Consider the following 113,095-nt stretch of genomic DNA (forward strand, 5'->3'; position numbering starts at 1 on the left):
ATCGGCCTCCTGCGGACGGCCTCGACGGGGGCGCGCCTCGAGATCCACGACAACGTGATCAAGGTCTTTGATGAGAACGGGAACATCCGCGTGAAGATCGGCAACCTGGCGTTGTGAGGACCCGCGATGGCATTTGGCGCTCAAGTTCTCGACGCCCTGGGTCGCACGCTGCTGGACACGACGATGCGGTCCGGGCGCTTCATCGGCAGCGTCGAGACCAGCGGGACCAACGGTTCGATCACCGTGCCCGCATTCGCACAAGGGGCCCCTTTCGCGGTGGTCCTGGATGCCAACCTCAGCATCACGGACATCTACACGTTCCGGCCGTGGCTGCCGCTGGTGAGCATCAGCGGCACAACGCTGTCGTGGGACTATAGCGCTGCCGGGAGCGCCTACAGGGCCAATGCAACCATCATCTATGGGGTCTACTGATGGCGTTCGGTCTGGAGGTCCGCAACGAGGCGGGGACGGTCCTTTTCGACACGAACCACTTCAACTACGCGCTCGACAGTGTCGTCCAGGCGACGGCGAGCGTGCCCACCCTCAACGGCGGGGACTGGGAGTCCTCCATCGCGGTCGGCAATTCGCCTCATCCGCCGTTGGTGGCGATGCAGAGCCTAACGGGCGCCACCCCCATCCGATGCAGGCCCCTGGGCGTCAACTCGTGGCTGATGGACGTGCGCACGAAGGGGGCGGGGCTCATCACCTACTACCCCTTCAAGCGCGGGACGCTGCGGACCAGCGGGTTCGGCGTCCAGACCTACGACGCAAACGGCGATGTCGTCTATTCCGATGCGGACCGGCCGCTGCGCCTGCTGGGTGTCATCACCGGATCCGATGGGGCATCGGCCTCGTTCACTGCGAAGACATGGACCTACCCGTCCAGCAAGCGGGTCGCTTTCATCTGCTGCCGCTGGGCGGGGTACCGGTATCTGCGGGACGCCGGCGGCGGGTTCATCGAGACCGCAAACGTCGTCTGCGGTCTCCGAAACGTGGACGATTATACCCTCCAGGGCGTGCACCTGAAGATGTGGGATTTTACGGCGGGCTCGCAGGGCACCCAGCGCTACGACCTGACCCAGCCGAACTACCAGTTCCTGGTGGTGGACGTCACTGACTACGACTGATCTGCGGAGACAATCATGGCGTGGTATCGCACTGGCACCGTTGGGGTCACCAACGGCTCGCCCGCTGTTACCCTGACCGGCGGCAATGCTCTGACGAATATCTTCCCCGGTGATACCTTCTGGGGCCCGGACGCCGCGCCGTATGAGATCGCGGCGATCTCCTCGGAGACCACCTTTACGCTGGCGACCGACTACCAGGGCCCGACGGCGACGGGGCAGCCCTATGCGATTCAGCCGACCGGGAGCACCGGCGCCCTGCGGCTGCTGTACGAGCAGGTATCGACGCTGGTCACGCACTACCAGACCGGCCGCGATGCCTGGGCGGCGGCGGCCGCCGGGACGATCAAGGGGCGCAAGAGCGGGTCGGGTGCTGCGGAGGACCTGTCGCCGGATGATGTTATGGCGCTCCTGGCGAGTGCGCCGCCCGGCACGCTGGCCGGGGACGAGAAGGTGGCCGCGCTGCAAGGGGGGGCGGCGGTCGGCCTGGCGGCGCGGGACGTTCTTTCGCTCCTGGCGAGCGCACCGCCGGGCCCACTGACCGGGGGCGAGAAACTGGCTGTGCTGCAGGGCGGAGATGCGGTCGGCGCCACCCTCAACCAGGTGCTCAGCCGTGCGGCGGGGCAGGTGCTTCCATTTGAAATCGGTGGTCAGCGCATTGTCACGGTGACTTCCAACGGTATGGGCATTGGGACGAGCACATTTGATGGTGCTGGCGACCGCCGCTTGCAGGTGGGAGGCACCAACACCGCCAGCCAATTGCTGGTTAAATCTAACACCTCACATCTCGCGCTATATGCGTCCGCTGGCTCGGACGCTTACATCTCAGTGCCGACTGGTGGTGCAATGCGCCTCGGCCACGGTCCAGCGGATGGGGCATCTTTTTCGAATGGGATAGTGCTTGATGCCAACGGCAACCTCCTGGTGGGGGTGCCGAGCGGGAGCACTCACTACATTGATAAGTCCGGCGCGGCAGTGGGCACGCGCTTCCTTGTCCTGGGGGGGCGAGTTGGTTTCGATAAGGTGGACGGGTCGAGCTGGTCTGCTTCCGCAACAGCAATGGTGATCGGAAATAACACGACCACGGGCCGGTCAATCAATGCTGCGGGCACCATTAACGCGTCCGGCGCGGACTATGCCGAGTACGTCCTCAAAGCGTGGTATTGCTCTGTCCTTAACCCCGGCGCGATCTGCGGAATTAACGCCGATGGTCTTCTGACTGATCGCTTCGACGATGCTCATACTTTCGTCATCAAATCCACCAATCCGGCGTACGTGGGCAATGATACGTGGTCGAGGACTGTTGGACCACGCCCCGATCAACCGGCGCTTGATCTGCCCGCATACACCGGCCCCGAGCGCCCGGCCGATAACGATCCCGATTATGAAGCCAAGATGGCGGCGTGGCAGGCGGCACAAGAGAGCCATGCCGCCGCCATTGAAGCCGCCCGCGCGGCTCACGCTACAGCCATGCAGCAGTATGAGGCCGATCTTGCCGACTTCGAGGCGCGCCTCGAGGCCGAGCGCGTCAAATGGGACCGAATCGCTTTCTCTGGCCAGGTGCCTTGCAATGTCCTCGGCGCAACGCCCGGCCAGTACATCGATGCCGCGCCGGGGCCGGACGGCGGCATCATCGGCGTGCCCGTTGACGCCCCCGGGCCCCGCACCGTCGGCAAGGTCTGGAAGATCTTGGAGGATGGCCGCGCCTGGGTGGCGGTGATGATCAGCTGACCCCAGCCACCCGTTCCCGACCCACGCGCCCCCGGGCGCTTTTTTATGCCTGAAAGGAGCGCCATGACGCGCGACGACCTCATTCTTTGGCTGTTCGCCCTCGGCAGCAGCCTGGCGGGCCTCGGCGCCCGGTGCGGCTACGTCCTGTTCCGCGTCTCGCCCGAGCCCCCGGACGATCCCGGCGCCCGGGAAGCGTGGGAGCGGCGGCGCCGGTGGCTGGCGATCTCCGAGATCATGGCGCTGCCCGCCTATGCCGTGCTGGCGGTCACGGTCGGGCGGCTGCGAGAATGGCCTGTCGAGGGCATCGTGCTGGCGAGCATGCTGCTCGGCGCGCTGGGTACAGCGTTTTTCCTCCACGGTATCGAGGTGCTGGCGCGCCGGCGGCTAGGGCTGGAGGAGACGCCGAATGGTTGAGCCGGTCATCATCATTCTGGGGTTGGGGTTCGGGTTGGTGTCAGCGGTGGCGCTGGTCAGGGCGTGGAGGCATGGCGTGGACTGCCACCGGTGCCTGAGAGGAGGGCGGCATGAGCGTTGACGCGATGATCGAGCGCCTGATCGGGCGCGAGGGAGGGTACGTTAACCACCCGGCTGACCGAGGCGGCGAGACGATCTGGGGTATCACGGCGGCGGTGGCGCGCGACGAGGGCTACACTGGCCCCATGCGGTCGATGCCGCGCTCCGAGGCCATCCGCATCTACTGTCAGCGGTACTGGGTCAAGCCCCGGTTCGACCGGGTGGCCGCGCTCTCCGAGCTGGTGGCCGAGGAGCTGTTCGATACCGGCGTGAACATGGGGACCGCCATTGCGGCGCAGATGCTCCAGCGGGCGCTGAACGCCCTCAATCGGCAGCAGACGGACTATGCTGACCTCAAGATGGACGGCCAGATCGGCCCTGCGACGCTCGGCGCCCTGCAGGCCTACCTGCGCATCCGGGGCCGAGAGGGCGAGGCGGTACTCCTGACCGCCCTGCGCTGTCTCAAGGGGGAGCGGTACATCGATCTGGCGGAGCGGCGGCCGGCCAACGAGGCGTTCGTCTACGGCTGGCTGCGCACGCGCGTCGGCCAGGTGGGGGCGCTGGCATGATGGCGCTGCCGTGGTGGGGCAAGGCTCTGGCGCTGGCCGGAGCCGTCGGGGCCGTCTGGCTCCTGTTCGCCCGTCTCGAATCGGCGGCCTACGAGCGCGGCGTGCTGGCCGAGCGGGCCGAGTGGCAGAAGGACCAGCAGGAGCGCCAGCTGGAGTTCCGGGAGCGCCACGATGCCGCGACCGAGGCGGCCGCCCAGCGTGACATCGAGCGCGAGCGTGTCTTTGTCCCCATCGAACGGGAGGTCATCCGATATGTCCAGACACCTGCCGCTGCTACTGAGTGCATTGACGATGCTGGCCGCGACCTCATGCGCCGGGCCATCGAGGCAGCCAATTCCAGCATTGCCGCCGGTGCCAGCCCGGGCGGCTCAGCCGTGCCCGCCTCTGCCGGAGGCCCCGGCGACGGCCGGTGAGGTGGTGGCGTGGGTGATCTCCGTGGCCGAGGCCTACGATGACTGCGACAGTCGCCGACGGCTGGCGGTGGAGGCGTGGCCGGGCAACGATTGATGGCCGGAGCCGGCGCGCGGCCCAGATCAGTCGCCATTAGACAGGCGGACGATTCGTTACCCCCATTCTTGCAACTCATTGAATCGTATTGGCATGAACGGACCAAGAACAAAGGGTAAATTGCCTTGAAATGCTTTGGTTTTCGCCTTTCACGGTAGGAACACGGGTTCGAATCCCGTAGGGGTCGCCACCACTGCAGAATTCTGCGAAAATCCCGGCAGCGATTTTCCCCGCTCTCCCAGACATCCGATTTGAGTGCCAGAATTCCGTTTTGAGGAATTGCCCCCTGCCGTTTCAGGCTGGCGGCGTTCGCGCGCCGTTAGTGGCGGGCGTCAGGCCGCGCCCCGGTCTGATGCCAGCACGACGTCCAGCACGCTGCTCTTGTGGACTTCGACCCGGTTGCGGCCGCCCGCCTTGGCGGCATAGAGGGCCTCGTCGGCGCGGGTCAGCAGGGTGCGCAACGTGGCGTGGGGGTCCCGGCTGCTCACCACGCCGATGCTGACCGTGGCGGGAATGAACCCCTCATTCAGGCGCAAGCCGCGCACCGCGAGCAGGGCGCGGATCGACTCCGCCACATCGACGGCATGATCCGTCGACGTGTCGGACAGGAATAAGGCGAACTCCTCGCCGCCCATGCGGCAGAACAGATCGTCCGGCTCCAGCAGGCTGCTCACCAGCGCGGTGAAGCCCGTCAGAACCTGATCGCCCCCGTCGTGGCCGTACTTGTCGTTGATGGCCTTGAAGTGGTCCAGATCCATCAACAGGATGCTGCTGGTGCGCCCTGCCTGCTGATTGGCGCGCAGGCGGCGCTCGGCCCCTTCCTTGAAGGCCCGGCGGTTGGCGATGCCGGTCAGGGGGTCCTGCAGGGCTGCCTGCCGATGGCGGGCCTCGATCTGCTCCTTCGCCATGGAGACGAGCAGGAAGCTGAAACTCGTGGCGTAGACCAGGGTCTCGACGGACAGCAGCAGGATCCAGGTGCTGTCCACATTCTCGACCGAGGGGATGGAGCGCAGCAGCGCCGGCCCGCCGATGAAGCGGAGCGCGAAATAGAGGCCATGCAACACGCACAGCAGCGCGGCGGCCCGCTGGGCGAGCAGGCGCATGGGTGCGCCGAACCAAAGCTCGTACGCCATGGCGAAGGTGTAGACGCCGCACAGCAGGGCGGCCATTTTCATCCGCGCCGGTGCATCCAGGTCGATCCCCCAGCAGCAGAACAGCCATATCAGGCTGCCGCCGAAGACCACCCAAAGGCGTGTCGGGCGCTGGTTGAACTGCCGGCACGCCATGAACGACAGGCCATAGCCGACGAGAATGACGGCGTTGGACACTTCCCGCACCGGGTTGCGCACGCTTTCCCCACCGATCAACATGCCCGCAAAGCCGGCCGCCGCCAGCAGGAAGGAGAGACTCCACCAGGCCAGCGCCTTGACCTCACGGTTCTGGAGCCATGCCAGCGCCAGCAGCCCGCTGATGAGGCCCAGCACAAGCAGGGCGGCCATGAAAAAGGTCGGGGGGTGGAGGGACATGGTCCAGGTTTCGATTCTTCCAGCAAGATTGCTTCTGGCAAGTTAAACCAGAGGAGTAAAGGGAATGCCAGGGGGGCAAGGCATTCCTGTGGCGATGTCTGGCGGCGCATTGACGCAGACCCGGGATCAGCGATCCGGCCGGTCTTTCCTGAGGGTGTAGGCGGCGATGTCCCGGGCGAGTTGGGTAAGGTCGGACAGGCTCAACTGCAAGGGCAATTCGCCGCCGCCTTCCATCGTGGCCAGCAGGAGGGGCGTTCCGTCGGCGGTCTCTCCCAGCTGGCAGGATTCCGCGATGATCGGCTGCACCGGCTCGGGCGCGCTGCCCGCGCGGCGGCGTTGCAGAAACCCCAGTTCCGCCGACAGGGCCGCGACGGTCAGCGGCACGCAGCCGGGGGTGAAATCCAGCCGGAACGTCTCTCCCCGTGTCGATTCCACCACCACATACAGCGCGCGCCGGGTGCCATCGATGCCGCTTTCCTTCACCAGCGCAAAAACCGGCGCATCTTCGTCGTCACCGGACGTCATGGGTCTGTCCTCTTCCGATGACGGCTCATCGGGCGCGCCATCGGCCGGAGAGGCACTGGCGGAACAGGGGTGGGGCCGGTGATCGGAGAGAGAAGGGGCGTGAGCGGGGGCTTGGCGTGCGCCGGTACGGACATCAGGCACGGCGATCCTTCTTTGGTTGTTCTTGTCTTTTCCGCAATCTGGCGCGCTGACGGGAAAAGTCCAGCATGGTGAGGTCTTAGGCGCGCCGCTGCCGGCAAGGAGCCTCTTGACGATCCGTGCGCCGGAGACTAGCCCTCGGGCCCGCAACAGGCTCCCCGAGAGGGGATTAAAAGGGAACGTGGTGCGAGGGCTTGCCCTCCAGTCCACGGCTGTCCCCGCAACTGTAACCGGCGAGCGCCGCCTTTGACGAAGCCACTGGGAAACTGGGAAGGCAGAAGGCGCACGCGACGACCCGGAAGCCAGGAGACCTGCCTGTTGTCGTCGCCTTGCATGCTGCCGGGATGAGCGGTGTGCGACGGGTTCTTCCGGAACGGCGACATCAACCGTCAGGGTTGCGGCGCCGGGTTTCCGGAATGCGGCCGGGACAATGGCCGCGCGCCTGTGCCGGTCCGGCAGCAGCCTCCCTGACAGACTGAAGATGACGGTTTGGGAGGTATGTCATGTCGCCCCGTCCTGTATTGTTTCTGTCCACCGCTGCCGCTGCCTGCATCGCCGCGTCGGCCGCATATGCCGAGGAACCGATCAATCCCCTCGGTCAGATCATCGTCTCTGCGACCCGCACCGAACAGCCGCTGGCGCTCACCGGCACGTCGGTCTCCGTCCTCACTGCCGAGGATATTCGGGCCACCCAGAAGGCCATGCTGACCGACGCACTGCGCGAGATCCCCGGTGTCACCGTGGTGCGCAGCGGCGGCCCGGGCGCGCAGACGAGCCTGTTCATCCGCGGCGTCGGCGGCGAGCAGACGGTGGTGCTGATCGACGGCGTGCGCATCAACGATCCCTCGACCCCGGCGGCCACGGCCTACATCAGCGACCTCGTGACCACCGGCATCGAGCGGGTGGAAGTGCTGCGCGGGCCGCAGTCGACCCTCTACGGCAGCCATGCCATCGGCGGCGTCGTCAACATCATCACCACGGCGGGCCAGCCCGGTCTCCATGCGGAGGCGCAGGTCGAGGGCGGCAGCTTTGACAGCTGGCGCGCGGCGGGCACCGTCTCCGGCGGCAGCGAGGCGTTGACCGGATCGCTCACCGCCAGCGTCTACGACACGGACGGTATCTCTGCCGCCGACAAGAAAGACGGCAACACCGAGAAGGACGGCTACCGCAACTGGGCCGTGCTGGGCAGCCTGGGGGCAAGGCTGGCGGAGAATGTGCGCCTCGACCTCAAGGGGCTCTACAATCGCGGGCGCGCCGAATACGATGGCTTCCCGCCGCCGCTCTATACCTTCGCCGACATGGACAACCGCAACCGAAGCGAACTGTTCTCGGGCTATGCGGGCCTGACCGTGGATGCCTTCGGCGGCGCCTTGTCCAACCGTTTCGCCGTGGGCTACAGCCGCAACGACCGCGCGGATTTCGAGACGGAGATCCAGACCAACGACACGCGCGGTCAGATCCGCCGCTTCGAATATCAGGGAACCTTGCGCGCCGGCGCATCAACGGAGCTGACGTTCGGGGCGGAGACGGAAAAGCAGAAAATCCGCAACATCGGCCAGTGGGATCTGGAGCCGCTCAAGGCGGATGTGGATACGCACAGCGTCTATGCCCAGGGCCAGACCACGCTGTTCGAACGCCTCACCCTGACGGCGGGCGTGCGCCGTGATGATCACGACACCTTCGGTGCGCACACCACCTTCCGCGTGGCCGGGGCCTACCAGATCGAGGAGAGCGATACGCTGCTGCGCGCCAACTGGGGCGAGGGCTTCAAGGCCCCGAGCCTCTATCAGGTCTACAGCGCCTATGGAAACGCGGACCTCGAGGCGGAGACCAGCGACGGCTGGGAAGCGGGGTTCGATCAGGGCTTCGTGGACGGGCGCATCCGGGTCAGTGCCACCTGGTTCGAGCAGAAGCTGAAGAACCAGATCGACTATGTGCCGTGCACCGGGGGCGACCTGATGTGCGGCCCCGGCCGCTACGGCTACTACGACAACGTGGGGCGCGCCTCGTTCAAGGGCGTGGAGCTGGGCCTTTTGTTGCAGCCCGTCGACGCGCTGGTCATCAAGGCCAACTATACCTGGCTCGAGCCGCTGAACAGGGTGACGGACACCGATCTCGCCCGCCGGGCGCGAGACATTTTCCAGACCTCGGTGAACTGGGCGGCGACCGCGCGGACGAATTTTTCCGCCAGCCTCGTGATGGTCGGCGACAGCTACGACTCCCCCGGCAACGCCAACCGGCTCGATGGCTACACGCTGGTCGATGTGCGGGCGAGCCATGCCCTGACGCCGGGGCTCGAGGTCTATGGCCGCATCGATAACCTGTTCGACGTGGATTACGAGGTGATCCGCGGCTACGGCACCTTGGGGCGCGGCGTGTATCTTGGTCTGCGCGCCCGCTACTGACGCGAAATCAGGGCCGGACCGCTGGGCGGTCCATCCCGGGCGGGGGGACAGTGTCCCTCCGCCCCGTTTTTTTCTGCGAGAGGCGTGCGCGGAACATGTTTCACCCGCTGCCGTTGACCGCTTGGGGGCGTGGCTGAAACATGGAGATGACCAATGGCAAACCAGCGCCAGGATGATCAACGCCAGCAAGATCAACGCCAGAAAGATCAGAGCAATCAGCAGCAGCGCGGCGGACGGCAGCAGCAACAGCAGCAGCGCCAGCAACCGCAACGTCAGCAGCAACAGCGCCAGAAGCAGGACCGGAACCAGCAGGAGTAGACCGGGCCGCGCCGCACAGGCGGCACGGTCTGTTGTCGTGACAGGATACGGGGTGGCCGCGCCGCCCCGTATCCCTGTTCCGGCCCCCGACAGGACCGGCAAGTGTCCTGTGGAGCAATCGCGTCTCTTTTTCGTTTTATTGACGAAAGGAAAGGGGGACCGTCATGCATGCCAACCGCTTCGCGACCGTTGCAATCCTGTTGACGGGCCTCGGTCTCGGCGGGGTTGCCCTCGGGGATGCACTGACGTCGCCCGACAATCAGGTAATTGATCCCTCCTTCGATATCCGCTCGGTGGAAGTGCGGGCCGGCACGGACGTGGTGCGTTTCCGCATGACCCTGCGCGGTGAGGCGGGCGTGCGCAGGCCCGGTCCCACGGGTCAGCTGGGCGGGAGCCAGATGTTCGCCTACCTGTGGCCGACAAGCGCCGATTCCGCCGTGGGCGGTTTTCCGCATGGGCGGGGGCTTCTCGTCCTCGGCCTCGTCAGCCACCCGGATCTGGTGGAGACAGTGGGCAACCAGCAGCTCTCGGGCGGCTGGCACCCGCACTGGTTTGTTGCCGCGCCGGGCAAGGGCTGCGGCCCGTTCGGCCTCAGGATCGAGGAGGGGCCGCCCGCCAGCCCGGGGGCGCTGCCTGTGCTCACCACTGTGCCCAACTTCCCGGCTACCCTCAGCGGCACGACGGTCGAGGTGCAGGTGCCGCGCCGCCTGTTCGCAGACCCCGCCTTGCTTCGCTACGACGGCATTACCGCCACCATGCTCGTCAGCAGCGATCTGACGCCGCCCGTTCTGTGCGTGCGGGTGATGGATGTGGCCTCCGGGCGCCTCAGCCTGACCGGGACGGTGACGGTCGAGGGGCGCTGAGACGCCGCTGCCGCCGGAACAGCGGAACAGAAGGCGCCGGTGGCGGGTTTCCTCAATAGGAGCGGAGCGCGCGGGGCAGGGCCCCGGAGCCGTTCCGGTTTTGAGGATGGAGTAACACAATGCAGAACATGACCCCTTCGTCCGCCGACCCGAACAAGAAACAATCCGAGCAGGAGACGCAGGACAAGGCATGCGGCGCGGCGCAGGAGCAGCGGACCGACGAGGCGCTGGACGAGGCGATCGAGGAGTCCTTCCCGGCCAGCGATCCGGTGTCGATGGTGGTGGACGGCCCCCGGGTACAGCCGACCGAATGCGAATTCCGGCCCTCGGACCAACATGCGGAGACGGATCACGTCGCCCACCCCGACCGGGACAAGGCCGCCGCCGGACAGGCAGGCGAAAAGCCGTCAGCGGAGACGCGCGGCTCGCAAGACAAGGGCAAGGAGCGGCGCCCGTAACGGCCGCGCCCATCGGCAACGACGTAATCGGGCCGTGGCTGCGGTGGATGCCGCACGCTTGCGGCCTTTTTCGTGCCGCCGTTCGGTTTTGATCGGCAAATCGGTTGCTTGACGGTTTTTTGCGCCGGGAGTACCCCAATCGTTGCGACAGGTTCCCCAGCCATGGGGTGAAAAGGGAACCCGGTGACGCGCCGGTTCTTGCAGCCGGCTAATCCGGGGCTGCCCCCGCAACTGTGAGCGGCGAGTTCGCGCGCCTGAACGCCACTGGGACCCCCGGGAAGGCGGCGCGCAGCAGACGATGACCCGCAAGCCAGGAGACCTGCCTGCCGCAGTCGTCTGTTGTCCGGCCGGGGTGCGCCGGGCACGCGGTTCTTTCCCGTGAGACGACAGCCGAGATGGCCGGGCGAGGGTGCGGTTGCATCCCTTGCCGCAGGCTGTGAGGGTGAACCGTGCCGGGCGGCGTGCAAGCGCTCCCCGGCCGCGCGGGTTATGGAACGTGCCTGAGAACGTGGGGTGGCGCGAACAGGCGCCGCGAACCGGTGGTCGAAAAAAGCTGGCGGCGCTTGCGGCGGCGCTGGCGCTTGCCGTGGGCGTGCCCCTCGGCATCATGGGGCTGGGGACGGCGCAGGGGCGCTTGCCAGATCAACGCCGGGCGTCCAACGCCGGGCCTGCCGCGTCCTCCGCTGCCTCCTCCGCCGCGCCCCGGCGCATCGTCTCGACGGACCCTTGCCTCGACGCCATTCTGGTGCACGTGGCGGACCCCGGCCAGATCGCGGCGCTGAGCCATTATTCGCACAACCCGCGCACCTCGACGGTCGCGGAGCTGGCGCGACGCTTCCCCTACACCTACGCGACGGCGGAGGAGGTGCTGGCGCTGAAGCCGGATCTGGTGCTCGCCAGCATGCACACGGCGCCCGCCACCCGCAACGCGCTGGAGCGCATGGGCATTCCGCTCGCCACCTTTCCTGTGCCCTCGACCGTGGCGGAGAGTCTGGCGCAGGTGCGGGAGGTCGCCCGGATCATTGGCCACCCCGAGCAGGGGGAGGCGCTCGCCCGCCGCATCGAGGCGGCGCTCGACGCCATTCCCGCGAGCGGCCCGCCCATCCCGACGCTGATCTTCCAGCACGACGGCTTCTCGCCGGGCGCGGGCACGTTGCAGAACGATCTCCTGCGCCGCGCCGGGCTCGTCAATGAAGCCGCGCGCTATGGCGTCGGCTTCTGGGGCGTGGTGCCGCTTGAACGGCTCGTTGCCGATCCGCCGCGCCTGCTGCTGACCTCCCGCCTCGAGACCGGAAATCCGGCCGTGCAGGACCGCGTGCTGGAGCACCCGGTGCTGCGGCGGCTGAAGGGGCGCATGGTGCGCGCCTATTATCCGCCGCAACTGCTCTATTGCGGCGGCCCCTCCCTGATCGACGCCGCCCGCTATCTGACGGCGGCGCGCCTTGCCGTGGAAAAAGCGTCATGAACCGCGCGTCCTCCCTGTTCATCCTGTCGGTCCTTGGCGGCCTCATTCTCGTGCTGTCCCTGGTCTCGCTCGCGGCGGGCAAGGTGTGGGTGCCCCCGTTCGGCCTCCTCGCGGGGGACGACAGCGTGCCCTGGTTCATCGTCGCGGAGCTGCGCCTGCCGCGCACGCTGCTGGCCATTCTGGTGGGCGGGGTGCTCGGCCTCTCGGGCGCGGTGCTGCAAGGGTATCTGCGCAACCCGCTGGCGGACCCGGGCGTGCTGGGCGTCTCGGCCTGCGCCGCCTTCGGGGCGGTGCTGTCCATCTGGCTCGGCATTTCCGGCACGGCAGCATGGGTGCTGCCCGCCTGCGCCATGGCCGCCGCCATTGCGGGGACGGCGCTGCTCTACACGCTGGCGGTGGAGACCAACCGCGTCGCCACCTTCATTCTGGCGGGCATCATCCTCAACAGCCTGGCCAGCGCGCTCACCTCCTTCGCCATCAGCATCGCGCCCAACCCCTTTGCCACCGCCGAAATCATCAACTGGATGATGGGGGCGCTGACCGACCGCAGCATGAACGATGTGCTTCTCATCCTGCCCTTCGCGCTGCTGGGGGGCGGTTTGCTGCTGACAACGGGCCGGGCGCTCGACGGTCTCAGCCTTGGCGAGATGACCGCCCGCACCATGGGCATCGACCTGTCCGCGACGCACCGGCGCGTGCTGCTGGGCGTTGGTATTTCGGTCGGGGCGACGGTGGCCGTCACCGGCATCGTCGGTTTCGTCGGGCTGGTGGTGCCGCACCTGCTGCGCCCGTTTGTCGGCGCGCGCCCCGGCGCGCTGCTGGTGCCGAGCATCTTCGGCGGCAGCGCGCTGGTGCTGGCGGCGGACACGCTGGTGCGCGTGCTCCCCGGCGGCACGGAAGTGAAGCTGGGCATTGTCATGGCGCTGCTCGGCGCGCCCTTCTTCCTGTTCCTCCTCTTCAAGATGCGGAGCCAGCTGGCATGAGTACGCTCGCCTGCGAGAACCTTGTCGTCGAAGCCGCGAGCCGCCGCCTGCTCGGGCCGGTGAGCCTCGGCTTCCGGGCGGGCGAGGTGACGGCCGTGCTCGGCCCCAACGGGGCGGGCAAGTCCACCTGGCTGGGCGCACTCAGCGGCGGGCGGCGGCCCTCGGCGGGTACGGTCCGCCTCGACGGCGCGGACCTTGCAGCGCTCGATCCGCGCCAGCGCGCCCGGAGCATCGGCTTTCTCGCGCAAGGGCGGGAGGTGGCGTGGGGGCTGACGGTGGAAGCGGTTGTGGCGCTGGGCCGCTTGCCGTACAGCCGCTTCGCCGCGCCGCCCGGCCCGGCCGATCGCGCGGCCATCGAGGCCGCCATTGCCCGCTGCGAGCTGGAGGCGCTGCGCCAGCGCGATGTGCTCACGCTCTCGGGCGGGGAGCGGGCACGGGTGCTGCTTGCCCGGGTGCTGGCGGGCGAGCCGCTCTGGATTCTGGCGGACGAGCCGCTGGCCGGGCTGGACCCCGCCTATCAGCTGGACATCGTGCACCTGCTGCGGGACCTGGCGGCGGAGGGGAAGGGGGTCGTCGTCACGCTCCATGATCTGGCGCTGGTGGGGCGGCTGGCGGACCGGGTGATCGTGATCCGCGCGGGCGACGTGGTGGCTGACGGGCCGGCGGCTGCCGTGCTGACGCCCGAAGTGATGGCCGCCGCCTATGGCGTGGCGGTGGACGTGTTGCGGGCTGCCGACGGCGAGCGGGTGGTTCTGCCCACCCGGCGCATGCAGGGCGAGGTACAGGCCTGACGCCGGGTTCGTCATTTTGATCGGCAAATCGCGCCGCCCCCCGTCGCTTTGGCTGTGGCTGCTGGCACGGTTTGGTGGAATGTTCTACCTCCTGAGCCAGAGGGGCGGTGGCCCGTGGCCGCGTATCGGAGGAGACTGGAACCATGAGCGAAGCGAGCATCCAGCAGGGGGCTGAGAACCCGCAGGGCGTGAAGAAGATCGTCTGGCCGAAGTTCCGCTGGGAGGATCCGCTGCTGCTGGAGGAAAGCCTCACCGAGGAAGAGCGCATGATCCGCGATGCGGCGCGCGCCTACTGTCAGGAAAAGCTCATGCCGCGCGTGCTGGAAGGCAACCGGCACGAGAGGTTCTTCCCCGAGATGATGACGGAAGCAGGCGAGCTGGGCCTCCTCGGCGCCACCATCAAGGGTTACGGCTGCCCGGGCGTGTCCTACGTCGCCTACGGTCTCATCGCCCGCGAGGTGGAGCGGGTGGACTCGGCCTACCGCTCGACGATTTCCGTCCAGTCCTCCCTCGTCATGTGGCCGATCTACGCTTACGGCACCGAGGCGCACCGTCAGAAATACCTGCCGAAGCTCGCCAGCGGCGAATGGGTGGGCTCCTTCGGCCTCACCGAGCCCGATGCGGGCTCCGACCCGGCCAGCATGAAAACCCGCGCCCGCCGCGTCGATGGCGGCTTCGTGCTGAACGGCTCCAAGATGTGGATCACCAATTCGCCGATCGCGCAGGTGTTTGTCATCTGGGCCAAGCTCGCCAACGAGGAGGGTAAGGACGAAATCCGCGGCTTCATCCTGGAGCGCGGCGACAAGGGCCTCTCCACGCCCAAGATCGAGGGCAAGTTCTCGCTGCGCGCCGGCCTCACCGGCGAGGTGGTGATGGATGACGTGTTCATCCCCGAGGACCGCATGTTCCCCGAGATCAAGGGTCTCGGCGGCCCGTTCGGCTGCCTCAACAACGCCCGCTACGGCATCGCCTGGGGCGCGATGGGCGCGGCGGAATTCTGCTGGCATGCGGCGCGGCAGTACGGCCTCGACCGCAAGCAGTTCGGCCGCCCGCTGGCCGCAACGCAGCTCTACCAGAAGAAGCTGGCGGACATGCAGACCGAGATCACCCTCGGCCTGACGGCGTGCCTCCAGGCCGGGCGGCTGATGGACCAGGGCAAGCTCGCGCCCGAGGCCATTTCCCTGCTCAAGCGCAACAACTGCGGCAAGGCGCTGGAGATTGCCCGCATCGCCCGCGACATGCACGGCGGCAACGGCATTTCCGACGAATTCCATGTCATCCGCCACGCCATGAATCTGGAGGCGGTCAACACCTACGAGGGCACGCACGACGTGCACGCGCTCATTCTCGGGCGGGCGCAGACGGGCCTTCAGGCCTTCGCCTGAGCGTCAGTTTCCTGCGGCAAATCATGACGGCGGGGGTAACCCCGCCGTTTTTTTATCCGCGCGCCTGGCCCCTCGCGGTCAGGTTTCCTTGCGCTTGAGGGTGAGCTTGATGCTGGCCTCCGCGCCGGCCTCGGCGATGAACAGGAGTTCCCCCTTGGCACTGAGCGTCAGGCCCACCTCGATCTGCTCAAGGGTCCAGCGGTCAGAGTCCGGGGAGACGGTGGTGAGCGTCATCAGCGTCTCCAGCGTCTGCCGCCACTGGGTCTCGACGGATTTGGCGGGCACCTTTTTCACCTGCGCGAACAGGGGAAAGTGATCCTTGAGCGCGTGGGTGCGCACCGCCTCGTCAGGCAGCGGGGCATCGCCGGATTCTGTGCCGCCGGGCACGAAAATCGACAGTTGCCACGCAGTCTCGGGGGCTTTCGTCATGGTGCCTGTCCTCACAGATAGGGGGTGATGTCGAGGGCGTGGATTGCCTGCTCGAAATTCTGGGCGAGCCCCACGGTCGACCTGGTTTCCGGCGAGGCCATCGCCCCCTTGTAAAGGCCCACCGCCTCGCCCGTTGGCGTCATCACCAGCGCGCCGGAATCGCCCGGGTTTGCGGGCTGATCCAGAAACTGGAGAACGGCAAACTCGCGGGTGTTCAGCACGCCCATCGAATCCATGACCCGCACGATGGTGCGGGACTGCGGGCCGCCTTGCAGCGCAAGCCGCACCGGCTGGCCAGCGGCGGGGAAGCTGAGGACGGGGAGAGCAGCGGGCGGGGTCCGGGGGCTGCGGGTCGCGACAAACGCGGCATCGATCGGCTGGTACCAGGAGCGGATCAGGGTTCCGGTGCTGCCGTCCGTCATCCGTACCGTCCGCCCCGGCCTGTTGCCGGAGATGGCGTGGCCTGCGGTCAGCACGCCCCACACCGCCGACCGGTTGCAACGGCCCCAGCAGGCGCTGGTGGCACCCGCCGGATGGGGCATGGAATGCAGCACCGGCTCGCCCTGACGCAGGACGAGCGGGAAGTCGCGGCCAAGGCGGGGAAACTCGATGTTGTCAAGCCGCCGGAAGGGCGCTTCGCCCGACGGGGGCAGGTCGATCACCAGCCCGAAGCCGGGCCACTCCAGCGGATCGAACAGCCCGATCGAGAGAATGCGCGCTGGCGGCAAACCGGCAAGGGGCGCAAAGAGGCCGTTGGTGTGCCGGTATTGGCCCGCACCGAGCGCAGCGAACAGGGCGTAGGTCCAGCGCGTGCTGCGGGCGACCAGGTCCGGGTCCGCCAGCTCGCCCCGGCGGCGCCAGGCGCGGATCTCCTCCTCCACCTCATCGGGTACGGCACCCTCTGGCGGATCTTCCCGGGGCAGAGAATCGCGCAGGTATTCGTCGGTATAGTCCATCGAGCCCGGCTCCTTCCCGACTGCCGCCCTGAACGACCCAAAGGCGTGTCGGGGCGGCCGTGATTGCGCGGACTCAACAGGTACGGTGCGGAAGGTACGGCGCGGCCGGGGCGATCAACCGAATGATCGACAAGCGAGTGATCGCCCCCAAGGCCGTGCCGGAAGGATAACGCTCCGGTGTCAGGAAAGGAACAGGTCGGCGCAGGCGTCGATGATCGCCTCCGCATCCAGCCGGTAGTAGTGGTAGAGGTCGGGGATATCACCGACCTGGCCGAAGTCTTCAATGCCGAGCGCGCTCACCCGCTGGCCGCGCACGGACCCCAGCCACGACAGCGTGCCGGGGGCGCCGTCCAGCACCGTGACCAGCCCCGCATCGGGGGCGAGGTCGGCGAGCAGGGTCTCGATATGGCTGGTGCGGCTCACGCCTTCCTTCCAGCGGGCGCGGCGCGCGGCCATCCAGTCCCGGTGGACAAGGTCGGGCGAGGGAACACTGAGCAGGCCAAGGCCCGGGATGTCCTCCGCCAGCTGCTCCCACGCTTCCAGCGCTTCCGGCGCCACCACGCCGGTGAAGGCAATGGCCGCCTGCGCATTCGGGCCCGGCTTTTTCAACCAGTAGGCGCCCTTGAGCGCGTCGCCCACCCAGTCGCCGTTGTCGCGCGGGATCTGCTTGAGCGGCCGGGTGCTGAGGCGCAGATAGACCGAGCCGCCGTCCTCCTGTTGCATGTGCGCGAAGGCCCAGTGCATCACATGTGCCAGCTCGTCCACGTAGGACGGCTCGAAATAGGTGAGCTTGGGCTGGGCCATGCCGATGACCGGCGTGTGGATGGACTGGTGTGCGCCGCCTTCCGGCCCCAGCGTAATGCCGGACGGGGTGGCGACCAGCAGGAAGCGGGCGTCCTGATAGCAGGCGTAGTTGAGCGCATCGAGTCCGCGCGCAATGAACGGATCATAGAGCGTGCCGATGGGCAGCAGCCGGGCGCCGAACAGCGTGTGGGAGAGGCCGAGCGCGCCCAGCATCAGGAACAGGTTGTTCTCCGCGATGCCGAGTTCGATGTGCTGGCCGCGGGCATGGGCCACCCATTTCTGGGGGCTCGGAATTTTCGCCTGGCTGAACACATCCTCCCGTTCGCTGCGGCTGTAGATGCCGCGCTGGTTCACGAACGCGCCGAGGTTGGTGGAGACGGTCACGTCCGGCGAGGTGGTGACCAAGCGCTTGGCCAGCGCGCTGTCCTGCCGGGAGAGGTCGAGCAGGATGCGCCCGAACGCCGCCTGCGTCGATTGCTCCTCGCCCTGCGGGATAGGAAATTCGCCTGCGTCCGGCACCGGGACGGCCGGCGCGGTGAACCGCCGGTTCACGGGGCTGGCAAAGGGCGCGGATTTCACGAACTGCTCCAGCCGCGCGCGGGTCTCATTGTCCAGCCCGCCGTAGGGGTCCCACTCCGCGCCCTGCGGAATGCCCAGTTTCTGGCGCAGGCCGTCGATCTGCGTCGGGGTCATCAAGCCGGCGTGATTGTCCTTGTGACCGGCGAGCGGCAGGCCATAGCCCTTGATGGTGTAGGCGATGAACAGACGGGGCTTGTCGCACCCTTCCGCTTCGGCGAAGGCCTCCAGAATGGTCTCGATGCAGTGGCCGCCAAGGCCCGTCATCAGGCTCGCCAACTCCTCGTCGCTGTAGGAGAGGAGCAGCGCCTTGACGCCCGGCTGATGGCCGATGTCGGCAATGAGGCGCGCCCGCCATGCCGCGCCGCCCTGATAGGTAAGGGCGGAGTAGTCCGCGTTCGGGCAGTTGTCGATCCACTCGCGCAGATGCTCGCCGCCGGGACGGGCGAACGCCTCGCGCTGGCGGCGGCCGTATTTCAGCGTCACCACCTCCCAGCCCATCGAGGCGAAAATGCCGTCGAACTGGCGGAACATGCGGTCCTTGGTGGTGGCGTCCAGGCTCTGCCGGTTGTAGTCCACGATCCACCAGGTGTTGCGGATGTCGTGCTTGTAGGCCTCGATCAACGCCTCGTAGATGTTGCCTTCATCCAGCTCCGCGTCGCCAAGGAGCGCGATCATGCGCCCGCGCCGGTCCGCGTCGAACCAGCCGTGGTCGGTGAGATAGTCCTGCACCAGCGCGGAGAAGGCGGTGATGGCAACGCCCAGACCGACGGAGCCGGTGGAAAAGTCCACGTCGTCCTTGTCCTTGGTGCGGGACGGGTAGCTCTGCGCACCGCCGAAGGCGCGGAACTGCTCCAGCTGTTCCCGGCTCTGGCGGCCGAACAGGTACTGGATGGCGTGGAACACCGGGCTGGCATGGGGCTTCACCGCCACCCGGTCCTCGGGACGCAGCGCCGCGAAGTAGAGCGCCGTCATCAGAGTGGTGATGGAGGCGGACGACGCCTGATGCCCGCCGATCTTGATGCCGCCCCGGCTCTCGCGGATGTGGTTGGCGTGGTGAATCGTCCACGAAGCCAGCCACAGCACGCGCTGCTCCAGCTGGCTGAGGAGGTGGATCGTCTCCTTGTCCGGCCGCTGCTGGCCGTTGCTGCTGTCGATCGTCTTGCTTGCCAGCATATGGCCCATTCCCATCCGTAGGCGTTGCAGATGCTGGCGGCAATTATACGCCTTGGCGGGCGCCGTTTCCAACCAAACCATGGCGCGAAACACGGTCTAAAGAGCAGAAAATGCTATGATATAGAGAGTTCAAGCGATAAAAGCGCGTCATGCTTGACCGTATCGATCTTGCCATCCTCCGCGTCCTGCAAAGCAACGGGCGCATCTCCAACGTGGAACTTGCGGAAAAGGTTGGGCTATCGCCCACGCCCTGCCTGCGCCGGCTGCGGCGCCTGGAGGAGCAGGGAATCATCCGCCAGTACACCTGCCTGCTGGATCAGGAGGCCATCGGCTATCCGGTCAACTGTTTCGTCTCCGTCTCGCTCCACTCCAAGGCCGACAAGCAGATCGAAGTGTTCCAGCGCGCCATCCTGCGGGCCCCGCAGGTGATGGAGTGCTACCTGATGACCGGTACAAACGATTTCCTGCTGCGTGTCGTTGCAAAGGACCTGCGCGATTATGAGCGCTTCCTCTCCGAGACGCTGACCCGCATCGAGGGCATCAAGGAGATCAACACCAGCTTCGCGCTGAGCCAGCTCGTGCGCCGGTCCGAGCTGCCGATCTAGCCGCACCTGCAAACCTCACCTTTGCGCCACTTGGCCCCGGCTCGGCCGGTCTGCTAATCGCCCCGGAACGTTGTGTAACTTTCAGGGTTTTCAGGGGAGCGTGGCGATGGGGGCGAGGAGAGCCGCAGGCGGGTGGACGGCAAGGGCACTGGCGTTGGGCGTTGCGCCGTTTGTCCTCGTGTCCGGGGCAGCGCTGGCGGAAGACGCCGGGCCGGACATCACCGTTCTCGCCGAGCCGCTGCCGGCGTCGCCGGGCAGCCGGAGCTACAGCGTGGAGCTGCTCTCCCGCGAGGATCTGCTGCGAGAAGGGGCGGGCCGGCTTGACGATGTGCTCCGCCAGTCCGCCGGGTTCCAGCTGTTCCGCCGCTCGGACAGCCGCACGACCCATCCCACCTCGCAGGGGCCGACGCTGCGCGCGCTCGGCGGCAACGCGGCGGGCCGGGCGCTGGTGCTGCTGGACGGCGTGCCGCAGGAAGACCCCTTCGGCGGCTGGGTGCCGTGGGCGGCGCTGTCGGCGGAGCGTCTCGGCCATGTCCGCATCACCCGGGGCGGCGGCGCGGGCGCGTTCGGCGCCGGCGCGCTGGCCGGCACGATCGAACTGTTCAGCCAGCCGCTGGAGCCGCGCGTTCTGGGCAGCGCCCGCGCGGAATACGGCTCGCGCGACAGCTGGCTTGTGGCCAGTTCCGTGCAGGCGCCGCTTGGTGCGGGCGTCTTCAGCCTCGCGGGCCAGGTGGAGGAGAGCGACGGTTTCTACCTCGTGCCGAAGGCGCAGCGCGGCCCCGTCGACAGGCGGGCGAGCACCCAAGCCTGGCATGTGGAGGCGCGCGGCGCGGTGCCCCTGGGCGAGAGTGTCGAGCTGAACATGCGCGTGCTCGGGTTTCAGGACAAACACCTGAACGGCCTCGACCCTGCCCCCAACAACACCGATGGCGTGGATGCCAGTGTCCGCCTCGTCTCGCGCGGCAACTGGGCGTGGGACGTGGTGGCCTATGCCAAGGTGCGCCAGTTCGACAGCGGCTTTGCCTCGGTGCAGCAGGGGCGCACGGTGGTGGCGCCGTCCCTCGATCAGTACGACGTGCCGGCGACCGGCCTTGGCGGCAAGGCGGAGGTACGCCCGCCCATGCCGGACGGGCACATGCTCCAGCTGGGGGTGGATCTGCGCCGGAACACCGGCAAGACCAAGGAATACTTCCGCTACATGGAGGGCGCGTTCACCCGCCATCGCGAGGCCGGGGGCGACGCGCTGGTCGCGGGTGCCTATCTCGAGCACAGCTGGGAGGCGAGCGAGTCCGTCACCCTGACTGGCGGCGCGCGTCTCGACTACTGGCGCCAGTCCGATGGCCGCCGGGAGGAGCGGGATCTGGCCGATCAGGCGGTCCTGCTGCGGCAGGACTTCGCCGCGCGCAGCGACTGGCAGGCGAGCGGCCGGGTGGGCGCAAGCTGGAAGCCGTGGCAGGCCGTCGAGCTGCGCGCTGCCGCCTACACCGGTTTTCGGATGCCAACCCTCAACGAGCTCTACCGGCCTTTCCGCGTGGGCAATGACATCACGGAGGCCAACCCCGCGCTTGATCCCGAGCGGCTGAGGGGCGTGGAGGTCGGTCTGCGCTATCAGCCCATCGAGGCGGCAGGCTTCGACATCACCCTGTTCCGCAACACGGTGCGCGATGCGGTGGGCAACGTGACCGTGGGGTTCGGCCCCGGCACCTTCCCGACCGCCGGGTTCGTGCCCGCGGGCGGCGTGCTGCGCCTGCGGCAGAACATCGACAAGGCGCGCAGCCAGGGCATCGAGGCGCGCGGTCACCTGACGTTCGGCAACTGGCGGGCCGAGGCGAGCTACGCCTTCACCGACGCCAAGGTGCGCCGGTTCGAGGACGCGCCCGAACTCGAAGGGACGCGTCTTGCCCAGTCGCCGCGCCACATGGCGTCCGCCGGGCTCTCCTACACGGAGCAGGACCGCTGGGGGATCGCCGCGTCGGGCCAGTACATGGGCAAGGTGTTCGAGGATGACCTCAATTCCCGCAGCCTCTCCGACAGCTTCACGGTGGACGGCGCGGCTTGGGTGATGCTGAATCCGGCGCTGAGGCTGGAGCTGCGCGGGCAGAACCTGTTCGATGCGACGGTGGAAGCGGGCAAGTCCGCCGATGGCATCCTCACGCTTGCAGCGCCGCGGACGGTCTGGGTTGGACTTTCCTGGATGTTCGGGCAGCGCAAGGGAGACGGGCGGGCTTCAATTCAACGCGGCTAGCGGCCCGCCTGGGGGTCGCCGGATCGCTCCGTCAGCTCGATTTCCATCGACAGCGCCATCAATTCGAAGATGCGCACCAGCCGTTCCTTCTCCACGCGGGGAAGGTTGCTGAGGGCGTTCCAGATCCGCAAGACGTAGTCCGCTTCTTCCTTGCCGGTATGCTTTGGGACGGGAAGTGGGATGACATTGTCCATGAAGGGCCTCAGTGCAAAGTTCTGACGACCGAACAAAACTCAACACCGTTGCGATACCATGCGAATCAACCAAAGAGTTGTATTCAGCAACAAAACTTTAGGTTTGGTTGCGCCCTTCGTCCACCATCAAAAGTATTACGCCCCCCCATGCGGCCGTCGGGATTCCGTAGGGTAAGGCGAACGGACCATCCTGTTTCCAGCACGGTATGGCTTTTGTGCCACAGTGTCCGCAAAGAAACTTCCTAAAAATGGTATACGACCGGAAGTTGCATGGCGGGTTGCCAATTTTGCGCGAAGCGCCGCTGTTTCGCTCAAATGTGGTTGCGCTGCCAGCGTATTTCACGTTTTGCGGGTAAAGCAACAATATTGGGGCCCATGCCCGAGTGCAGTCATCCAGAAGCGCAATGCAACCAATAGTAGATAAATCGCTTATATTTCAGCAACTTGCCGCTCTGAATTTATCTTTGAAGTTGCAAAAGTCTCCCCACATAGTGCCCGGCAGGCAGGAGAGAGCACAACGCGGTTGGCAGTGCCTTCAGAACAAGAAGAAAGGATAAAACATGAAGACCAAACGGGCACGGGAGACTGAGTTGAAGCTGGATCGCGAGGTCGCGGCGCGGGTCCGGGCGCAGCGGCTCGCCAGCGGTCTGACCCAGACCGAGCTGGGCAAGCGGATTGGCGTCACCTTCCAGCAGATCCAGAAATACGAGAACGGCTCGAACCGCCTGACCGCGGGCAAGCTCATCATCCTCGCGGAAATCCTCGGTGTGTCGGTGGAGCAGTTCCTGGTGGAAGGCACCGCCAACCCGCGCACCCAGCCCGTGCCGGCAATGCAGGCGCTGACGCCGGAGCCGCAGGGCAGCACGCGCTCCCTGCACCGGGAAGTGCTCGATCTGGTGCGCGCCTTTGCCCGCATTGAAGATCCGCGCACCCGCAAGCACATCCTCACGCTTATCAAGCATCTGGGCGCGACGGTGGCCGAGCGCTCCGAGGACGGCGAGACGGAAGCCGCCTGAAACAGGACTGCCGATTGTTTTCTCGCCTCGTGCAGGGGGAGCCGTTCTTCCCCCGCATGAGGCGGAAGAAATTGCGCCGCCCTAGTCCAGCGGCAACCCCTCGTAGGCCTTGATGTGCTCCAGCACGATGTTGGAGCGCATGGTTTGCAGCCCCGGCAGGGTCATCAGCTTCTGGTTGATGAAGGCTGAGAAGGCCTCCAGATCCGGCACCACCACCTTGAGCTGATAGTCGTAGTCGCCTGTCACCATCAGGCATTCCACCACCTCCGGCATGGCGAGAATGGCGCGCCGGGTGGGTTCCACCGTTGCCTCCGCCTGCCGTTCGAGCGTGAGGTGGACCAGCGCCGTCAGGCCCAGCCCGATCTTCTTCTGGTCGAGGATGGTGGTGTAGCCGCGCACCACGCCCAGCGCTTCCAGCCGTTGCAGCCGCCGCGCGCACTGGGACGGCGAAAGATTCACCGTCTCCGACAATTCCACGTGGCTGAGGCGCGACTCCCGCTGCAGGGCGCGCAGCAGCTTCCAGTCGTATGAGTCCAGGTTCTCCGCCATAAACAGGCATCTGGCCTTTGATTGATGCGTAAATCTTGCATGGACGGGCGTTCGGGTAAAGCGGAATGCGAGGACACCGCGCGCCCCTTCGCGCCATACTTGCCCCCATAATCCGTCAAGGAGGGGAGGAAGACACCATGGCGCAGGCGCAAAAGGCTCTGGCTCGGGAAGTCCATAATCCGGCCGTCTCGGTGGATTGGGAACGGGTGGCCTACCTCCTGCATGTCTCGCGCCAGATGGACGAGGTGGAGGAGACCCGGCTGGTCCCGGAGAAGCAGGTGCTTTACCAATTCTCCGCCCGCGGCCATGACCTGGCCCAGATCCTGCTCGGCAGCCAGCTGACCCACCGTCACGACGCGGTGTGCGGCTATTACCGGTCCCGCCCGGCTCTGCTCGCCATCGGCGTGCCGCTGGAGGAGGCGCTGGCCGGTCCGCTGGCCCGCGACGGCGGCTACAGCAGCGGGCGGGATATCGGGGTCGTCTTCAACTATCCCAACCCCAACGGCCCCAGCGCGCTGCCGATGTGCGGCGGCGTCGGTACCCAATACACCCCGTCGACCGGCTGGGCGCAGGCCATCGAGTACCGCCGCACGGTGCTGGGCGAGACGGACTATGAGGGAGCCATCGCCGTGGCGCTGGGCGGCGACGGCTCGGTTGCGTCCAACGGCTTCTGGTCCGCGCTCACCATCGCCACCACGCAGAAGCTGCCGGTGCTGTTCTACATCGAGGACAACGGCTTCGGCATTTCCGTCCGCTCCCATGTGCAGACGCCGGGCGGCAACATCGCCGCGAACCTCGCCTCCTTCGGTGGCCTGAAAATTCTGGAGGGCGACGGCACGGACCCGGAGGAGGCCGCCCGCCTCACCGAGGAAGCGGTGCGCTTCGTGCGCGAGGAACGCGCGCCCCTGCTGCTCCGCCTGCGCGTGCCGCGCCTGTGCGGCCACTCGGCGCAGGACACGCAAGGCTATAAGTCGGAGGCGGAAATCGCCGCGGAAAAGGCCCGCGATCCGCTGCCCCGGCTCCAGAATTTTCTTGTGCCGGCCGTGTTCACGGCGGACGCGTGGGACGCCATCCGGCAGCGTGCCGCCGACGATGTGGCGGCGGCGCTCGAGCGCGCCCTTGCCCGTCCGCAGCCGGACCCGTCCACGCTCACCCGCCACGTGTTCAGCGAAGCCGCCAGCCATGGCGTCCAGGCCGTGCAGACCAAGGGCGGGCTGGCGGCCGAAGGCCATGTGCTCCCCAAAGGCAGCGCCACGCCCCGGCCGTCCGGGCCGCGCATCAACATGGCCGCCGCCATCCGCCGCACGCTGGAGCATGAGCTTGCCGTCAATCCCCGGATGGTGCTGTTCGGCGAGGACGTGGGCCCCAAGGGCGGCGTCCACTCGGTCAGCCAGGGGCTGCAGGCCCGGTTTGGCGAAGCGCGGGTGTTCGACACCAGCCTGTCGGAGGAAGGCATCATCGGCCGGGCCGTCGGCATGGCGCTGGCGGGGCTGATGCCGGTGCCGGAAATCCAGTTCCGCAAATATGCCGACCCCGCTGTCGAACAGCTCAACGATTGCGGCACCATTCGCTGGCGCACCCGCAACCGCTTCGCCGCGCCCATGGTCGTGCGGATGCCCGGCGGTTTCTTCAAGTGCGGCGACCCGTGGCACAGCCAGACCAACGAGGTGCAGTTCGTCCATGCCATCGGCTGGCACGTGGCGGTGCCCTCAAACGCGGAGGATGCGGTCGGCCTTCTGCGCGCCGCCCTGCGCGGCAACGATCCGGTCATCTTCTTCGAGCACCGCGCCATGCTGGACCACGGCTGGGCGCGCCGCCCCTATCCGGGCGACGACTATGTTCTGCCTTTCGGCAAGGCAAGGACCGTGCGCGAGGGGCGGGACATCACGGTGGTCACCTGGGGCGCGATGGTCGAGCGCTGCGAGCAGGCGGCGGACCTGGCGGCGAAGGAGTCGGGCCGCAGCGTGGAGGTGATCGACCTTCGCACCCTCAGCCCCTGGGACAGCGAGGCGGTGCTGGAGTCCGTCCGCCGCACCCACCGCTGCCTCGTGGTGCACGAGGACAACGGCACCGCCGGGTTCGGTGCGGAGATCCTCGCCGTGGTGGGGCGGGAGTGCTTCCTCGATCTGGACGCGCCGCTGGAGCGGTTGACGATGCCGGACATTCCGAGCCCGCACAATCCGATCCTCCTCGAAGCCGCCGTGCCGAGCCCGGAGCGCATCGCGGCCAGGATCGACGAGATGGTGCGTTTCTGAGGGACTGGGTGGGGGAGAACGACATCATGTCTGGAACCAGCACGGAAATCCTTGCGCCCTCCGACCAGCCGGACGGCACGCGCATGACGCTGATCCGCTGGCTGAAAGGCGCCGGCGACGCAGTTGCGCAAGACGAGCCCATTGCGGAGCTTGAGACCGACAAGGTGACGCTGGAGGTGGTGGCACCTACCGCCGGTGTGCTCTCGGAGATCTCGGTGCAGGCGGGCGCGGCGGTGGGCTCCGGCCAGCGCCTCGGCCTCATCCGCATCGTCGGCATCGACACCCGCGTCGAAACCCATGCGGGCGAGGATGCGGGCGCGGCGGACATGGACGTGCCCGCTGCCGATGATCCCGCCCGCCTGGAGGAGTCCGGCACGGCCTACGGCGAGGCGGGCGAGACCCGCCTCAGCCCTTCGGTGCGCCGTCTGGTGCGGCAGCACCAGCTCAATCCGGCGCTGATCCCCGGCACCGGCCGGGGCGGCCGCATCACGCGGGAGGATGTGCTCGCCTTCCTCGACCGCCAGCCGAAAGCCGCGCCGGAGGATACCGCGTTCCGGCAGGCGGCCTCCGCGCAGAGCGCGTTCACGGCAGCCCCCAGTGGTGCGGCCCCCAGTGGTGCGCCGGTTTCCGCCACGCCGGGAGGAAGCACCATCATTCCCCACGATTCCATGCGCCGCGCCATTGCCGAGCACATGGTCCGCTCCGTCGCCACCGCGCCGCATGTGACGGCCCTGTTCGAGGTGGACCTGACCCGGGTGCTGGCGGACCGGGCACGGCGGCGCGCGGAATTCCAGCAGCAGGGGGTGGACCTGACGTTCACCGCCTATTTCATCGCGGCCTCCGTCGCTGCCATGCGCGCGGTCCCTCAGGTGAACAGTCGCTTCCACGACCACGGGCTGGAGATTTTCTCCGACATCAACATCGGCATCGGCACGGCGCTGGAGGACAAGGGGTTGATCGTGCCCGTCGTTCACAAGGCGCAGGATCTGAGCCTGCTCGGCATTGCCCGGCGGCTCGAGGACATCAAGCAGCGCGCCCGCGCGAACGGCCTCAAGCCCGCCGATGTGCAGGGCGGCACCTTCACCATTTCGAACCACGGCACCAGCGGCAGCCTGATCGCCGCGCCCATCATCATCAACCAGCCCCAGTCCGCCATTCTGGGCATCGGCAAGCTGGAAAAGCGGGTTGTGGTCCGCGAGATCGACGGCTCGGACGCCATGGTCATCCGGCCCATGGCCTATGTCTCGCTCACCATCGACCACCGCGTGATCGACGGTTTCCAGACCAACAAGTGGCTCTCGACGTTCGTGCACACGCTTGAGAACTGGACTGAATGATCTTGCCAGGTTCGGGGGCTGACTCTCCGCCGCGTGCGAAAGGTCGGGCGTTGTGCCCGCGAGGTAACGGGGCGTCAGCTCTCATTGAGGATCGGCAGGCTGTAGGACTGTTTGACTTCCGTCAGCACCATGGACGAGCGGATTTCGGAAATGCCCGGCAGCTTGGAGAGGTGGTTGTAGAAGAACCGCTCGTAGGCCTTGATGTCGCGGGTGACGATGCGGAGGATGAAGTCCACCTCGCCCAGCAGGACGTGGCAGTCCTGAACTTCGGGAAAGCGCTGCACGGCTTCGGTGAATTCGGCAATCTGGGCGCGGCCCTGCGCGGTCAGCTTCACCTGCACGAACACCATGGCGTCGAACCCCATCACCTCACGGTCAAGGATGGCGACGCGCCGCTTGATGGCCCCTGCCTTTTCAAGGCGTTGGATGCGCCGCCAGCACGGGGCGTGGGACAGGCCCACATGGTCTGCGATCTGCGCAACCGACAGGCTGCCGTCCTCCTGCATGATGTGCAGAATGCGCCTGTCGATGGGGTCCAGCTTGTCGAGCATATAATCTTCTTTTTCTTGCTTCGAAGTGAAGAAAATATGCTTTTTATGTCTGTTCGACAACAGACATCGCAATGGAATTCAGCGCTGCCCGGCCTTATTATAGCGCCACTGGAAGGCCGGGCGGCACCTTGAAAAGCGTCGGGGAGGGCGCTGTGCCGCCCGGACCCCAGTCTCAAAAAAGCTTCATGGAGTGTGTCAATGACGGTCTTCTCCGCCGCGGATTTCAGCGATCACGAACAGGTGGTGTTTGTTCGGGACGCTGAGACGGGTCTCAAGGCGATTATCGCTCTTCACTCGACCGCACTTGGTCCGGCTGCCGGTGGCTGCCGGATGTGGCGCTATGCCAGCGAGGAGGAGGCCCTTCGCGACGCGCTTCGTCTGTCCCGGGGCATGTCCCTGAAGAACGCCATGGCCGATCTGGCGCTGGGCGGCGGCAAGTCGGTGATCATGGCGCCGGAGGGTAGCTATGATCGCCCGGCGCTGCTGCGCGCCTTTGGCCGCGCGGTGAACAGCCTGGGCGGCCGCTACATCACCGCCGAGGACGTGGGCACGAGCGTTGCCGACATGCTGGTCATTCGCCAGGAGACCGCCCATGTGAGCGGCCTCAACTCCGAGCCCGGCAAGGGCGGCGACCCCAGCCCCTACACGGCGCTCGGCGTCTATTCCGGCATCAAGGCCTCCGTGCGCCACAAGCTGGGCAAGGACTCGCTTGCGGGCCTGACCATTGCCGTGCAGGGCCTCGGCAATGTGGGCCGTCACCTGTGCACCATGCTGCACCGGGACGGGGCCAAACTGATCGTGACCGACATCGCGCAGGACCGGGTCAAGTCGGCGGTTGACGCCTGGGGCGCGAAGGCGGTGGGTCTGGATGAAATTCTCTCGGTGGAAGCGGACGTGCTGGCGCCCTGCGCGCTGGGCGCGGTGCTGAACGCCCAGACCATCGACACGCTGAACGTGCCGGTGGTGGCGGGCGCTGCCAACAATCAGCTGGCCACCGCCGAGGACGGCGAGCGTCTGCGCCAGCGCGGCATCCTCTATGCGCCGGACTACGTGATCAACGCGGGCGGCATCATTGCGGTGTCGCACGAAATTCTGAACCAGTTCGACGAGCCGACGGTCATCGCCAAGGTCGAGGCAATCGGTGCGCGGCTGGCCGGCATCTTCTCTCAGGCCGACAAGGAAGGGCAGTCCACCGCTGCGGTGGCCGACCGCCTTGCCGAGGAGAAGATCGCGGCGGCTCGCAAGAGCAGCACGGTGGCCTCCCGCGCCGCCTGATCGACTGACCCGTCCCGCGATCGGCGGCGGCTCCCAGCTGTCCAGGGGAAGCCGCAGAGCCGGGGATGACGAAGCGCCCATGCATCCTCTCCCGCCTTGCATGGGCGCGACGATCCAACCGAAGGGGAGCGCGGCCGCCGCGCTCCCCTTCGTGCATTCTGGCGCGGCGCCTGACCCCCTTCTTTTTTGCCGCCCGCGCGCTGGCCGGGTGCATCGGTCAAGCTGGTCGTGCGTTGATCGGGGAAAGGGCGGCCCGCGCCTCATGCAGCGGACCGGGCACGGGAGTACAGGACGGAGTAACAGGACGGAGTAGAGGACATGGCCCAGCGTCCCGAAACGATGATCTCGTCCGACATGGTCTGTTTTGTCATCCTCAAGGCGCGGGAGTATTTCGGCAAGGACGTGGTCACCATCCCCGATCCGGCCTCCAACGCCAGCGACGACGCCATGGCTTCGGTACTGGAGGATCATTCCGACGATCCCACCCAGATGCAGCTGGCCGAGTTCATTGACTCGCTCAACGACGACGAGAAGCTCGATCTGGTGGCGCTCGCCTGGCTGGGGCGCGGCGATGACACGGCCGACAACTGGGAGCGGCTGCGAACCGAGGCGCTGACCGCCCGCCACACCGCGACCACGGCCGAGTATCTTCTGGGTATGCCCATGCTTCCCGACTACCTGGAAGAGGGGCTGTCCCAGTTCGGCTTGTCGTGCACCGACTACGAGGCCGGGCGGCTTTAAGCCTGGTGCCAGTTCAGCGGACGCTCCGGCAGGGTCTTGTCGCCGCGCCCCAGGGAACCACTGCCGGCCCTGAACGTTCCGCAGTGGAACCGACTGCCGTGCCCAGGCGTGGCACCGCTGGACATGGCAAACCGGGGGGAGGACCATGACAGTGGATGGCCACAGTTCCTTGCAGCCTTCGCAGCGTGCGCCCGCCGAAGAGAGCGAATTGCTCGATCTGGCGCATGCGCTTCTAGTGGTGGCGAGGGAGAAGCCTGACAGCGCGCTGCCGGAAGGCTTGAAGCTGGCGCTGGAGCGGGTCTGCCGTATGCGTCAGCCCAACCTGTCGGCAGAGCTGCTGGATCGCATCCGGCCGATCCTGCGCCAGATGAGCTGATCGGGGCCAGATGAGCTGATCGGGGGATGAGCTGATCGGGCGCCGATCCGGGGGATTATTCGTTCAGCGCAGAGCAGGCGGGGCGGCTCCTGAGAGCGCGTCCACGGCGGTTGCGCTGCGTTCCGGTTCATCCGCGCCACAAGGTTCACCGATACGGTACGCGCCGGGGAACGCCAGCTAAGTCAAAGCGTTTCGTTGATTATACGGTCCCGATCGGAACGCCGGCACGGTGCCGGCCAGGCAAGGGGAGACCTGGATATGACGTGGCTGCTCATCATAATCATTGGCGGTATTCTCGGCTGGCTGGCCAGTAAGGTCATGGGCACGGACGCCCAGCAAGGCGTGATCCTCAACGTGGTCGTTGGCATCGTGGGTGCGCTTCTTGCAGGTCTGCTGCTCTCGCCATTGCTCGGGATTCCCCCGATCACATCCGGTAATTTTTCCATCGGCGCCCTGCTGATCTCGTTTGTGGGCGCGATCATCCTGCTGGCAATCGTCAATTTCTTCCGCCGCGGCCGGGTACGCTAGGTCTCCGGCCGCCCGGAGGCGAGCTTCCGGGCGTGGCCTGAAACGTTGCAACTGCCGCTGTCTGCCCCTGCCGGCCCACCGGCGCGGCGCAGGCGGCGGCTTCGTTTGTTTGTCTCCCGTGCCTTTTCCCCTGTGCCTTATCCATGGTTTGACAGGGGTCCGCCTGACCTCCCTTGGCCCCTCCCGCACACCTGCTGGCGGCCTGCGTTCCGCCGCGCCACGCCGGCGGTCCGGCGAGAAAACGAGGCGTTGCCGCAACTGCGGGCTGGCGAGGCGAGGCGGAACGCGGCTAGTCTTGCCCGGTCGAGGGAAGGTGGGCCTCACGGCACGTGCGGTCGGCCTTGCGCCCTGAGTTCGGGAGCAAGCCATGGAAACCATTACTATTTCTCTTGTGCTGCTGCTGGCGGTCGTGATCAGTGGCATTCTGGCCCGCCTGTCTCCGATCCCGGTGCCCCTGCCGCTGGTGCAGATCGGCTTCGGTGCGCTCATCGCCGCAACGACCGGGGAGGCGGTCAGCCTCAACCCCGAGATCTTCTTCCTGCTGCTGTTGCCGCCGCTGCTGTTTCTCGATGGCTGGCGCATCCCCAAGGAGGAGTTGTTTCACGACAAGGGCACCATTCTGGAGCTGGCCTTCGGCCTTGTGATCTTCACCGTCGTCGGCATGGGGTTCTTCATCCACTGGATGATCCCGACGATGCCGCTCCCGGTGGCCTTCGCGCTGGCCGCCATCCTGTCGCCGACCGACCCGATCGCGGTGTCGTCCATCGCCGCGCGCGTGCCGATCCCGAAGCGGATGATGCACATTCTGGAAGGCGAGTCCCTGCTGAACGACGCGTCCGGCCTTGTGTGCATGCGCTTCGCCGTGGCGGCGGCGCTGACAGGCGGGTTCTCGCTGATGACGGCTGCGGGCACGTTCCTGTGGCTGGCGCTGGGCGGTATCGCCATCGGCGTGGGTGTGACCTGGAGCATCACCTACGCCAAGGGGTGGATCACCCGCCGCATCGGCGAGGACACCGGCGCGCAGATCCTCATCAGCCTGCTCATTCCCTTCGGCGCCTACCTGGCGGCGGAGCATCTGCACGCCTCGGGCATTCTGGCGGCTGTGGCGGCGGGCATCACCATGAGCTACGCCGAGAGCGGCGGTCAGGCGCTGGCGACCACCCGGGTGCGCCGCACCGCCGTGTGGGATACGGTGCAGTTCACGGTCAACGGCATCATCTTCGTGCTGCTGGGCGAGCAGCTGCCCAAGATCGCCAGCAGCGCCGCCGAGGTGGTGCGCGCGACGGGCCGGGACGAAGTGGCGTGGCTGGCGGTCTATGTGGTGGCCACCAACTTCGCGCTGGCCGTGCTGCGGTTTGGCTGGGTGTGGGCCTCGCTGCGGTTCACCATCTACCGGCGTCGCCTCAACGGCGGGCCGGGCGCGGTGGTCTTCTCCGCCCCCAGCTGGCGGCTGGTGGCCGCCATGTCGCTGGCGGGCGTGCGCGGCGCGATCACCCTGGCAGGCGTGATGACCCTGCCGCTGGTGATGCTCGACGGCTCACCGTTCCCGGCGCGGGACGTGGCGGTCTTTATCGCCGCTGGCGTGATTATCGTCTCGCTGGCCGCGTCCAGCATCGGCCTGCCTTTCCTGCTCAAGGGCCTCAAGCTGCCGCCGGAGCCCTCTCACCACAAGGAGGAGGAGCGGGCGCGGGCATTGGCGGCGGAGGCGGCGATCAAGGCGATCGAGCTGCGCCAGCACGCCATGAGCGCCGGGCTCAGCGACGTGGACCGGTATGTGGACGTCGCCGCTCAGGTCATGGACATTTACCGCAAGCGCATCGACCGCATGCAGCGGACGGCCGAGACGGCCGAGCTGGCCGAGGAGGTGCGCAAGGCCGAACAGGTGGAGCGCGAGCTGCGCCTCGCGGGCCTGCGCGCGGAACGGGAGGAACTGTACCGCCTCGCGCGAAACCGGCTGGTCTCCGAGGAAATCATCCGCAAGCTGGTGCGCGACATCGATCTGGCGGAGACGCGCCTGCTCGCCGGCTAGGGGCGGGAAGGCAGGACTAACGGATGGTCTGAGTGAGGGCGTCCGCCAGTTCCGCGGCCGAATAGGGCTTGAGGAGCGTGATGTACCGGCCAAGCCCCGCGCTGGCCGGTACCCCTTCGCCGCCGCTGGTGAAGATCAGGGGCAGTTCGGGACAGCGCTGCCGGGCCGTTCGCGCCAGATCGATCCCGGACGCGCCCGGCAGCTTGATATCGGTGAACAGCAGGTCAACGGGGGCCGTGTCCAGCGCCTTGATCGCGGAGGCGGCGCTGTCCGCCTCCACCACGGCATAGCCGAGTTCGGACAGCATCTCGGCGGTCCAGGCGCGGATCGTTGCTTCATCCTCCACCAGCAGGACCGTGCGCTCGGGGCGGCTCCGGGGCCTGGCGGGCGGGCGAGGCAGCGCCCGCTCCGTCTCCGGCCGGGGCGGCTGGGAGAGCATGGCGCGGATCTTCCGGGCCAGGGCTTCGCGGCTGTACGGCTTGGTCAGCAGGTCGACGCCCGGATCGAGCCGGCCATCGGGGACGATGACGTTCTCCGTGTAGCCGGACGTGAACAGAACCTTGATGCGGGGAAGCCGCTCCCGCGCGAGGCGGACAAGCTCCGGGCAGTGAAGCGGGCCGGGCAGGACCACATCCGTGAACAGAAGGTCGACCGGCGTGCCGTTGGCGAGGATGTTCAGGGCGCTGCGGGCATCGCTGGCCTGCAACACCCGGTAGCCAAGCTCCCGCAACAGCGCCACGGTGGTCTCGCGCACCTCGTCGTCGTCCTCGACCACGAGAATGGTCTCGGTGCCGCCCGGCACGGGGGCGGCGGCATTGTCCACCAGCACGTCCTCGCCCTGAAGCACGTACGGCAGGTACAGCCGCACCGTGGTGCCCTTGCCCACCGTGCTGTCGATCTTCACATGGCCGCCGGACTGCTTGACGAAGCCATGCACCATCGACAGGCCGAGCCCGGTGCCCTTGCCCGCAGACTTGGTGCTGAAGAACGGCTCGAACACCTGGTCGAGCAGTTCGGGCGCGATGCCGCTGCCGGTGTCGGTGACGCCAACCATCACATACCGGCCCGGCTTCACCTCGCCGTGGCGGCAGGTGTCGTCCTCGTCGAGAACGGCGTTGCGCGCCTCGATGAGGAGGCGGCCTTCGCCCTCCATGGCATCACGGGCATTGATGGCCAGGTTGAGCAGGGCGTTCTCGAACTGTCCGGGGTCGATCAGGGCGTTGCCCAGATCCTCCGCGATATCCAGCCTGATCTCGATCGCCTGACCCAGGGTACGGCGCAACATGTCATCCATGTTGAGAATGAGCCGGCCGACGTTGACCGCCTTGGCTTCCAGCGGCTGGCGGCGGCCGAAGGCCAACAGTTGCGCGGCCAGCCGGGAGCCGCGCGTCACGCCTTCGAGGGCGTTGGCGATGCGCCGCTCGGCCCGGGGGTTGCCGGAGACGGTGCTGGCCAGCAGCTGGAGGTTGCCGGAGATCACCTGAAGCAGGTTGTTGAAGTCATGGGCAATGCCGCCGGTCAGCCGGCCCAGCGCTTCGAGCTTTTGCGCATGGCGCAGGGCGGCTTCCGCCGCGGTCCGCTCCTCGGACTCCCGCTTCAGCCGCTCCAGGGCCTCGGCCAGTTCCGCCGTGCGCTGGGCAACGCGATGCTCCAGCGTCTCGTTCAGTTGCTGGAGTTCCCGTTCCGCACGCTTCTGCTCGGTGACGTCGTGGCCCTCGATGAACACGTGGGTGAGGGTGCCTTCGGCATCGCGGATGGGCTGGAAGATCACGTTGACGAACCGCGTCTCCGGCTGTTGACCCGGCGCGCGGGAGACCTCGACCGCCACGTCGCGGCCGATGTAGGCCTCGCCCCTACGCATCACGTCCATCATCGTCTCCAGCCGCACGCCAAAGACGACATGCGGCAGGGCCTCGGGTACGGAGCGACCGATGAGATCATGGCAGGCGACAAGATCTTCGTAGGCGCGGTTGGCCAGTTCGTAGACGAGGTCATCGGCCCGCAGCAGGCACATGAAGCTGGGCGCCTGCTCGAACAGCAGCCGCAGCTGGTCGCGCTCCTGCGTCCGCAGCGCCATCTCGGAGGTCAGGCGCACATTGGCCTGATGGAGGGACTGGGCCGCCTGCTGACGTCGCCGCGCCGCCTCGCTCAACGTGGCCGCGCGGCGGCGCTCGGCCGCATGGGTTGCCGCGCTGGCAAGGGCGGCGGTGATCTTGCCCGCCAGCAGCCGGAGGAAGTGGAGATAGGCCTTGTCGGCGGCGCGATAGGGGTTGAGGCCGACGACGAGCGTGCCGACCGGGCGGTCCGCATCCCGGCTGGCAAGCGGCACCAGCGCGGCACGGGTGGGCAGTGCGCCGCAGGCGGCCGTGGGCCGGTTCGGCAGATCGCTGATGTCGATCACCTCCACGCCGCCGATGCGCCGCAGCCGCTCCAGGGTCCAGGGGACAGCGCAGGCTTTTGTCAACCGCTCCGGCGCCAGCGGATGGCCCGGGGTGAGGCCTGTGCAGCCCGCCAGCCGGGCCGGGCCGTCGCCGTCCAGCAGGTAAAGCAGGCTGAACGGAAGATCACGCGGGTGGTGGCGGAGCGTGGTCTCCACCGCCGCCACGACCGAGCGCTGATCATCCGCCAGGGCGAGGGCGGAACTCTGCTCCCACAGCAGCTTCATGCGCCGCTCGGAGATGATGCGATCGCTCTCGTCCTTGATGATGGTGAGGATGCCCTCGATCCGGCCGGACTCGCCGATGACGGGGGTGTAGGAAAGGGTGTGGTAGGTTTCCTCAAGCTGGCCCCCGCGATCGAGAAGCAGGGGACGATCCTCGTCCCAGGTGCCGACAAGCCCCTCCTCGATCTTGCGGATGCGGGCCTCGATCATCGGCCAGGCTTCGGGCCACACCTCCCGCGTGGGGCGACCCAGCGCCCACGGATGCCGGTGGCCGAGCAGCTGCCGGTAGGCATCGTTGTAGAGGAGGGTCCTTTCCGGCCCGTACATGAGGGACATGCAGAACCCGGATGTGAGCATCAGCCGGATGGTGACCTTGATGGCGTCGGGCCAGGTCTCGGGCGCGCCGATGGGGGAGGTGCTCCAGTCACAGGCGCGCATCTGCTGCGCCATTTCGCTTGTGCCGATAAAAATCGCGCTCGTGGGATATGACGCTCTGGAGACGGTCAAGTCAGCGCTCCGTCCGGCCGTGTATGGAGGGGTCCACGCTCAACACTCGAGAGACGGGCATACGACGGCAAGTGGACAGGTAATTTTTACCGGATAGGGAACACAGGCAAGACCGACGAAAACACTAGTAAATATGTATTGATCGGGCCCGGTGCCTGTCCCGCGAGGAAAGGCAGGGCTGGCCAATCGCGCCCGGGATGAGGAAAAAGAACTCATTCCGTCGGAAGGAAAGAGTTCAGTTCCGAGAGAAGAATTTCCGGCACTTCCTCTTGTGGACTGTGCCCGCACGGAAGCGCGCGCCCCCTCACGTGGCGGGCCTTGGGTCGCCAGCTCCCCTCGACATCAAACAGCCTTCCGACGGTGCCGTAGGCGCCCCAAAGGACCAGCAGCGGCGATTCAATGAGGCGTCCCGCGTCCGCCGCATCATCCTCCAGGTCAATGCTCGCGGCGGCACGATAGTCCTCACAAATCGCGTGCCGGGTAGCCGGATCCCGATAGCAACGTCTGTACTCAGCCACCACACGCGGATCGAGCGCGCCTTCAACCTTTATCTGGCCGGCCAGATGGCGATCGAGGAAGTAGTCGGGATCAGCCGCGATGAGCCGCTCAGGTAAATCGTAAGGCTGGATCAGGAAGAACCACCAGAAATAGCGCGTCGCGAATTCGCGATTGGTCAGGGCGTACATCGTGGCAGTGGGGGCGATGTCGATCAGGACCATCCGATTGACACGTTCAGGGTGATCCAGCGCCATCCGATGCGCAACGCGGGCGCCGCGATCATGGGCGACGACATCAAAACAATGGAAGCCAAGCTGCGTCATCACAGTGACCTGGTCTGCCGCCATGACGCGCTTGGAATAGGCCCGGTGTTCCGGGTCCCCAAACGGCTTGTCGCTGTCACCGTATCCCCGAAGGTCAGTGGCGACGACGGTAAACCGTTTTGCGAGTTCGGGTGCGACCTTGTGCCAGGTGAGGTGGGTTTGCGGGTGGCCATGCAGGAGCAGCAGGGGCGGCCCGGAGCCGCCGACGGCCGCTCTGATCCGTATTTCACCGGCGCTGATGTCCTGCACCTGAAAGCCGGGCATCAAGTCATTGTGCTCAGGATGGGCAGTCATGGCGTCGTTCAACTTTGAACCAGGGATTGCTGTTGAAATGCGCTTGTTCGAACCGGCGGATGCGATGGGCAAAGGTCAGCGTCTCGCCGATGCGATCAAGTCCCAGCATGAGGGCGCGCCGCAACGATTGATCGATTTCAAAACGTACGGAATGTCTGCCGGATTGAATGCGTTGCGCGTCGAGATCGACCGTCATGTGACCCGCGCCGTCATCAAGACTTTCCATCAGCTCAGTCACTTGCGCTTGCGGCAGGGATACGAGGAGCAGTCCATTATTCGCTGCATTGTCAGCGAAGATCGCGCCAAACGATGATCCTATGATGCCGCGGATGCCGTACTGCAACATGCCCCAGACTGCATGTTCGCGGGATGACCCGCAACCAAAATTGGCACCGACAAGCAGGAAGCGGGTGTTCTCCATGCCGGGTCGGTTCAGGATGAACGAGGGGCGCGGGGCGCCGCTTTCGTCGAACCGCAGGTCGTGAAAAAGCCCGACGGCAAGCCCCGAACGGTCGATGCCCTTCAGAAATGATTTGGGCATGATGACATCGGTATCGAGATTGGCGGCGGGCAGGGCGGCAACCGGACCCGATACGCGAATGAACTTCTCCATTAGTCATCTACTCCTGTGGAAAACAGGCGCACATCGGTGAGCTTGCCGGTCACGGCTGCCGCGGCAACCATCGCAGGGCTCATCAGGTGCGTTCTGCCGCCGACACCCTGACGCCCTTCGAAGTTGCGATTTGTGCTGGAGGCACATCGCTCCCCCGGTGCGAGGCTGTCGTCATTCATGGCGAGACAAAGCGAACAGCCCGATCGCCGCCATTCAAAACCGGCTTCGACAAACACGCGATCGAGCCCCTCGTCCTCGGCGGCCTTTCGTACCAGACTGCTTCCCGGTGCAATCATCGCCCGCACACCCGGCGCGACCTTGCGTCCTTTCAGGATTCTGGCCGCGTCGCGGAGGTCGGAAAGGCGGGCATTTGTGCAGGAGCCGATAAAGGCGCGATCAATCGTGATGTCCTGGAGCCTCGTGTTCGGCTTGAGTCCCATATAGTCGAGGGCGCGTGCGGCATCGGCGCGGCGATCGGCGGGCAGGGTTTCGGGATCGGGAACCCGATCGGTTATCGCAAGCGCCTGGTCCGGACTCGTTCCCCAGGTGACCATTGGCGGGATATCGCTCGCGTTAAATGTCCGTTCCTTGTCGAATGAGGCGTCAGGATCGCTCCGCAAGGTTCGCCATTGGGGGATGGCAAGGTTCAGCAGGTCGGCGGACGGTGCGCGTGGGCGCTGCGCGACATAGGCGATAACCTTTTCGTCAGGGGCCATCAGCGCGACACGCGCGCCGCATTCAACCGCCATGTTGCAGATCGTCATGCGCGCTTCGAGGTCCAGGGCGCTGATCGCTTCCCCCGCGAACTCGACCGCATGGCCGGAAGCTCCCGCAGCGCCGATCTGACGTATCACCTCCATGATCAGGTCTTTCGCGGTGATCCCCACGGCAAGGCGCCCATGGACCGTAATCCGCATGTTCTTCAAGCGGTGGTAGATGAGCGTCTGCGTCGCCAGCATGTGCTCGATGTCGGATGTGCCAATTCCGAAGCCCACGGCTCCGAAGGCGCCGTAGGTCGTGGAGTGGCTGTCACCCGCGGCGATGACCATGCCAGGAAGCACAAGGCCAAGCTCGGGCATGACCACATGCTCAATTCCCTGGCGGGGGTCGTACACATCCAGGATTTCGACCCCGAAATCACGGCCGTTCTCCAGGAAATATGCGATCTGCCGACGGGCGCCGTCATCGAGCCGGCCCGCTCCGGGGTCCGGGTGGGTCGAGTTCACATGGTCAACGACGCCAAGGGCGGCCTCCGGGCACCAGGGTTTCCGTGCCGCATGGCGAAGTCCCGTGAATGCCTGGGGGCTGGTGTATTCGTTGAGGACTGTCCTGTCGATATAGAGCAACAATCTTTCGCCGGGGCTGTTGGCTCCTTCGAAAGTCATGATGCGATGTGCGTCAATTATCTTGTCGTAGAGAGTTCTGGGCGCCGACATCGAGGACCTTTTCCTGCAGATTTGTCGGGCCGGATTTTCGGTAAAAGGTTGATATTAATCCAATGCTAGGACAGTATCAATTGATGCGACGGGGTATGCGACGGGCAGGTCTCATATGGACACCGTGTGGCTCGAAGATTTCATCAAGCTTGCGGAGGAAGGCAATTTCTCCCGGGCCGCCGAAGCCCGCAACCTGACCCAGCCAGCCTTCAGCCGCCGCATTCGTGCGCTCGAAGAGTGGGTGGGGGCGACTCTCGTGGACCGCGATACCCATCGCATTGAGCTGACCGAGGCGGGCCAGGCGTTCCGGGTGCTTGCGGAAGAAATCGTGCGTCGCCTGACACTGGGGCGGGACTACGTCCGCGAGATCGGCGGGACGATCAGTAATGAAATCCGTTTCGCATCGACGCATGTCCTGTCGTTGAACTTCTTTCCGTCCTGGCTCAGCGGCATCAGCGATGGGCGCGAAACCGGCACGATAACGCTGATTGCCGATAATATGGTGGCGTGTGAGCGCTTTATGCTCGAAGGCAAGGCTGACTTCCTTTTGTGCCATCATCACGCGGCAGCGGCGCATCGGCTTGATCCGGCTGGTTTTACATCCCTGAAGTTGGGAGAGGACATCCTGATGCCGGTGGCTGCTCCTTCCGAGGATGGCATGCCGCGCTACAGACTGCCGGGGCGTGCGGACCAGCCGCTTCCCTATCTGGAGTTTGAAGAAAAATCCGGCATGGGCCGCATTCTTCAGGCGGCTCAGGTGATCCCTGCGGGCTGCGCTTCGCTTCGGACCGTCTTTCGCTCCCACATGGCCGCCGTGCTGATGTCCATGGCCCGTGACGGGCGTGGCATTTGCTGGGCACCGCTCAGTGTGGTGCGTGCCGATCTGGAAAGTGGCCGCCTCGTTGCAGCGGGCGAGGACCACTGGAATGTCCCGCTCGAGATCAGGCTTTACAAGCCGATCGCGCGGAGAAGCCCGAGCGTGGAAGGCTTCTGGAGTATGGTCAAGAACTGCGTGCAGAAACAGGCGGAGAACTCTGCCATAACGTTGTCGTAACGGCGTAATAATATTACGCACACTCAGCCTACATGGCGAGAATAGTTTTATGTCTAACCGGCATTGGAACCGGTAATTACCTCACCGTAGATTTTCCCTGCCCTTGCACCAGCCGGATGGGAGGCTTGGCAGTGCCAAGGGGGGGGAGGAAACCGTGGAACAGGGTAAGACAAACGCGAGCGCCAACTTACTGGGAGGCGCATCTCTTGTAGCTGTGGCGCTCTGTGTGACGTTTGCAGGCCCTGCGCGTGCGCAGGATGTGGCCGAAGTCAACGACAGTTCACAGGTCCATGATGACAACATGGTTGTGGTGACGGGGTCGCGCATTGGCCGGTCTGCTCTTGATTTGCCGACTCCAGTTGGCGTCGTTACCGCGGACGCTCTCGCAAACAATAATGCGCAGTTCGATATCGGCCGCGCCCTCGCGCAACAACCTGCGATCGGCTTTTCAGGCAGCATGCAGCAAAGCCAGCAGGGAGGGGCCTCGGGCTCGCGCGGCGAAACCAGTGGCGGTTTGGCTGCGGTGGACTTGCGAAGCCTGGGCGCCAACCGCACGCTCGTGCTGGTGAATGGCAAGCGCCGCGTGGCCGGTACGACGGACAGTACAGCGATCGACCTGAACTCGATCAACCCCAACCTCATTGACCGGATCGAGGTCATCACCGGCGGCGCTTCGGCGATCTATGGCTCGGACGCTGTATCCGGTGTGGTCAACATCATTCTCAAAGAAGATTATGACGGGGTCCGTTTCTCCTTCAACGGCTCCCAGCCCACGCGCGGATCTGAAGGTTTTACCTATGGCGGCAGCCTGCTGGCCGGGACGAAGTTCGCCGGAGGGCGCGGGCATGTCTTGATTGCTGCGGACTACACCGACGTCCGGGAGATTACACCGCGACAGGCCGACATGAAGAATTACGTCGCGATGTTGAATCCGGCGGACACCGGGCCGAACGACGGTATTCCTGACATGATTGTGGTGCCAGGGGGCGAATCTCTTCGCTTTTCGGGTTATGGCGTTGTCGGGTTCAACAATGACACGGGCGGTCTTGGACGGTACGTGTTTAATGACGACGGCTCGGTTCGTCCTTACCCGACCGCGAGCCTGACCGACGGTGCTCTGTTTGGCATCTACGAGAATTGTGGCCAGGCGTGCTTCCGTTACGATGATTCGATATCGATTGTTCCCGATATCGAGCGCTATAACCTGAATCTGAGCACGTACTACGATTTTAGCGACAATATTCGCGGCTATTTCTCGGTCGACTACAACGATACATCCAGCCTGGGTCGTGGCCAGCCTGTGATCCAGGCGGCGAGGCCGATCAGTGTGGCCGAAAATGCCTTTCTCAACGAGGATTTCCGTGCGGCCCTTCTCGACGCCGGGGTCACGACGGTGCGGCTCGATCGCCTCTATACGGACCTTGGACTGCGCTACAGCCGGGTGGATCGCGACAGCCTTTCCTTTGCCGGCGGGTTCAAGGGGACGATCGAAACAGGATTTTCGGACCTCAACTTCGATATCTACGGAACGTACGGCCGCACGAAGGCAAAGTTCACCGGCTACAATCGCTTGCTTGTCGGGAATTTGAGCGCTGCCCTCGATGCCGTTATCGATCCCGCCACCGGGGCGCCTGCGTGCCGTATGGATGTCCCGGCCTTGCAGCCGCCGGGCTACGATCCGCCGAAAATCGTGGGCGGTGTGCCGTGCGCTCCGTTCAATCCCTTTGGTTCGACCGCAAGTTCCCAGGCGGCGCGCGACTTCGTGACGGCAACGACCGTCTCCAGAGCTTTCATACGCCAGGCGACGGCAGGTTTTTCGCTCGCAGGCGACACCGGGAAGGTTCTCACCATGCCAGGGGGAGGTGCCGTCGGTTTCGCGCTTGGCGCCGAATACCGCAAGGAACGTAACGGCCGCACAACTGACCCCCTTGTCAAGGAGGGCCTCACCAATCAAGCCCCGACCCAGGACTACAAAGGCGGCTATCATGTTACGGAATTCTTCGGAGAGCTGAGTGTCCCCTTATTGACGGATATGCCCTTCGCAAAACTGTTGTCCGTCGAGGGCGCTGTCCGTCATGCGGACTACAGCCACGCCGGCACGGCAACATCCTGGAAGGCGGGTGGGGTCTGGGAGCCTGCGGACGGGTTCCGGCTTCGAGCGACACTGGGTCGGGCGATCCGCGCACCGAACATCTTCGAGGCATTCCGGCCAGCCGAAGGGCAAACGACAAATGTCGACGATCCCTGCTCGGAAACCAACATCAAGGAAAACCCGCACCGCGCTGCCAACTGTGCCGCACTTGGACGGCCCGACGGCTTCGTGCCCCTGAATGGAGGGATCGGCGTACCGTTTGTCGTGTCCGGCAACGAAAATCTGAAGCCCGAGGTTTCGGATAGCTGGACGGCGGGCTTTGTGTTCTCGCCGGACTTTCTGCCCGGTCTTCAGCTCTCGATTGACTGGTTCGACATCAAGATCAAGGATGCGATCAGTTTCCTGAGCCCTCAGCAGATTGCGGAAAACTGCGTTGACCGCGCGGATGGCCCGGATACAGATCTTTGCAATCTGATTACGCGTGAGACAAATCCGGCCAGTCCGAACTATTTCGGAATTAAAACCGGAAACAGCACCTACGTGAATACGTCCAAGTTGAAGACGTCCGGATTGGATGTTCAGCTTTTCTATGCTCTGCCAGTCGCGGGTGGCCGCCTGTCTGCAAACGTCGCGTTCACCTATCTGCACCGCCTTCGGACATATACATTCCAGGCGCGGCCGGACCTGTATACCGTTCTGGAGGGGTTCTACGGTTATCCCAGATACAAGGGGGTCATGGGGCTCTCCTTCAGCAAAGGCCCCCTGACGATCGGGTGGCAGGGCCGTTATCAGTCAAGTCAATCGCTGACGGATATTTCGCCCGGGATCAGCCGCGAACTTATCTCGCATCGTAAAACGGGTTCTCGGTTCTACAACGATATCTCGGCATCGTATGTCCTGGCGATGACTGGCCAACGGGAAGCCAAATTCTCCTTTGGTGTCCAGAACCTCTTCAACGAAAAGCTGCCCACCATGGAGTCGGTCCAGGTGATCGATGCTTCGGGTGGAGGTTTTGACCAGTTTGGTCCCATTATCAGGCTCGGGGTGGAAGTTAGCTTCTGATTTCCCTTGGGGTTTTTTGTGGCTCGGGCGCAGGCGTGAGCCTCAAAAGGTGCGTACAAACCACACGAAGGATCCGGGCAGGAGACGCACATTGACTGCCGAAACACATCGCCTTGCCCGCCAGAGGGGGCTTCTGGGGGTCGTCGAACGCGTAGGTAATTACCTGCCTGATCCGACGATGATTTTCATCTATTTGATTGCGGCGCTGATGTTGTTGTCAACGCTCGCAGCGGCTTTGGAGTGGAGTGCCTCCATTCCGTTCAGGGGAGGCAGCGTTCCCCCGAACGCTGACCTCGCGAATGGAGTGCTGACCTACCGGGCACAGAACCTCTTTTCAGAGCAGAACATTGCCCGGCTGTTCAGCGAAATGCCCCGAACGTACACGAGCTTTGTCCCGCTCGGTGTCGTCCTGACCATCATGCTGGGCGCGTCTGTTGCCGAGCGGTCCGGCCTGTTCTTCGCCCTGATCCGGGGCTCTCTTCGGAACGCCTCACGTCGCTACATGACGCCGATCATCGCGTTTGTGGGCATGGTTTCACATCATGCTGCGGATGCCGCTTACGTCGTTCTGATCCCCTTGGCTGCGGTGCTCTTTGCATCTGTCGGACGCCATCCTCTGGCAGGCATCGCCGCCGCGCTCGCCGCCGTCTCGGGTGGCTATGCCGGCAATATCTTTCCTGGTCAGCTTGATGTGGTGCTGTTCGGCTTCACGCAGGAAGCCGCCCGAATTGTCGAGCCCTCCTGGAAAATGAACCCTCTCGGCAACTGGTTTTTGATCCTCGGGATCGTCATCCTGTTCACGCCGATCATATGGTTCATCACCGACAGGGTTGTCGAACCACGTCTCGGTGTGTGGGAGGCGGAAGTCGACGATACGCTGCGTGAAGATCTCGAAAAAGGTGCTTTGACGGATGCGGAGCGCCGGGGGCTGCGGCAGGCTGGCCTCGTGGGCCTTGTGGTGATTGCCGCATTTGCTGCGCTGTGCCTTTGGCCTGGTTATACGCCATTTATTGATGAAGCTGCTCCAGGGCCGCAGCGCCTGCAACCGCTATACGGATCAATCATCGCGGCATTGTTCATCCTGTTTTTAGCGTCTGGCGCGATGTTCGGGCACGCGGTGGGAACGGTAAAGACGTCTGCCGATATCATCGACATGATGCGGGAGGGCGTTCGGACGCTCGCCCCCTATCTGGTATTCGTGTTTTTTGCTGCCCATTTTGTCGCGATGTTCAACTGGTCCGGTATCGGGCCCATCATCGCCATCAACGGGGCGGTCTCGCTTGAGGGCCTGGGTATTCCCGCTTCTCTGCTGCTTGTCTGTGTGCTGCTTCTGTCCTCGTTTCTCGATCTGTTTATCGGATCGTCAACGGCAAAATGGAGCGTTCTGTCGTCGGTGGTCGTGCCGATGTTCATGATGCTGGGCATCAGCCCGGAGATGACCACCGCCGCGTATCGCATGGGCGACAGCTACACGAACATTATGACCCCGCTGATGAGCTATTTCCCGCTGGTTCTCGTGTTCTGCCAGCGTTGGGACAAGTCGGTTGGTGTTGGCTCATTGCTGGCGCTGATGTTGCCCTATGCGCTGAGTTTTATGGTCGTGGGGATCGGAATGACGGTTGGATGGGTCATCTTCGACCTCCCCCTGGGGCCCGGTGCAAAGGTGTTTTATGAATTGGCTGCGCATGTGTGCCGGTGACAGTCGGCCTGCCATGACGGTCGCCGAGACGTGGTGGTGACCACATTGGTGCCATGCTTTGACAGGAGTGACCGAGACATGTCCATCGATCTGCGATCCCTTGAAGCCGAGATGGCTGCGTGGCGCCGGCATATCCATCAGCATCCGGAGCTCGGCTATCACGAGCACAGTACGATGCGTTTCATCCATGACTTGCTGGTGGACTTTGGCGTTGATGAAATCCACACGGGGATCGCCGGCACGGGCATTGTCGCCACCATTCGGGCCGGCCAGTCACGCCGGGCAATCGGCATCCGTGCGGATATCGATGCGCTGCCCATCCCGGAAATGACGGAGTCTGATCACCGCTCCTGCATCCCCGGGGTCATGCATGCCTGTGGGCACGATGGCCACACGGCGATGTTGCTCGGCGCGGCCAAATACCTTGCGGCCACCCGGAATTTCAATGGCGCTGTTCATTTGATCTTTCAGCCTGCCGAGGAGGCGCTTGGCTGCCCTGGGCCCGACGGCGAACTGGAAGGTGGAGCGAGCGCCATGATACGAGCGGGGCTGTTCGAGCGCTTTCCGATGGAGGCCATCTTTGGAATCCATAACCGGCCGGGAATTGCGGCTGGCAAGCTCGCAGGCCGCCCGGGCCCGCTTTACGCCGCGGCTGACCGTTTCGAGATCGTGGTAATGGGGAAGGGCGGACACGCGGCGCGCCCCCATCTTGCTGTCGATCCTGTTCTCGTCGCAGCGCACATCATAACGGCCATTCAAAGTATTGCTGCGCGCAACGCGGACCCCATGGATTCTGTTGTCGTCTCGGTGTGTACGGTTGAGGCGGGGACGGCGGTCAATATCATCCCGGATGAAGTCTGGATGGGTGGCACGGTTCGGACGCTTTCGCGGCAGAGCCAGGATGCCGTCGAGAAACGGCTGCGCGAGATTGTAACCGGGGTCGCGGCTTCATTTGGCGCGACGGCCAAACTCTATTACGAACGCGGGTACCCGGCCCTTCATAACCCGGCCGATCTGTATGCAAGGGTTCGGGAGATCGCAATTGGCGTCGTTGGTGCCGATCGTTTTGTGGATCTCGATGCGCCAAGCATGGGCGGCGAGGATTTTGCGCGGTACCTCGACGTTGTGCCTGGGTGCTTTCTGCTCCTCGGTAATGGGGATGAGGGCCCCGGGGCCGTGATGCTGCACAATTCCCACTATTCCTATAACGACAGCATTTCGCCTACCGGCGCAGCATTTTTCGTGGCGTTGGCGGAGGCGTTTCTCCCCCGGTAGCCGCATCGCGCGGCGCGTGTGGACGGTGGTGCCGCCGTTTCAGCGCGCCGAGCGGCGCATTCAATCGAGCCTTCATCGAGTGCGCATCGATTGATCCGAAAACCGTATTGGCGCCAATTGAAAGCTTTCTGCAATCTGTTCCAGTTGAGAGCCTGTCCGCCTTCCCTCGATTTCCCTGACGGGAAGCGCGATCGAGTTCGGGAGCCTGAGTGTGAAGCCTCACGTTTGGCGGTCATCCCTTCTTTGCCGTATGGGGCGTGGCGCCCTGATTGCCGCTGTGGCTTGCCTGGGGATGGGCAGTTTGCCACCGGTCACGTGGGCACAGGCGGAAACCAGGGAGCAATATTCCCTCATTCCACGTAAGGCGCTTTTTACGGCTCCCACATACTCCGATTTTCAGATCAGTCCGGATGGGAAGAAACTTGCCTTCCTCCATCCCCTGAATGGGGTGCTCAATGTCTGGGTCGCACCAATTGACGACCTCAACGCCGCCGCCCCCTTGACGCGCTTTGACAATCGTCCCCCGGCTTCTTTCCAGTGGAGCGCGGACGGCCGCTACATACTCATCTTGAAGGATGTTGGCGGTGAAGAGCATAGCCAGCTCTGGATCGCGAATTTGAGTACACGGAGCGTTGTCAACGCCACGAACGATCCGGACGTGCAGACGAAAATCATCAAGCTGTCGTCCAGATTTCCGGACGAAATACTCGTCGGCATGAACATCAGAGACCCGCGGTACAAAGACGTCTACCGGATCAACCTGAAAAGCGGAAAGCGCAGGGAGGTTTTCCGCAATGACGGGCAGTATATTGATTTCATTGCAGACCCTGATCTTAACATCCGTGTCGGCATACGGACCGGCAGGGATGGATCGTGGTCCTATTTCCGTTTTGACCCCGCCGGGCCGACGGAATTCCTGACGGTGCCCCTGTTTTCTCTGCGAAACTCCAAGCCGCTTGGATTGAATGCAGAGGGCCGTCTCATGATGCTCGACAGCCGGGGGGCGGACAAGGCGAACCTGGTTTCGATCGATATTTCCACCGGCAAGAAAACCGTGATGGCCGAAGCCCGCCATGCAGACATCATCGAGCCATTGATTGACCCGCAGAGGGGTACACTGCTCGCGACCCGCGAAGATCCGCTTGTGAGTGAATGGACAGTGCGTTCGGATGATGTGCGCGCCGAATTCGCGGCCCTTGAAGCTGCAGCTTCAGGTCCATTCCGGATCGTTGGGCAGACACCGGATAACGCCCGATGGCTCCTCCTTGAAACCGTTCCAAACCATGCCGACCGTTACAGTTGGTGGGATCGGAAAAGGCGTGTTGTAACGCCGCTGGTTTCGACCCGCCCGGAGCTCGACAAGCACAGGATTGCGCGGCGCCTGCCCGTCATTATCAGATCGCGGGACGGGTTTGATCTGCCAAGCTATCTTACCCTCCCGACATTTACCAAGTTCGGTGAAGATGGGTTGCTGGAAAAGCCGGTGCCCCTTGTCCTTCTCGTCCACGGCGGGCCCTGGCTGCGTGACGACCAGTCGTTCGATCCGCAACATGCCTGGCTTGCGGACCGGGGATATGCGGTTCTGTCGGTCAATTTCCGCGGATCCAGTGGTTTCGGAAGTGCTTTCATGGCCAAGGCGGACCGGAAATGGTCCGAGACGATGCATGATGATCTGATCGATGCGGTCGAGTGGGCGATTGCCAAAGGGGTGACGACCAGAGACCGCGTTGCCGTCATGGGGCTGTCTTACGGTGGCTACGCGACACTTGTTTCGCTCAGCTTTACGCCTGAGACGTTTCAGTGCGGTATCGATATGGCGGGGCCAAGCAATCTGGTTCGACTCACCGAGTCGATTCCGGAATGGTGGAGCTGGCAGAAGCCGCAGTTTCTCAACCGGATAGGCGATCCGTCCACGCCGGAAGGCGCTGAAGACCTGTTCCGGCGCTCCCCGGTCTCCCGTGTGGACGCGATCACAAAGCCGCTCCTGGTCACGAACGGGGCGAACGATCCGCGCGTCTTCCCCGATCAGTCACAGGAAATCGTGGATGCACTGACAGCACGGGGCAAGCCGGTTACCTACGTCTTTTATCCGGACGAAGGGCACGTTTATGCCAAGGATGAAAGCAACATTTCCTTCGCTGCAATCGCGGAACATTTTCTTTCACAGTGTCTTGGGGGACCCGTGGAACCCTTCGGCGACGATCTCGTCAATTCGCACGTCGACGTGAAAGCGGGAGCCGAATATGTGCCGGGCCTTCGGCAGGCACTTGAAGGAAAACGCGAGGGAAAAGAAGGGAATTCCTAGCTTTTCCGGCCCGGATTGGCCGGATCGCGTTGATTTCTGTGGCCGTTAAGGCGGATCAGGAGGAGAGGGCGGGATATCCCGCGCTGTTGACGCTGCCGGGGCTTGCAGCGTCGTGTGCTCCCCGTTTCTCAAGCCAGTGCCCCCGAATGTCCCTTGCAGAGCAGGCTTTGGGGCGCTCACCAGGGTCCAATGAGAGCAAAGACGAGCCGGAAACGGCCAAACGCGAGGAAATCCGGGGAGGGCTGGAGGGCTTTGGGGATGGTCAGTGGCGGAGAGGGCGGGATTCGAACCCGCGATACGGTTTTGCCGTATACTCACTTTCCAGGCGAGCGCCTTCGACCACTCGGCCACCTCTCCGCATGCTGTTGTCAGCAAGTGCCTGGAAGCGGCGCGCACTATACTCATCTGAACGCGTCAGGCAAGGGAAACCGAAGCCCGTCTTTCACATCAGGCGAAATTTTTGCAATCCGCCCCGGTGGCCGGCCGGCCGGGCCGGTCTGGCGGGGAACGCTGTCCGCTTGCCGATCCGTCCCGGCTCTGTTAGGCAGCGCGCGAGTTTCCGCTACTGCCGAAGAGAGTTGCCATGATCCCTCGCTATGCGCGTCCTGCCATGACCGCGTTGTGGGAGCCTGAGGCCAGGTTCCGCATTTGGTTCGAGATCGAAGCCCACGCCTGTGACGCCCTGGCGGAGCTGGGCGTCATCCCGAAGGAGGCCGCCAAGGCCGTGTGGGAGCGTGGCAACTTCGACATCCAGCGCATCGACGAGATCGAGCGCGAGGTGAAGCACGACGTGATCGCCTTCCTCACCTCGCTGGCGGAGTTCGTCGGCCCCGAGGCTCGCTTCGTCCACCAGGGCATGACCTCCTCCGACGTGCTGGACACCTGCCTCAATGTCCAGCTGGTGCGCGCCGCGGACATCCTGCTCGCCGACATCGACGAGCTGCTGGCCGCCCTCAAGCGCCGCGCCTTCGAGCACAAGATGACGCCGTGCATCGGCCGCTCGCACGGCATCCATGCCGAGCCGGTCACCTTCGGTCTCAAGATGGCCGAGGCCTACGCCGAGTTCTCCCGCTGCCGGGAACGCCTGGTTGCCGCCCGCAAGGAAGTGGCCACCTGCGCCATCTCCGGTGCCGTCGGCACCTTCGCCAACATCGACCCGCGCGTCGAGGAGCATGTGGCGAAGAAGCTGGGCCTGGAGCCGGAGCCCGTCTCCACCCAGGTGATCCCGCGTGACCGCCACGCCATGTTCTTCGCGACGCTGGCCGTCATCGCCTCGTCCATCGAGCGCGTCGCCGTCGAGATCCGCCATCTCCAGCGCACCGAGGTGCTGGAGGCGGAGGAATACTTCTCGCCGGGCCAGAAGGGCTCGTCGGCCATGCCGCACAAGCGCAACCCGGTGCTGACCGAGAACCTGACGGGCCTCGCCCGCATGGTGCGCTCCTACGCCTTCCCGGCGATGGAGAACGTCGCCCTGTGGCACGAGCGCGACATCTCCCACTCCTCGGTCGAGCGCTTCATCGGCCCGGATGCCACCATCACCCTCGACTTCGCGCTCGCCCGCCTCACCGGCGTCATCGACAAGCTGGTGGTCTACCCGGAGCGGATGCTGAAGAATCTCAACAAGATGGGCGGCCTCGTCCACTCCCAGCGCGTGCTGCTGGCGCTCACCCAGGCGGGCGTCTCCCGCGAGGATGCCTACCGCCTCGTGCAGCGCAACGCCATGAAGGTGTGGGAATCCGACGGCCAGCTCCAGCTGCTCGACCTGCTGAAGCAGGACGAAACCGTGACCAGCAAGCTCTCGACCGAGCAGCTGGAGGAGCTGTTCGACCTCGGCTACCATCTGAAGCACGTGGACACCATCTTCCGCCGCGTGTTCGGGGAAGCGTAAGGGTTGACGTTGAAAGGGGTTTTGCGGGGGGATCTGTCATCCCCCTGCACCCCCTTGTCGTTTCAAGGGCCGCGTCCTTCATAAGGGGCGCGGCCCTTTCCTGTTGGGGGCCAGGAGGGGCCGGGTCCCTCCTGCACAACATGCGGACACGTTCCCCTGCGGGTGGTGGGCTTGACGGTTGCGCGCAGGGCATGAATAGAGAGCCGGTCTATTTTACCGGCAAGGGAAGGCAGAACAGGCGTGTCAGACCCCATCGTTTTGGTGCCGCAGGAGATCGTGGATTTCGCCGTGTCGCTGGCGGATGCCGCCCGGCCGGTGCTGCGCCGCTATTACCGGGCGCCGATCGATATCGACATCAAGTCTGACGCCTCGCCGGTCACCATTGCCGACCGGGAGGCGGAGGCCGCCATGCGCGCCCTCATCAACCGTTACCGCCCGGACGACGGGATCGTCGGCGAGGAGTACGGCAATGAGCGCGAGGATGCGGACTGGGTGTGGGTGCTGGACCCCATCGACGGCACCAAGTCGTTCATGACCGGCCGGCCCATCTTCGGCACCTTGATCGCGCTCCTGTATCAGGGCGTGCCGGTGGTGGGCATCATCGACCAGCCGATCACCGGCGACCGCTGGATTGGCGTCAAGGGCCAGATCACCTGGTTCAACAACGCGCCCACCACCACGCGGCCGTGCGAAACCCTGGCCTCCGCCGTGCTTGCCACCACCGCGCCCGAGCTGCTGAACCCGGACGAGCTGGCGGTGTTCGAGACCTTCCGGCGGCAGGCGCGCGCCACCGTGTGGGGCGGGGACTGCTACAACTACGGGCTGCTGGCCTCGGGATTCATCGACATCGTGATCGAGTCCAACCTGAAGCTCTATGACTTCGCGGCGCTGGTGCCGGTGGTGGAGGGCGCGGGCGGCCTGATGCGCGACTGGCACGGCGCGCCGCTGACCGCGAAGAGTGATGGCAAGGTCATCGCCTGCGGCGACCCCCGGCTGCTCGAGGCCCTCCTCGGCGACGTGTCCGGGTAGGGGCGGGCGGCCCGGCGCGCCCGCCGGCGGTTGGTGCGCCGTCGCGGATGCACTACATTGGCATCATGCCCCGGAAGCTGACCCATGTGGCATTGCACGTCCGCGACCTTGAGGCGAGCCTTGCCTTCTATCGCGACTATTGCGGCCTGCATGTCGCCCATGAGCGGGCCACCGGCAAAGACGGGGCGCGGGTGGTGTGGATGGCGGCCCCGGGTCAGGACCGGCGTTTCGTCATCGTGCTGCTGCCGGGCGGACACGGGCGCGAGCAGCCGCCGCAGGATTTCAGCCATATCGGCATCGCCGTCGACTCGCTGGCGGAGGTGGAGGCCATCGCCGCCCGGGCCGAGCGGGAGGGGCGGCTGGCCTGGCCGGTGAAATCCGAGCCCTGGCCGGTGGGGACCTATTGCGGTGTCTACGACCCAGACGGCGCGGTGGTGGAGTTCAGTTTCGGCCAGCCGCTGGGCGAGACAGCCGGTTAATACAGGGAGATGCCGCCGCATCCCCGGAACGCGCAGGGGGACGGGCGGGCGGTATCCCCTCGGGCGGTATTGTCTTGCTAAAGCCGCATTTGGCAGGCATAGCCAAGGGGCCGGTCGCCAGGGCCGGATTGTTGATGTCTTTGTCCGCGCCCGGAACCGTTGGGCGCAGGCGCGATTACATTCTTCCTTCCTTCTGGCCGATCTTTTTGTGTCGCGTTGCAGCGCATTTGGGCCTTTGCCTCGTATTCGAGCTTCTCTTGAAAGGACGACTTATGATTGTTGGCACCGTTAAGTGGTATAATGGAACCAAAGGATACGGCTTCATTCAGCCGGAAGAGGGCGGAAACGACGTGTTCGTGCACGCCACCGCGGTAGAGCGGGCCGGTATGCGGAGCCTGGTGGAAGGGCAGCGGCTGTCCTTCGAGGTGCAGACGGACCCGCGCTCGCGCAAGTCGTCCGCTGTCAACCTTCAGGCGGCTGATTAAGCAAGACCGCTGACATTTGCTCCCCGGCCGGCGCGCCCGGCAGGGGAGAGGCTCAGGGACCGGGAGGCTCCCGGCCGTTGATGTGCCCGGCCAGACCATTCGGGGGCCGGGGAGCATCCGGCCTTGCGCCCAAGCGGACGGGTTCGGGCGCAAGACCCGGCCTCGCGCACCCGAACCAGCCCCCCGAGCCTGCCGTAGCGCTTTCGGGCGGCCCTTGCAGCGGCCGCACCCTGGAGATCGCGGCACCCCATCGTTCGGAGACGTGGCCCCGCCCTCGGGGCAGGCCGCGTCTCCGGGCGCCGCCGTGCGTTTCTCGGCGGCGAATTTTCGGCCGTGAGGCGTTTGTAGTGAAAGGAGAGTCCGGCCATGGCCAAGGAAGAAATGATCCCCTTCGAGGGTGTCGTGCTGGAGGTTCTGCCCGACGCGCGGTTTCGCGTGCAGCTTGAATCCGGCCACATCATCATCGCCTATACCGCGGGCAAGATGAAGAAGAACCGGATCAAGACCCTCGCCGGCGACCGGGTGACCGTGGAAATGTCGCCCTACGACCTGGAGAAGGGACGTCTGATCTACCGGCACAAGGATGCCGGGGGTGCGCCCATGGGGCCGCGTCCGCCGGCGCGCGGCGGCCAGCGCCGCCGCTGACGAAGGCGTGCGGCCGTCGCCGGCCCATGCCGGCGGTGCCTGCGGCGCGCCAGGAAAGCAGCAGGGCGGGGATGGTTGCGTGCCAGCCGCTTCTCTGCTTTCCTTGCGTTCCGGGGGCCTTGCGCTCCAGGGTGGCGTGGAGAGAGGACATGGCGGACGCCGACAACCGGCCTGGCCGGTGGCATGTGGGGCTGGCGGAGCTGCGGGAGCAGCTCAGGGGCGCGCCTCAGCCGTTCGTGACCGCCCTTGCCCACGGCACCATGAGCGTGGAGCTGTTCGCCCCGCGCGGCGCCGATACCCAGCAGCCCCACGCGCAGGACGAGCTGTACATCATCCGGGAGGGATCCGGCTGGTTTCTCCACGAGGGCGAGCGCGTTCCCGTCAAGGCGGGGGACGTGCTGTTCGTGCGGGCCGGGACGGAGCACCGTTTCGTTGACTTCACGCCCGATTTCGAGACCTGGGTGATCTTCTGGGGCCCGGAGGGCGGTGAAGCCTGAGGCTGGCCCGGAGCGGGCCCGCCAGGGCGCGAAAGTCGTTGCCTTTCGGCGGCGCGCCTTGTATACGCGCAACCTTCGAGTGGGATCGCCCGGCTCATATGGGCTGCCGTGGCGATCCGTAATGCGAACCGGAGCGGTCCTCGTGGCCGCATAAGGAGGTAGGCAAAATGCCCAAGCTGAAGACTAAGAGCGGCGTCAAGAAGCGCTTCAAGATGACCGCTTCCGGCAAGATCAAGCACGGCCAGGTCGGCAAGCGCCACGGCATGATCAAGCGCACGCCCAAGCAGATCCGTCAGAATCGCGGCACCGCGATCATTTCGGACGCGAACGCGCGCACGATCAAGAAGTGGGCGCCCTACGGGCTCGCATAAGGCCAGCGAAGGAGATCTGACATGGCACGTGTTAAGAGGGGCGTTACCGCCCGCGCTCGCCACAAGCGGGTTCTGGAACAGGCGAAGGGCTACTACGGCCGTCGCAAGAATACCATCAAGGTCGCTCGTCAGGCCGTCGAAAAGGCCGGCCAGTACGCCTACCGCGACCGCAAGGCCAAGAAGCGCAACTTCCGCGCCCTGTGGATCCAGCGCATCAACGCTGGCTGCCGCGAGCTCGGCTTCACCTATGGTCAGTTCATCAACGGTCTGAACAAGGCCGGGATCGAGCTGGACCGCAAGGTTCTGGCCGACATCGCCGTCCGCGAGCCGGAGAGCTTCAAGGCTCTGGTCCAGAAGGCCCAGGCCGCTCTGGCCTAAGTCTTCCGGGTTTGCCGGATTTGCCGAAGGGGTCCCGCAAGGGGCCCCTTTTGCATTTGGGGACGCTTCTGCCCCTCGGGCCGCCTGCGGCGGGCGTTTCCCCTGCCATCAGAAACATTCCATCCATTCCCGCGAATTCTGCGCCAGTATGTTTGCGCTCCGGCAGGGTTTTGCCTTATGGAGGGCGCGCGTCTCCGGACGGGTCTCCCGACGGGGTTGGATTTCATTCGGCAGGACTTCAATGACCGATATTGCAGCATTGGAAGCGGAGCTGACGGCCGCCATTGGCGCGGCCTCCACGCTTCAGGAGATCGAGGACGTGCGGGTGAGGGCGCTCGGCAAGTCGGGCAGCGTCACCGCGCTTCTGAAAACGCTGGGCAAGCTCTCCCCCGAGGAGCGGCAGGAGAAGGGCCCGCTGTTCAACGGCCTGCGTGAGCGGGTGACGAACCTGTTGGCCGAGCGCAAGGCGGCGCTGGAGGAAGCGGCGCTGAACGCCCGCCTCGCCAGCGAGCGCAGCGACGTGACCCTGATGCCGCCGGCAAGCCCGAAGGGGTCGATCCACCCCATCTCGCAGGTGATGGACGAGCTGACCGAGATCTTCGCCGACCTCGGCTTCTCCGTGGCGGAAGGCCCGGAGATCGAGACCGACTGGCACAACTTCACCGCGCTGAACATTCCGCCGGAGCATCCGGCCCGCGCCATGCACGACACCTTCTACTTCCCCGAGGACGCGAAGGGCGAGCGGCTGGTGCTGCGCACCCACACCTCGCCGGTGCAGGTGCGGACCATGGTGGACGTGGCGGAGGCGCTGAAGTCCGGCAAGCTGAAGGCCGATGGCGAGGGTGACATCATCCGCATCATCGCGCCGGGCCGGGTGTACCGCTCCGATTCCGATGCCACCCACACCCCCATGTTCCATCAGGTGGAGGGGCTGGTCATCGGCAAGGGCATCCACATGGGCCACCTGAAGTGGACGCTAGAGACCTTCGTGAAGGCCTTCTTCGAGGTGGATGCCATCACCATGCGGCTGCGTCCCAGCTACTTCCCGTTCACCGAGCCTTCGGCCGAGGTGGACGTGCAGTGCCAGTGGGGCAATGGCGAGCTGAAGGTGGGCGAGGGCAGCGACTGGCTGGAAATCCTCGGCTGCGGTATGGTCAACAACCGGGTGCTGGAATACTGCGGGCTCGACCCCAACGAGTGGCAGGGCTTCGCCTTCGGCTGCGGCATCGACCGCCTCGCCATGCTCAAGTACGGCATGACCGACCTGCGCGCCTTCTTCGACGCGGATCTTCGCTGGCTCAGGCACTACGGTTTCAGTTTCCTTGATGTCCCGACGCTCTCGGGAGGAGTGGGCGCATGAAATTCACCCTTTCGTGGCTGAAAGATCACCTCGACACGACCGCTTCGCTCGAGGAGATCACCACCGCCCTCGTGCGGCTGGGGCTTGAGGTGGAAGGCGTCGAGAACCCGGCGGACAAGCTGGCTCCGTTCCTCATCGCCCACATTCTGGAAGCAGAGAAGCACCCGAACGCGGACAAGCTGCGCGTGTGCAAGGTGGACATCGGCCAGGGCGAGCCGGTGCAGGTGGTCTGCGGCGCGCCCAACGCGCGCGCGGGCATGAAGGCCGTGTTCGGCCCGCCGGGCGCCTACGTGCCGGGGCTGGACGTGACGCTCAAGATCTCCGCCATTCGCGGCGTGGAGAGCCGGGGCATGATGTGCTCGGGCCGCGAGCTGGAGCTGTCGGAGGACAGCGACGGCATCCTCGACCTACCCGCCGATGCGCCGGTCGGCACGTCCTACGTCGAGTGGCTGGGCCTCAACGACCCGGTGATCGAGATCGCCATCACCCCGAACCGGCAGGACTGCCTGGGCGTCGCCGGCATCGCCCGGGATCTGGCCGCCGCGGGCCTCGGCACGCTCAAGACCCCGGCGGTCACGCCGGTGGCGGGCGCGTTCGAGAACCCGGTGCCCATCCGCATCGAGGACAGCGACGGCTGCCCCGTGTTCCTCGGCCGCCTCGTGCGCGGCGTGAAGAACGGGCCGTCGCCGGAATGGCTGGCCCGCCGCCTCAAGGCCATCGGCCTGCGCCCCATCTCGGCGCTCGTCGACATCACCCAGTATGTCATGATCGACCGGGGCCGGCCGCTCCATGTCTATGACCTCGCCAAACTGACCGGGGGGCTGACCGCCCGCCGGGGCAAGCCGGGCGAGGAGTTGCTGGCGCTCAACGGCAAGACCTACGCGCTCGACGAGACCATGGTCGTCATCGCCGACGACGCCCGCGCGCTGGGCCTTGGCGGCATCATGGGCGGCGAGGAGTCCGGCTGCACCGAGACGACCACCGACGTGGTCATCGAGTGCGCGGCGTTCGATCCGGTGCGCATCGGCGTGACGGGCCGCAAGCTGGGCCTCACCTCCGATGCCCGCGCCCGCTTCGAGCGCGGCATCGACCCGGCCTTCATCGAGCCCGGCATGGAGCTGGCCACCCGCATGGTGCTGGACCTGTGCGGCGGCGAGGCCTCCACCGTGACGAAGGCGGGCGCCGTGCCCGCGTTCGACAGGTCGGTGGTATACAACCCGGCCCGCGCCGGGACGCTGGGTGGCGTTGCGGTGCCCGAGGCCGAGCAGGAAGCGGCGCTTACCCGCCTCGGCTTCACCATCGAGAGCAAGGCGGCCGGCGCCTGGATCATCCGCGTGCCCTCGTGGCGCAAGGATGTGGATGGCGCGGCCGACATCGTGGAGGAAGTGCTGCGGCTGGTGGGATACGACCGGATCCCCTCGACGCCGCTGCCGCGCGCCGAAGGCGTCGCCCGCCCGACCGCCACTTTCGCCCAGCTGCGGCAGCGCCGCGCCCGCCGCGCCGCTGCTGCCCGCGGCTTCCACGAGGCGGTGACGTGGAGCTTCATTGCGCCCGCCGAGGCCGAACCCTTCGGCGGCGGCGCGTTCACGCTGGACAACCCCATCTCGGCGGACATGGCCGTGATGCGCCCGAGCCTGCTGCCGGGCCTCATCCGCGCCGCTGCCCGCAACCGGGACCGGGGCGCGGCCTCCGTCCGCCTGTTCGAGGTGGGCAAGCGCTACCTGACGGAAGGCGAAAAGCCGACCCTCGCGCTGGTGGCGGCGGGCGAGAAGCAGTCCCGCCACTGGCAGGCGAAGGCCGCCGCATTCGACGTGTTCGACGCCAAGGCCGAGGCGCTGGCCGTGCTGGAAGCCGCGGGCGCGCCCGTCGAGCGGCTTCAGGTGACGGTGGATGCCCCGGCCTGGTTCCACCCGGGCCGCTCCGGCACGCTGCGGCTCGACCCGCGCAACCCGATCGCCCACTTCGGCGAGCTGCACCCGAAGGTCGCCAAGGCGCTCGACATCAAGGGCGCGGTGATCGCCGTCGAGATCTACCTCGACGCCATCCCGCAGCCGAAGCAGGTGAAGCGCGCCCGGCCGAAGTACGCCCCGTCCGACCTCATGCCTGTCTCGCGCGACTTCGCCTTCGTGGTGAAGGCGGACGTGGAAGCGGGCAAGCTGGTGCAGGCGGTCAAGGGCGCGGACAAGCAGGCCATCACCGCCGTCGAGGTGTTCGACGTGTTCCAGGGCCCGGGTGTCGAGGAGGACCACAAGTCCATCGCGCTCGCCGTGACCCTGCAGCCGGGCGCTGCCTCGTTCACCGATGCCGATCTGGAGGCGATCTCCGGCAAGATCATCGCCGCCGCCGGCAAGGTGGGCGCAACGCTGCGGGCGTGATCTCCCCTTCGGGTTTGAGTTAAGGGGGGCTGTGCCCCCCTTGACAATCCCCCTGACGTCTCAAAGAGCCGTGTCCTTGCATAAAGGGCGCGGCTCTTTGGCGTTGAGTGGAGAGGGCCGGGCCTGTTCTGCCTGCTGGTGCCGTCTGGTCAGGCGCGAACGCCACAAGCAAAAGCGGGCGTGAGGCACTCCGGCCCCCACAGGAAAACCCAGCCGCTGCAGGCGGTTACCAATATTCGACCACAAGGCGTGCTTTGGGGACTTTCCTACGGCCGATCATATCGCCTATGTTCGAGCTATGTTCTATGAATCGATCCTTGCGGCGCTCTTCGGAGGCGCCCTCGTACTGGCAGCCGGTTGGCTGCTGTGGGTCCGTGGTCAGTCAGCCGCGAAGGCGGAGCTGGCGGCACTTCGCGGCGAGCTTGACGCCGCCCGCGCCGAGAAGGAGCGGCTGATCGGCGAGGCGGCGGAGGCCCGCACCCGCATGGCGGAGGCGCAGGCGCTTGAGCGGGCGGCGCGGGAGCGGGCGGACGAGATCGCCTCCCGGATGGATGACGCCCGGGACGCGCTGGAGCACGAGCGGCAGGAGCGCATGGCGCTGCAAACCCGTCTGGCGGCCCTCGAAGCGCAGGCGCAGGAGCGCGAGCAGGCCATCGCCGCCCAGATCGCCCAACTGACGGAGGTGCGCGGGCAGCTCCAGAAGGATTTCGAGGCGCTGGCCTCGACGGCGCTGCGCCAGAACGAGGCGCAGTTCCTCCGCATGGCGGAGGAGACCATGAAGCGCTACCGCGAGGGCTCGTCGGCGGACCTCGCCAAGACCCGCGCCGAGCTGGAAGCGCTGCTCACCCCGGTCAAGGACACGCTCGCCCGCTACGAAAAGGGCATGACCGAGGTGGAGAAGGCCCGCGTCGAGGCCTACGGCAGCCTCAAGCAGCAGATCGAGTCCATGCTGAACGACCAGAGCCAGTTGCGGGCGGAGACGCAGAAGCTGGTGCACGCGCTCAAGTCCGGCCCCAAGGCACGGGGACGCTGGGGCGAGCAGCAGCTGCGCAACGTGCTGGAGATGGCGGGCCTGTCCGCCTACGTGGACTTCCAGACCGAAGTGCATGTGGATGCGGGCGAGGACGGCGCGCTGCGCCCGGACGCCATCATCAACCTGCCGGGCGGCCGCCAGCTGATCGTGGACGCCAAGACCTCGCTGGTGGCGTTCCTCGACGCCGCCGAGGCCACCGACGAGACCGCGCGCCACGCCCACCTGCTGGCCCACGCCAAGGCGCTGAAAACCCATGCGGAGCAGCTGGGCCGCAAGGAATACTGGCGGCAATTCGGCAAGGCGGCGGATTTCGTGGTCATGTTCGTCCCCGGCGAGCATTTTGTCACCGCCGCGCTGGAGGTGGACCCGGAACTCTGGGACTTCGCCTTCGAGCGCCGCGTGCTGCTGGCCACCCCCACCAACCTCATCGCCATCGCCCGCACCGTCTGCCACGTGTGGCAACAGGAAAAGCTGGCCGAACAGGCCGAGCAGATCGGCCACATGGGCAAGGAACTGTACAACCGCCTGCGCACCATGGGCAGCCACGTGGCCGACCTCGGCAAGGCGGTGGATCAGGTGGTGAAGAAGTACAACGGCTTCGTCGGCAGCCTCGAGCGCAACGTGCTGCCCCAGGCCCGCAAGTTCGGCGAACTCCAGTTCGAAACCCAGGCCGAACCGCTGGCCGTGCTGGAGCCGTCCGAACAGGCCGTCCGCCACCCGGACCGGCGCGGCCGCGACCTCACCTTCGACGGCGGCGAGGCAATCACCGTCTCCCTGCCACCCGCCGAAGTGACAACGGACGCCGAGGAGTAATTCGGGGAGCTTTTCCGGGGTTTGTTGCGGGGTTTTATGCAGGAGGGTCTCGGACCCTCCTGCACCTCCCATTCGATTCAATAGAGACGCGCGTCTGGTAACCGGTGCGGCCCTTGTTTCTCAGGTTCATTCATTGGGCCATGGGCTTCATGAAGGGCGCGTCCCGATGCAATCTGTCTATCGGGCCGTGTGTCCGAGCGAGCCGCTGAAACGGGCTGTACACTTGGTTTTCTGGATGCGCGGTGGTTTCCGTTGGCGCGTCCGATTTGAGGGTCGGGCCGCACGCTTCATGAAGGGCGCGTCCGGATGAAACCTGTTTATCGGGCCGTGTGTCCGAGCGAGCCCCCGAAACGGGGCTGTACTCTTGGTTTTCTGGATGCGCGGTGGTTTCCGTTGGCGCGTCCGATTTGTTGACCGGGTCGCACCCTTCATGAAGGGCGCGGCCCAATGGATTCTGTTATTTGGCTGAGCGTTTCATCACGCGCACGGCCCGATAAATGAATGGGAGGTGCAGGAGGGTCCGAGACCCTCCTGCAATCAATAAACAAACCTGAAATAAACAAACCCGAAGGAACCACCCCGCCTGCTCGCCCCTTACAGCCGGTCCATGCGCAGCCAGCGGGGGTTTCCGGCCCAGGTGCGGGTGAAGGCGGTTTCGGTGGCTTTGGCGCCGGGGGTGTCGCCGAGGGCGTGTTGGGTAGTCATGAGGCCGTAGAGGGCCCAGCCGTTGTTGGGGGCCTGGGCGAGGGCTTCGAGGAAGGCCTGCCGTGCGCCCTCGTGGTCGCCAGCGGCGTAGAGGGCGGCGCCGAGGGACTGGCGCACGGGGTAGTACCAGAACGGCGGCTCCATGTAGGGGATGGTGTCCTCGATGGCGACGGCCTGCCGGTAGAGGCGGATGGCCTCCTGCTTCTGGCCGAGGGCGGCGGCGAGGCGGGCTTCGGCGACACGTTCGGCGATGTGGAGCAGATCGGGGGCGGGTACGCCCTGGTCGATCATGGTCTTGAAGTCGGTGGTCTCGCGGATCTTGCGGATGGCGGCCACTTCCTTCTCAACGCCGGAGCGGTTGCGATTTTGGGCATGGGCGACGGCGCGGGCGAAGTGCCACATGCCTGTCACGTAGGGCAGGCGCGGGTCCGGGGCGGGCAGGGCGAGGGTTTCCGCCGGGCTGGCGTATTGGGCATAGGCGAGGTAGGGCGCGGCGTTGACGGGCTGCACCCAGGGAATGGCCGCGGCCACCTCCACGCTGACGATGGTGGAGAGCTTGCGGGACTGGGTGAGGACCGTCTCCATGTCTCCCGCCATCTGGGCTGAGTTGACGAGGAAGTGCACGTTGTGCGGGTAGTAGCCGTAGCGGTAGAGGCCCGTTTCATGGGGTGCGTTTTTGAGAAACGCCTCGTCGGCCGCGGCGGCGTCCACGTTGGCGCGAATGGAGTCGCGGAAGCGCCCCACGCGGTAATAGAGGTGCCCCGGCATGTGGATCAGGTGTCCGGCCGCGGGCAGGGGCCTTGCCGCGAGACTGTCGGCGTAGCGCTCCGCCTTCGGCGCGTGGTTCGAGGCTTCCATCAGGTGGATGTAGAGATGATTCGCCTGCGGGTGGCCGGGGCTGCGGCCCTGCACCGCCTCCACAATCGCGATGGCCTCGCCGATGCGGCCCTTGGGGGTGCTCTTGTCCGCCTCCCAGTAGTCCCACGGCTGGGTGTCCATCACCGCCTCGGCGGCGAGCACGGCGATGGTGTCGTCCTGCGGGAACTGGCGGGCGGCCTCCAGCATCTGCTCGGCGAAGGCCAGATCGAGGGCCTTGCGCGCCTCGGGTGCGGTGACGGAGGAGGTCTCCGGCGCGTAGCGGATGGCGATGGCGCGGATCAGCGCCTGTTCTGCCGGCGTGGCGCGGCTGGCGATGGCGTTTGCGTACCGGGCGACAGCGACGGCGCGGGCGTTCACCGCCGGGTCCATCGGCGCGTTGATGTTGGGGCCGTGGGCGAAGGCTTCGCCCCACCAGCACATGGCGCACTGCGGGTCGAGCCGCTGCGCCTCGCGGAAGTAGCGGATCGCCTCGGCGTGGTTGAAGCCGTAGGTGAGGGCCAGTCCCTGATCGAAATAGCGCTGCGCCAGGGGGTTGGAGGTGGTGACGGGGACATGGACGGACTCCAGCCCTTCCAGCAGGGGCGGAGGCTGCGGGGCATCGGCGTTCGGCTCGCGCGCCTGCGCTGCCCGGCTGAAGGCGAGGGCGGCCTGCAACCGCTGGCGCAGGGTGGTGCCGGGTGCTCCTGTGCCGCCGCAGAGCTGGCGCAGCTGGGCGGTGGGGTCAAGCGCGTCCAGCGCGGCCTGTGAGGGCTGGAGGAGGGAATTCGGCGCGGTGCTGGCGGTGAGGCCCGCGACGGCGCACACGGGAAGGACCGTGACAAGCCACTTCAGGGGGCGGCGTGCTCCTTGCATGACGACCCATGCCTTTCAGAGGGCGACCTGGAGACACAGGAAAAGTAGACACAGGCAGACGAGCCCTCTGGGCGCCGGAAACGCGCGGGCCTACTTGTGGTTGCACGCCGTAGGGGAAAGGACACCGCAGTTCGCCGCAACGCCGGGAAGCGGCGTCCTGGTGCCCTTCCCCCCCCAGAGAACACACACGCCGAAGGAACGCACAAGGAAGAACGCTGACGAAGACCACGATCCAGCGCGGTCAGCGCTTCCGCCGCTGCCGGGTTCCGGCGAGGCCGAGCAGGCCCGTGCCGAGGAGGCCAAGGGTCAGAGGCTCGGGGACGGCTTCGACGGGGGCCGTGCGATCGAAGGAAATGCGCAGGTCATCCAGCACGGCGATGTCGTCGTTCAGGGCGCCGAAGGTGAGCATTTTCAGACCGCTCCAGCTCACGTCCAGAAACACCGGCGCGGAGGACGTGATGGCGAAGTCCACCGAAATGTCCGGCAACTCATCGCCATCATCCAGGTAACCGGTCACATAGGCGGTGCCGGTTTCAAACCGGCCGGAGGTGAACCATCCGCCCTCGAAGGTGAAGGTGCCGGATGGGGCCTTGATGAGCACAGGGCCAACGTATGTGGAGATGGCGGCTTTTTCTCCGGAGACGACGCCATTTTCGTAACCCGTGCCAGGCAAGGCCGGCCCCAGAATCGCGTACACATTCTCCCAGTTCAGTCCGGCATATCCGTTGGGGATGGGGGCCTCGGCCAGAGACAGGTTATCGATCACCACGCCCTCGAAATCGATGATGTCCGCATGGGCAGGGGCGAACGCCAGGGCCGTGGTCACAAAAAATGTGGCAGCCAGTAACGATTTCATTTTGCTCTCCGATGCAAGTGTGGGTTGCATCGTGCTGGAAGCAAAACAAATGCCAGTTGAAATATTTCAAATATATCAGTTGAAAATGGTTAATTTGATCGTCGCCCTGTCAATCTCTCCGACACTCGCGAAACAAAATCGCGGTTAATCCGGACAGACTTTCCCTGCATTTTCTGTTGAACCACGCCGGCTCTTCCGCGCAGGCGCGGGGGAGGGCGGCCCCCTCCGGACTCCCGGCGCGGCGGGCGGGCTCAGAACTGTTCGGGCAGGTGGTCTTCTTCCGCCAGGTCGGCGAACTTGGTGGTTTCCTTGTGGAAGTGCACGTTGACGATGCCGGTGGCGCCGTGACGCTGCTTGGCGACGATGATCTCGGCGCGGCCGCGGATGCGCTCGCCCTTTTCCATCCACTGGATGAACTTGTCCGTGCCTTCCTCCGGCTTCTTCTGCGCGTGGTAGTATTCGTCGCGATAGACGAACAGCACGATATCCGCGTCCTGCTCGATGGAGCCGGATTCGCGCAGGTCGGCGAGCTGGGGCCGCTTGTCCTCGCGGTTTTCCACCTGACGGGAGAGCTGGGAGAGGGCGATCACCGGAACGTTCAGCTCCTTGGCGAGGGTCTTGAGCCCTCGGGTGATCTCCGACAGCTCCTGCACGCGGTTGCCGTCGCCGCCGGCCCGGCCGGAGCCCTGAAGCAGCTGGAGGTAGTCGACCACGATCAGGCCGATGCCCTTCTGGCGCTTCATGCGGCGGGCGCGGGTGCGCAGCGCCGCGATGGTGAGGCCCGGGGTATCGTCGATGTAGAGCGGCAGGTCTTCCAGCTCCTGCGCGGCGCGGGCGAGCTTGAGGAACTGCTGCTCGTTGATCTTGCCCATGCGGAGCAGCTCGCCCGAGATGCCGCTCTCCTCGGCGAGGATACGGGTGGCCAGCTGGTCGGCGGACATTTCGAGGCTGAAGAACGCCACCGCCGCGCCGGAGGACTTCTCCAGCGGCACACCCTGGGACACGTCCAGCCGCGCCCGCTGGGCCGCCGCGAAGGCGATGTTGGTGGCGAGCGCGGTCTTGCCCATGCCGGGGCGTCCGGCAAGGATGATGAGGTCCGAGTTGTGCAGGCCGCCCATCTTCTCGTTGAGCGAGGTGAGGCCCGTGGTGATGCCCGACAGGTGGCCGCCCGACTTGTAGGCCTTCTCGGCGATCTCCACCGCGATGCGGGTGGCGTCGCGGAACTCCTTCATGCCGCCGGAGATCTCGCCCTGCTCCGCCACCTTGTAGAGGGCGACTTCGGCCTCCTGGATCTGGGCCTGCGGGTCGAGGTCGCGGCTGGTATCGAGCGCCTGCTCCACCATGCTGCGGCCGACGCGAATCAGTTCGCGCAACAAGGCGAAGTCGTAGATCTGCTGGGCGAAGTCCCGCGCGCCGAACAGCGCCGCCGTGTTGGCCGCCAGAGTCGCGAGGTAGGCCGGGCCGCCCAGCTCGGCCATGGCCTCGTCCTTCTCGAACAGAGGCTTCAGCGTGACCGGATTCGCCACCAGGTTGCGGTCCACCGTCCGCAGAATGGCGGAATAGATCCGCCCGTGCAGCTCCTCGTAGAAATGCTCGGGACGCAGCTTGATCTGCACGTCCTCAACCAGGCGGTTGTCGATGAGCAGCGCGCCCAGCAGAGCCTGCTCAGCCTCCAGGTTGTGGGGGAGGCTGACGCTCGCCAGAGCGTCGGCATGCGACGGAGAAGGGACAGGTGCGAGTGCCATAGGGACTCAGGAACCTACACGCTTGCGACGCCAAACCCAAGGGCCTCGCCTCGCGCCTTGAGACGAAAGCCGGAAAATGAACGGCGAGCGTTCGTGGTTTGTTCCTTTCCTGCGGCGGCAAACCCGCGGAACCAGCCGGGGAGGGGGCAAAGAAAAACGCCGCCCGGAGGACCGGACGGCGCTTTTCCAAACCTTGCAAGGCCGAAGAGGCTTACGCCTCGGCAGCCTCGTCGCCCTCGGCAGCTTCCGGAGCGGCTTCGGCCTCGGCGGTCTCTTCCACCGGCGCTTCTTCCACTTCTTCCGCTTCCTTGGTCACGTCCACGCCCTTGGCCTGGAGCTCGGCTTCATCGTGCGAGCGGGCCACGTTGACCGTGATGGTCTCGACCACCTCGGGGTGCAGGGCAATGCGGACGGTGTACAGGCCAAGCGACTTGATCGGACGATCGAGCACGACCTGGCTCTTGGCGATGGCGACGCCCGAGGCCTCGGAGAGGGTCTCGGCGATGTCGCGGCTCGACACCGAACCGTAGAGCAGGCCGGTGTTGCCGGCCTGACGGATGAGGACGATCGCCTTGCCGGCAACCTTGGTGGCCTGCTCGGCGGCAGCCTCGCGGCGCTTCTGGTTCTCGGCCTCGATGTGGGCGCGCTGGGCCTCGAAGAACCGCTTGTTCTCCTCGGTGGCGCGGAGCGCCTTGCGCTTCGGCAGCAGGTAGTTGCGGGCGTAACCCGGCTTCACCGACACGATGTCGCCGATGGTGCCGAGCTTCTCAACCCGTTCCAGAAGGATCAGTTCCATGGGGGCGCCTCCTTACTGGACCAGGAACGGCAGCAGGCCGATGTGACGGGCGCGCTTGATGGCCCGGGCCAGCTCACGCTGCTTCTTGGTCGAAACCGCCGTGATGCGCGAGGGGACGATCTTGCCGCGCTCCGACACGAAGCCGCTCAGCAGACGGACGTCCTTGTAATCGATCTTGGGCGCGTTCTTGCCCGAGAACGGGCAGCTCTTGCGCCGACGGAAAAACGGTTTTGCCATAGCTCAAGGCCTCCTTAGTGCCGCGGACCACGGCGTTCGCCGCGCTCGCCGCGTTCGCCGCGCTCGCCGCGTTCGCCACGTTCACCACGCTCGCCGCGCTCGCGGTCGTGCTTGCGCATCATGGCCGACGGGCCGGCTTCCAGCTCGTCAACGCGGATGGTCATGTACCGCAGCACGTCTTCGTTCAGCGCCACGTTGCGCTCCAGCTCGGCCACGGCGGCGGCGGGCGCTTCGATGTTGAACAGGACGTAGTGGGCCTTGCGGTTCTTGCGAATGCGGTAGGCGATGGTCTTCAGGCCCCAGTACTCGGTCTTGGTGACCTTGCCACCGCCGGCCTCGACGATCTTCGTGAACTGGTCGGCCAGACCATCGACCTGGGCGGTCGCAAGGTCCTGGCGGGCCAGGAAGACATGCTCGTAAAACGGCATGTGCTGCTCTCCTCTGTTGCCGATCGCTGGTGCCGGGCAATCCGGTCACCCCTCCGGCTGGCTGCGGGAAAAACACATGGCGGGGAACCGGCAAAGGCTCCCCGCCATGAGGGTTGTCTCATGCCGCAACTGCGGCAGGAACGCAAGGATAAATCAGGCGGCCTTCTTGGTGCTGGAGTACAGCGACCACAGCGAGGCCACTTCCTCGAAGCCCTTGCCCTTCACCTGGGCCAGAGTCGCCTTGGCGGCGGCGGCCTGACCGGCGCGCACCTGGGCGATGCCCTTCAGCAGCAGCGCCTCCGGCGTGGAGCCGGCCTTGGCGAAGGTGGCGGCGGCCACGTCATACTGGCCGAGGCCGTAGTAGGTCTTGCCCGCCGTCAGCAGGTCCGCCGGGTTCTTGGACGCGGCCATCTTGGCCACCTGGGCCTGGGCCTGGCTGGCGCGGGTCTCGACGCCCTTCAGGGTGTTCTGGGTGCGCGCATCGTTCGGCAGCTTGCCCTTCTCGATGCCCGCCTTCATGGCCTGGTAGCCAAGGCCCGGCGCGCCATTGGTGGCGGCCAGCTGGACGTACTCGTTGTACTCGGTGACCGAGTCGAGATTGCCGGTGGCGTCGATCAGCAGGTACAGGCCGAGCTTGGCGGCCGGCGGCATCTGCTCGCCGCGCAGGTTGTACAGCAGCGCCTTCCAGTTGGCGGGCGACGGGTCGACGCGGATCAGCTGCTCGACGGTCTTGAGGTAGCCTTCCTTGTCACCCGCGCGGTACTGGGCGCCGGCAAGGCCTTCCAGATACTGCTTCTTCGGGCCGCCGGAGGCGATCAGCTTCTTGTAGGCCGAAGCGGCCTGGGCGTGCTGATTCAGCTTCACGTAGGACTGCGCCACGATCAGCTGCATGTCGGCGCTGGTCGACTTGGACGCAACCTGCACGGCCTTCTGGTACTGGCCGGCCTGATAGTAGAGCGGAGCGATCTGGTTCGGCGTGGCGCCGACAGCCTCAAGCTCCTTCGCGGCCGCCGCAAACTGACCGGTGGACGTGTAGACGTAGGCCGCAGCCTCGCCCACCTTCTTCTTCTCGAAGTCCGTCTTGGCGGCCTTGCGGGCTTCCTCGATCTTGGCGGTCGCAACCGCAGTCTGGCGCTTCTTGGCAGCGGCCATGGCGTCCTGGAGCGGTTTGCCCACCGCCTGGCTGAGCTGCTGCGCCACCGCCGGGGTGGAAACAGCAACCAGGGCGATCGGAGACGCGGTGGCCAGCGCCAGGGCCAATCCTAGGGTCGGAACTCGGAACATTGCAGCCTCACGTAATTTTATTACCGATTGGTTGGCCCGGATGGCTTATTTTTCCACCTACCTTGGCCGAGCCGAAGCGCGAACATACCATTCGGGCCGCTCAGGCAAAGAAAAAAGTTCGATTGACCGTTCCTGCAACGGGGTCAACGGGTGGTTGTTCGCAAATGGAGAACGCCATACGGCCCGCCCCGGTTTCCATGCATCCAGCCTTGCCCGGCCGTTGCGCCTTCGTATATGCCCGCATATCAAACCGAACACACACACGGACACCATTGCAGGGAGTGCAGGACTTGGTGCGGGCATTCGTATTTCCGGGACAGGGCAGTCAGGCCGTCGGCATGGGCAAGGCGCTGCGCGACGCCAGCCAGACCGCTCGCGATGTATTCGGAGAGGTGGACGAGGCGCTGAAGCAGAATCTCAGCCGCCTGATGCTGGAGGGGCCCAGCGACGAGCTCACCCTGACCGAGAACGCCCAGCCGGCGATCATGGCCGTCTCGCTGGCCGTGGTGCGGGTGCTGGAGAAGGACGCCGGGGTTCGCCTGGCCGACAAGGCCGCCTACGTGGCCGGCCACAGCCTGGGCGAGTATTCGGCGCTGGCGGCGGCCGGTGCGTTCGAAATCGCCGACACCGCGCGGCTGCTGAAGCTGCGCGGCCAGGCCATGCAGGCCGCCGTGCCGGTGGGCGAGGGCGCCATGGCGGCCCTGCTCGGGCTAGACCTGCCCGAGGCGCAGGCGGTGGCCGCCGAGGCGGCGCAGGGTGAAGTCTGCACCGCCGCCAACGACAACGCGCCGGGCCAGGTGGTGGTCTCCGGCCACAAGGCGGCCGTCGAGCGGGCCATCGAGATCGCCAAGACCAAGGGTGCCAAGCGCGCGCTGCTGCTGCCGGTGTCCGCCCCCTTCCACTGCCCGCTGATGCAGCCCGCCGCCGACCGCATGGCCGAGGCGCTGGCGGAGGCTTCCATCCGCGCCCCGTTCGTGCCGGTGGTCGCCAACGTGACCGCCGCCCCGGTCTCCGACCCGGAAGACATCCGCCGCCAGCTGGTCGAGCAGGTGACCGGCGCGGTGCGCTGGCGCGAAAGCGTGGAGGAGATGGTCCGCCTTGGCGTCGACACCTTCGTGGAGTGCGGCGCGGGCAAGGTGCTCTCCGGCCTCGTCAAGCGCATCAACCGCGACGTGACCGCCCTGTCCATCGAGACGCCGGACGACGTCGAGGCCTTCCTCAAGACCCTCTGACCGCAGCCGTCATTCAAGGAGAATCGTGATGTCTTTGTTCAAGCTTGACGGGCTGCGCGCCCTCGTGACGGGCGCCTCCGGCGGCCTCGGCAGCGCCATGGCCGAAAGCCTGGCCGCCCACGGCGCGCGCGTCGCCCTCTCGGGCACCCGCCGCGAGGCGCTGGAAGCAGTGGCGGCGAAGCTGCCGAACGACCCGGTCATCCTGCCGTGCAACCTCTCCGACCCCGCAGCGGTGGAGGGGCTGGTGCCCGCCGCCATCGAGGCGCTCGGCGGCCTCGACATCGTGGTCAACAACGCGGGCATCACCCGCGACACCCTCATCCTGCGCATGAAGGACGAGGACTGGGCCCAGGTGCTCCAGGTGAACCTGGAAGCGGCCTTCCGCATCAGCCGCGCGGCGGTGAAGCCGATGATGAAGGCCCGCTTCGGCCGCATCATCAACATCACCTCCATCGTCGGTGTGACCGGCAACCCGGGCCAGGTGAACTACGCCGCCTCCAAGGCCGGCCTCATCGGCATGTCCAAGGCGCTGGCGCAGGAAGTGGCCAGCCGCGGCATCACCGTGAACTGCGTGGCGCCGGGCTTCATCGCCTCGCCGATGACCGACGCGCTGAGCGACGACCAGAAGGCCGCCCTCATGGGCAAGATCCCGGCCGGCCGCCTCGGCGAGGGCGCCGACGTGGCCGCCGCAGTGGTCTACCTCGCCTCCCGCGAGGCGGGCTACGTCACCGGTCAGACCTTGCATGTCAACGGTGGCATGGCCATGATCTAAGGCCTTTTGGCGGGTAAGAGCGTTATACTGTCAATTCGATCAGAGGATTGACGCTTTTTGGGCTTGTCACGAGCCGTTCGTCGGATTAGTGCCAGCCCGAATGGTGGATGCGAAATTGGCAACCGCCGCCGGAACAACCTCGTTAAGAATAAGGGACGAGAGATGAGCGATATCGCCGAACGCGTGAAGAAGATCGTTGTCGAGCACCTGGGCGTGGACGCCTCCAAGGTGACCGAGACCGCCAGCTTCATCGACGATCTGGGCGCGGACAGCCTCGATACGGTCGAGCTGGTCATGGCGTTTGAAGAGGAATTCGGGGTTGAAATTCCGGACGACGCCGCCGAGAAGATCCTGACCGTGAAGGACGCGATCGACTACATCCAGGCGAACGCGCAGTAAGAGTCCGCATGGGTGTTGTTTTGCCCGTGACGGAGTGAGATTCACGGCCCTCCAGGCATGGGGGGCCGTTCTCGTTTTAATCAAGGTCCGGCCGCGCACCGTGTTCGGATGGACTTGTAAGTTGAAGGAGGCGGAGACATGCGTCGTGTCGTCGTGACCGGATTGGGCATGGTGACCCCGCTGGGTGGCAGCGTCGAGACCACCTGGTCTAATCTGCTGGCGTCCAAGTCGGGTGCCGGTCCGATCACTATCTTCGATCCCGAAGGCTACGCCTGCCGCATCGCCTGCGAAGTAAAGCGCGGTGACGGCACCGGAATGACCTTCGACGCCAACAAGCGCGTGGATCACAAGATCCAGCGTCAGGTCGATCCCTTCATCGTCTACGGCATCGATGCCGCCGGACAGGCGCTGGAAGATGCCGGCCTGACCGACCTGGACGAGGCCACCAGCCTGCGCGCCGGCACGCTCATCGGCTCGGGCATCGGCGGCCTGCCGGGCATCGAGAAGGAATCGGTCAACCTGTTCAAGAACGGCCCGCGCCGCGTGTCGCCGCACTTCGTCCACGGCCGGCTCATCAACCTGGTCTCCGGCCAGGTCTCCATCAAGTACGGCCTGCGCGGCCCGAACCACGCCGTGGTGACCGCCTGCTCCACCGGTGCCCACGCCATCGGTGACGCGGCCCGCCTCATCATGCTCGATGACGCGGACATCATGGTGGCGGGCGGTGCGGAATCGGCCATCTGCCCGCTGGGCATCGCCGGCTTCGCCCAGGCGCGCGCCCTCTCCACCGCCTTCAACGACGAACCCGAGCGGGCCTCCCGTCCCTACGACAAGGACCGCGACGGCTTCGTGATGGGCGAAGGCGCGGGCTGCGTCGTGCTGGAGGAATACGAGCACGCCAAGAAGCGCGGCGCCAAGATCTATGCCGAAATCGTCGGCTACGGCCTGACCGGCGACGCCTACCACGTCACGGCCCCGGCCGAGGACGGCTCGGGCGGCTACCGCTCCATGGAAATGGCCCTGCGCCGCGCCGGCATGAACCCGGAAGACATCGATTACATCAACGCCCACGGCACCTCGACGCCGCTGGGCGACGAGATCGAGCTGGGCGCCGTGCGCCGCCTGTTCGGCAACGCCATCGGCAACGTGTCCATGTCGTCCACCAAGTCGGCCATCGGCCACCTGCTGGGCGCCGCAGGCGCGGTGGAGGCGATCTTCTCCATCCTCGCCATGCGCGACCAGATCGTGCCGCCCACCCTCAACCTCGACAACCCGTCGGAAGGGTGCCTGGGCGTCGATCTGGTGCCGCACAAGGCCAAGGAGCGGAAGGTGAAGGCCGTCCTCTCCAACAGCTTCGGCTTCGGCGGCACCAACGCCACGGTCATCTTCAAGGCGGTCTGATCCCGCCAGATCACCGGAAACACGGGGAACGGGGCCAGTACCGGGTACTGGCCCCGTTTCGTTTGTGGTAAAGGGTCTCCCATGGAATTCACCGCCAGGCAGAAGTGGGCCATCACCATCACAGCGTTGCTGCTCTGCGCCGCGCTCATGGCCGTGCTGTGGTTCGGCAACCTGTCCTACCAGTGGAAGGCCCCCGGACCCTCGACCCAGGACACCGTGGTGCTGATCGAGGAAGGCGCCTCGCTCACCCGCGCCGCCCGCAGCCTGGAGGAAACCGGCGTCATCGCCGACGCCAAGGCCTTCCTGCACATGGCCCGCCTGTTCGGCGGCCACAAACCGATCAAGGCGGGCGAATACACCATGCCCGCCGGCGTCAGCCCGGCCGAGGCCCTGCGCCTGCTCCAGGAAGGGGCGGTGCTGCTGCGGCGCGTCACCATCGTCGAGGGCATGAGCGCCATCCAGGTCCACGAGCGGCTGATGGGCGAGGACCTGCTCACCGGCCCCGTTGACGTGCCGGAAGAAGGCACCGTGCTGCCGGATACCTACAGCTTCGTGCGCGGCGAAACCCGCCAGGCAGTGCTCGAGCGCATGCAGGCGGCCATGAAGCAGACCCTCGACGAACTGTGGGCCGCGCGCGACCCCGACCTGCCGTTCGCAAGCCCGCAGGAAGCCGTGATCCTCGCCTCCATCGTGGAGAAGGAAACCTCCCTCAAGCGGGAGATGCCCGAAGTCGCCGGCGTCTACATCAACCGCCTGAAACTCGGCATGAAGCTCCAGGCCGACCCCACCGTCATCTACCCCATCACCCAGGGCAAGCCGCTGGGGCGGCGCATCCGCCTCTCCGAACTGAAGGCGGAAAACGCCTACAACACCTACGTCATCTCCGGCCTGCCCGCCGGACCCATCGCCAACCCGAGCCGCCTCGCGCTGGAGGCGGTGCTCAAACCCGCCAAAACCCGGAACCTCTACTTCGTCGCCGACGGCTCCGGCGGCCACCGCTTCGCCGAAACCCACGACCAGCACGTGCGCAACGTGCAGAACTGGCGACGCTTCCGGGCCCGGAACGGCATCTAGTCACACCCCGGGCCAAAGCGTGAAACGCTCCGTCACCATCGCCGGACACCGCACCAGCCTCAGCCTGGAGCCGGAGTTCTGGACCCTGCTCCAGGCCGCCGCCGAGGAAGACGGCACCCCCCTCAGCCAGCTCGTCGCCCGCATCGACGAAGCCCGAACCACCAACCTCTCCAGCGCCATCCGCGTCTGGCTGCTGAACCGCCTGCTGGCAAAACTGGACGCCGCCTCGGGAGCGGGGGGGATTGCTGAGGGGCTTTCAGGGAAGCTCTCGGGAGAGTTTTCAGGAGAGTTGTCAGGAGATTAGGGGAAAGGGGGTCTTGGACCCCCTTTCGATCCCCCTTGACGTTTTCAGGGCCGCACCCGGTCTTGCCGGTGTGCATCCACGGCCACGTGAGGGCATGACAGGCTTGAACGGGTCGTACCCGGTCATGCGGGCGTGCGAAACTGCCGGGAGCCGCAAGGGCTCCTTGGACGCCTTCAAATGGCCGGGAGAGGCCTCCACGAGGCATCAGGACGGCATGACAGCGATGAATGGGCCGTGCCCGGCCATGCGGTCGTGTGCTCCTGTGGAACGCCGCTGGCGCTCCTTAAAAAATCATTCAAGGCGAGGTGTGGCAGGGAAAGAGGGGCGCGACGGGAGAGCTTGGTGCGGCCAGTTCAAAGCGGTCTCCTCATGGATGCGCCCCCCTGGATGCGCCCCCCTGTGGATGCGCTTCCAGGAGACCGGGTGCGGTCCGAAAAACGAATGGGAGGTTGCCAAGAGGGGCAAGCCCCTCCTGCAAACAAAACAATCCCCCCAAAAAAACCTTCGGATAAGACCCCTAGTCCCGCACCACCCGGGTGGTGTGGCCCATCTTGCGGCCCGGGCGGGCTTCCCGTTTGCCGTAGAGGTGGACATGGAGGGTCGGGTCGGCGAGCAGGGTTTGCCAGTGGTTGGCGTCTTCGCCGATGAGGTTGCGCATTTCGACCCGGCCGAGCGGGTCGGTGGCGCCGAGCGGCAGGCCGCAGATGGCGCGCACGTGGTTTTCGAACTGGGAGGTGACGGCGCCTTCGATGGTCCAGTGGCCCGAGTTGTGGACGCGCGGGGCCATTTCGTTGAACAGCACCGTGTCGCCCACCACGAACAGTTCGATGGCGAGGACGCCCACGTAGTCGAGGGCGGTGGCGATCTTCTCCGCGGTGGCAACGGCGCTGGCGGCGAGTTGTTCGCTGAAGGGCGCGGGCACGCGGGAGATGTCGAGGATGCCGTTCTTGTGGACGTTGTGCACCGGCCCGTAGTGGACCATGCGTCCGTCCTGGCCGCGGGCGACCAGCACGGAGACCTCACCGTCGAACGCGACCATGGCTTCGAGGATGGCGGGTTTGCGGCCGATGGTGTCCCATGCGGCGGCGGCGTCGGCGGGGGTGGCCAGGCGGGCCTGGCCCTTGCCGTCGTAGCCGAAGCGGCGGGTCTTGAGGATGGCGGGCGTGCCGATTTCGGCGATGGCGGCTTCCAGCTCCTCCAGCGTCGAGACGGCGCGGAAGGCGGGCACGCCGAGGCCGAGGTCCCGGACGAAGCTTTTCTCGGTGATGCGGTCCTGCGCCACTTCCAGCGCCCGGGCATTGGGCGCGAGCGGGGCGTGCTCGGAGAGCAGCCGGGCCGTGGCGGCGGGGACGTTTTCGAACTCGTAGGTGACGATGTCCACGTCCTTGACGAAGGCGCGCAGGGCGTCCTCGTCCTCGAACGCGCCGTTGACGGTCTTGGCCGCCACGTGGGAGGCGGGGCCGTCGATTTCGGGGCAGAAGATGTGGCAGCGGTAGCCGAGCCGGGCGGCGGCCTGCGCGATCATGCGCCCAAGCTGCCCTCCGCCCAGAATGCCGATGGTGGAGCCGGGAGGAAGAACGGTCATTGCGGTTGCTCGGCCACTCCGTTGGTCTGGGCCTCGCGCCAGGCAGTCAGGCGAGCATCCAGTTCAGGGTCGTTGAGCGCCAGGATGGAGGCGGCGAGCAGCGCGGCGTTGATGGCGCCGGCCTTGCCGATGGCGAGGGTGCCGACGGGCACGCCGCCCGGCATCTGGACGATGGACAGGAGGCTGTCCATGCCCTTCAGCGCCTGCGACTCCACAGGCACGCCGAGCACGGGCAGGGTGGTCATGCTGGCGGTCATGCCCGGCAGGTGTGCCGCGCCGCCCGCGCCCGCAATGATGACCTTCAGGCCCCGCGCCTTGGCGCCCTTGGCGTATTCGTAGAGGCGGTCCGGCGTGCGATGCGCCGAGACGATGCGCTGCTCGAAGGGAACCCCCAGCTCCTGGAGCACGCGAGCGCCATGCTCCATCGTCGACCAGTCCGACTGGCTGCCCATGATGATACCGACAAGCGGTGAAGACGCGTTCATTGAAACTTCCGAACCCAGCGCTTGGAAAGCGCGCACTATAACGATGGTCTCGCCTGAGGCAATCGTCAGCGCGGCTTTTTGATCCCGGCCGCGCGATTCCGGGGGCGAAGAACCGTTGCGGACAGCCAACGTCTTGGCAAGGCCACAATTTTGGGCTTTTCTATAGCAAGAGTCGACGTGGGCGAAAGACCACCAACATGAAGATCCTGAGTACAGGTCGTGCGGGACCGGGCGGGGTAAGCTCTGCGATGCAGACATCCGGCACAAGCATGGCCCGCGCGGCGTCGGTGGAGACGGCCGCGCCGGTGGATCGCGTCGCCCAGATCGTGATGGCGATTCCTCCGCAGGAGATGACCGAGAAGGTCCGCGAGACCATCTCGGCCCTGATTCAGGAGGTGGACCACCTGCGGCGGCAGATCGAGCTGAAGGACGCCCGCATTCAGGAGCTAGAGAAGCTGGCCGATACGGACCCGCTGCTGCCGGTGGCGAATCGGCGCGCCTTCGTGCGCGAGCTGGACCGGGCGATCAGCTACACCGAGCGCTACAACGTGCCCGCCTCGCTGCTGTTCTTCGATATGGACCGGCTGAAGGAGATCAACGACACCTTCGGCCATTCCGCCGGGGACAAGGCGTTGCTGCATCTGGCGGACCTGCTGAAGCGCAACGTGCGCGCCTCCGACGTGGTGGGGCGGCTGGGCGGCGACGAGCTGGCGGTGATCCTGACCCATGCGGACGAAGCCCAGGCCCGCATGAAGGCGGAGAGCCTGGCCCGCATCATCGGAGACACCCCGCTGATGCTGGACGGCCAGCCGATCTGCGTGCGCGCGTCGGTGGGCGTGTGCACCTTCCGGCCGGGCCAGACGCCGGAGGAGATGCTCCAGCAGGCGGACGAGGCCATGTATCGCCAGAAGACGGTGGCCCGCACCGGCTGAGGCGGGCAGGGACGGGGTTGTTTCAGCAACACCGGATACGCAAAGGCCGGATACGCAAAGGCTGGATACGAAAAAGGCCGCTCCCGAAGGAGCGGCCTTTTTCGCGTTCCGTGGGTCCGCGCCCTTAGTGCAGGCGGCGGTCCAGGTCGCCGATCGATTCGTCGACGATCTGCTTGCGCTTCTCGTCGGAGAGCTTCTCGGCGATGAGCCGCTTGGCCGCAGCCGAACCGGCGCGAATCGCGGCATCGCGGATCTCTTCGATGGCCGTGCGCTCGGCGACGGCGATCTTGTTCTCCGCAGCCGCGCGGCGACGGTCGGTCAGGGCCTCGAGGTCCTGACGGGCCGCAGCGATCATGGCATCCGCCTCGGTCTTGGCCGCCGCCACGATCTCGGCAGCGGTGCGCTCGGCTTCAGCCAGCTTGGCCTGGTATTCGTTCTTCAGCGCCTCGGCTTCGGCGCGCAGGCTTGCGGCCTGGTCGAGCTGAGCCTTGATGCTGTCGATACGGGCGTCGAGCGCCTTGGCGATCGCCGCCGGCACCTTCAGGTACAGAAGGATGCCAACGAAGATCAGGGTGCTGACGGCGACCCAGCCCTTGGAGTCCAGCCCCAGGAAGGCGGGGTGGGCTTCGGAGTGGGCGTCGTGAACGGCATCGGCAACCGGCGCGGCAGCGTCGGCTACAGCAGCGGCGCCGTCAACGACGGCAGCGCTGAGGAGGGTGAGCGTGGTCGACATGCGTTCCTCCTTATGCCTTCACCGAAGCGACGGCCTGAACCGCCTCTTCCGCGCCGACAGTGACGCCGGTCAGCTTCTCGACGATCGTTGCAGCCGCCTCGGCGGCGACGGCATCGATCTGGGCCAGGCTCTGGGCCCGGGCATCCTGAATCCGCTTCTCGGCGGCCGCAAGGCGGGTGGTCAGCTCCGCGTCAAGGGCGGCCAGCTTCGCCGAGGTTTCGGCGGTGATGGCGTCCTTGGCGGCCGAGAGAACCTTGTGCGCCTCGGCCCGGGCCTTGGCCAGGGCTTCGTCGCGGGTCGACCCGGCAGCGGCGGCGGCTTCACGGGCTGCTTCCGCTGCGGCGAGCTCAGCCGTGATGTGCGCCTCGCGGCTTTCGATGACCTGTGCCACCTTCGGCAAGGAGGACCGTGCCACCACGAAGTACAGCACGGCAAAGACCAGCGCGAGCCAGACAATTTGCGATGCGAAGGTGGAAATATCTAATTGAGGCATGGCGGTCCCGTCAGTGTCCCGACGATACAAAGCGTCCCGGCATGAAGCCGGGACGCACATTCAGACTGGTGTGCTGCTGTCGATTAGACAGCAAACAGGAGCAGCAGCGCAACCAGGAAGGCGAAGATGCCCAGAGCTTCCGTCACGGCGAAGCCGAAGAACAGACGCGGAGCCAGCTTGCCTTCAGCAGACGGGTTACGCAGAGCGGCGCTCAGGAAGCTGCTGAAGATGTTGCCGACGCCCATGGCAGCAAGGCCGACGCCGATCGCCGCAATGCCGGCGCCGATGTACTTGGCAGCTACAGGATCCATTGGAGTTATCCTTTCTCTCGTATGGCAAGGTGGTGAGTTGGGATGAGGATTAGTGCAGGTTGACGGCGTCGTTAAGATAGATCGACGTCAACAGCGCGAAGACGTAGGCCTGGATGACCGCCACCAGCAGCTCGAGAGCCGTGAGGGCGACATTCATCGCCAGCGGCAGGACAGACATGGCGCTGAGCGCGCCGCCGGCCAGGCCGAGGCTGATGACGAAACCGGCGAACACCTTCAGAAGAACGTGACCGGCGGTCATGTTGGCGAAAAGACGGATGGACAGGGTCAGCGGGCGCGACAGGAACGAGATGACCTCGATCGGCACCAGCAGGAAGATGTTCATCCACGCCGGGCTGCCCTTTAGCCAGAACAGCGAGAAGAAGTGCAGGCCGTGCTTGGCGATGCCAATGGCGATGACCATCAGGAACACCAGCGCAGCCAGGGTCGCGGTGACGGCGATGTGGCTGGTGGTGGTGAAGGAGTAGGGCAGCATGCCCAGGACATTGGCGGCCAGCACGAACATGAACAGCGAGAACAGGAAGGGGATGTACTGCTTGCCCTTCGACCCGATGTTCGATTGCGCCAGATCCGCCACAAAGGCGTAGATGCTCTCGACGGCAGCCTGCCAACGGCCCGGCACGACTGAGGCGCGGCGCATGCCGCCCACCATGAAGATCCAGATCGCCGCCAGCGCCAACACCATCCACAGGGAGGAGTTGGTGAAGGACACGTCCAAACCACCCAGGGTCAACGGCTTGATCGGTACGATTTCAAATTGTTCGAGCGGACTAGCCACCTGACGTGCCCCATTATTTCGCGTCTGAACTGTTCTCGTCCGTCTGGCTCATTTCCATCGAGGCTCGCTGAACATTGCGAAACCCCGCTGCAACCCCAAACAGGAAGAACAGGATTAACAACCACGGGCTGGTTCCGAACCAGCGGTCGAGCAGCCAGCCCATGCCTGCGCCGACCAGAACAGCAGCCACCAGCTCAACCCCCATGCGGAGGCCATAGCTCATGGCCTTTTTGCTTTGGGAACCTTCCGCGCGGCTGTCATCTTGACCGGTCCTCGCCTGTTTCAGGCGTGCCGATAAGGAGTCCAGCCGAGCCTTGTCCGGGTCTTCACCCATAAATGCCTCATGCGTCCGAGCCGTTCTGGTGACAGCCGGTTGTCCGGCCATATCACAAAAACGCCTCTTCGGCACCGCAGAAGCGCCGCCAAAGCGCGGCGGACCTTAGTGGCGGTCCTCCCAAGTGTCAAGGCAAGTCTAAGAATTCAGCTTTGCAACGAAGCGTAATTATTACAACAGCTTAGCTGGTGTCGTGAGAGCAGGCGGACGGGTCCTGATGTCGCAGTGCAGCGCAAATGTCACGCCGGCACCCCTCCACCCCTCTGAAAAGGCAGAGGTTTTTGCGGAATGTGCCAAATCCGCGAGGCTTTTCGCTATTCGGCCGCCAGCAGCATTTCGGCGCGCTTGAGGTCCACCGAAACCAGCTGGCTGACGCCCCGCTCGGCCATGGTGACGCCGTAGAGCCGGTCCATCCGGCTCATGGTGACCGCGTTGTGGGTGACGACGAGGAACCGGGTCTCGGTCTTTTTCGTCATTTCGATGAGCAGATCGCAGAACCGCTCCACGTTGGCGTCGTCGAGCGGCGCGTCCACTTCGTCCAGCACGCAGATGGGCGCCGGGTTGGTGAGGAACACGGCGAAGATGAGGGCGCAGGCGGTCAGCGCCTGCTCACCGCCCGAGAGCAGGCTGAGGGATTGCAGCCGCTTGCCCGGGGGCGAGGCCATGATCTCGAGGCCGGCCTCCAGCGGATCATCGGATTCCACCAGTGCCAGATGGGCCTGGCCGCCGCCGAACAGGCTGGTGAACAGGCTGGAGAAATGGCCGTTCACCATCTCGAACGCTTCCAGCAGCCGCTGGCGGCCTTCCCGGTTGAGCGTGCCGATGGAGGCGCGCAGCTTGGCGATGGCGGTCTCCAGCTCGGTGCGCTCGGCGATCATGGTGTTGCGCTGGGTCTCCAGCTCCTCCAGCTCGATCTCCGCGCGCAGGTTGACCGCGCCCAGCCGCTCGCGCTCCATGCGCAGCCGCTCCACGTTGACCTCCAGCTCCCGCATCGGGGGCAGGGGCTCCTCGGCCGGATGCTCGATGGCCTTCAGCAGCAGCGGGGGCGGGCACTGGAACTGCTCGCCGATGCTGAGCGCCAGCTCCTGCCGCCGGGCATCGTAGTTCTCGACCGCCGTTTCGAGGCGGGCGCGCTGCTCGCGGGACTGGGCCAGCAGCTCGTTGGCCTGGCGCAGGTCGGAATCCTTGGTCCGCAGGCGGGTCTCCGCCTCGGCCAGCGTGTCGGCCGCCTTCTTGCGCCGCTCCTCCGCCTTGGCGATCTCGTCGGCCAGCGAGAGGCGCCTGGCCTCGATCTCGGCGGGGCGCGCCTCGATGCTGGCCAGCTCGGTCTCCGCCGCCGCCTTGCGCTCGGTGAGCACCAGCAGCTGCTGCTGGCCGCCGGACAGGCGCCCGGCCCAGGCCTCGCGCTCCACCTCGATGGTCTCCAGCCGCTTGCGGTCCGCCTGCAACTGGCGGAGCAGGGTATCGAGTCCGGCGCGGGCGCTGGCCAGATCGGCGCGCAGCTTCTCCACCAGGCGGCGCTGCTCGTTCACTGCCTGCCCGAGGGCATCCGTATCGGGCAGGGCGGCGATTTCCTCCAGCGCGGCGGCGCGCTCGGCCTCGCGCAGGGCGACTTCCTCGCCCAGCCGCTTCTCGGTGTCGGCCAGGCCTTGCAGGCGGCTGTCGCGCTTGGCGGCTTCCTGCTGGAAATGGGCGAGGCGGCGGCGGGCCTGATCCAGCGCCTGCTCCAGCTGGGCGCGCTGGCCGCGGGCCTCGCGCTCATGGGCAATGGCCTCGTCCAGCCGGGCCTGCGCGGCGGCGATCAGCTCCTGCGCGTGGGCGTCCACCGCCTGAATGGCCGCATTCACCCGGGCCTCGACGGCGCTGACCGCCTCGCGGGCCTTCTGGTCGGCCTCGGCAATGCCGGCCTCGACGCGGGCCTGAACCGCCGCGATCTTCTCCTGCGCCTGCCGAGCGGCGGACTCGATCTCCGCCTCGACGCGGGCCTGAACGGCGCTGATGGCCTCCTGCGCGCGGGCGTCGGCTGCCTGAATCTCCGCCTCGACCCGGGCCTGGACGGCGCTGATCGCCTCCTGCGCCCGGGCATCGGCTGCCTGAATCTCCGCCTCGGCGCGGATCTGGACGGCGCTGATCGCCTCCTGCGCACGGGCGTCGGCGGCGGCCAGTTCCGTCTCGACGCGGGACTGGAGGGCGGCGAGGGTTTCCTGCGCGCGGGCATCGGCCTCGGCGACAGCGGCTTCGAGCCGGGCCTGAAGGGCCGACAGGGTTTCCTGCGCCTGCGCCTCGGCAGCCTGAAGGGCGGCCTGGCCGGAGGACTGGGCCTCGTCCATCCGCTTCTGCGCGGCGTCCAGCGCGGCGGTGGTCTCGGCAATCACCGTCTCAAGGCGGCGCTCTGCCACCTCCAGCTCGGCGGCGACCGCCGTGCGGCGGTTGCGCTGGGCGAGATATTCCTGCTCCGAGCCGCTCTGCGGCGCGGCGGCGTAGAAGCCGTCCCAGCGCCACAGCTGGCCGTCACGGCTCACAAGGCGCTGGCCGGGGCTGAGCCGCGCCGCCAGACGCGCGCCGTCCTCGGCGGATTCGACGACACCGATCTGGCGCAGGCGGCGGGCAAGGCCGCCCGGGGCCTTCACCACCTCGATGAGCGGACGCGCGCCCTGGGGCAGGGGGCTGTCCGCCGCGTCCGTGCCGGCCTCGGGCCAGCGGCGCTTCGCGGTGCCGCCGACCGGCGCGTTCAGATCCTCGGCAAGGGCCGCGCCCAGCGCCGCCTCATAGCCCGGCTCCACCGACAGCTGCTCGATGACCGGCGTGCCGCCCGCCTGTTCCTGACGCGCCGCCAGCAGGCGGTCCAGCGTCTGCAATTCGGTCTTGAGCGAGGCGACGAGGGCTTCCGCCTCGCGCCGCTCGCGGGTGGCGGCTTCGCGGGCCGCCTCCAGCGCTTCCAGCGCCGCCTGCCGCTCGGCCTCGACCCGGGCGCGCACGGCCTCGCGCTCCGCTTCCACCGCGGTGCGGGTGCGGGTGCGCTCCTCCTCGGCCTGAGCCCGCACGGCGTCGCGCTCCGCCTGAACCCGGCTGCGGGTCTCCTCGCGCTCGGCCTCCAGCCGGGCGCGGGTGGCCTGACGCTCGGCCTCGGCCTCCGCGCGCACGCGATCCCGCTCCGCCTCCACCCGGGCGCGCACCGAATCGCGCTCGGCTTCCGCGTCCTGACGGGTGCGGTCCCGTTCCGCCTGAAGGCGGGCGCGGGCGGCGTCGCGCTCGCTCTCCGCGTCCTGGCGGACACGCTGGCGCTCCGCCTCCGCCCGGGCGCGAATCGCATCGCGCTCGGCTTCCGCTTCCTGACGGACCTGCTGGCGCTCGGCCTCGAGGCGGGCGCGGGTCGCTTCCCGCTCGGCTTCCGCCTCCTGCCGGACACGCTGGCGCTCGGCCTCCTGCGCGCGGCGCACTGCCTCGCGCTCGGCCTCCGCTTCCTGACGGGTGCGCTGGCGATGGCTTTCCGCCTCGATACGCGCGCGCTCGGCCGCCTGGATGCGCTCGGCCTGAGCCTCCAGCGCCGCCTCGGTCTCGTGCACGGTCGCCTCGGTCTCGGCGAGGCTGGCGCCGTCGCTGCGGGCTTCCGCCTCCAGCCGGGCGCGCTCCGCGTTGATGCGGGCCAGATCGTCCTGAAGGCGGGCGATGCGCTGACGCGCCGCCTCCGCCTGCGAGTCCAGCGCCCCCTTGCGGGCCAGCACCTGCGCGTGCTCGCGGGTCAGTTCGTCGAACTGCCGCTCGCCCTCCGACGCTTCCGCCTCGGCGGCGGAAACGGCGGCGCGGGCCTCGGCCTCGCGCTCGGCGTCCTGCGACAGGCGCGCCTCGATCTCGGCCTTCTCCTGCGCCAGCCGCTCAAGGGCGGCCGCGCCGTCGGCCTCCAGTGAGGCCTCGCGCTCCATGTCGCGGTTGATGTCCTCCAGCTGCCGGGTCAGCTGCTCCCGCCGCTCCAGCAGGCGCTTCTCCTCCGCCGCCAGTTCGTTGCGGGCGAGCGTGAGGCGCTGGAGCGCGGCAGCGGCGTGGGCCTCCTCCTGCCGCAGGTTGGGAAGCTGCGCCGCCACCTCCGCCTGCTCGGCGGAGAGGCGGGCGGTGGCGGTGGTCCACTCGGCGACGGCGGCGTCCACCGCCTTCAGCTGCTCCTGGCTCTCGGCCAGCCGCTGGGCGGCCTCCTGCCAGCGCTGATAGAGCAGAATGGCCTCGCCCCGGCGGATCTCGGCCGACAGGGTGCGGTACTTCTCCGCCTGACGGGCCTGGCGCTTCAGCGCGCCCACCTGGCCTTCCATCTGGCCCAGCACGTCGTCGAGGCGGGTGAGGTTGGTCTCGGCGGCACGCAGCCGCTGCTCGGCTTCCTTGCGCCGGGTGTGCAGGCCCGAGATGCCCGCCGCCTCTTCGAGGATGGCGCGGCGCTCTGTCGGCTTGGCGGTCACGATCGCGCCGATGCGGCCTTGGGAGACCAGCGCGGGCGAATGGGCGCCGGTGGCGGCATCGGCGAACAGCAGCTGCACGTCCTTCTGGCGCACGTCCTTGCCGTTGATGCGGTAGGCCGAGCCCAGATCCCGCTCGATGCGGCGGGTGACCTCGATCTCGTCCGCGTCGTTGAACTGGGCGGGCGCGCGGCGGCTGCTGTTGTCCAGCAGCAGGGTGACGTCGGCGAAGTTGCGGGGCGGGCGGTTGCTGGTGCCCGCGAAGATCACGTCCTCCATCTCGGTGCCGCGCATGGACTTGGCGCTCGATTCGCCCATGACCCAGCGCAGCGCTTCGAGCAGGTTGGACTTGCCGCAGCCGTTGGGGCCGACAATGCCCGTCAGACCCTCCTCGATCCGCATTTCGGTGGGATCGACGAAGGACTTGAAGCCCGAGAGCCTGAGACGCTTGAAGTGCACGCCGGTCGTTCTTTCCTGTCAGCGCGGACGGGAGGCGCGGCCCTTATTTCAGGGCCGCGTCGAGACGGGCCCGCACATCGGGCCAGCTGCTCACGCTCTCCAGCTTCTTGCCGTTGAGCACGAAGCTGGGCGTGCCGGAGATCTGGTAGGTCTCGATGGCTTCCTTGCGCATGTCCGCCAGCCGCTTGATTTCAGCCTGGTCGGTGAGGGCCTGGTCGAACTTGGCCTTGGGGATGCCGAGGCGGCGCACATACTCGTCCAGCTTGCCCAGCTCGGCCAGCGCCTTGATCTGCTGCTGCTGCGGAACGGCGGCCAGCTGCTTCTGCTGCTCCTCCGTCACCTGCATGAACGGCTTCACCCACTGTTCCTGCCGGGAGAAGAAGGCGTCCAGCAGCGGGAAGAAGCGCTTCGTCCCCTGGGAGCGCGCCAGCAGGGAGGCCGCGTAGTCCGGGCCGGTCAGGATGAAATTGCGGAACTCGTACCGCACCTTGCCCGATTTGACGTATTCGTTCTTCAGCGTGTTCATCGCCTCGTTGTGGAAGGCGGCGCAGTGCGGGCAGGTGAGCGAGGCGAATTCGATCAGGGTCACCCGGGCCTTGGGGTTGCCCATGATGAAACCGCCCTCCGGCGTCTTCTGGACAACCGTGGTCCAGTCCACCGTCTTGCTGGCGGCGGCAGGGGCGCTCTGGGTGGCGGCGGTCTTGGTGGCCGCGCTCTGGGCCGAGGCCATGGGGGCGGCCGCGGACAGCGCCATTCCGAAGGCGGCAACCGCCGCGAAGCTGACAGTGACAACCTGCTTCTTCAACATCTCGTAGCCTTTCGAGAGTGAGTGCCTACCCCTAGTGGCGGGGCGAAGTATGGGCCGGGAGAGCCCTTTCTGCCAAGTCCCCTTGTAGGGGTTATCCACAAGCTTTTGGGCGCGAAAGGACCAACCGGCCGAGCCGTTCAAGGGCGGCGGCGAGCGACCGGTCTTTCACATCTTTCACTGCATCTTCAAGCACTTTTGCCTCCTCGGGCGCAAGGGGCGGAGTCTCCTGTCCGGCAATGTCGGCGGGCTCGGGCACCGGCCCCTGCCGCAGGGCGAGCCGCTCCACCGCCGCGTAGCCGAAGAAGCGGTTCACCCGCTCGATCACCTGCGCCTGCACGTGGGCAAGATGCAGGGCGAAGGGGCCGTCCACCTGGATGGTGAGGGTGCCGCCCCGGCGCTGGCCTGCGGGAAAGCTGAGCTTGACCGGCAGGCAGAAGCGGGTGAACTCGGGGCCGACGATCTCCTTCCAGCGGGAGACGACGGCAGCCTGCACGAAGCCCTGGCGGCGGATGGCGCGATCCGCCACCAGCGCGGTGAGGTCGGAGACGCGGGTGACCGTGCGGCGGCGGCCGCTGCCGTACCGCCTGTCCGCCTCGGCCTGCGCCTCGCCGGACGACTTGCCGGGCGCGCCGGATTTGCGGTTGGTGCCGCCCCTGCCGGGCGCGCGGGGATTGGATGACTTGTTCACAGCCCGTCTTATGCCATAGGTGAGGGGATGTCCGTCCAGATCCTTCCTGTTGCGTCCGACGCAGCCCGGTCTCTGCTCGACTGGTATGACCGCAACGCCCGCGTGCTGCCCTGGCGCACCCCGCCCGGTTCTGCCCGGCGGCCGGACCCCTACGGGGTGTGGCTCTCCGAGATCATGCTCCAACAGACGACCGTTGCCGCCGTCATCCCCTACTACGAGAAGTTCCTCGCCCGCTGGCCGACCGTGCGCCATCTGGCGGCGGCGCCGCTGGAGGAGGTGCTCCACGCCTGGGCGGGGCTCGGCTACTACGCCCGCGCCCGCAACCTGCACGCCTGCGCGCAGGTGGTGGTGCGCGACCACGGCGGCCGCTTCCCCGAGAGCGAGGCCGCGCTCCTCGCGCTGCCCGGCATCGGCGCCTACACGGCGGCGGCCATCGCCAGCATCGCGTTCGGCCAGCGGGCGGTGGTGGTGGACGGCAATGTGGAGCGGGTGGTCTCCCGCCTGTTCGCGATGGAGACGCCGCTGCCCGCCGCCCGGCCGCAGGTGCGGGCGCTGGCCGATCAGCTCACGCCCGAGGCGCGCGCCGGCGACTATGCCCAGGCCATGATGGATCTGGGGGCGGGGGTGTGCACGCCGCGCTCCCCCTCGTGCGGGGTCTGCCCGCTGGCGGCAGGGTGCGCGGCGCGGGCGAGCGGCACGCCCGAGCGCTGGCCGCTCAAGAGCCCGAAGGCGGAGAAGCCCACCCGCCACGGCCTCGTGTTCTGGCTGGAGGCGGAGGGGCAGGTGCTGCTGCGCCGCCGCCCGCCCAGGGGGCTGCTCGGCGGCCTGCCGGAGATCCCGTCCTCCGCCTGGAGCGAAACGCCGGTCGGCAGCGGCTGGCACCTGTTCGATCAGGCCCCCGTCGAGGCGGACTGGCAGGTGCTGCCGGGCGGTGTGCGCCACACCTTCACCCACTTCCATCTGGAGCTGCGGGTGGCGCAGGGGCGGTTGCCGCGCCGGGTCAATCCGCCCGAAGGGTTCTGGCATCCGGTTGCCGCGATCGAGGCGGCGGGCCTGCCCACCGTGATGCTGAAGGCCGCGCGCCACGCGCTCACGCCCCGGCTGGTATGAGCGGACTTCCCGGCGAGGCGAAGCCGGGCTATTCACCGTATGGCAAGGTCATTACGGCTTGAATGGCCGGGGTTCCTTTGAGGATGGAGCAACGGGAATGAACAAGTTTGTGGCGGCGTTTGTTCTGGCCTGCGTGGCGCTGGGCGCGACGGCCTGCAACACCGTGAAGGGGCTGGGGCGCGATATCGAATCCGTGGGCCGGACCGGCGAGGACGTTATCAAGGGCAAATAAATCCTTGGTCTTGCTGGCTGAAACGGCCCGCAAGATGGCGATGGCAGGGAACTTTATGACGGGTGCGGACTTGTCTTCTTTGGCACTCATTGCAGGAGCAAGTCACCATGACCGTATTCATCCGGTTCATGCTCGTCTCGGCCATCGCCCTCGGGGCGGTCGCCTGTAATACCGTCCAGGGCGCCGGCCAGGACATCGAGTCCGTCGGCAAGGAAGGCGAGAAGGTGATCAACAAGAAGTGATCCGCCTGACGCCCTTCGCTTTCCTTTGACGCAAGCAAAAGAAAAGCGCCGCCAGCAAGGGCGGCGCTTTTCCATTTCAGGATCGGCCCGGGAGAGCCGTGCGGGACGCTCAGGCGCTGGCCATGGTGGCCCGCAGCTTCTGGCGGAACTGGTCGATGGGCACCAGCTTGCCGCGCTGCTCCACGTGCCAGAAGGTCCAGCCGTTGCAGGCCGGCGCACCCTGCACCTTGGCGCCGATCTGGTGGATGGAGCCGGTGGCGTCCTTGATGGCGAGCGAGCCGTCCGCCCGCACCTTGGCGGCGTAGCGGCGCTGCGGGTCGGTGAGCACGCAGCCCGGCTGCAGCAGCCCGGTCTCGATGAGCTTGCCGAAGGGAATGCGCGGCTCCGCCCGCTTGGAGGTGGTGATGGCCAGCGCCTCGTCCTCCAGCCGCTCGACCTTGGCGATGCGCTCCGCCGCGATCTGCACGTAGCGGCGCTCCCGCTCGATGCCGATGTAGTCGCGACCCAGCCGCTTGGCGACCGCGCCGGTGGTGCCGGAGCCGAAGAACGGATCGAGCACCACATCGCCCTGCCGGGTGGAGGACAGGATCACCCGGTGCAGCAGCGACTCCGGCTTCTGGGTGGAGTGGGCCTTCTCGCCGTCGATGCGCACCCGCTCCGCGCCCGAGCAGATGGGCAGGAGCCAGTCGGAGCGCATTTGCAGATCTTCGTTCAGCGCCTTCATCGCCTCGTAGTTGAAGGTGTAACGGGCGTTCTGCGACTTGGAGACCCACAGCAGCGTCTCGTGGGCGTTGGTGAACCGCGTGCCCTTGAAGTTGGGCATGGGGTTGGCCTTGCGCCACACGATGTCGTTGAGAATCCAGTAGCCCAGATCCTGAAGGATCGCGCCGACGCGGTAGATGTTGTGGTAGCTGCCGATCACCCAGAGGGTGCCGTTGTCCTTCAGCACGCGGCGGGCGGCCGTCAGCCAGGCGCGGGTGAAGTTGTCGTACTCGGCGAAGCTGGAGAACTTGTCCCAGTCGTCCGTGACCGCGTCCACCTTGCTGTTGTCGGGACGCAGCAGCTCGCCGCCCAGCTGGAGATTGTACGGAGGATCAGCAAAGATCATATCCACCGACCCGGCGGGCAGGCGGTTCATTGTCTCAATGCAGTCGCCCTCAAGGATCTGATTGAGCGGCAGCGAATCCATCTGGTTTTACCCTTGACCTTTGACTGAACAAATCATTCGGCCAAAGTGATTCGCCGATTCGCAAAGGTCAACGGGTCGATTCGGTGGCGGAATCAGCACGATTTCTCCGAGTCGCACCGAAACGACTCGACGTTACGACTCGGATACAAACTGTAGAGTCGCGATTCGCCCGGAGACTCAAGATGATGCGGTGTTGCCGAAAAGACTCACTCGGCAACTTCTTGCGGAAGCAGCTCCCGGACCGGCGCGAAAGAGCGCCGGTGATGGGGCGTCGGGCCGATTTGCCGCAGCGCTTCCAGGTGTTCGGCGGTGCCGTAACCGGCGTTGCGCTCCCAGCCATAGCCGGGGTGTTCGCGCGCCAGCCGGTCCATGATCCGGTCGCGGGTCACCTTGGCGACGATGCTGGCGGCGGCAATGGAGAGGCAGCGGGCGTCGCCCTTCACCACCGTGTGGCAGGGGATGGGCAGCCGGGGCGCGCGGTTGCCGTCCACCAGCGCAACGGCCGGGGAGACAGGCAGGGCCTCGACCGCCCGGCGCATGGCCAGAAACGTGGCCTGGAGAATGTTGATCCGGTCGATCTCCTCCGGCCCGGCCTCGCCGATGCCCACGTGGGCAGCGTCGAGAATGGCCTCCAGCAGCGCCTCGCGGCGCGCGCGGCTGAGGGTCTTGGAATCGTGGATGCCATCCGGCAGGCGGGAGGGATCGAGCACCACCGCCGCCGCCACCACCGGCCCCGCCAGCGGGCCGCGGCCTGCCTCGTCGATGCCGGCCACAAGGCCGCCGCACGCGGCCGCGTGGGCCAGTTCCAGTTCGAGGGTGGGCAGGATCTTCGCCATGGCCGCTTCAATACAGCGGCGGGCGCGCAGCGCAATCCGTTCCGGCGAAAAAGGGGCGAAACTGAAGGCCTCGCGCAAGTGGCCCGAAAAGGGATGCGGGAGAGCTGGGGTAAGCTCTCCCGCGGGCAGGGTTTACGAGAGGCCCCGGGGCGGGTGAGTGGCACCCCGGGGTATCCGGCCATCACCCATACAGGGCCGGATTTCGGATCAGGAGCGGGCTCAGTCTGCCCGGGACAGGGCGGTGGCCGGCTGCTCCTTGAAAGCGACGGTCAGGTCGGCCTCCTGACCGGGCGTCAGCGCGACGCCGAAGCCCACCTGGAACTCCACCTGGCGGGGGCTCTGCGAGCCCGGCAGAGGCGGCAGCTTGTTCAGCTTCTCGACGGCGCGCAGGGCGGCGCGATCGAGCGCACGATCACCGGTCGACTGGGCGACGTAGATGTTCTCCAGCGTGCCGTCCGGCCGGACGGTGGCGGAGACCCGGGCGATGCCCTGCCGGGACTGGCGCATGGCGGTGAACGGATAGTGCAGGTTGCGGTCCAGTTCGGCTTGGGCCTGCTCCATCCACGCGCGTGCGGTGGCAGGATCGGCGATGGCCGCTTCGCTCGGCGTGGCGGTGGTGACCAGCATGGTGCCGGTGGTCAGAACGAGGGCCGACAGAGCGCAGGCGAACTTCTGAATGGAGCGGAAGGAAATGACGGACATGGCGTGGACCTCCTTGTGAGGGTTTGAGCTGACGGGCGGACGCTTCTGTTTACGGCTTCGATGTGTTTTCACGTTGTTGTCGTGTTGGTGTGTTAGATTAGTACTACACCAGTTCAATAACACAATAGGATTCTGCGAAACGCTCGACGAACCGTGCAGAACCATCGATGAATTGAGTGAAAACCTCGAAGTTGCGCCGCTCCGGGGTATGTTGCCCGGCCCGAGGGGTGTGTTGGTGGGGCCAGGCGGAGACTCAGAACAGCGAGAGCTGGGGGCCGTCAGGCGGCCGGAAGTGATCCTCCGAGAGGGTGAACTGGTCGCGGTCCAGCCCGTGGCGCGCGCAGGCGGCGCGGAATCGGCTGCGCAGCATCCGGGCATAGGCGCTGTCGCCGCCGGACATGCGGCTGCCGAAGGCGGGGTCGTTGAGGCGGCCGTCCCGGCTCTGCCGCAGGAGGGAGAGGACGCGGGCCGCCCGGTCGGGCAGGGCCGCCTTCAGCCATTCCTCGAACAGCGGGGCCACCTCCCACGGCAGGCGCAGCAGGATGGAGGAGGCGCCCCGCGCCCCGGCCGCCGCGCCCGCCGCGACGATGCGTTCGATCTCGTGATCGTTGAGGCCGGGGATGAGCGGGGAGAGGAACAGGTTCACCGGCACCCCCGCCTCGGCCAGCTGCCGGATCGCCTCGATCCGCCGCTTCGGGGTGGAGGCGCGCGGCTCCATGGCGCGGGCGAGGCGGTGGTCCAGCGTGGTGACGGAGATGTTGACGATCACCAGGTTACGCGCCGCCAGCCGGGAGAGCAGGTCCAGATCCCGCGTCACGCCGAAGTTCTTGGTGGTGATGGTGACCGGGTGACCGGTGCGGTCCATCACTTCCAGCAGGCTGCGGGTGATGGCGAAGCGCTTCTCGATGGGCTGGTAGGGGTCGGTGTTGGTGCCCATGGCGATGGGGGCGGGCACATAGCCCCGCTTCCCCAGCGCCTGCTCCAGCAGCGCGGCGGCGTTCGGCTTGGCGAACAGCTTGGTCTCGAAGTCCAGCCCCGGCGAGAGGTCCATGTAGGCATGGGTGGGGCGGGCGTAGCAGTAGATGCAGCCGTGCTCACAGCCGCGATAGGCGTTCACGGACCGGTCGAACGGCAGGTCCGGGCTCTGGTTGCGGGTGAGGATGGTGCGCGGCGTCTCGAGAGTGACGGTGGTGTCGAGCGGCGGCAGCTCGTTGCCCCACTGGCCGATCCCGGCACCTTCCGCGTCCAGCCAGTCGCCGTCCGCCTCGCGGTCCGGCAGGCCGAACCGCGGGCTGGCCCGGTTGTTTGTGGCGGCGCGTCCGTGGGTCTGGGTCATGGCGCAAATAGAACATAACAAGAACAAATTTGCAAGATCCCGCCCGTTCCGATTTTCCGCGATCGGCTCTTGACCTTGAGGGCGGAAGGCCCCACCTTCCCGGGTGTGCGGGCCGGGCCCCTCTGGCGAGTGCCGCAATGGCCTCGTGATGTCGGACCGCATCGAGTGCGCTCGATGCCAGGGTCCGGTTGCCGCAAGTCCCATCCAGACCCTGAAACCCGGATACGGATCGTCCCCTTCGGGCGGCCTTCTCCCCGGACATCGTGCGCCTCGAACCACCGTTCGATCGGGAGAGGCATATGCACGAAGTGATCACCGGCGTTCTCGCCCAGCCGTGGCTGGGGACGCCTGTCTGGATGTGGGGCGTTTTTCTCAGTGTCGTCCTCGCGCTGCTGGCGCTGGATCTGGGCGTCGTCCACCGCGACCAGCGGGAAATCGGCGTGAAGGAGAGCCTGCTGCTCTCGGGCGTCTACATTGCCCTCGGCCTCGGTTTCGGCGGCTGGGTGTGGTGGCAGCTGGGCGCGGAGGCGGGCACGGCCTACATCACGGGCTTCGTGGTGGAGAAAAGCCTGGCGATGGACAACGTGTTCGTCATCGCCATGATCTTCAGCACCTTCGCCATTCCCCGGCTGTACCAGCACCGGGTGCTGTTCTGGGGTATCCTCGGCGTCATCGTGCTGCGCGGCCTCATGATCGGCGCGGGCGCGGCGCTGGTGGCCGAGTTCGGCTGGGTGCTCTACCTGTTCGCCGCCTTCCTCATCCTCACCGGCATCAAGATGTGGGTGAGCGCGGAGGAGGGGTTCGCGGTGGAGGAGTCCCGCATCCTCCGCTTTCTGCGCCGCCACTGCCGCGTCACCGACACGCTGCACGGCGACCGCTTCTGGGTGCGCGGGGCCGATCCGAAAACCGGCCGGACGGTGCTGTTCATGACCCCGCTGATGCTGGCGCTGCTGATGGTGGAGTTCGCGGACGTGATCTTCGCGGTTGATTCGGTGCCGGCGATCTTCGCCATTACCACCGACCCGTTCATCGTCTACACCTCGAACATCTTCGCGGTGCTGGGCCTGCGCGCGCTCTACTTCGCGCTCGCCGCGATGGTGCACCGGTTCCACTACCTGAAGTACGCGCTGAGCGTGCTGCTGGTGTTCATCGGGTCCAAGATCTTCATCGCGGATTTAGTCGCGCTGCCCGGCGGCAAGTTCCCGCCAAGCTGGTCTCTTGCGGTCACGGCCGCCATATTGGGCGCGGGCGTCGGCTACTCCCTGTGGAAGACGCGCCAAGCCGGGGGCGCACACGGATAGCGCTCCAGCGAAGCGAACCGGAGCAGGCGGGACGGACCGTGGCTCCGGCGGGGCGGACGACACTGCAATTTAACGGAGCAAGGGCATAAATTCGCGGGCAGCAGCGCTTTTGCCAAAGGCTGATTTTCAGAACGTAGCGTGTTGGAACGAATGCATATGTACAAGCCGATGGATTCGCAGATCATCGAAACTCTCCCCCTCCAGCTGAAGACCGCGCGGCTGGTGGGGCACCGCATTGGCCCCGGAGATTTCGAAAACCTGCGCCTGCTGCACCGCAACCCGGTGGTGATGCGGACCCTCTCGCCCACCGGCGAGCCTTGGACGGAGGAGGAAACCCGCACCATGATCCAGCGGGCGGCGGAGGTCTGGGAAACCCACGGCTACGGCCCGTGGCTGTTCGAGCTGGACTACACCCACACCTTCATCGGCTACTGCGGCCTGCGCCCCGAGGTGTTCGACGGCGAAGACTGCGCCGAACTGCGCTACGCCGTGCGCGCCTCCCAGTGGGGACAGGGCTACGCCAGCGAAATGGCCCGGGCCGTGCTCTACCCGCGCTACATCGCCAATGTGGAGGTGCCGATCGTCAGCACCATCTCGGCAGGCGATGCCCCGGCGCGCAAGGTGCTGGAAAAGATCGGCTTCACCTTCGACAAAAACATCGAACGCGGCGGCCGCGCCCACGAACTCTACCGGTTGGAACGCTGAGGGGTTCTGGAAGGGGTTCTGGTTTTCGCAGGAGGGTCCTGGACCCTCCTGCACCTCCCTTCAGGATAGGGACGTGCGATTGATGAAGGGTGCGGCCCAATGAAATGATACGGCCTTGTTTCCCGTGCGCGCTGGACACGCGGCGCTCAGAGCGAACGGGAGCGCGAGGGTCCAAGACCCTCGCAAGCAAATCCCCTGAAAAAAACTCAAGCCGTCAGGATGATCGGCGTGCCGCGGGTGACGACGATGGTGTGTTCGAACTGGGCCATGGGGGCCATGTCGGCCGGGTAGAGCGACCAGCCGTCGTCCGCCTCGACGATCTTGCCGTTGCCGGTGGTGAGGAACGGCTCGACGGTGATGACCAGCCCTTCGTGCAGCTTCTGGCGGGCGCTGCGCACGTAGTGGTTCCAAACCGTGGGCTCTTCGTGGATGTGGCTGCCGACGCCGTGGCCGGTGAGGGTGTTGCACACCCGGAAGCCGGCGGCGTTGGCTTCGGCCTCGACCCGCTTGCCGATGGCGTTGATCGGCTGGCCTGCCTTGGCGGCGTAGATGCCCTTGGTCATGGCGCGCTTGGTGGTCTCCAGCAGCTTGTTCTGCTCGGGCGTGCCCTTGCCGCCGACCACCATGGAGGCGCCGCTGTCCGTCCAGTAGCCGTCCAGGTCGAGCGACACGTCGATGTTGATGAGGTCACCCTCGCGCAGGGGGCGCTCATCGGGGATGCCGTGGGCGACCACGCCCTCGATGGAGATGCAGGTGGCGCCGGGGAAGTTGTAGGCCGCGCGCGGAGCCGAGCGGGCTCCGGCGCGGTCCATCATCTCCTGTGCCATACGGTCGAGTTCGATGCCGGTGACGCCGGGCCTGGCTTCGTTCAGCATGGCGCGGAGGATATCCCGCACCAGCGCGCCCGAGCGCTTCAGGCCAGCGAGCTGGCGTTCGTCTTCAACCGTCACGGCATCACTCCGTCTTGCGCATCAGAGGGAAGGGGTCACGCTCGATTGCGCAATCCTTCGCTCGGGTCAACCGCCTGTTTGGTGCGCTTGACCATCAGCTTGTTGAGCGCATTCACGTAGGCCCGCGCGCTGGCGACCAGCGTGTCGGCGTCCGCGCCCTGGCCCTGGGTGGTGCGGCCGTTCTCCTCCAGGCGCACGGTCACCTCCGCCTGCGCGTCGGTGCCTTCGGTCACGGCGTGCACCTGATACAGCTGCAAGGTGGCGTCGTCGTGGGGCACCAGCTTGCGGATGGCGGCAAACAGGGCGTCCACCGGGCCGCTGCCCTTGGAGACGGCGGTGTGCTCCTCGCCGTCGATCCGCAGGGAGACGATCGCCCGCTGGCCGTTGGAGCCGCAGTAGATCTCCACCTCGGACAGCTGGATGCGGTCGTGGGCGCGCAGGGTCTCGTCGTCCACCAGGGCGATGATGTCCTCGTCGTAGACGTGCTTCTTGGCGTCAGCCAGCGCCTTGAAGCGCTTGAAGGCGTCCTGGAACTCGTTGTCGGAAAGGCGGTAGCCCAGCTGTTCCAGCTTCTCGCGGAAGGCGGCGCGGCCCGAGTGCTTGCCCATCACCAGGTTGTTGGCGGACAGGCCCACGGACTCCGGCGTCATGATCTCGTAGGTCTGCTTGTTCTTCAGGACGCCGTCCTGATGGATGCCGCTCTCGTGGGCGAAGGCGTTCGCGCCGACAATGGCCTTGTTGGGCTGGACCGTGAAGCCGGTGATCGCCGAGATCAGGCGCGAGGAGCGGGTGATTTCGGTCGTCACGATGTTGGTGGTGTAGGGCAGCACGTCGTGGCGGGTGCGCAGCGCCATGACGATTTCCTCCAGCGCGGCGTTGCCGGCCCGCTCGCCGATGCCGTTGATGGTGCACTCCACCTGACGCGCGCCGCCCTGGATGCCGGCGATGGAGTTGGCGACCGCCAGACCCAGATCGTTATGGCAGTGGGTGGAGAAGATCGCCTTGTCGCTGTTCGGCACGCGCTCGATGATCTCGCGGAACATGGCGCTGTAGGTCTCGGGCGTGGCATAGCCCACCGTGTCCGGCAGGTTGATGGTGGTGGCGCCGGCGTTGATGGCGGTCTCCACCGCGCGGGCCAGGAAGTCCATGTCCGAGCGGGTGGCGTCCTCGGCGGACCACTCCACATCCGGGCACAGGTTGCGGGCGTGGCTGACGGAGACGCGGATCGCCTCCAGCACTTCCTCCGGCTCCAGGCGCAGCTTCACCGCCATGTGCAGCGGCGAGGTGGCAATGAAGGTGTGGATGCGCGGGAACCTGGCGTCCTTCACGGCGGCCCAGGCGCGGTCGATGTCGCCGATGGCGGCGCGGGACAGGGAGGCGACGGTTGCCTTCTGGCACTGGCGGGCCACCTCGCGCACCGCCTCGAAGTCGCCTTCGGAGGCGATGGCGAAGCCGGCCTCGATCACGTCCACGCCCAGGGCTTCCAGCTGGGCGGCAACGCGCAGCTTCTCCTCCAGGTTCATGGAGCAGCCCGGAGACTGTTCACCGTCACGCAGGGTGGTGTCGAAAATCTTGACTTGGTTGTTGGTCATGGCTGGTCTCTATCTCGGAACAAATTTTTTGGAACATGCTGCGCCTGGCAAACCCCTTAGGCGCCGCCAAAACCGAGACAGGCCGGCAGACTGGCGCCTAAGGGCGCGTAAGTCGAAGCAGCCGAGCGCGACCAACAGCACTGGCGCCCATAGCCCTGCGGCCGGCGTCAACGGCCGGGCAAATGTCAGCAATGGTCAGTGCGTGATTCATGTGTGCGTTCCTGACGGAACCGCATAAAGGGTCAACGCCCTGTTGTAAACAGGGCGTTGTATTTTTCATTCCCTCTGCCCACCCCTTGGGGTGAAATCATTACACGTTTGGACTACTGGATGGAACGTTTGGCAAGCCAGTCGCGGCGGGCCGCGAAGCTGGCCTCCATCGCCTCGATGTCCGCCTCGGTCAGCTCCGGGTTGTAGACCTGGAAGGAGAGCACCAGGCAGGGCGCCTCGGTGCGGTTGACCAGACGGTGCTCGAAGGTGTCGTCGAACAGCAGCGGCGTGCCGACAACCCACGGATGGACCGTGCCGTCCGCCTCGATGCCGGCCTCGCCCTCGGCCACCTGCAAGGGCAGGTGCACGGTGAGGTGCGCGTTGGACTGGCCGAACACCAGCGGGCGCTCCGCCTTGGGCGCGAAGATCAGCAGGCGCACGTCCGCCGGACCGTCGCCGACGCGGGCGAGCGGCAGGGCGCCCAGCGCCTTCTCCAGCGACGGCAGGTTGTCGAGCGCGTCCTGGCGCTTGCCGTTGCGGTAGAGGAACACGGAGCGGATCTCGCTGCTGGCGGCGACGGCGGGCAGGCCGGGCGCGCCCGGCTCGCCGTCCGCGTCCAGATCGATGCTGGCCGCCGCCTCGGCGCGCACGGCCTCGGCGCTGTCGGCAAGCGCGGCAAGGCCCGGGATGCTCGCCACGTCGTGGATGAGTTCGGCCTTGAGGCCCGGCACGTAGAACAGCCACGGGCGCTGGCCCGGCTGCTCGTATTCCACCGTGGTGTCGGAGGCCTGCGGCCACAGGGCGTTCCGGATGCGCTCGGACCCCTTGGCGGCTTCCTCGTGCTGCATGGAGAGGAAGGAGCGCAGGAACTTCACCGCGTCGCGGACGCGCTGGGCGGCACCGCGGAACACGGCCGGATCGTAGCCCGCCTCGATGAAGCCGGGGCTCGCCTCGAACACCAGGGAGATGATCTGGGCGGCCCGGTCCGGCTGCTTGCGGCGCGCCAGCAGCATCGCCAGGTAGATGGCGGCCATGTAGTTGGCCGGATCGGCGATCAGCGCGTCGCGGTAGAGCCGCTCGGCGGCATCCAGCTCGCCCTTCATCTCCAGCGCCTCGCCCATCAGACGGCGGGCGTTGGAGTTGTTGGGCTCCAGCTTGATGTAGTCGGCCAGGAGGCTGATGGCGGCGTCGAACTGGCCGGACTGGACGGCATAGTTCGACAGGTAGTCGAGCGCTCCGCGGTGCTTCGGGTCGAGCCGGAGCACGTTCTGGAACAGCGCGGCGGCTTGGGCCGGGTCGCCGGAATTGAAGGCTTCCACGGCTTGTTGTGCGAGTTTTTCAGACTGTCTCATAGCAAGCTACAAAAGCAGGAACGCCCGCGATTTGCAATCGCGGGCGTTGACCTTGAACCATGCCTGAAAGGCTGGAAATTCTTAGCGCGAGTAGAACTCGACCACCAGGTTCGGTTCCATGCGGACCGGGTAGGGGATCTCGTCCAGCGTCGGGATGCGAACGAGGGTCACCTTGGTCGGGCCGTCGTTCTGCAGGTAGTCGGGGACGTCACGCTCGGCCGAGCCCAGCGACTCCAGAACCACCGCCATTTCCTTGGCGCGCTGGCGCAGCTCGACCACGTCGCCAACCCGGAGGCGGGCCGAGGCGATGTTGCAGCGGCGGCCGTTGACCAGGATGTGGCCGTGGTTCACCAGCTGACGGGCGGCGAACGGCGTCGGCGCAAACTTGGCGCGGTAGACGACGGCGTCCAGGCGGCGCTCCAGCAGGCCGACCAGGTTCTGACCGGTATCACCCGGAACGCGGGCGGCCTCGGCGTAGACCTTGCGGAACTGCTTCTCGGTGATGTTGCCGTAGTAGCCCTTCAGCTTCTGCTTGGCGCGGAGCTGAATGCCGAAGTCCGACGGCTTGCCCTTGCGGCGCTGGCCGTGCTGGCCCGGGCCGTAGGAGCGCTTGTTGACCGGGCTCTTCGGGCGGCCCCAGATGTTCTCGCCAAGGCGGCGATCAAGCTTGTACTTCGAAGTCAGACGCTTGGTCATGACAATCCTTCCAACCGTTCAAGTTTGCGTTTTGGTCCCCAGACCACGCCGCAGGCCCGTCTTCCGGCTTGCGTGGACACCGCTTCACTGGGGCTGCGGGTCCATCGGAGCGAAGGGGCCTTATACGGCCACGAGCAGAAATGTCAATTTGCCGATGGCGGGGAAGGCGCGGCCGCTTGTCCCGCTCCCCTCAAAAGAAAAAGGCCCCCGCGTTTCCGGGAAGGAAGCGCGGGGGCCAGTGGATATGAGGTTACAGGGATACGCTTACTCAACAGGGGGACGCTTACTCAGCCGGTTCGGTCACCAGCGGGGTGCTCTTCTGCGAGCGGCGTGACCGCCTCTCCGTCAGCCGGCGGATCAGCACGTAGAACACCGGCGTGAACAGGAGGCCGAACAGTGTCACGCCCAGCATGCCGAAGAACACCGCGGTGCCCAGGGATTGACGCATCTCGGCGCCCGCGCCCTTGGCCAGCACCAGCGGCACCACGCCGAGGATGAAGGCCAGCGAGGTCATCAGGATCGGCCGCAGACGCAGCCGCGCTGCTTCCACCGCCGCCTCGACCATCGACCGTCCCTGAGCCTCGAGGTCGCGTGCGAACTCGACGATCAGGATGGCGTTCTTGGCGGCGAGCGCGATCAGCACGATGAAACCGATCTGGGTGAGGATGTTGTTGTCCATCCCCCGCATCATGATGCCGCCGATGGCCGAGAGCAGACACATGGGCACGATCAGGATGATCGCCATGGGCATGGCCCAGCTCTCGTAGTTGGCCGCGAGCACGAGGAACACGAACAGCACGCTGAGCGGGAAGACGAAGATCGCGGTGTTGCCGGCGTTCTTCTCCTGATAGCTCATGTCCGTCCACTCGTAGGAGATGCCCGGCGGCAGGATCTTCGCCGCGATCGCCTCCAGCTCCTGCATGGCCTGGCCGGTCGAGACGCCCGGCGCGGCGGCGCCGATCAGCTCGGCGGCAGGGTAGAGGTTGTAGCGCGGGAAGCGGTCCGGGCCGGTGGCGGTCTTGACCGTGACGAGCGAGCCCAGCGGCACCATGGCCCCGGTTTCGGAGCGGGTGCGGATCCGGGCGATGTCGTCCGGCGTCAACCGGTGCGGGGCATCGGCCTGGGCACGCACGCGGAAGATGCGGCCCTTGACGGTGAAGTCGTTCACGTAGGCCGAGCCCAGATAGATCTCCAGCGCGCTGAAGATGTTTTGCACCGGCACGCGCAGGATCTCCGCCTTGGTCCGGTCCACCTCCACATGCATCTGCGGCGCCCGGATATCGAACGGGCTGAGGGCATAGGCGATCTTGGGCGACTCCTTGGCGGCCGCCATCATGGCCATGGTGGCGTCCGCCAGCGCCTTCTCGCCGACGCCGGCCCGATCCTCGAGACGCATGGCGAAGCCCGCGCTGGTGCCGAGGCTCGGCACGGCCGGCGGGTTCAGCACCGACACCGTGCCCTCGTCGATGGCCGCCATCTTCTGGCGCAGCTCGGCGAGGATTTCGAAGGACGTGCGCCCGTTGCGCTTCTCGTAGGGCTGCAACGGCACGAAGGTCACGCCCGCGCTGGTGGTGTTGGTGCGGGTGATGCCGGAGAAGCCGGGGATGGAGATCACGGCCCGCACGCCTTCGGTGGCGAGGGCGATCTTCTCCACCTTGCGCGCCACCGCATCGGTGCGCTCCAGCGATGCGCCCGGGGGCAGCTGGTAGGCGGCGATGAGGTAGCCCTGGTCCTGCTCGGGGATGAAGCCGCCCGGCACGCGGATGAACATGAACGCCGTCAGGCCGATCAGCACCACATAGACGCCAAGCCACAGCAGGGGCCGCTTCACCATCCGGCCGGAGAGGGCACCGTAACGGTCGCTCATCCGGTCGAAGGCGGTGTTGAACCAGTTGGCGAAGCGCTCGGTGAGCGCGCCGACCGGGCTTCGGCGCCCGCCGTGGCCATGGGCGTCATGTTTCCCCGACTTGTGCGCCTTCAGCAGCAGGGCGGACAGCGCGGGGGAGAGGGTGAAGGAGTTGAACGCCGAGATCACCGTCGCCACGGCGATGGTGAGGGCGAACTGACGGTAGAAGGCACCGCTCACGCCCGACAGGAACATGGCCGGGATGAACACGGCGCACAGCACCAGCGCGATCGAGATGAGCGCGCCGCCCACTTCCTCCATGGTCTTGCGGGCTGCCTCGCGGGGCGAGAGGCCGTTGCGCAGGTTGCGCTCTACGTTCTCGACCACGACGATGGCGTCGTCCACCACGATACCCACCGCCAGCACGAGGCCGAGCAGGGACAGGTTGTTGAGGCTCTGCCCCATCGCCTTCATGACGGCGAAGGTACCGATGAGCGAGACCGGAATGGTCAGGATCGGAATGATGGATGCCCGCCAGGTCTGGAGGAACAGCACGACCACCACGATGACGAGGATGATCGCCTCGAAGATGGTGTGGAACACGCTGTCCACCGACTGGCGGATGAACTCGGTCGGGTTGTAGACGATGCGGTATTCGAGGCCCGGCGGGAAGGAGCGGGACAGCTCTTCCATGGTGGCCTTGACCCGCTCGGCGGTGGCCAGCGCGTTCGCGCCCGGCCGCTGCGACAGCAGCATGCCGATGGCCGGCTCGCCGTTGAGGTAGCTGAGGGTCGAATAGTCCGCAGCGCCCAGTTCCACCCGCGCCACGTCCTTGAGGCGGGTGAAGCGGCCGTCCTCGCCGGTGCGGATGATCACGTTCTCGAACTGCTCGGGGCTGGTGAAGCGGCCCTGGAGCGTCAGGTTCACGCGGAAGGCGGTGTTGGTGTTGACCGGCGGAGCGCCGAGCGCGCCGCCTGCCACCTGCACGTTCTGGGCGCGCAGGGCCGCGACCACCTCGTCCGGCGTCATGCCGAGCGCGGCGATGCGGTCCGGGTCGAGCCAGACGCGCATGGAGTATTCACGCACACCGGAGATGCGGACGTTGCCGACGCCGTCCACGCGGCGCAGGGCGTCCTGCACCTGGAGGATGACGTAGTTGCTGATGTAGATCTGGTCCCGCGACTTGTCCGGCGAGCGCAGGTGAACGGCCATCATGATGTCCGGCGCGTTCTTCTGCGTCACAACGCCAAGACGCCGCACCTCCTCGGGGAGACGCGGCTCGGCGACGGCGACCCGGTTCTGCACCAGAACCTGCGCGGTATCGAGATTGGTGCCCGGCGCGAAGCTGATGGTCAGCGTCATCTGGCCGTCGCTGGTGGCCTGCGAGTACATGTAGAGCATGTTCTCGACGCCGTTGACTTCCTGCTCGATCGGCGTTGCCACCGTCTCGGCGATGGTCTCGGGCGTGGCGCCCGGATAGCTGGCCGTGACCGTGATGGTCGGGGGCGCGATATCCGGGTACTGGGCGATCGGCAGACTGACGTAGGCGACGATGCCGACGATGACGATCATCAGCGACAGCACCGCCGCGAAAATCGGCCGGTCGATGAAGAATTTTCCGAAATTGCTCATTTGGCTGCCCCTGTTGTCCCGGCGCCTGCCGGCGCAGTGGCCGGGGTGGCCGCGGCCGTTGTCGTCTCCCCGTCAGGGCGGGGGGTGATGGTGGCCGGCCTCGGTTTGACCGTGGCGCCGGGGCGCACGCGCATCAGGCCCTCGACGACCACCTTGTCGGTGGGCTCGAGGCCGTCGCGGATCACCCGCAGGCCGTCGATGATCGGGCCGAGCGCCACCTTGCGCTGGGCCACCGCGCCGTCCTTGTCCACCACGTAGACGACGCGGTCCGCTTGGTCGGTGGCGAGGGCCTCGTCCGGCACCAGGACAGCCTCGTGGGAGTCCGCCCGCAGGAGGCGCATCTTGGCGAACATGCCCGGCACGAACACGTGGTCCGGGTTGGGGACAACCGCGCGGCCGCGGATGGTACCGGTCTGCGGGTCGATCTGGTTGTCGACGAAGTCCATCTGGCCCTTGTGGGGGAAGCCGGACTCGCCCATCAGTTGCAGCTCGACCGGCAGGGGGCGGCCCTTGGCCTTCTGGGCCGCGCCCAGATAGTCGAGGTAGGTGGCCTCGTCGCCGTCGAACACGAAGTAGATGGGATCAAGCGAGGCGATGGAGGTGAGCAGGGTGCTGTCGTTGCTGCCGCCCGTCACCAGGTTGCCGATGCTCACCGCCCGCGCGCTGATGCGCCCGCTGACCGGTGCGGTCACGCGCGTATAGGTCAGGTTCAGCTCGGCCTCGCGCACGGCGGCCTTGGCCCGGTCCACGGCGGCGCGGGCCTGATCCCGCTCCTGCACCCGCTGGTCGTAAAGCTGCTCGGAGACGTTCCGGTTTTCCAGCAGCCGGCGCGCCCGCTCCACATTGTTGGTCGCGAAGCGGAGCTGCGCCTCGGCTTCCTTCAGCTCGGCCTGGGCCCGCTCCAGTTCCACCTGGAAGGGGCGCGGGTCGATCACGAACAGCAGATCGCCCTTGCGAACATACTGGCCGTCCGTGAAGTGGATGGATTGAAGATAGCCGGAGACGCGCGCGCGCACCTCCACATAGTCGATCGATTCGAATCGTCCGCTGAACTCGTCCCATTCCTGCACGGTCTTTATCAGCGGATTGGCAACGCCCACCTCCGGCAATGCCGGAGCTTGGGCCTGTTCCTGGCCGCAGGCGGCAAGAAGCGGAAGAGTGAGAGCAGCCGTCAGAACGAACGGCCGCAGACGCCAAGATGTCATAAGAGCTCCCAAGAGCCATGGTCAGAGAGGACCCGGCACGTAGGGAGCGACGACTAGTCCAACAAGGCTATATGGGAAGAACGAACCGTTCCGAATTCGCGACCAATTCCGAATACGTCAGTCGGATTTCCCGGAATTTGGCTTGCGATTCAACTCCCCCGCAAGGCAGCGGATGACGCCGCGCAGGGTGCGCACTTCCTGCCCGGTGAAGGCGGGACGCTCGAAGATGTTGCGCAGGGTGCGCTTCATGCTCTCCGTCCGGTGGTCCGGGTGGAAGTAGCCGCGCGGCTCCAGCAGTTCAATCAGGTGGTTGATGAGCCCGTCCAGCGCCTCGCGGGTGGCGGGGCCTTCGTAGTCGCCTTCCAGGCGCACGGGGGGCGTCTTGTCCTGCTGCTTGTGCCACTCGTAGGCGATGACGATGACCGCCTGCGCCAGGTTGAGCGAGCCGAACTCCGGGTTGGTGGGGATGGAGATGAGCACGTCGCCCATCGCCACCTCCTCGGTGGTCAGCCCGGTGCGCTCCGGCCCGAACACGATGGCCGTGCGCGCGCCCTGGGCGGCGAGGGCGTTCATCTGCGCCACCGCGCCTTCGGGGGTGGCGGTTTCCTTGATCATGCGCCGCAGCGTCATGGCCGTGGCGTAGACCCGGTTGCAGTCCGCCACCGCCGCTTCCAGGCTGTCGTAGAGCCGGGCGTTGTCCAGCACGATGTCCGCGCCCGAGGCGGCGGGGCCTGCCGCCGGGTTGGGCCAGCCGTCGCGCGGCTCCACCAGCCGCAGTTCGCTGAGGCCGAAGTTCCACATGGCGCGCGCGACCATGCCGATGTTCTCGCCCAGCTGGGGACGCACAAGCACGATGACAGGTTGGTTCATTGGCGTGACGCAGTTACTTTTTCTGGTGTGAGGGAGCGCCGAGACGCTCCAGGGCGGCCTCGCGGCCGATGCGGGCAAGCAGCGGCCCCATCTCCGGGCCGTGGGGCTGGCCGGTGAGCGCCAGACGCAGCGGCAGGAACAGCGCCTTGCCCTTGCGGCCGGTCCGCTCCTTGAGCACGTCGGTCCAGCGTTTCCAGATGTCCTCGGCCCAGGGCAGGGCGTCGAGGAAGGCGCGGGCGGCCTCGATGAATTCGGCGTCCGCTTCCTCGATGACCGGCTCGACCGGGCCCGTGATGAGTTGCCACACCGCCGCCACATCGTCCAGCCGGTCGATGTTGCCGCGCAGCAGCGCCCAGTCCTGCGCCGTCATGCCGGCGGGGAGGCGGTCCCTGACGCTGTCATACTCAAGGTGGTGGAGGATTTTCGTGTTGAGCGCGACCAGATCCGCCTCGTCGAACAGGGCATTGGCCTTGTTGAAGGTGGACCAGTCGAACGTCTCCACCAGCGCCTGCCGGTCGGTGACCGGCTCGATGGGCAGCGATGTGCCGATGCGGGCTAGGTAGGCGATCAGCGCCAGCGGCTCGACGCCCAGCGCCTTGTAGTGCTCGACGCCCGCCGAGCCCAGCCGCTTGGAGAGCTCCCCGCTCCTGGTGGACAGGAGCGCCAGATGGGCGAACGCCGGAACGTCTGCTCCCAGCGCCTCGAACATCTGGATCTGCACGCCCGAGTTGGTGAGGTGGTCCTGCCCGCGCACCACGTGGGTGATGCCCAGATCCACGTCGTCAATGACGGAGGGGAGCATGTAGAGCCACGAGCCGTCCTCCCGCCGCACCACGGGGTCGGAGAGGGAGGCGGGGTCGATGCTCACCGGGCCCTGCACCAGGTCGTTGAAGGCGATGCGGGCGCCGGTTTCCAGCTTGAAGCGCCAGTGCGGGCGGCGGCCCTCCGCCTCCAGCCTGGCGCGGTCCGCCTCGGTCAGCTTGAGGGCGGCGCGGTCGTAGACCGGCGGCAGGCCCCGGGAGAGCTGGATCTTGCGGCGCATCTCCAGCTCTTCGCTGGTCTCGTAGCAGGGGTAGACCCGGCCCGCCGCCTTCAGCCGCTCGAACGCCGCCTCGTAGGCGTCGGTGCGGGCGGACTGGCGGGTCTCGCCGTCCACGCGGATGCCGAGCCAGGCGAGGTCGCGGCGGATGCCCTCCACATACTCTTCGCGGCTGCGGGCGAGATCGGTGTCGTCCAGACGCAGGAGGAAGCGCCCCCCGGTCTTCTCCGCGAACAGGGCGTTGATGATCGCCGTGCGCAGGTTGCCCACGTGCAGGTAGCCGGTGGGGGACGGCGCGAAGCGAACAACGGGTGCGGTTTCAGTCATCGTGCGGTCCGGAAGGCGTTGGTGATGGGATAGCGGCGGTCGCGCCCGAAGTTGCGCGGCGTGATCTTGACGCCGGGCGGGGCCTGACGCCGCTTGTATTCCGCAACATAAAGGAGCCGCTCGACCCGCGCGACCGTCGCCGGGTCGTAGCCGCGCGCGGCGATGGCATCGACGGACAGCTCCTCCTCGACAAGGCCGGTGAGAATGGCGTCCAGCACCGGATACGGCGGCAGGCTGTCCTCATCCTTCTGGTTCTCGCGCAGCTCGGCGGTGGGCGGCTTGGTGATGATCCGCTCCGGGATCACCTCGCCGCGCGGCCCCAGCGCCTCGATGGGCAGGTGCGCGTTGCGCCAGCGGCATAGCTCGAACACCATGGTCTTGTAGACGTCCTTCAGCACCGAATAGCCGCCGCACATGTCGCCATAGAGGGTGGCGTAGCCGGTGGACATCTCCGACTTGTTGCCGGTGGTCAGCACCATGTGGCCGAACTTGTTGGACAGCGCCATCAGCGTCACGCCCCGGATGCGGGACTGGATGTTCTCCTCGGTGATGTCGCGCCCGCGCCCCTCGAACAGCGGGGCGAGCATGGCGCCGAACGCCTCGACGGCGGGCTCGATGGGGACGGTGTCCAGCCGCACGCCCAGCCGGCGCGAGCACTCCGCCGCATCCTCCAGGCTCTCGCGGGAGGTGTAGCGGGAGGGCATCATCACGCACCACACCTTGTCCGCCCCCAGCGCATCGACCGCCACTGCGGCGGAGAGGGCGCTGTCGATGCCGCCGGACATGCCGATGACCACGCCGGGGAAGCGGTTGCGGGTGACATAATCCTTCAGCCCCAGGCACATGGCCCGGTAGACGCTCTCAAGGGTCTCGCACGGCGGCACGATCTCCGCCTTCTCGCAGCGCCAGCCGGAGGCGGTGCGGGTCCAGTCCGTCACCGCGATGTGCTCCTGCCACTCGGGGAAGCGGGCGGCGAGCGCGGCATCGCCGTTGAGGACGAAGCTGCCGCCGTCGAACACCAGCTCGTCCTGCCCGCCCAGCCGGTTGAGGTAGACGAGGGGCAGGCCGGTCTCGGTCACGCGGGCGACCGTGTGGTGCAGGCGCTTGTCGTCCTTGCCCAGCTCGAACGGCGAGGCGTTGGGGCTGATGAGGATCTCGGCGCCGGTCTCGGCCAGGCACTCGCACACGTCCGGCGACCAGATGTCCTCGCAGATGGGGATGCCCAGCCGCACGCCCCGGAACGGGATGGGACCCGGCAGCGGGCCGCTGGCAAACACGCGCTTCTCGTCGAACACCCCGTAGTTGGGCAGGTCGTGCTTGCGGGTGATGGCGGCGATGCGCCCGTTCTCCAGCAGCGCGACGGCGTTGTAGAGCTTGCCGTCCTCCAGCCAGCAGGTGCCCGCCAGCATGGCCGGGCCGCCGTCGAGGGTGGCGGCGGCCAGCCGCTCCAGCCCGGCCCGCGCCGCCTGCTGGAATGCCGGCTTCAGCACCAGATCCTCCGGCGGATAGCCGATCAGCGCCAGCTCCGGGTAGACAATGAGGTCGGCGTCGCGCGCCCGGTTCCGGGCGTCGAGCATGGCGGCAATGTTGCCGTCGATGTCGCCCGTGATCTGGTTGATCTGGGCCAGGGCAATACGCAGGGTGTCTGTCATGTCAGCCTTTTAGGAGCGGTTGGGGGCGCGGGCAAGGCGGTGTTCCCCGCACCGCCCGCGCCGGCGCACCGCGATCTGGGGATAGGGCGCATATGGGGAGAGGCGCGGCCTTTCGGAACTGTTCTGAACGCATATAGTCTTTTGACGGGATCGGCCGCCCAGAGTAGGGTCGCGCCCCGATTTCGTGTGGTCAGCGTAGGAGCGACTGGAGAATGTTCGCCAATCCGTGGCTGTGGGCTGTCATCGGCTATGTTCTGGGCTCGATTCCGTTCGGACTTCTGCTCACCAAGGCGGCGGGCCTGGGCGACATCCGCGCGATCGGCTCCGGCAACATCGGCGCGACAAACGTGCTGCGGACCGGCAACAAGCTCCTCGCCGCTGCCACCCTGCTGCTGGACGGCGGCAAGGGCGCGGCCGCGGTGCTGCTGGCCGGAACCGCCTCCGCCGACGCCGCCATCCTGGCGGGCGCGGGCGCGTTCATTGGCCACCTCTATCCGGTCTGGCTGAAGTTCAAGGGCGGCAAGGGCGTCGCCACCTACATCGGCACCATGATCGCCCTGTCCATCTGGCCCGCCGTCGGCTTCGGCGTCGCCTGGCTCGGCACCGCCTTCATCACCCGCTATTCGTCGCTGGCGGCGCTGGTCGCCGTGGTCGTCACCCCCGTCGTCGCCTGGTTCGTCGATCGCCTGGACGTGGCGGCGCTCGGCGTCGGCATGGCCGCGCTCGTGTTCCTCAAGCACGAGGACAACATCCGCCGCCTGCGCCGGGGCGAGGAGTCCCGCATCGGCGCGAAGTCGGCCCCGGCGGACGGGGAAGAGTAGGGTTTTCGCTACCCCGTCCGGTGGCCCGTCCGGTGGCTTGCAGGACGTTGGGGGATGCGAGGGGCTTGCCCCTCGCGCTCCCGTTCGTCTGCCGGGCCGTGTTCCCGGCACCCCTGCTCCAGAGGCCGCGCCGGAATGACCGGGTGCGGCCCGATAATCGAAGGGGGGTGCAGGGGGACAAGTCCCCCTGCATGATCAATGCCTTAACAGTCCGCCTTCGACCATAAACCGAGCAATCTACGACCCTGACGAGCCTTGACCGTTTGCGGGCGGGGGCGGGACACTCCGCCGCGTCATGGGGATCCAGCCGCCAATGCCGTCCTTGCAGCCGCTCTCCACGCTCGCCACGGCGGAGCAGATTGCGCGCCTGCGTCTGATTCGCTCCGAGAATGTGGGGCCGATCGGCTTCCGGCACTTGCTGGCCCGCTATGGCTCGGCGGTCAGGGCGCTGGAGGCGCTGCCCGAGCTGGCCCGGCGCGGCGGCGGGCGGAGCCTGCGCATTTGCAGCCGGGCGGCGGCGGAGCGGGAGATGGAAGCGGTGTATGCCGCCGGGGCGGAGATGCTGTTTCTCGGCCACCCGCCCTATCCGGCGCTGCTGGCGCACATCGAGGATGCGCCACCGGTGCTCACGGTGCAGGGGCGGGTGGCGCTGGCCGCCGGACCGGGTACTCCCTCAAGTATTGCCCCGAGTGTCGCGATTGTCGGCGCGCGCAACGCCTCGGCGGCGGGGCTGATGTTCGCCCGGCAGCTGGCGTTTGATCTGGCGGCGGCGGGAGTCGTGGTGGTCTCCGGGCTGGCGCGCGGCATCGACACGGCGGCGCACACGGGGGCGCTGGCTGGCGGGCGCGGGCGCGGCGCTGGCAGCGGGGAGGGCAGGACCGGGGAGGGAGGCACGATCGCCGCCGTCGCCGGGGGGCTCAACGTGATCTACCCGCCGGAGAACGAGCGGTTGCAGCGGGCGATCGGCGCGGAGGGGCTGCTGGTGGCCGAGCAGCCGTGGGGCGCCGTGCCGCAGGCGCGGCACTTCCCCCGGCGCAACCGCATTATCACCGGGCTCGGCCTGGGGCTGGTGGTGGTGGAGGCGACGGCCCGGTCCGGCTCGCTCATCTCCGCCCGGCTGGCGGGGGAGCAGGGGCGGCTGCTGATGGCGGTGCCGGGCTCGCCGCTCGAGCCGCGCGCCGAGGGGCCCAACGGCTTGATCCGGGACGGCGCGATTCTGGTGCAGTCGGCCGCCGATGTGCTGGAAGCGCTGGAGCCGCTGGTGCGGCGGGGGGTATCCGCCCCGGAGGTGGCGTATGCGCCGCCGCTGGCCAATCTGGAGCCGGACGGGGACGCCCGCCGGGCTGTCGCCGCCCTGCTTGGCCTGGCGCCGGCAAGCGTCGACAGTCTCATCCGGGAGACGGCGTTGCCGCCCGCGGTGGTGTCGATCGTGCTGCTGGAGCTGGAGCTGGCGGGGCGGATCATGCGCCATGCGGGGAACCGGATTTCGCTGGCGCTGCCGCCCGATCGCGCCGGTCAGGACAACCCCGCTACCGGGACCGGCTTGCGAGTCCTTATATAACTGCGGTATGCGTCGCGCCCCGTAAATTCTGAAAGGACGGGCCGCCGTGGATGTCGTGATCGTCGAGTCGCCGGCCAAGGCAAAGACCATCAACAAGTATCTGGGGTCGAACTACAAGGTTCTGGCCTCCTACGGCCATGTGCGAGACCTGCCGGCAAAGGACGGCTCGGTAAAGCCGGCCGAGGACTTCTCCATGGTCTGGGAGGTCTCCGGCGACAAGCAGAAGCAGCTCAAGGCCATCGCGGACGAGGTGAAGAACGCGGACCGCGTGATTCTCGCGACCGACCCTGACCGCGAGGGCGAGGCCATTTCCTGGCATCTGCTCGAAGTGCTGAAGGCCAAGCGCGCCCTGCCCAAGGGCGGCGTGCAGCGCGTCACCTTCAACGAGATCACCAAGTCGGCCGTCACCCAGGCCATGGCCAACCCGCGCGATCTGGACCGGGAGCTGATCGACGCCTACCTCGCCCGCCGGGCGCTGGACTATCTGGTGGGCTTCACCCTCTCGCCGGTGCTGTGGCGCAAGCTGCCGGGTGCGCGCTCGGCCGGGCGCGTGCAGTCGGTGGCGCTGCGCCTGATCTGCGACCGCGAGATGGAGATCGAGCGATTCGTCGCCCGCGAGTACTGGACGGTGGACGGCCTGTTCGCCACCCAGGCGGGCGAGTCCTTCTCCGCCCGGCTGGTGCTGCTGGACGGCGAGAAGCTGGACAAGTTCAGCATCACCACCGCCGAAGGGGCGGCGCTGGCCCGCCGCGCGGTGGAAGGGGCGCGGTTCCGCATCGCCTCGGTCGAGCAGAAGCCGGTCAGCCGGAATCCCTATCCGCCGTTCATCACCTCGACGCTGCAACAGGAAGCGGCCCGCAAGCTGGGCTTCTCCGCCACCCAGACCATGCGCGTCGCCCAGCAGCTCTACGAGGGCATCTCCATCGGCGGCGAGACCACCGGCCTCATCACCTACATGCGTACGGACGGCGTCACGCTGAGCCAGGAGGCGATCAGCGGCGCGCGCGCCGTGATCGCGGAGGACTTCGGTTCCGCCTACCTGCCTGCGGCGCCGCGCACCTACCAGACCAAGGCCAAGAACGCGCAGGAGGCCCACGAGGCGATTCGCCCGACCGATCTGCGCCGCCGCCCGGACCAGGTGGCGCGGTACCTGTCGGCGGAGCAGGCCAAGCTCTACGAGCTGATCTGGAAGCGCACCATCGCCTGCCAGATGGCCAGCGCCCGCATGGAGCGCACCACCGCCGAGATCCTGTCGGAGGACGGCCGCACCGGCCTGCGCGCCACCGGCCAGGTGGTGCAGTTCCCCGGCTTCCTTGCCGTCTACGAGGAGGGCCGGGACGAGGCGCAGACCGGCGGCGGGGAGGACGACGACAACCGCCGCCTGCCCAAGCTCACCGTCGGCGAGCATCCGCTGCTCAATGACGTGAAGACCGAGCAGCACTTCACCACGCCGCCGCCGCGCTATTCGGAAGCCTCGCTGGTGAAGAAGCTGGAGGAGCTGGGCATCGGCCGCCCGTCCACCTACGCCAGCATCCTCCAGACGCTGCGCGACCGCGCCTACGTGAAGATGGAGCGCAACCGCTTCATGCCCGAGGACAAGGGCCGGCTGCTGACCGCGTTCCTCGAGAAGTTCTTCGAGCGCTACGTGGAGTACGACTTCACGGCGGATCTGGAAGGCCAGCTCGACCAGATCTCCTCCGGCCAGATCGACTGGAAGGACGTGCTGCGCGCCTTCTGGGCGGACTTCGAGCCCAAGACCAGGGAAATCCTGGAGCTGAAGCCCAGCGACGTCATCAGGACGCTGGACGAGTTCCTGGAGCCCTACCTGTTCGGCAACAAGGAGGGCGACCGCGACCCGCGCGCCTGCCCGGCCTGCGCCGATGGCCGCCTGTCGCTGAAGGCGGGCAAGTTCGGCGCCTTCGTCGGCTGCTCCAACTACCCCGAGTGCCGCTACACCCGGCCGTTCGGCTCGGAGGAGGCGACCGCCGGTCAAGCGGACGAGGGCCCCAGGGTGCTGGGCGTGGACCCGGCGACGGGCCAGCCGGTCACGCTGCGCTCGGGCCGGTTCGGCCCCTATGTGCAGCTGGGCGAGGAAGGGGAGGACAAGGCCAAGCCGCCGCGCGCCTCCATCCCGAAGGACGTGCCCGTCGAGACGCTCACCCTCGCGCAGGCGCTGGCGCTGCTCTCGCTGCCGCGCACGGTCGGCACCCACCCGGAGACGGGCAAGCCGATCCTCGCGTCCATCGGCCGGTTCGGGCCCTACCTGCTGCACGACGGCAAGTATGCCCGCCTCAAGAGCACCGAGGAGGTGCTCACCATGGGCATGAACCAGGCCGTCGCCACCCTGGCCGATGCCGCCAATCGGGGCGGGCGCGGGGAACGCAAGGCCGCCGCCGCGCTTAAGGAACTGGGAGCACACCCGGAGTCCGGCGCGGCAGTGAAGATCATGGATGGACGCTACGGCCCCTATGTAACCGACGGCGCGGTGAACGCCACCCTGCCGAAGGGCGTGTCGCCCGATGCGCTCTCCCTCGAGCAGGCGGTGGAGCTGCTGGCGGCCAAGGCCGCCAAGGGTCCGGCCAGGAAGCCGGCCCGCAAGGCGGCGGCGAAGAAGCCGGCCACTCCGAAGGCGGCTTCCGCGAAGAAGACCGCCGCGAAGAAGGCTCCAGCGAAGAAAACGGCGGCCAAGACGCCGCCCGGGACAGAGGCGTGACGCGGTTGAAAAAGCGGCAGGAAGCCGGGTTGCCGACCCGGGACGAAGTTGTTGCCTTCATCAAGGACAGCCCGGTTGCGGTTGGCAAACGCGAAATCGCGCGCGCCTTCGGCCTGTCGGGCGCGGAGAAGATCGGCCTCAAGGCCCTGCTCAAGGAGCTGGAGATCGAGGGCGTGATCGAGCGGGCGGCGGGGCGCACCTACCATGTGGGCGGCCAGCTGCCCAAGGTAGCCGCCATCAAGATCACCAAGGTCACGGCCGATGGCGACATCTTCGGCGAGCCCGAGGTGTGGGAGCACCCCGGCAAGCCGCCCGCCGTCAAGATCGTGGAGCGGGGCCGCCGGGCCAGCCTCGGCGTTGGCGACCGCTGTGTCGTGCGCATCGAGACGCGCGGCGACGGGCGCTTCCGTGGCCATGTGCTGAAGCGGCTGGAGCGCAAGATCGAGAACGTGCTCGGCGTCGTCCGCCGCTCGGGGCGCGAGTGGCGGCTGGAGGTGGCGGACAAGCGCCTGCGCGCCGAATTCCTCGTGCCGCCCGATCATCTGAACGGGGCGGAGCATGGCGAGCTGGTGCTGGCCGAGCCGATGGGCCGGGGCCGCCCGCTCGGGCTGCAACCGGTCAAGGTGATCGAGCGGCTGGGCGACCCGTTCGCGCCCAAGTCGTTCTCGCTCATCGCCATTCACCAGAAGGGCATCCCGACGGAGTTCTCGGACGCGGCGATCGCGCAGGCGGAGGCCTCCTCCCGGCAGGATCTGGGCGAGCGGGAAGACCTGCGGCACATCCCGTTCCTCGTCATCGACCCTGTCGACGCGCGGGACCACGACGACGCCATCTGGGCCGAGCCGGACGACGACCCCCGCAACAAGGACGGCTGGACGCTGGGCGTTGCCATCGCGGACGTGAGCTACTTCGTCCGCCCCGGCAGCGCGCTCGACCAGGACGCGCGGGAGCGGGGCAACTCGGTCTACTTCCCGGACCGGGTGGTGCCCATGCTGCCCCATGCGCTCTCGAGCGGGGCCTGCTCGCTCACCTCAGACGCGGACAAGGCGGCGCTGGTGTGCCTGATGAAGGTGAGCGCCACCGGCCAGATCCGGAGCTGGCGCTTCACGCGCGCGCTCATCCGCTGCGCGGTCAACCTCTCCTACGAGCAGGCGCAGGGCGCCATCGACGGCAACGCCGACGCCCACACCGCCCCGCACCTCAAGGGGCTGTGGAACCTGTGGGGCGGCTGGGGGGCGCTGAAGGCGGCGCGGGACGCGCGCGAGCCGCTCGACCTTGACCTGCCAGAGAAGCGGGTGATCCTCGATGACCGGGGGCGGATCGTCGAGATCAGGACGCGCGAGCGCTTCGATGCCCACCGGGTGGTCGAGGACTACATGATCGCGGCCAACGTCGCCGCCGCCAAGGAGCTGGAGAAGCACCACGCCTCGGGCGTCGTCGGCGTCTACCGCATCCACGAGCCGCCGACCCAGGAGAAGCTGGTCTCGCTGAAGGACTATCTGGAAAGCCTGGAGATCAACCTGGCGCTGGGGCAGGTGGTGAGCCCGGCGGTGTTCAACCGCGTTCTGGAGCGCACCAAGGAGGAGCCGTTCGCCGAGCAGATCGCCGAGCAGATCCTGCGCACCCAGACCCAGGCCTATTACGGCACCGAGAGCGTGGGCCACTTCGGCCTAGCGCTCACCTCCTACGCCCACTTCACCTCGCCGATCCGCCGCTATGCGGACCTGATGGTCCACCGCGCGCTGGTCCGGGCGCTGGGGCTGGGGGAGGGCGGTATCACCGACGAGCAGGTGAAGCATCTGGCCGCCACCGCCGAGCACATCTCCA

At 66.6% G+C, this 113,095-nt stretch carries 99 protein-coding genes, 1 tRNA gene and 2 riboswitches (1 of these 102 cut by a window edge); of the genes, 57 read left to right on the forward strand and 43 right to left on the reverse strand.

What is annotated here, in order from left to right; translation table 11 throughout:
• Window positions 1–183: 183 nt before the first annotated feature.
• The 7 genes from ACSJJU_RS06090 (at window position 184) to ACSJJU_RS06120 (ending at window position 4,444) form a co-directional block, all read left to right on the forward strand.
• Window positions 184–432: a hypothetical protein gene (locus ACSJJU_RS06090; protein ID WP_435914397.1), complete on the forward strand. Its 249-nt coding sequence runs from the start codon at window positions 184–186 to the stop codon at window positions 430–432.
• Complete coding sequence (locus ACSJJU_RS06095) at window positions 432–1,127, forward strand: hypothetical protein (protein WP_435914398.1); 696 nt, start codon at window positions 432–434, stop codon at window positions 1,125–1,127. The genes ACSJJU_RS06090 and ACSJJU_RS06095 overlap by 1 nt, the downstream gene beginning before the upstream one ends.
• A 15-nt stretch (window positions 1,128–1,142) precedes the next feature.
• Entirely contained in the window at window positions 1,143–2,855 is a 1,713-nt protein-coding gene (locus ACSJJU_RS06100; protein ID WP_435914399.1) for a hypothetical protein, read from the forward strand.
• A gap of 63 nt (window positions 2,856–2,918) precedes the next feature.
• Entirely contained in the window at window positions 2,919–3,269 is a 351-nt protein-coding gene (locus tag ACSJJU_RS06105) for a hypothetical protein (protein ID WP_435914400.1), read from the forward strand.
• A gap of 110 nt (window positions 3,270–3,379) precedes the next feature.
• Window positions 3,380–3,937, forward strand: a complete 558-nt coding sequence (locus tag ACSJJU_RS06110) for a glycoside hydrolase family 108 protein (RefSeq protein ID WP_435914401.1) — start codon at window positions 3,380–3,382, stop codon at window positions 3,935–3,937.
• Complete coding sequence (locus ACSJJU_RS06115; protein WP_435914402.1) at window positions 3,934–4,350, forward strand: hypothetical protein; 417 nt, start codon at window positions 3,934–3,936, stop codon at window positions 4,348–4,350. The genes ACSJJU_RS06110 and ACSJJU_RS06115 overlap by 4 nt, the downstream gene beginning before the upstream one ends.
• Window positions 4,289–4,444, forward strand: a complete 156-nt coding sequence (locus ACSJJU_RS06120; protein ID WP_435914403.1) for a hypothetical protein — start codon at window positions 4,289–4,291, stop codon at window positions 4,442–4,444. The genes ACSJJU_RS06115 and ACSJJU_RS06120 overlap by 62 nt, the downstream gene beginning before the upstream one ends.
• Window positions 4,445–4,776: 332 nt before the next feature.
• Here the strand turns inward: ACSJJU_RS06120 and ACSJJU_RS06125 are convergent, their stop codons facing one another.
• A complete protein-coding gene (locus ACSJJU_RS06125; RefSeq protein ID WP_435914404.1) occupies window positions 4,777–5,943 on the reverse strand; it encodes a GGDEF domain-containing protein in 1,167 nt (388 codons plus the stop codon).
• Window positions 5,944–6,096: 153 nt separating this feature from the next.
• Complete coding sequence (locus ACSJJU_RS06130) at window positions 6,097–6,495, reverse strand: hypothetical protein (protein WP_435914405.1); 399 nt, start codon at window positions 6,493–6,495, stop codon at window positions 6,097–6,099.
• 272 nt (window positions 6,496–6,767) lie between these two features.
• A riboswitch (cobalamin riboswitch) is annotated at window positions 6,768–6,966 on the forward strand.
• 170 nt (window positions 6,967–7,136) lie between these two features.
• Between ACSJJU_RS06130 and ACSJJU_RS06135 the strand changes: the two genes are divergently transcribed.
• From ACSJJU_RS06135 to ACSJJU_RS06170, 8 genes are all read left to right on the forward strand, one after another.
• The gene (locus ACSJJU_RS06135) at window positions 7,137–9,038 is read left to right on the forward strand and encodes a TonB-dependent receptor plug domain-containing protein (protein ID WP_435914406.1); all 1,902 of its coding nucleotides are present in this window, start codon (window positions 7,137–7,139) and stop codon (window positions 9,036–9,038) included.
• A gap of 153 nt (window positions 9,039–9,191) precedes the next feature.
• Window positions 9,192–9,356, forward strand: coding sequence for a hypothetical protein (locus ACSJJU_RS06140; protein WP_435914407.1), 165 nt, complete (start codon window positions 9,192–9,194; stop codon window positions 9,354–9,356).
• Between the two features lie 164 nt (window positions 9,357–9,520).
• Complete coding sequence (locus tag ACSJJU_RS06145; protein ID WP_435914408.1) at window positions 9,521–10,219, forward strand: hypothetical protein; 699 nt, start codon at window positions 9,521–9,523, stop codon at window positions 10,217–10,219.
• 119 nt (window positions 10,220–10,338) lie between these two features.
• Complete coding sequence (locus tag ACSJJU_RS06150) at window positions 10,339–10,677, forward strand: hypothetical protein (RefSeq protein WP_435914409.1); 339 nt, start codon at window positions 10,339–10,341, stop codon at window positions 10,675–10,677.
• A gap of 132 nt (window positions 10,678–10,809) precedes the next feature.
• A riboswitch (cobalamin riboswitch) is annotated at window positions 10,810–11,018 on the forward strand.
• Between the two features lie 155 nt (window positions 11,019–11,173).
• Window positions 11,174–12,142 carry an ABC transporter substrate-binding protein gene (locus ACSJJU_RS06155; protein ID WP_435914411.1) on the forward strand — a complete coding sequence of 323 codons (969 nt, stop codon included), beginning with the start codon at window positions 11,174–11,176 and terminating at the stop codon, window positions 12,140–12,142.
• Window positions 12,139–13,125, forward strand: a complete 987-nt coding sequence (locus ACSJJU_RS06160) for a FecCD family ABC transporter permease (RefSeq protein ID WP_435914412.1) — start codon at window positions 12,139–12,141, stop codon at window positions 13,123–13,125. Before ACSJJU_RS06155 ends, ACSJJU_RS06160 begins: the two co-directional genes overlap by 4 nt.
• Window positions 13,122–13,916, forward strand: coding sequence for an ABC transporter ATP-binding protein (locus ACSJJU_RS06165; RefSeq protein ID WP_435914414.1), 795 nt, complete (start codon window positions 13,122–13,124; stop codon window positions 13,914–13,916). Before ACSJJU_RS06160 ends, ACSJJU_RS06165 begins: the two co-directional genes overlap by 4 nt.
• 143 nt (window positions 13,917–14,059) lie before the next feature.
• A complete protein-coding gene (locus ACSJJU_RS06170) occupies window positions 14,060–15,301 on the forward strand; it encodes an acyl-CoA dehydrogenase (protein ID WP_435914415.1) in 1,242 nt (413 codons plus the stop codon).
• A gap of 78 nt (window positions 15,302–15,379) precedes the next feature.
• On the opposite strand, the gene ACSJJU_RS06175 is transcribed toward ACSJJU_RS06170, so the two are convergent.
• The 3 genes from ACSJJU_RS06175 to ACSJJU_RS06185 all read right to left on the reverse strand — a co-directional run bounded on the left by ACSJJU_RS06175 (window position 15,380) and on the right by ACSJJU_RS06185 (window position 19,242).
• Entirely contained in the window at window positions 15,380–15,730 is a 351-nt protein-coding gene (locus ACSJJU_RS06175) for a Pepco domain-containing protein (RefSeq protein ID WP_435914417.1), read from the reverse strand.
• Window positions 15,731–15,741: 11 nt separating this feature from the next.
• Window positions 15,742–16,686, reverse strand: coding sequence for a hypothetical protein (locus ACSJJU_RS06180; protein ID WP_435914418.1), 945 nt, complete (start codon window positions 16,684–16,686; stop codon window positions 15,742–15,744).
• 180 nt (window positions 16,687–16,866) lie between these two features.
• A complete protein-coding gene (locus ACSJJU_RS06185) occupies window positions 16,867–19,242 on the reverse strand; it encodes a 1-deoxy-D-xylulose-5-phosphate synthase N-terminal domain-containing protein (RefSeq protein WP_435914420.1) in 2,376 nt (791 codons plus the stop codon).
• Between the two features lie 149 nt (window positions 19,243–19,391).
• Here ACSJJU_RS06185 and ACSJJU_RS06190 point away from each other — a divergent pair, with 149 nt between their 5' ends.
• Together ACSJJU_RS06190 and ACSJJU_RS06195 are read left to right on the forward strand one after the other, a co-directional pair.
• Window positions 19,392–19,847 carry an Lrp/AsnC family transcriptional regulator gene (locus ACSJJU_RS06190; protein ID WP_435914421.1) on the forward strand — a complete coding sequence of 152 codons (456 nt, stop codon included), beginning with the start codon at window positions 19,392–19,394 and terminating at the stop codon, window positions 19,845–19,847.
• A 154-nt stretch (window positions 19,848–20,001) separates the two neighbouring features.
• Window positions 20,002–22,092 (forward strand): TonB-dependent receptor, encoded by a 2,091-nt coding sequence (locus ACSJJU_RS06195; protein ID WP_435914422.1) that lies wholly within the window; start codon window positions 20,002–20,004, stop codon window positions 22,090–22,092.
• On the opposite strand, the gene ACSJJU_RS06200 is transcribed toward ACSJJU_RS06195, so the two are convergent.
• The gene (locus tag ACSJJU_RS06200) at window positions 22,089–22,286 is read right to left on the reverse strand and encodes a hypothetical protein (RefSeq protein ID WP_435914423.1); all 198 of its coding nucleotides are present in this window, start codon (window positions 22,284–22,286) and stop codon (window positions 22,089–22,091) included. The two genes, ACSJJU_RS06195 and ACSJJU_RS06200, sit on opposite strands and share 4 nt — an antisense overlap.
• Before the next feature lie 560 nt (window positions 22,287–22,846).
• Here ACSJJU_RS06200 and ACSJJU_RS06205 point away from each other — a divergent pair.
• The gene (locus ACSJJU_RS06205; protein ID WP_435914424.1) at window positions 22,847–23,302 is read left to right on the forward strand and encodes a helix-turn-helix domain-containing protein; all 456 of its coding nucleotides are present in this window, start codon (window positions 22,847–22,849) and stop codon (window positions 23,300–23,302) included.
• A gap of 81 nt (window positions 23,303–23,383) precedes the next feature.
• Here ACSJJU_RS06205 and ACSJJU_RS06210 read toward each other — a convergent pair whose 3' ends face one another.
• Window positions 23,384–23,851 (reverse strand): Lrp/AsnC family transcriptional regulator, encoded by a 468-nt coding sequence (locus ACSJJU_RS06210; protein WP_435914425.1) that lies wholly within the window; start codon window positions 23,849–23,851, stop codon window positions 23,384–23,386.
• 137 nt (window positions 23,852–23,988) lie between these two features.
• Between ACSJJU_RS06210 and ACSJJU_RS06215 the strand changes: the two genes are divergently transcribed.
• Both ACSJJU_RS06215 and ACSJJU_RS06220 read left to right on the forward strand, forming a co-directional pair.
• Entirely contained in the window at window positions 23,989–26,106 is a 2,118-nt protein-coding gene (locus ACSJJU_RS06215) for an alpha-ketoacid dehydrogenase subunit alpha/beta (RefSeq protein WP_435914427.1), read from the forward strand.
• 26 nt (window positions 26,107–26,132) lie between these two features.
• Window positions 26,133–27,443, forward strand: coding sequence for a dihydrolipoamide acetyltransferase family protein (locus ACSJJU_RS06220; RefSeq protein WP_435914429.1), 1,311 nt, complete (start codon window positions 26,133–26,135; stop codon window positions 27,441–27,443).
• A gap of 74 nt (window positions 27,444–27,517) precedes the next feature.
• On the opposite strand, the gene ACSJJU_RS06225 is transcribed toward ACSJJU_RS06220, so the two are convergent.
• Entirely contained in the window at window positions 27,518–27,994 is a 477-nt protein-coding gene (locus tag ACSJJU_RS06225; protein ID WP_435914431.1) for an Lrp/AsnC family transcriptional regulator, read from the reverse strand.
• 198 nt (window positions 27,995–28,192) lie between these two features.
• Here ACSJJU_RS06225 and ACSJJU_RS06230 point away from each other — a divergent pair, with 198 nt between their 5' ends.
• From ACSJJU_RS06230 to ACSJJU_RS06250, 5 genes are all read left to right on the forward strand, one after another.
• The gene (locus ACSJJU_RS06230; RefSeq protein WP_435914433.1) at window positions 28,193–29,269 is read left to right on the forward strand and encodes a Leu/Phe/Val dehydrogenase; all 1,077 of its coding nucleotides are present in this window, start codon (window positions 28,193–28,195) and stop codon (window positions 29,267–29,269) included.
• Window positions 29,270–29,587: 318 nt separating this feature from the next.
• A complete protein-coding gene (locus ACSJJU_RS06235; RefSeq protein ID WP_435914435.1) occupies window positions 29,588–30,010 on the forward strand; it encodes a DUF3775 domain-containing protein in 423 nt (140 codons plus the stop codon).
• Window positions 30,011–30,155: 145 nt separating this feature from the next.
• Window positions 30,156–30,386, forward strand: a complete 231-nt coding sequence (locus ACSJJU_RS06240) for a hypothetical protein (RefSeq protein WP_435914437.1) — start codon at window positions 30,156–30,158, stop codon at window positions 30,384–30,386.
• Window positions 30,387–30,644: 258 nt separating this feature from the next.
• Window positions 30,645–30,914: a GlsB/YeaQ/YmgE family stress response membrane protein gene (locus ACSJJU_RS06245; RefSeq protein ID WP_435914438.1), complete on the forward strand. Its 270-nt coding sequence runs from the start codon at window positions 30,645–30,647 to the stop codon at window positions 30,912–30,914.
• 367 nt (window positions 30,915–31,281) lie between these two features.
• The gene (locus ACSJJU_RS06250; RefSeq protein WP_435914440.1) at window positions 31,282–32,943 is read left to right on the forward strand and encodes a Na+/H+ antiporter; all 1,662 of its coding nucleotides are present in this window, start codon (window positions 31,282–31,284) and stop codon (window positions 32,941–32,943) included.
• A gap of 16 nt (window positions 32,944–32,959) precedes the next feature.
• Here the strand turns inward: ACSJJU_RS06250 and ACSJJU_RS06255 are convergent, their stop codons facing one another.
• From ACSJJU_RS06255 to leuC, 4 genes are all read right to left on the reverse strand, one after another.
• Window positions 32,960–36,055 (reverse strand): response regulator, encoded by a 3,096-nt coding sequence (locus ACSJJU_RS06255; RefSeq protein WP_435914442.1) that lies wholly within the window; start codon window positions 36,053–36,055, stop codon window positions 32,960–32,962.
• 269 nt (window positions 36,056–36,324) lie between these two features.
• Complete coding sequence (locus ACSJJU_RS06260) at window positions 36,325–37,227, reverse strand: alpha/beta fold hydrolase (protein WP_435914443.1); 903 nt, start codon at window positions 37,225–37,227, stop codon at window positions 36,325–36,327.
• A complete protein-coding gene (leuD, locus tag ACSJJU_RS06265) occupies window positions 37,211–37,840 on the reverse strand; it encodes a 3-isopropylmalate dehydratase small subunit (protein ID WP_435914444.1) in 630 nt (209 codons plus the stop codon). Before leuD ends, ACSJJU_RS06260 begins: the two co-directional genes overlap by 17 nt.
• Entirely contained in the window at window positions 37,840–39,276 is a 1,437-nt protein-coding gene (gene leuC / locus ACSJJU_RS06270) for a 3-isopropylmalate dehydratase large subunit (protein ID WP_435914446.1), read from the reverse strand. The genes leuD and leuC overlap by 1 nt, the downstream gene beginning before the upstream one ends.
• A 115-nt stretch (window positions 39,277–39,391) precedes the next feature.
• Between leuC and ACSJJU_RS06275 the strand changes: the two genes are divergently transcribed.
• From ACSJJU_RS06275 to ACSJJU_RS06295, 5 genes are all read left to right on the forward strand, one after another.
• Window positions 39,392–40,330 carry a LysR family transcriptional regulator gene (locus tag ACSJJU_RS06275; protein WP_435914448.1) on the forward strand — a complete coding sequence of 313 codons (939 nt, stop codon included), beginning with the start codon at window positions 39,392–39,394 and terminating at the stop codon, window positions 40,328–40,330.
• Window positions 40,331–40,484: 154 nt separating this feature from the next.
• Complete coding sequence (locus tag ACSJJU_RS06280; RefSeq protein ID WP_435914450.1) at window positions 40,485–43,484, forward strand: TonB-dependent receptor domain-containing protein; 3,000 nt, start codon at window positions 40,485–40,487, stop codon at window positions 43,482–43,484.
• 91 nt (window positions 43,485–43,575) lie between these two features.
• Window positions 43,576–45,183, forward strand: a complete 1,608-nt coding sequence (locus tag ACSJJU_RS06285; RefSeq protein WP_435914451.1) for an AbgT family transporter — start codon at window positions 43,576–43,578, stop codon at window positions 45,181–45,183.
• 78 nt (window positions 45,184–45,261) lie between these two features.
• Complete coding sequence (locus ACSJJU_RS06290; protein WP_435914452.1) at window positions 45,262–46,458, forward strand: M20 aminoacylase family protein; 1,197 nt, start codon at window positions 45,262–45,264, stop codon at window positions 46,456–46,458.
• A gap of 301 nt (window positions 46,459–46,759) precedes the next feature.
• Entirely contained in the window at window positions 46,760–48,763 is a 2,004-nt protein-coding gene (locus ACSJJU_RS06295) for a S9 family peptidase (protein ID WP_435914453.1), read from the forward strand.
• A gap of 266 nt (window positions 48,764–49,029) precedes the next feature.
• On the opposite strand, the gene ACSJJU_RS06300 is transcribed toward ACSJJU_RS06295, so the two are convergent.
• Window positions 49,030–49,120, reverse strand: a tRNA-Ser gene (locus ACSJJU_RS06300).
• A 226-nt stretch (window positions 49,121–49,346) separates the two neighbouring features.
• Between ACSJJU_RS06300 and purB the strand changes: the two genes are divergently transcribed.
• The 11 genes from purB to rmuC all read left to right on the forward strand — a co-directional run bounded on the left by purB (window position 49,347) and on the right by rmuC (window position 60,116).
• Window positions 49,347–50,651, forward strand: coding sequence for an adenylosuccinate lyase (gene purB, locus ACSJJU_RS06305; protein ID WP_435914455.1), 1,305 nt, complete (start codon window positions 49,347–49,349; stop codon window positions 50,649–50,651).
• A gap of 258 nt (window positions 50,652–50,909) precedes the next feature.
• The gene (gene hisN, locus ACSJJU_RS06310) at window positions 50,910–51,680 is read left to right on the forward strand and encodes a histidinol-phosphatase (protein ID WP_435915069.1); all 771 of its coding nucleotides are present in this window, start codon (window positions 50,910–50,912) and stop codon (window positions 51,678–51,680) included.
• A gap of 47 nt (window positions 51,681–51,727) precedes the next feature.
• A complete protein-coding gene (locus ACSJJU_RS06315; RefSeq protein ID WP_435914456.1) occupies window positions 51,728–52,159 on the forward strand; it encodes a VOC family protein in 432 nt (143 codons plus the stop codon).
• A gap of 272 nt (window positions 52,160–52,431) precedes the next feature.
• Window positions 52,432–52,644: a cold-shock protein gene (locus ACSJJU_RS06320; RefSeq protein ID WP_435914458.1), complete on the forward strand. Its 213-nt coding sequence runs from the start codon at window positions 52,432–52,434 to the stop codon at window positions 52,642–52,644.
• Window positions 52,645–53,010: 366 nt separating this feature from the next.
• Window positions 53,011–53,289: a translation initiation factor IF-1 gene (infA, locus tag ACSJJU_RS06325; RefSeq protein ID WP_435914459.1), complete on the forward strand. Its 279-nt coding sequence runs from the start codon at window positions 53,011–53,013 to the stop codon at window positions 53,287–53,289.
• Window positions 53,290–53,438: 149 nt separating this feature from the next.
• Entirely contained in the window at window positions 53,439–53,786 is a 348-nt protein-coding gene (locus tag ACSJJU_RS06330; protein ID WP_435914461.1) for a cupin domain-containing protein, read from the forward strand.
• 167 nt (window positions 53,787–53,953) lie between these two features.
• The gene (gene rpmI / locus ACSJJU_RS06335) at window positions 53,954–54,157 is read left to right on the forward strand and encodes a 50S ribosomal protein L35 (RefSeq protein WP_435914462.1); all 204 of its coding nucleotides are present in this window, start codon (window positions 53,954–53,956) and stop codon (window positions 54,155–54,157) included.
• 21 nt (window positions 54,158–54,178) lie between these two features.
• Window positions 54,179–54,535 (forward strand): 50S ribosomal protein L20, encoded by a 357-nt coding sequence (gene rplT / locus ACSJJU_RS06340; protein ID WP_259278304.1) that lies wholly within the window; start codon window positions 54,179–54,181, stop codon window positions 54,533–54,535.
• Window positions 54,536–54,776: 241 nt separating this feature from the next.
• The gene (gene pheS, locus ACSJJU_RS06345) at window positions 54,777–55,895 is read left to right on the forward strand and encodes a phenylalanine--tRNA ligase subunit alpha (RefSeq protein ID WP_435914463.1); all 1,119 of its coding nucleotides are present in this window, start codon (window positions 54,777–54,779) and stop codon (window positions 55,893–55,895) included.
• Window positions 55,892–58,270, forward strand: a complete 2,379-nt coding sequence (pheT, locus tag ACSJJU_RS06350) for a phenylalanine--tRNA ligase subunit beta (protein WP_435914464.1) — start codon at window positions 55,892–55,894, stop codon at window positions 58,268–58,270. The genes pheS and pheT overlap by 4 nt, the downstream gene beginning before the upstream one ends.
• Window positions 58,271–58,568: 298 nt before the next feature.
• Window positions 58,569–60,116, forward strand: a complete 1,548-nt coding sequence (gene rmuC, locus ACSJJU_RS06355) for a DNA recombination protein RmuC (RefSeq protein WP_435914465.1) — start codon at window positions 58,569–58,571, stop codon at window positions 60,114–60,116.
• Window positions 60,117–60,710: 594 nt separating this feature from the next.
• Here the strand turns inward: rmuC and ACSJJU_RS06360 are convergent.
• From ACSJJU_RS06360 to ACSJJU_RS06390, 7 genes are all read right to left on the reverse strand, one after another.
• Window positions 60,711–62,552: a tetratricopeptide repeat protein gene (locus tag ACSJJU_RS06360; RefSeq protein WP_435914466.1), complete on the reverse strand. Its 1,842-nt coding sequence runs from the start codon at window positions 62,550–62,552 to the stop codon at window positions 60,711–60,713.
• Between the two features lie 241 nt (window positions 62,553–62,793).
• Complete coding sequence (locus ACSJJU_RS06365; RefSeq protein ID WP_435914467.1) at window positions 62,794–63,408, reverse strand: PEP-CTERM sorting domain-containing protein; 615 nt, start codon at window positions 63,406–63,408, stop codon at window positions 62,794–62,796.
• Window positions 63,409–63,659: 251 nt separating this feature from the next.
• Window positions 63,660–65,153, reverse strand: a complete 1,494-nt coding sequence (locus ACSJJU_RS06370; protein WP_435914468.1) for a replicative DNA helicase — start codon at window positions 65,151–65,153, stop codon at window positions 63,660–63,662.
• 211 nt (window positions 65,154–65,364) lie between these two features.
• Window positions 65,365–65,949 (reverse strand): 50S ribosomal protein L9, encoded by a 585-nt coding sequence (gene rplI / locus ACSJJU_RS06375; RefSeq protein ID WP_435914469.1) that lies wholly within the window; start codon window positions 65,947–65,949, stop codon window positions 65,365–65,367.
• A 12-nt stretch (window positions 65,950–65,961) separates the two neighbouring features.
• Window positions 65,962–66,186, reverse strand: a complete 225-nt coding sequence (rpsR, locus tag ACSJJU_RS06380; RefSeq protein WP_435914470.1) for a 30S ribosomal protein S18 — start codon at window positions 66,184–66,186, stop codon at window positions 65,962–65,964.
• A gap of 14 nt (window positions 66,187–66,200) precedes the next feature.
• On the reverse strand, window positions 66,201–66,614 hold the full coding sequence (rpsF, locus tag ACSJJU_RS06385) for a 30S ribosomal protein S6 (RefSeq protein ID WP_435914471.1): 414 nt from the start codon (window positions 66,612–66,614) through the stop codon (window positions 66,201–66,203).
• 153 nt (window positions 66,615–66,767) lie between these two features.
• Window positions 66,768–67,898 (reverse strand): tetratricopeptide repeat protein, encoded by a 1,131-nt coding sequence (locus ACSJJU_RS06390; protein ID WP_435914472.1) that lies wholly within the window; start codon window positions 67,896–67,898, stop codon window positions 66,768–66,770.
• A 293-nt stretch (window positions 67,899–68,191) separates the two neighbouring features.
• Between ACSJJU_RS06390 and fabD the strand changes: the two genes are divergently transcribed.
• The 6 genes from fabD (at window position 68,192) to ACSJJU_RS06420 (ending at window position 73,080) form a co-directional block, all read left to right on the forward strand.
• Window positions 68,192–69,130, forward strand: a complete 939-nt coding sequence (fabD, locus tag ACSJJU_RS06395; RefSeq protein ID WP_435915070.1) for an ACP S-malonyltransferase — start codon at window positions 68,192–68,194, stop codon at window positions 69,128–69,130.
• A 34-nt stretch (window positions 69,131–69,164) separates the two neighbouring features.
• Window positions 69,165–69,902: a 3-oxoacyl-[acyl-carrier-protein] reductase gene (fabG, locus tag ACSJJU_RS06400; protein ID WP_435915071.1), complete on the forward strand. Its 738-nt coding sequence runs from the start codon at window positions 69,165–69,167 to the stop codon at window positions 69,900–69,902.
• Between the two features lie 162 nt (window positions 69,903–70,064).
• Entirely contained in the window at window positions 70,065–70,301 is a 237-nt protein-coding gene (locus ACSJJU_RS06405) for an acyl carrier protein (RefSeq protein ID WP_435914473.1), read from the forward strand.
• Window positions 70,302–70,439: 138 nt separating this feature from the next.
• The gene (gene fabF / locus ACSJJU_RS06410) at window positions 70,440–71,702 is read left to right on the forward strand and encodes a beta-ketoacyl-ACP synthase II (RefSeq protein WP_435914474.1); all 1,263 of its coding nucleotides are present in this window, start codon (window positions 70,440–70,442) and stop codon (window positions 71,700–71,702) included.
• Window positions 71,703–71,783: 81 nt separating this feature from the next.
• Window positions 71,784–72,776: an endolytic transglycosylase MltG gene (gene mltG, locus ACSJJU_RS06415; RefSeq protein WP_435914476.1), complete on the forward strand. Its 993-nt coding sequence runs from the start codon at window positions 71,784–71,786 to the stop codon at window positions 72,774–72,776.
• Window positions 72,777–72,795: 19 nt separating this feature from the next.
• On the forward strand, window positions 72,796–73,080 hold the full coding sequence (locus ACSJJU_RS06420; RefSeq protein WP_435914478.1) for a ribbon-helix-helix domain-containing protein: 285 nt from the start codon (window positions 72,796–72,798) through the stop codon (window positions 73,078–73,080).
• A gap of 517 nt (window positions 73,081–73,597) precedes the next feature.
• Here ACSJJU_RS06420 and ACSJJU_RS06425 read toward each other — a convergent pair.
• A complete protein-coding gene (locus tag ACSJJU_RS06425; protein WP_435914479.1) occupies window positions 73,598–74,665 on the reverse strand; it encodes a 5-(carboxyamino)imidazole ribonucleotide synthase in 1,068 nt (355 codons plus the stop codon).
• Window positions 74,662–75,150, reverse strand: a complete 489-nt coding sequence (purE, locus tag ACSJJU_RS06430; protein WP_435914480.1) for a 5-(carboxyamino)imidazole ribonucleotide mutase — start codon at window positions 75,148–75,150, stop codon at window positions 74,662–74,664. The genes ACSJJU_RS06425 and purE overlap by 4 nt, the downstream gene beginning before the upstream one ends.
• Before the next feature lie 248 nt (window positions 75,151–75,398).
• Here purE and ACSJJU_RS06435 point away from each other — a divergent pair, with 248 nt between their 5' ends.
• The gene (locus tag ACSJJU_RS06435) at window positions 75,399–76,082 is read left to right on the forward strand and encodes a GGDEF domain-containing protein (protein WP_435914481.1); all 684 of its coding nucleotides are present in this window, start codon (window positions 75,399–75,401) and stop codon (window positions 76,080–76,082) included.
• A 124-nt stretch (window positions 76,083–76,206) separates the two neighbouring features.
• Here the strand turns inward: ACSJJU_RS06435 and ACSJJU_RS06440 are convergent, their stop codons facing one another.
• From ACSJJU_RS06440 to ACSJJU_RS06475, 8 genes are all read right to left on the reverse strand, one after another.
• The gene (locus tag ACSJJU_RS06440; RefSeq protein ID WP_435914482.1) at window positions 76,207–76,815 is read right to left on the reverse strand and encodes a F0F1 ATP synthase subunit B family protein; all 609 of its coding nucleotides are present in this window, start codon (window positions 76,813–76,815) and stop codon (window positions 76,207–76,209) included.
• Between the two features lie 10 nt (window positions 76,816–76,825).
• Window positions 76,826–77,308, reverse strand: coding sequence for a F0F1 ATP synthase subunit B family protein (locus tag ACSJJU_RS06445; protein ID WP_435914483.1), 483 nt, complete (start codon window positions 77,306–77,308; stop codon window positions 76,826–76,828).
• An 83-nt stretch (window positions 77,309–77,391) separates the two neighbouring features.
• The gene (locus ACSJJU_RS06450; protein ID WP_435914484.1) at window positions 77,392–77,619 is read right to left on the reverse strand and encodes a F0F1 ATP synthase subunit C; all 228 of its coding nucleotides are present in this window, start codon (window positions 77,617–77,619) and stop codon (window positions 77,392–77,394) included.
• 49 nt (window positions 77,620–77,668) lie between these two features.
• Complete coding sequence (locus tag ACSJJU_RS06455; RefSeq protein ID WP_435914485.1) at window positions 77,669–78,415, reverse strand: F0F1 ATP synthase subunit A; 747 nt, start codon at window positions 78,413–78,415, stop codon at window positions 77,669–77,671.
• A 13-nt stretch (window positions 78,416–78,428) separates the two neighbouring features.
• Window positions 78,429–78,749 (reverse strand): AtpZ/AtpI family protein, encoded by a 321-nt coding sequence (locus ACSJJU_RS06460; RefSeq protein ID WP_435914486.1) that lies wholly within the window; start codon window positions 78,747–78,749, stop codon window positions 78,429–78,431.
• 314 nt (window positions 78,750–79,063) lie between these two features.
• Entirely contained in the window at window positions 79,064–83,653 is a 4,590-nt protein-coding gene (locus ACSJJU_RS06465) for an AAA family ATPase (RefSeq protein ID WP_435914487.1), read from the reverse strand.
• 43 nt (window positions 83,654–83,696) lie between these two features.
• Window positions 83,697–84,461 (reverse strand): thioredoxin domain-containing protein, encoded by a 765-nt coding sequence (locus ACSJJU_RS06470; protein WP_435914488.1) that lies wholly within the window; start codon window positions 84,459–84,461, stop codon window positions 83,697–83,699.
• Between the two features lie 91 nt (window positions 84,462–84,552).
• Window positions 84,553–85,149, reverse strand: a complete 597-nt coding sequence (locus ACSJJU_RS06475; RefSeq protein ID WP_435914489.1) for a DUF721 domain-containing protein — start codon at window positions 85,147–85,149, stop codon at window positions 84,553–84,555.
• 27 nt (window positions 85,150–85,176) lie between these two features.
• Here ACSJJU_RS06475 and mutY point away from each other — a divergent pair, with 27 nt between their 5' ends.
• From mutY to ACSJJU_RS06490, 3 genes are all read left to right on the forward strand, one after another.
• Window positions 85,177–86,259: an A/G-specific adenine glycosylase gene (mutY, locus tag ACSJJU_RS06480; protein ID WP_435914490.1), complete on the forward strand. Its 1,083-nt coding sequence runs from the start codon at window positions 85,177–85,179 to the stop codon at window positions 86,257–86,259.
• Window positions 86,260–86,356: 97 nt separating this feature from the next.
• Complete coding sequence (locus tag ACSJJU_RS06485; RefSeq protein WP_435914491.1) at window positions 86,357–86,491, forward strand: entericidin A/B family lipoprotein; 135 nt, start codon at window positions 86,357–86,359, stop codon at window positions 86,489–86,491.
• Between the two features lie 107 nt (window positions 86,492–86,598).
• Window positions 86,599–86,733, forward strand: a complete 135-nt coding sequence (locus tag ACSJJU_RS06490) for an entericidin A/B family lipoprotein (RefSeq protein WP_435914492.1) — start codon at window positions 86,599–86,601, stop codon at window positions 86,731–86,733.
• A 109-nt stretch (window positions 86,734–86,842) separates the two neighbouring features.
• Here the strand turns inward: ACSJJU_RS06490 and ACSJJU_RS06495 are convergent, their stop codons facing one another.
• The 4 genes from ACSJJU_RS06495 to ACSJJU_RS06510 all read right to left on the reverse strand — a co-directional run bounded on the left by ACSJJU_RS06495 (window position 86,843) and on the right by ACSJJU_RS06510 (window position 90,796).
• The gene (locus ACSJJU_RS06495; protein ID WP_435914494.1) at window positions 86,843–87,922 is read right to left on the reverse strand and encodes a site-specific DNA-methyltransferase; all 1,080 of its coding nucleotides are present in this window, start codon (window positions 87,920–87,922) and stop codon (window positions 86,843–86,845) included.
• A gap of 206 nt (window positions 87,923–88,128) precedes the next feature.
• Entirely contained in the window at window positions 88,129–88,758 is a 630-nt protein-coding gene (locus tag ACSJJU_RS06500; protein WP_435914495.1) for a ribonuclease HII, read from the reverse strand.
• A gap of 219 nt (window positions 88,759–88,977) precedes the next feature.
• The gene (locus tag ACSJJU_RS06505; RefSeq protein WP_435914496.1) at window positions 88,978–89,460 is read right to left on the reverse strand and encodes an energy transducer TonB; all 483 of its coding nucleotides are present in this window, start codon (window positions 89,458–89,460) and stop codon (window positions 88,978–88,980) included.
• 253 nt (window positions 89,461–89,713) lie between these two features.
• Window positions 89,714–90,796, reverse strand: coding sequence for a PA0069 family radical SAM protein (locus ACSJJU_RS06510; protein ID WP_435914497.1), 1,083 nt, complete (start codon window positions 90,794–90,796; stop codon window positions 89,714–89,716).
• 299 nt (window positions 90,797–91,095) lie between these two features.
• Here ACSJJU_RS06510 and ACSJJU_RS06515 point away from each other — a divergent pair, with 299 nt between their 5' ends.
• Together ACSJJU_RS06515 and ACSJJU_RS06520 are read left to right on the forward strand one after the other, a co-directional pair.
• Window positions 91,096–92,097 carry a TerC family protein gene (locus ACSJJU_RS06515; protein WP_435914498.1) on the forward strand — a complete coding sequence of 334 codons (1,002 nt, stop codon included), beginning with the start codon at window positions 91,096–91,098 and terminating at the stop codon, window positions 92,095–92,097.
• 156 nt (window positions 92,098–92,253) lie between these two features.
• Window positions 92,254–92,802: a GNAT family N-acetyltransferase gene (locus ACSJJU_RS06520; RefSeq protein WP_435914499.1), complete on the forward strand. Its 549-nt coding sequence runs from the start codon at window positions 92,254–92,256 to the stop codon at window positions 92,800–92,802.
• Window positions 92,803–93,008: 206 nt separating this feature from the next.
• Here ACSJJU_RS06520 and map read toward each other — a convergent pair whose 3' ends face one another.
• From map to ACSJJU_RS06565, 9 genes are all read right to left on the reverse strand, one after another.
• Window positions 93,009–93,752, reverse strand: a complete 744-nt coding sequence (gene map, locus ACSJJU_RS06525) for a type I methionyl aminopeptidase (RefSeq protein WP_435914500.1) — start codon at window positions 93,750–93,752, stop codon at window positions 93,009–93,011.
• Between the two features lie 35 nt (window positions 93,753–93,787).
• Window positions 93,788–95,344 carry a 2-isopropylmalate synthase gene (locus ACSJJU_RS06530; RefSeq protein ID WP_435914501.1) on the reverse strand — a complete coding sequence of 519 codons (1,557 nt, stop codon included), beginning with the start codon at window positions 95,342–95,344 and terminating at the stop codon, window positions 93,788–93,790.
• Between the two features lie 323 nt (window positions 95,345–95,667).
• Window positions 95,668–96,873, reverse strand: a complete 1,206-nt coding sequence (locus ACSJJU_RS06535; protein ID WP_435914502.1) for a tetratricopeptide repeat protein — start codon at window positions 96,871–96,873, stop codon at window positions 95,668–95,670.
• A gap of 114 nt (window positions 96,874–96,987) precedes the next feature.
• Complete coding sequence (gene rpsD, locus ACSJJU_RS06540; protein ID WP_435914503.1) at window positions 96,988–97,602, reverse strand: 30S ribosomal protein S4; 615 nt, start codon at window positions 97,600–97,602, stop codon at window positions 96,988–96,990.
• A gap of 283 nt (window positions 97,603–97,885) precedes the next feature.
• Window positions 97,886–101,080: an efflux RND transporter permease subunit gene (locus ACSJJU_RS06545; protein ID WP_435914504.1), complete on the reverse strand. Its 3,195-nt coding sequence runs from the start codon at window positions 101,078–101,080 to the stop codon at window positions 97,886–97,888.
• Window positions 101,077–102,285 carry an efflux RND transporter periplasmic adaptor subunit gene (locus ACSJJU_RS06550; RefSeq protein ID WP_435914505.1) on the reverse strand — a complete coding sequence of 403 codons (1,209 nt, stop codon included), beginning with the start codon at window positions 102,283–102,285 and terminating at the stop codon, window positions 101,077–101,079. The genes ACSJJU_RS06545 and ACSJJU_RS06550 overlap by 4 nt, the downstream gene beginning before the upstream one ends.
• A gap of 117 nt (window positions 102,286–102,402) precedes the next feature.
• Complete coding sequence (locus tag ACSJJU_RS06555) at window positions 102,403–103,155, reverse strand: RNA methyltransferase (RefSeq protein WP_435914506.1); 753 nt, start codon at window positions 103,153–103,155, stop codon at window positions 102,403–102,405.
• Window positions 103,156–103,168: 13 nt separating this feature from the next.
• Window positions 103,169–104,521, reverse strand: coding sequence for a glutamate--tRNA ligase (gene gltX, locus ACSJJU_RS06560; RefSeq protein WP_435914507.1), 1,353 nt, complete (start codon window positions 104,519–104,521; stop codon window positions 103,169–103,171).
• Window positions 104,518–106,173 carry an NAD+ synthase gene (locus tag ACSJJU_RS06565; RefSeq protein WP_435914508.1) on the reverse strand — a complete coding sequence of 552 codons (1,656 nt, stop codon included), beginning with the start codon at window positions 106,171–106,173 and terminating at the stop codon, window positions 104,518–104,520. Before ACSJJU_RS06565 ends, gltX begins: the two co-directional genes overlap by 4 nt.
• Before the next feature lie 212 nt (window positions 106,174–106,385).
• Here ACSJJU_RS06565 and plsY point away from each other — a divergent pair, with 212 nt between their 5' ends.
• The 4 genes from plsY to rnr form a co-directional block, all read left to right on the forward strand.
• Window positions 106,386–106,994, forward strand: a complete 609-nt coding sequence (gene plsY / locus ACSJJU_RS06570) for a glycerol-3-phosphate 1-O-acyltransferase PlsY (protein WP_435914509.1) — start codon at window positions 106,386–106,388, stop codon at window positions 106,992–106,994.
• Window positions 106,995–107,307: 313 nt separating this feature from the next.
• Window positions 107,308–108,555: a DNA-processing protein DprA gene (locus ACSJJU_RS06575; protein WP_435914510.1), complete on the forward strand. Its 1,248-nt coding sequence runs from the start codon at window positions 107,308–107,310 to the stop codon at window positions 108,553–108,555.
• 46 nt (window positions 108,556–108,601) lie between these two features.
• Entirely contained in the window at window positions 108,602–111,268 is a 2,667-nt protein-coding gene (topA, locus tag ACSJJU_RS06580) for a type I DNA topoisomerase (RefSeq protein ID WP_435914511.1), read from the forward strand.
• A protein-coding gene (gene rnr, locus ACSJJU_RS06585; protein ID WP_435914512.1) for a ribonuclease R crosses the window boundary here: on the forward strand, window positions 111,265–113,095 show its 5' portion. 434 nt of this gene lie beyond the right edge of the window; only the first 1,831 of its 2,265 coding nucleotides appear in the window; the start codon lies at window positions 111,265–111,267; the stop codon falls past the right edge of the window. Before topA ends, rnr begins: the two co-directional genes overlap by 4 nt.

This window comes from Pedomonas sp. V897 (genome assembly GCF_051304405.1).
In the GTDB taxonomy this organism is placed as follows: domain Bacteria; phylum Pseudomonadota; class Alphaproteobacteria; order Sphingomonadales; family Sphingomonadaceae; genus Pedomonas.

What these genes read in the sequence shown, in the direction of transcription:
- ACSJJU_RS06425 (WP_435914479.1), bottom strand. Translation starts at nt 74,665, where the DNA reads ATGACCGTTCTTCCTCCCGGCTCCACCATCGGCATTCTGGGCGGAGGG.
- ACSJJU_RS06290 (WP_435914452.1), top strand. Translation starts at nt 45,262, where the DNA reads ATGTCCATCGATCTGCGATCCCTTGAAGCCGAGATGGCTGCGTGGCGC.
- ACSJJU_RS06145 (WP_435914408.1), top strand. Translation starts at nt 9,521, where the DNA reads ATGCATGCCAACCGCTTCGCGACCGTTGCAATCCTGTTGACGGGCCTC.
- ACSJJU_RS06495 (WP_435914494.1), bottom strand. Translation starts at nt 87,922, where the DNA reads ATGGATTCGCTGCCGCTCAATCAGATCCTTGAGGGCGACTGCATTGAG.
- rpsD (WP_435914503.1), bottom strand. Translation starts at nt 97,602, where the DNA reads ATGACCAAGCGTCTGACTTCGAAGTACAAGCTTGATCGCCGCCTTGGC.
- ACSJJU_RS06245 (WP_435914438.1), top strand. Translation starts at nt 30,645, where the DNA reads ATGACGTGGCTGCTCATCATAATCATTGGCGGTATTCTCGGCTGGCTG.
- ACSJJU_RS06275 (WP_435914448.1), top strand. Translation starts at nt 39,392, where the DNA reads ATGGACACCGTGTGGCTCGAAGATTTCATCAAGCTTGCGGAGGAAGGC.
- ACSJJU_RS06365 (WP_435914467.1), bottom strand. Translation starts at nt 63,408, where the DNA reads ATGAAATCGTTACTGGCTGCCACATTTTTTGTGACCACGGCCCTGGCG.
- plsY (WP_435914509.1), top strand. Translation starts at nt 106,386, where the DNA reads ATGTTCGCCAATCCGTGGCTGTGGGCTGTCATCGGCTATGTTCTGGGC.
- ACSJJU_RS06530 (WP_435914501.1), bottom strand. Translation starts at nt 95,344, where the DNA reads ATGACCAACAACCAAGTCAAGATTTTCGACACCACCCTGCGTGACGGT.
- ACSJJU_RS06095 (WP_435914398.1), top strand. Translation starts at nt 432, where the DNA reads ATGGCGTTCGGTCTGGAGGTCCGCAACGAGGCGGGGACGGTCCTTTTC.
- rmuC (WP_435914465.1), top strand. Translation starts at nt 58,569, where the DNA reads ATGTTCTATGAATCGATCCTTGCGGCGCTCTTCGGAGGCGCCCTCGTA.
- rpsR (WP_435914470.1), bottom strand. Translation starts at nt 66,186, where the DNA reads ATGGCAAAACCGTTTTTCCGTCGGCGCAAGAGCTGCCCGTTCTCGGGC.
- pheT (WP_435914464.1), top strand. Translation starts at nt 55,892, where the DNA reads ATGAAATTCACCCTTTCGTGGCTGAAAGATCACCTCGACACGACCGCT.
- ACSJJU_RS06510 (WP_435914497.1), bottom strand. Translation starts at nt 90,796, where the DNA reads ATGACCCAGACCCACGGACGCGCCGCCACAAACAACCGGGCCAGCCCG.
- ACSJJU_RS06500 (WP_435914495.1), bottom strand. Translation starts at nt 88,758, where the DNA reads ATGGCGAAGATCCTGCCCACCCTCGAACTGGAACTGGCCCACGCGGCC.
- ACSJJU_RS06190 (WP_435914421.1), top strand. Translation starts at nt 19,392, where the DNA reads ATGCTTGACCGTATCGATCTTGCCATCCTCCGCGTCCTGCAAAGCAAC.
- ACSJJU_RS06210 (WP_435914425.1), bottom strand. Translation starts at nt 23,851, where the DNA reads ATGGCGGAGAACCTGGACTCATACGACTGGAAGCTGCTGCGCGCCCTG.
- rplI (WP_435914469.1), bottom strand. Translation starts at nt 65,949, where the DNA reads ATGGAACTGATCCTTCTGGAACGGGTTGAGAAGCTCGGCACCATCGGC.
- ACSJJU_RS06235 (WP_435914435.1), top strand. Translation starts at nt 29,588, where the DNA reads ATGGCCCAGCGTCCCGAAACGATGATCTCGTCCGACATGGTCTGTTTT.
- ACSJJU_RS06230 (WP_435914433.1), top strand. Translation starts at nt 28,193, where the DNA reads ATGACGGTCTTCTCCGCCGCGGATTTCAGCGATCACGAACAGGTGGTG.
- purB (WP_435914455.1), top strand. Translation starts at nt 49,347, where the DNA reads ATGATCCCTCGCTATGCGCGTCCTGCCATGACCGCGTTGTGGGAGCCT.
- ACSJJU_RS06130 (WP_435914405.1), bottom strand. Translation starts at nt 6,495, where the DNA reads ATGACGTCCGGTGACGACGAAGATGCGCCGGTTTTTGCGCTGGTGAAG.
- ACSJJU_RS06405 (WP_435914473.1), top strand. Translation starts at nt 70,065, where the DNA reads ATGAGCGATATCGCCGAACGCGTGAAGAAGATCGTTGTCGAGCACCTG.
- ACSJJU_RS06555 (WP_435914506.1), bottom strand. Translation starts at nt 103,155, where the DNA reads ATGAACCAACCTGTCATCGTGCTTGTGCGTCCCCAGCTGGGCGAGAAC.
- pheS (WP_435914463.1), top strand. Translation starts at nt 54,777, where the DNA reads ATGACCGATATTGCAGCATTGGAAGCGGAGCTGACGGCCGCCATTGGC.
- ACSJJU_RS06320 (WP_435914458.1), top strand. Translation starts at nt 52,432, where the DNA reads ATGATTGTTGGCACCGTTAAGTGGTATAATGGAACCAAAGGATACGGC.
- rpsF (WP_435914471.1), bottom strand. Translation starts at nt 66,614, where the DNA reads ATGCCGTTTTACGAGCATGTCTTCCTGGCCCGCCAGGACCTTGCGACC.
- ACSJJU_RS06160 (WP_435914412.1), top strand. Translation starts at nt 12,139, where the DNA reads ATGAACCGCGCGTCCTCCCTGTTCATCCTGTCGGTCCTTGGCGGCCTC.
- ACSJJU_RS06135 (WP_435914406.1), top strand. Translation starts at nt 7,137, where the DNA reads ATGTCGCCCCGTCCTGTATTGTTTCTGTCCACCGCTGCCGCTGCCTGC.
- ACSJJU_RS06450 (WP_435914484.1), bottom strand. Translation starts at nt 77,619, where the DNA reads ATGGATCCTGTAGCTGCCAAGTACATCGGCGCCGGCATTGCGGCGATC.
- ACSJJU_RS06435 (WP_435914481.1), top strand. Translation starts at nt 75,399, where the DNA reads ATGCAGACATCCGGCACAAGCATGGCCCGCGCGGCGTCGGTGGAGACG.
- ACSJJU_RS06185 (WP_435914420.1), bottom strand. Translation starts at nt 19,242, where the DNA reads ATGCTGGCAAGCAAGACGATCGACAGCAGCAACGGCCAGCAGCGGCCG.
- ACSJJU_RS06370 (WP_435914468.1), bottom strand. Translation starts at nt 65,153, where the DNA reads ATGGCACTCGCACCTGTCCCTTCTCCGTCGCATGCCGACGCTCTGGCG.
- ACSJJU_RS06090 (WP_435914397.1), top strand. Translation starts at nt 184, where the DNA reads ATGCGGTCCGGGCGCTTCATCGGCAGCGTCGAGACCAGCGGGACCAAC.
- ACSJJU_RS06360 (WP_435914466.1), bottom strand. Translation starts at nt 62,552, where the DNA reads ATGCAAGGAGCACGCCGCCCCCTGAAGTGGCTTGTCACGGTCCTTCCC.
- rpmI (WP_435914462.1), top strand. Translation starts at nt 53,954, where the DNA reads ATGCCCAAGCTGAAGACTAAGAGCGGCGTCAAGAAGCGCTTCAAGATG.
- ACSJJU_RS06520 (WP_435914499.1), top strand. Translation starts at nt 92,254, where the DNA reads ATGTACAAGCCGATGGATTCGCAGATCATCGAAACTCTCCCCCTCCAG.
- ACSJJU_RS06225 (WP_435914431.1), bottom strand. Translation starts at nt 27,994, where the DNA reads ATGCTCGACAAGCTGGACCCCATCGACAGGCGCATTCTGCACATCATG.
- ACSJJU_RS06125 (WP_435914404.1), bottom strand. Translation starts at nt 5,943, where the DNA reads ATGGCCGCCCTGCTTGTGCTGGGCCTCATCAGCGGGCTGCTGGCGCTG.
- fabF (WP_435914474.1), top strand. Translation starts at nt 70,440, where the DNA reads ATGCGTCGTGTCGTCGTGACCGGATTGGGCATGGTGACCCCGCTGGGT.
- ACSJJU_RS06150 (WP_435914409.1), top strand. Translation starts at nt 10,339, where the DNA reads ATGCAGAACATGACCCCTTCGTCCGCCGACCCGAACAAGAAACAATCC.
- mltG (WP_435914476.1), top strand. Translation starts at nt 71,784, where the DNA reads ATGGAATTCACCGCCAGGCAGAAGTGGGCCATCACCATCACAGCGTTG.
- ACSJJU_RS06445 (WP_435914483.1), bottom strand. Translation starts at nt 77,308, where the DNA reads ATGCCTCAATTAGATATTTCCACCTTCGCATCGCAAATTGTCTGGCTC.
- infA (WP_435914459.1), top strand. Translation starts at nt 53,011, where the DNA reads ATGGCCAAGGAAGAAATGATCCCCTTCGAGGGTGTCGTGCTGGAGGTT.
- purE (WP_435914480.1), bottom strand. Translation starts at nt 75,150, where the DNA reads ATGAACGCGTCTTCACCGCTTGTCGGTATCATCATGGGCAGCCAGTCG.
- ACSJJU_RS06260 (WP_435914443.1), bottom strand. Translation starts at nt 37,227, where the DNA reads ATGACTGCCCATCCTGAGCACAATGACTTGATGCCCGGCTTTCAGGTG.
- ACSJJU_RS06175 (WP_435914417.1), bottom strand. Translation starts at nt 15,730, where the DNA reads ATGACGAAAGCCCCCGAGACTGCGTGGCAACTGTCGATTTTCGTGCCC.
- ACSJJU_RS06565 (WP_435914508.1), bottom strand. Translation starts at nt 106,173, where the DNA reads ATGACAGACACCCTGCGTATTGCCCTGGCCCAGATCAACCAGATCACG.
- ACSJJU_RS06165 (WP_435914414.1), top strand. Translation starts at nt 13,122, where the DNA reads ATGAGTACGCTCGCCTGCGAGAACCTTGTCGTCGAAGCCGCGAGCCGC.
- ACSJJU_RS06215 (WP_435914427.1), top strand. Translation starts at nt 23,989, where the DNA reads ATGGCGCAGGCGCAAAAGGCTCTGGCTCGGGAAGTCCATAATCCGGCC.
- ACSJJU_RS06505 (WP_435914496.1), bottom strand. Translation starts at nt 89,460, where the DNA reads ATGTCCGTCATTTCCTTCCGCTCCATTCAGAAGTTCGCCTGCGCTCTG.
- ACSJJU_RS06330 (WP_435914461.1), top strand. Translation starts at nt 53,439, where the DNA reads ATGGCGGACGCCGACAACCGGCCTGGCCGGTGGCATGTGGGGCTGGCG.
- ACSJJU_RS06575 (WP_435914510.1), top strand. Translation starts at nt 107,308, where the DNA reads ATGCCGTCCTTGCAGCCGCTCTCCACGCTCGCCACGGCGGAGCAGATT.
- ACSJJU_RS06115 (WP_435914402.1), top strand. Translation starts at nt 3,934, where the DNA reads ATGATGGCGCTGCCGTGGTGGGGCAAGGCTCTGGCGCTGGCCGGAGCC.
- ACSJJU_RS06250 (WP_435914440.1), top strand. Translation starts at nt 31,282, where the DNA reads ATGGAAACCATTACTATTTCTCTTGTGCTGCTGCTGGCGGTCGTGATC.
- ACSJJU_RS06390 (WP_435914472.1), bottom strand. Translation starts at nt 67,898, where the DNA reads ATGTTCCGAGTTCCGACCCTAGGATTGGCCCTGGCGCTGGCCACCGCG.
- ACSJJU_RS06315 (WP_435914456.1), top strand. Translation starts at nt 51,728, where the DNA reads ATGCACTACATTGGCATCATGCCCCGGAAGCTGACCCATGTGGCATTG.
- ACSJJU_RS06180 (WP_435914418.1), bottom strand. Translation starts at nt 16,686, where the DNA reads ATGGACTATACCGACGAATACCTGCGCGATTCTCTGCCCCGGGAAGAT.
- ACSJJU_RS06485 (WP_435914491.1), top strand. Translation starts at nt 86,357, where the DNA reads ATGAACAAGTTTGTGGCGGCGTTTGTTCTGGCCTGCGTGGCGCTGGGC.
- ACSJJU_RS06200 (WP_435914423.1), bottom strand. Translation starts at nt 22,286, where the DNA reads ATGGACAATGTCATCCCACTTCCCGTCCCAAAGCATACCGGCAAGGAA.
- ACSJJU_RS06240 (WP_435914437.1), top strand. Translation starts at nt 30,156, where the DNA reads ATGACAGTGGATGGCCACAGTTCCTTGCAGCCTTCGCAGCGTGCGCCC.
- leuC (WP_435914446.1), bottom strand. Translation starts at nt 39,276, where the DNA reads ATGTCGGCGCCCAGAACTCTCTACGACAAGATAATTGACGCACATCGC.
- ACSJJU_RS06220 (WP_435914429.1), top strand. Translation starts at nt 26,133, where the DNA reads ATGTCTGGAACCAGCACGGAAATCCTTGCGCCCTCCGACCAGCCGGAC.
- ACSJJU_RS06100 (WP_435914399.1), top strand. Translation starts at nt 1,143, where the DNA reads ATGGCGTGGTATCGCACTGGCACCGTTGGGGTCACCAACGGCTCGCCC.
- ACSJJU_RS06490 (WP_435914492.1), top strand. Translation starts at nt 86,599, where the DNA reads ATGACCGTATTCATCCGGTTCATGCTCGTCTCGGCCATCGCCCTCGGG.
- rplT (WP_259278304.1), top strand. Translation starts at nt 54,179, where the DNA reads ATGGCACGTGTTAAGAGGGGCGTTACCGCCCGCGCTCGCCACAAGCGG.
- leuD (WP_435914444.1), bottom strand. Translation starts at nt 37,840, where the DNA reads ATGGAGAAGTTCATTCGCGTATCGGGTCCGGTTGCCGCCCTGCCCGCC.
- ACSJJU_RS06550 (WP_435914505.1), bottom strand. Translation starts at nt 102,285, where the DNA reads ATGACATCTTGGCGTCTGCGGCCGTTCGTTCTGACGGCTGCTCTCACT.
- ACSJJU_RS06515 (WP_435914498.1), top strand. Translation starts at nt 91,096, where the DNA reads ATGCACGAAGTGATCACCGGCGTTCTCGCCCAGCCGTGGCTGGGGACG.
- ACSJJU_RS06545 (WP_435914504.1), bottom strand. Translation starts at nt 101,080, where the DNA reads ATGAGCAATTTCGGAAAATTCTTCATCGACCGGCCGATTTTCGCGGCG.
- ACSJJU_RS06440 (WP_435914482.1), bottom strand. Translation starts at nt 76,815, where the DNA reads ATGTCGACCACGCTCACCCTCCTCAGCGCTGCCGTCGTTGACGGCGCC.
- mutY (WP_435914490.1), top strand. Translation starts at nt 85,177, where the DNA reads ATGTCCGTCCAGATCCTTCCTGTTGCGTCCGACGCAGCCCGGTCTCTG.
- ACSJJU_RS06140 (WP_435914407.1), top strand. Translation starts at nt 9,192, where the DNA reads ATGGCAAACCAGCGCCAGGATGATCAACGCCAGCAAGATCAACGCCAG.
- ACSJJU_RS06470 (WP_435914488.1), bottom strand. Translation starts at nt 84,461, where the DNA reads ATGTTGAAGAAGCAGGTTGTCACTGTCAGCTTCGCGGCGGTTGCCGCC.
- ACSJJU_RS06170 (WP_435914415.1), top strand. Translation starts at nt 14,060, where the DNA reads ATGAGCGAAGCGAGCATCCAGCAGGGGGCTGAGAACCCGCAGGGCGTG.
- ACSJJU_RS06205 (WP_435914424.1), top strand. Translation starts at nt 22,847, where the DNA reads ATGAAGACCAAACGGGCACGGGAGACTGAGTTGAAGCTGGATCGCGAG.
- ACSJJU_RS06460 (WP_435914486.1), bottom strand. Translation starts at nt 78,749, where the DNA reads ATGGGTGAAGACCCGGACAAGGCTCGGCTGGACTCCTTATCGGCACGC.
- gltX (WP_435914507.1), bottom strand. Translation starts at nt 104,521, where the DNA reads ATGACTGAAACCGCACCCGTTGTTCGCTTCGCGCCGTCCCCCACCGGC.
- ACSJJU_RS06110 (WP_435914401.1), top strand. Translation starts at nt 3,380, where the DNA reads ATGAGCGTTGACGCGATGATCGAGCGCCTGATCGGGCGCGAGGGAGGG.
- ACSJJU_RS06255 (WP_435914442.1), bottom strand. Translation starts at nt 36,055, where the DNA reads ATGGCGCAGCAGATGCGCGCCTGTGACTGGAGCACCTCCCCCATCGGC.
- ACSJJU_RS06105 (WP_435914400.1), top strand. Translation starts at nt 2,919, where the DNA reads ATGACGCGCGACGACCTCATTCTTTGGCTGTTCGCCCTCGGCAGCAGC.